This is a genomic window from Buchnera aphidicola (Pseudoregma panicola) (genome assembly GCF_039376655.1).
GTDB lineage: Bacteria > Pseudomonadota > Gammaproteobacteria > Enterobacterales > Enterobacteriaceae > Buchnera_G > Buchnera_G aphidicola_C.
This window is the reverse complement of sequence record NZ_CP135000.1, coordinates 115,344-230,686: the sequence shown is the minus strand read 5'-3', so window position 1 is coordinate 230,686 and position 115,343 is coordinate 115,344. Positions and strand designations below refer to the sequence as shown.

Here is a 115,343-nt window from a genome sequence, read left to right as displayed (position 1 = left end):
TTATAGAAATGTTTCCACAATATTCTGTTCTCATTTTTATATTCCTAAAACTTAAAAAAAATAAAAATTTAAAATATTTTTTAATATTAATATCATCTACTTCTAAATATTATTCTTCCTTTTTCTGTATCATAAGGTGTCATTTCAATTGTAACTTTGTCTCCAGTAAGTATTCTTATATAATTTTTTCTCATTTTTCCTGATATATGTGCAATAATTTTATGACCATTTTCTAATTCTACTCTAAACATTGTATTTGGAAGAGTTTCTATAACAGTTCCTTGTATTTCTATTTGTTTTTCTTTTATCATATTTTTCTTCTTTTATTTATATTTTATTTTTTATATTAGACAAATATTTTTCAGCATCTATAGCAGCCATGCATCCAGAAGAAGATGAAGTTATTGCTTGTTTATATACATGATCGATTACATCACCTGCAGCAAATACTCCTGGTTGACTAGTAGATGTAAAATTTCCATGTTTTCCAAAATTTGTTTTTATATATCCATTTTCCATTTTTAATTTTTTTTTAAATAAATTTGTTTGAGGTATATATCCTATAGATACGAATAAACCAGAAATATAAATTTGTTTATTTTTTTTAGTTTTTTTTGATAATATTTTTATTTTATTTATGTTATTATTATTCCCATATATTTTTTTTATTTCATAATTTAAATAAATTTTTATTTTATTAGTTTTTGTTTTTTGTAGTAATCTATCTACTAATATTTTTTCAGCTTTCCACGTATTTCTTCTATGTATTAAATATATTTTTTTTACAATTTTTGATAAATATATTGCTTCTTCTATAGCAGAGTTTCCTCCTCCTACTATTGCGACAATTTTATTTTTATAAAAAAAACCATCGCACAAAGCACATGAAGAAATACCTTTTCCAATAAATTTTTTTTCAGATTTTATTCCTAATTTTTTTGGTATAGATCCAGTTGCTATTATTAATGCATGTGATTTAAATATAACATTTTCACTAATTAAAGTTATTAAATAATTTTCAAAAATTACTTTTATTATTTTTTCTTCATATATTTTAGTACCAAATTTTTTTGAATGTTTATAAAAATTTTTCATTAATTTTTTACCACTTATAGATTCATACTGAGAAGGCCAATTTTCTATTTTTTCTGTTTTTAATAATTGTCCACCAATTTCTTCTCCTGTTATTAATATAGGTGATAAATTAGATCTAGATGCATATATTGATGCTGTGTATCCTGCAGGTCCTGATCCTAATATTGTTAAATTACTTTTTATTATTTTAATTTTCATTATTATTTTTAATAAATATTATCATATTTTTTTTGTATATACTTTTAAAATATTATATTATAATTATATTTTATAAGTATACATAATTTGATATTTTTATATGTTTAAAATTTTGATTTAATTTATATTTTGTATAAATAATGTATACTTTAATTAAAAAAACAATACTAATTATAAAAACATAATATGTTAGATATTAATTTGTTAAAAAATAATATTAATATATTTTATAAGAAATTAAAAAGTAGAGGATTTATTTTAGATATAAACTATATTAATGATATTAATACAAAAATAAAAAAAATTAAGTTTGAAAAAGAAAATTTAGAGTGTTATAGAAATAAAACTTCTAAAAAAATTGGTTTTTTAAAATTAGCTAAAAAAGATTATAAAACTTTAAAAAAAAAAGTTATAGAATGTAATAAAATTTTATTAAAAAAAAAAATATATTTATGTAAATTAGAAAAAAAAATTTTAAAATATTATTATACAATACCTAACATACCTGATGAAAAAACTAAATTTGGAAAAGATTTTAAAGATAATTTTGAAGTTTATAAGTGGGGTAAAATAAAAAAATATAATTTTAAATTAAAAGATCATATAGAACTTGGAAAAAAAAATTTAGATATTTATAATGCTTCTAAAATGTCTGGATCTAATTTTTTTATTTTAAAAGATAAATTATTATTATTATATAGATCATTAATACAGTTTATGTTAGATGTTCATATAGAAAATCATGGATATGTAGAAATTTATGTTCCTTATTTAGTTCGTGAAAAATGTTTGTATGGAACAGGTCAACTTCCTAGATTTTATAGAGATTTAATTTCTGTTAAATTTAATAAAGATAAAGTTAAAAAATATTTGAAAAAAGAAAAATTTTTCTTAATACCTACTTCAGAAGTTCCATTAACTAATTTGTTTATGAACAATATTATTACAGAAAATAAATTACCATTACTTTTTGTTTCTAATACTCCATGTTTTAGAAATGAAAACACATCTTATGGAACTAAAAATAAAGGTTTAATAAGAACTAAGCAATTTGATAAAGTAGAAATGGTTCAATTTGTTCATCCTGAAAAATCAAACTATTGTTTAGAAAATATTACTAAACATGCAGAAAAAATTTTAAAATTATTAGATCTTCCATATAGAAAAATGTCTATATGTACAAATGATATTGGATTTTCTTCTTCAAAATCATATGATTTAGAAGTTTGGTTTCCTTATCAAAAAAGATATATAGAAATATCTTCTTGCTCTAATATGAAAGATTTTCAATCAAGAAGAATTAATATAAAATTTTTAGATAAAAATAAAAATAAGAGATATGTACATACTTTAAATGGCTCAGGATTAGCTGTTGGTAGGACTTTAGCTGCAATAATGGAAAATTATCAATGCAGAAATGGTAAAATAAAAATACCTAATATTTTAAAAAATCGATATATGAAAGGATTAGAATTTATATAATATAAAAAAATATAAAATTTTTATTTTTATAAAATATTCTATTATTAAAATAATGTATAAAATTTATAATTTTAGTGCAGGTCCCTCTATGTTACCAATAGATGTTATGAAAAAAGCTAAACAAGAATTCTTAAATTGGAAAAATTCAGGTTCTTCTATAATAGAAATTAGTCATAGAAGTAATATGTTTCTTTTAATGACAAAAAAGATAGAAAAAAATTTTAGAAATTTATTAAAAATACCAAATGATTATAAAATTTTGTTTTTACATGGAGGTGCTAGAGGTCAATTTTCTGCTATACCTATGAATTTGTTAAATAGTTTTAATGAAGAAGCAGATTACATAAATACTGGTTATTGGTCTATGAGCGCTTATTTTGAAGCTGTAAAATATTCTAAAATTAATTTAATAAATGTTAAAAAAATTAAAAATAAAAAAAAATATATTTTAAAAATGTCTAAATGGAATATTAATAATACGTCAAAATATATTCATTATTGTCCTAATGAAACTATTGAAGGTATCGCTATACATGAAGAACCTAATTTTTATAAAAATTTAATAGTTGGAGATTTTTCTTCTTCTATATTATCTAGAAAAATTAAAATAAAAAATTATGATCTTATATATGCCAGCTCTCAAAAAAATATAGGACCTTCTGGAATTACAATATTAATAATTAAAAAAAAATTGTTATTTAATAATAATAAATATACTCCTTCTATTTTAGACTATTCTATAAATTATAAAAATAATTCTATGTTTAATACTCCTTCTACATTTTCATGGTACATGTCAGGTCTTGTTTTTGAATGGATTATAAAAAATGGAGGCATAGAAAAAATAGAAAAGAACAATTTTATAAAAGCAAAATTGTTATATGATACAATTGATAATTCTTATTTATATATAAATGATATAAATAATGAAAATAGATCTATTATGAACATAACGTTTAGATTAAAAAAAAATAGTTTAAATAAAAAATTTTTAGAAAAATCTGAAGAAGAAGGTCTAATGTATCTAAAAGGTCATAGTTTATTTGGAGGAATGAGAGCTTCCATATATAATGCAATGCCTTTAGAAGGAGTAAAAAAATTATCAAATTTTATGATAAAATTTGAAAAAAAATTTGGATAATTTTTTTTAATATATAGAATTATTTTAAATATTTATAAAAATTTTATAGGAAATTTATGCAAAAAAAAATTACTATACATCCAATATTAAAAGTAAATGGAGAAATTAATTTACCAGGTTCAAAAAGTATTTCTAATAGAGTATTACTTTTATCATCTCTTTCTAGTGGTAAAACTATAATAAGAAATTTTTTATTTAGTGAAGACACTAAATATATGATAAAAGCTTTAAAAAAAATTGGATTTTTAATAGAATGCAATAAACAAAATAACACTATAACTGTAGTAGGTTCAAAAAAAAAATTTAATTTTAAAAAAAAAATTTCTATTTTTTTAGGAAATGCTGGAACAGCTATGAGGCCATTAATTTCAATTTTTTCTTTATATAAAAATAATGTAAAATTATATGGAAACGATAGAATGAACTGTAGACCTGTAAAACATTTAGTAGAAGCTTTAAAAATTGGTGGAGCTAAAATAAAATATAAAAAAATATATGGTTTTCCTCCAATAAATGTGCTAGGAGGATTTTCTGGAGGAAAAATTTATTTGAATGGAAAAATTTCTAGTCAATTTTTAACTTCTATATTAATTGCATCTCCTTTAGTAAAAAATAATACAGAAATTTTTATAACAAAAAAGTTAGTTTCAAAACCATATATTGATATTACTATAAAATTAATGAAGATTTTTGGTGTAAAAGTTTTTAATAAAGATTATTATTATTTTAAAATTAATGGGAATCAAAATTATATTTCTCCAAAATGTTTTTTTGTAGAAGGAGATGCTTCTTCTGCATCTTATTTTTTAGCAGCTGCAGCTATAAAAGGAGGATCAGTAAAAGTAAATGGAATTGGAAAAAATAGTATACAGGGAGATACAAAATTTATAAAAATTTTAAAAAAAATGGGAGCTAGTACTATTGTAAATAGCAATAGTATTATAGTTACTAAAAAATATTTAAATTCTATAGAACTAGATATGAATGATATGCCTGACGTTGCTATGACAGTGGCTATATTAGCTCTTTTTTCTAAAGGAAAAACAATTATAAAAAATATTTATAATTGGAGAGTTAAAGAAACTGATAGAATTAGCGCAATGTCATCAGAACTAAAAAAGATAGGAGCTATTGTAAAAGAAGGAAAAGATTTTATAGAAATATGTCCTCCAAAAGATTTTATATCTTGCGATATAAAAACTTATGAAGACCATAGAATGGCTATGTGTTTTTCTTTAATAGCATTATCTGAAAAAAAAATAACTATTTTAAATCCAAATTGTGTAAATAAAACTTTTCCTAAATATTTTAAAAATCTTTTTTCTATTAGTAATTTTAAAAAATAATTTTTTTTTAATTTAGTTTATTAATAAATAAAAAAATATTTTTTTTAGATTATTAATTTAAAATATTAAATTAATAAATCATTTGTTATATGATATTTTTGTTAGTTGCAAGACTATTATTTTAGTGTTAATTTTAATGTTATTATAAAAATATATAGTTAATATTTTTTAATTATTTCAATTTTATAATTATTATAATTTTATAAAAAAGTATTAATATTTAAAAAAAATAATATTTTATTTTTTTATAAATATTTTAAGTTTTTGCATATAAAATATATGTATTTCATCTAATAAATAAGGAAAATAATTAGTAAAAAAAATATAACTATTTTTTGTAGGACACAAAATTTATGTTAAATAATATTAAAATTTATAAATATGAATGAATCATTTACAGATTTGTTAGAAAAATCTTTAAAAAATATTCAAACAAAACCAGGTTCTGTAGTAATTGCAACTATAATGGATATAGAAAAAGATGTTGTTATAGTTGATGCAGGATTAAAATCAGAATCTAGAATATCTATAGATCAATTTAAAGATTATAATGGTAAATTAGATATAAAAATTGGTGATTCTATAGAAGTTGTTTTAGATACTGTTGAAGATGGTTTTGGAGAAACAATATTATCTAGAGAAAAAGCTAAAAGAAAAGAATCTTGGAAAAAATTAGAAAAAGCTCATAAAAATGTTTCAAATGTACAAGGTACTATAAATGGAAAAGTAAAAGGTGGTTTTACAGTAGAATTAAAAGAAATAAGAGCTTTTCTTCCTGGTTCATTAGTAGACATTAGACCGGTTAAAGAAACAAATGATTTAGAAGGTAAAATATTAGATTTTAAAGTAATAAAATTAGACAAAAAAAGAAATAATGTAGTAGTTTCTAGAAAAGCTGTAATAGAATTTGAAAATGCTGAAGAAAGAAATAAATTATTAAAGAATTTAAAAGAAGGAACTAATGTTAAAGGAATAGTTAAAAATTTAACAGATTATGGAGCTTTTATAGATCTTGGAGGTGTAGATGGTCTTTTACATATTACTGACATGGCTTGGAAAAGAGTTAAACATCCTAATGAAATAGTAAAATTAGGAGAAAAGATAAAAATAAGAATTTTAAAGTTTGATAAAAATAAAATAAGAGTATCTTTAGGATTAAAACAATTAAGTAAAGATCCATGGACAGATATTTCTAAAAAATATCCAATAGGAACAAAAATATTAGGAAAAGTAACTAATTTAACTGATTATGGATGTTTTGTAGAAATAAAAGAAGGAGTAGAAGGTTTAGTTCATATTTCTGAAATGGATTGGAATAATAAAAATATACATCCTTCTAAAATAACTAACTTAAATAGTAATATAAAAGTTATGATATTAGATATAGATGAAGAAAGAAGAAGAATATCTTTAGGTTTAAAACAATGTACAAAAAATCCATGGAAAATTTTTTCTAAGAAATATAAAAAAGGAGATTTTGTAGAAGGTAAAATAAAATCTATTACTGATTTTGGAATATTTGTTGGATTGATAGGAGATGTAGATGGACTAATTCATTTATCAGACATTTCTTGGTTTTCTTCTGGAGAGGAATCAGTAAAAAAATATAAAAAGAATAAAAAAATTACTGCTGTAGTTTTACAGGTTGATGTAGAAAGAGAAAGAATTTCTTTAGGAATTAAACAATTAGAAGAAGATCCATTTGAAAAATATGTAAAAAAACACAAAAAAAAATCTATTATTAAAGGAACAATTTATAAAATTGAAAAAAAAAAAATATATGTAAATCTTTCTAAAGGAGTAAAAGCTATATTAAAATTAAATTTATCTAATAATTTTATAGATAAAGATTCTTTTTTAAAAACAAATTTTAATGATAAAATGGAATTTAAAATAGATAATTTTGATAGAAAGAATAGAATAGTTAATATATCTTTTATAGAAAATTTTTTAAAAAAAATAAAAAAAAATATTTTTTCTAAAAAAGATAAAATTAAAAAATAATAAATTTTATATTTTTAAAAATATATTTTAATTATATAAATTTTTAAAATTTTTTATTTTTTTTTTATTTAAAAATATATAAAACTATATTTATTAAATAATTTTGTGTTTTATATAAAATCTTCTCTAAGTTACTGACATAAAACAGTAACTTAGTTCAGATAAAAATATTTTAGGTAAAAATATGCTAATATTATGTAATTGGAAGTTAAATGGAAGAAAAAATATGTTAAGTAAATTTTTTATAGAACTAAATAATTTATGTATAAAATTTAGAGTAAAAAGTGATATATCTATATCTCCTCCTATAATATATTTAAGTCAATTATATGAAATTTTAAAAAATATAAACAGTAAAATAATTATAGCTTCGCAAGATGTAGACATTCATACAAAAGGAGCATTTACAGGAGAAACTTCTATTTATATGTTAAAAGATTTTAATGTAAAATATGTAATAGTTGGACATTCAGAAAGAAGAACTAATCACTTTGAAAACAATAAAATTGTTGCTTGCAAATTCAAAATTGTTAAAAAAAATGGTTTAACTCCTGTATTATGTATAGGTGAATATTTTAAAGAAAATTTTAATAAATCTAAAATATTTATTAAAAATCAAATAGATTCAATTTTTATTGAAGTTGGAGAGAAAGCTTTTAGAAATTCAATAATTGCGTATGAACCAATATGGGCTATAGGATCTGGTATTTCAGCAGATCCAAATTATGTGAATGATATTCATAATTTTATAAAAAGTTATATTTGTGAAAAAGATGTATTTTTTAAAAAAAATAATGTTATAGTCCAATATGGAGGATCAATATCAAAAGAAAATGTATACAATTTTATTTCTAAAAAATATATAGATGGTATTTTAGTTGGAGGGGCTTCTTTAGAAGTAAAGACACTATTTCCAATAATAAAAATTGTTGAAAAATTTTTAGAATAATTTTTTAGATAAATTCAACCAATATTGTGTTGAATTTTTCTTAATATCATTTAAAGATTCTTTTATACTATTATGTACAATCTTTTCATTTTTTATTCCTATACATCTTCCTGAAAATCCTTTTTTTAATATTTCTATTGCATAAGAACCCATTCTAGATGCTAATATTCTATCGTAAACTACAGGAACTCCTCCTCTTTGAACATGTCCTAAAATTGTTGCTCTAGTTTCTCTATTAGTTTTTTTTTCTATATATTTAGCTAATGATTGTATATTATATAAATTTTCTGTAATTACTATTATAGAATGTTTTTTTCCATTTTTTATTTCTTTCAATATTTCTAACAATAATTGTTCTTTAGAAATTTTATTTTCTGGTATTACTAAAAATTCACAACCACCAGCTATGGAAGACAGTAAAGTTAAATCTCCACAATTTCTTCCCATAATTTCTACTAAAGAAATTCTTTTATGAGATATAGATGTATCTCTTATTTTATCTATAGATTTTACTATTGTTTCTAAAGCAGTATAATATCCTATAGTGTAGTCTGTTCCTGAAACATCATTGTCTATAGTGCTAGGAATACTAATGCAAGAAATTCCCATTTCATTCAATTTTTGAGCTCCTACATAAGATCCGTCTCCACCTATTATAATTAAGGAATCTATATTTTTTTTTTTTAAATTTTTTATTGCAATATATCTATTTTTTTTTTCTTTAAATTCTGGAAATCTAGAAGATCCTAAAAATGTTCCTCCCTTGTTTATCATGTCAGATACTATTTTTATATTTAATTTTTTTATTTTATTTCTATATAGCCCTAAAAATCCATCCTTTATACCAAATATTTCCATTCCTGATTTTATTCCTGTTATTACTATCCCTCTAATAGCAGCATTCATGCCTGGGGCATCACCACCACTAGTTAATACCCCTATTTTTCTTATCATATTTTGTAATATCCTTTTTAAAATTATATCTATATTTTTATAAATAAAAAAATTTTATTGGTTGTATTTCATCATCAAATTCATATATAATTGGTCTTCCTGTTGGAATTTCTAATTTTAAAATATCTTTTTCATCTATATGATGTAAATATTTTATTAATGCTCTTAAAGAATTTCCATGAGCTACTATAATAATTTTTTTTTTTTTTTTTAATTCAGGTAAAATAAATTTATTCCAATATGGTAACACTCTATTTATAGTACATTTTAAACTTTCTGATCTAGGTATCATGCTAGGTTCTAATTGATAATATTTTGGATCTTTTCCTGGAAAATTTTTATCTTTTAAACTAATTTTTGGAGGCATTATTTTATAACTTCTTCTCCATTCTTGAACTTTTTCTTTTCCATATTTTAATGAAACATCTTGTTTATTTAATCCTTGTAAAGCTCCATAATGTCTTTCATTTAACCTCCATGATTTATGAACTGGGATCCATAATCTGTCTATTTTTTTTAATATTATCCATGCAGTACATATTGATCTTTTTAATAATGAAGTAAATGCCATATCAAAAATAAAATTTTTTTTTAATAATAATTCTGCTGCAAAATTAGCTTCTTTTTTACCTTTTTCTGAAAGATTTATATCTTTCCATCCTGTAAATTTATTTAATTTATTCCAAACACTTTCACCATGTCTTATTAAAACTAATTCTATTTTTTTCATAAAATACACTATATTATTTTTATAATAAACATTTTATAAAAAATTTTTTATTATATTTTTTATTTTACTATCATTTTTTATAAAAAACAATATTCATATAATATATTTTTAATTTTTATAATGTTTTAATAAAATGTTATATTTTATTTATTTTAAAACTATAGATTTATATTAATATTTAAAATATCTATAGTTTTTATTTTTTTTAAATTTGAAGTGTAAATCTAGAAAAATCTTCTAAAATATTTTTTATATTTTTAAGAAAATTTATAGAATTTTTTCCATCTATTATTCTATGATCATAAGACAAAGATAAATATGTCATTGGTCTTATTTTTATTTTATTTTTTATTACTATAGGTCTTTTTTTAATTTTATTTATTCCTAATATAGCAGTTTGAGGTGGGTTTATAATTGGAGTAGAAAATAATGATCCAAAAACACCACCATTAGATATTGTAAAACTTCCTGATGACATTTCTGATATTTTTAAATTATTTTTTTCTGCTTTAATTTTTAAGTCTATTATTTTTTTTTCTATTTCTTGCATACTCATAAGATCTATATTTTTTATTATTGGAGCTATTAGTCCTTTATTAGTAGATATAGCTATATTTATATTATAACAATTATAATATGTAATTTTTTCTCCATCAATAGTAGTATTTACTTCTGGAAATTCTCTTAAAGATTCTACTACCGCTTTTATAAAAAAAGACATAAATCCTAATTTTGTTTTATATTTATATAAAAATTTTTCTTTATATTTATTTCTTATTTTAATTATTTCTTTCATATTAACTTCATTAAATGTAGTTAACATTATTGCATTATTTTGAGTTTTTTTAAGTCTTTCAGATATTTTTTTTCTTAAATTGCTCATTGAAATAGTATAACTATTTTTTATTTTTTCTTTTTTTAACAAATTAAAACTTTTATTTTCATTTTTTGTTTTAAATGTTTTATTCTTATTATCTATTATTTTTTTTATATCTGTTTTTGTTATTCTATTTTTTTTTTCTATATTTTTTATATTTTTTTCATTTATATTATATTCTCTAACTAATCTTCTAGCAGAAGGAGAAATTTTCTTTTCATATATTTTTTTATTTTCTTTAATATTTTTTACTATTTTACCTAATATTTGTTTTGAACTTATGCTAGAGCCTTTTTTTTTGTAAATTTTTTTTAGTATACCATCAGATGGTGATGATACTGACATTATTATTTTATCTGTTTCTATTTCTAATATAGTTTCATTTTTTTTTAAATTTTCATTTATTTTTTTTTCCCAATTTATTATAGTTGCATTTGTTACTGATTCTGGGAATTCTGGAGCATATATATTAATTATATTATCATTCATATTTTATATTTTTTCCTGTTAATATAAAGAATTTTTTATTATTTTTTCTTGTTCTTTCATATGTATTTTCATATATCCTGTTGCAACTGAAGACGAAGATTTTCTACTAATGCATTTTAATGAAATAGTATTTGGAATTATTTTTTTCATATTTTTTTTTATAAAATACCATGCTCCTTGATTTTTAGGTTCTTCTTGAGACCATATAAAATTTTTAGAATTTTTGCATAAATTTAATATTTTTTTTATTTTTTTTTTAGGAAATGGATATAATCTTTCTATTCTTATTATTAATAAATTAGTAATATTATTTTTTTTAATCGTATTTTTTAGTTCATAATAAATCTTACCTGAACAAAAAATTATTTTTTTTATATTTTTATAGCATTTTTTTTTTTTATAAATTATACTTTTAAATTTATTAAAATATATTTCTTTTAAAGAAGAAAAAGATCTATGATCTCTTAACATAGATTTTGGTGACATTATTATTAAAGGACAAAAATTTTTTTTATATATTTGATCATATATAATATTGTACATTTGTCCAGAAGTGGTAGGATAAACTATTTGAAGATTGTTTTCTGAAGATAATTGTAAGAATCTTTCTAATCTTGAAGAAGAATGTTCTGGGCCTTGCCCTTCATATCCATGTGGTAACATCATTATTAGTTTACATTCTTCACCCCATTTTTTTTTTCCTGATGATATAAATTGATCTATTATTACTTGTGCTGAATTTGCAAAATCTCCAAATTGAGCTTCCCATATGTTAATAACTTTTTTAGATGATATAGAATATCCATATTCAAAAGCAAGAACAGATTCTTCAGATAATGATGAATTCCATATACCAAAATTACTTTTTTTTGTTACTTTTGATAAAGGTATATAAGACTTTTTTTTTATTTGATCATATATAATAGCATGTCTTTGGAAAAAAGTTCCTCTAGCTACGTCTTCTCCAGATATTCTGCATGAAATACCTTGTTTTAACAAAGTAGCTATGGATAAAGCTTCTGATGCACTCCAATCAAATTTTATTTTTTCTTTAGACATTAATATTCTATTATTATATATTTTTTTAACTATTTTATGTACATTCATGTTTTTAGGTATTGTATTTATTTTTATAGATATTTTTTTTAATTCTGAAAAACTAATATATTTTTTTTTAATATGTTTTTTTTTTTTATTTTTTATTATAATTTTTCTTTTATAATTTTTTTTGCATATTTTTCTATACTCATCATATTTTTTTTCAAGAATAGTATTATATTTTTTTTTTATTTTTTTTACTTTTAATAAAGATATTTTATTTTTTTCTATTAATTTTTTTTCATATATTTTGTATGAAGGTAAATGTTTATTTATAATATTATACATATGAGGTTGAGTTGCAATCGGATCGTCTGACTCATGATGACCATGTTTTCTATAAGATACTACATCTATGAATATATCTTTTTTAAACTTTTTTAAAAATTTCATAGCCAAATTTATTATAAAAATTGCTTTTTCTGGAAAGTCTGCATTTACATGAAATATAGGGCAAGAAATTATTTTTGATATATCTGTACAATATTTACTTGATCTCATTTCCGAAATTTCGGATGTAGTAAATCCTATTTGATTATTTATTACAATGTGAATTGACCCATTTGTTTTAAATCCTTTATTTCTAGACATATTTAGTGTTTCTTGTACTATTCCTTGGCCACTTATAGATGCATCTCCATGTATTAATATAGGTAATATATTTTTTTTATTTTTTTTTTTTAAATTTTTTTCTAGATAGAATTTGCTAGATCCTAGTACTACAGGATAAATGGATTCTAGATGAGATGGATTATTTTTTATTTCTAAATATATTTTTTCATTTTTTATAAAAATTTTTCTTTTATATCCTAAATGATATTTTACATCATCAATTTTGTTTTCTTCATTTAAATTTATATTATCAAATTCACTAAATATTTTTTTTAATGGTTTTTTAAATATATTTCTAAGTATATTTATTCTTCCTCTATGAGACATTCCTAAAATTATTCTATTTATATTATTTTTTGTAGAATTTTTTATTATTTCTTTAATCATAGGTAAAACTATTTCAGAACCTTCTAAAGAAAATCTTTTTGAACCACAAAATTTCAAGTTTAAATATTTCTCAAAATAATTTGTTTTTATTAAATCTTTTAATAATTTTTTTTTATTTTTAATATTAAATTTATTTTTATTTTTTTTTTCTATAGAATTTTTTATCCAATTTTTTTCTTTTGTTACTTCCATATGCATATATTCTATTCCTATTGAATTTGTATATATTTTTTTCATTTTTTTATATATTTTTATATAATCTAATTCAATTTTTTTTTTAATATCTTTTTTTTTAGTAAGAAATTTATATTTTTTTTTAAAATATAAAAATTGTTTAATATTTTTTCTATTTTTTTTTATTGGATTTGTTTTTGCTATAATATGACCATATGATCTGAAAGTAAATATAAGATTTTTTATATCATATTTTTTTATTATATTTTTTTTTTTATTACTAATATTTAATAAATTTTTAAAAAAAAATTTCCATTCTTTTTTAAATTTAGACTTATTTTTTAAAAATTTTAAAAAAATATTTTCTATATAATTTTGATTATATATATTTAAATATTTAAAAATATTTTTTTTATTTTCTTGTTTTTTCATTTTTTTTTATATATTTTTTATAAAATTGTTAAATAGGATTGTTAATATTAATAAAATTTGTATTTATTTCGTATTTTTTATTTATCCATTCTCCTAATTTTTTTATTCCATCTATTTCTGTAGCATGATGACCTATTGAAATAAAATGTATTTTATATTCATTTGCGTAATGCATAGTTTCTTCTGATACTTCTCCAGTTAAAAATGCATCAACACCAAAATTTGCTGCATCTACAATAAATTTTTGTCCTTTTCCACTACACCAAGATATTTTCTTAATATTTTTTTTTAAATTATTTTTATAATAAAAAGGGTTTCTAGAATATTTTTTTTTTACTTTATTTATTAAACTTTTTAAAGAAATACTTTTATTGAAAGTTCCCCAAAATAAAAAATTATTAATTTTTCCTTTAATTTTTATTTTTAATTTTTTAGCAATTTGAACATTATTTCCAAATCCTTTATAAAAATCTAATGGTAAATGCCAAGAATACAAATTTATGTTATAGTTCAATATTAATTTTAGTCTTTTTCTATTAATTTTATTTATTATTCTTTTTTCATTTTTCCAAAACATTCCATGATGTACTATTATAGCATCAGCATTTTTATATATTGCTATTTTTATTAGTTTTTTACATATGCTTACTCCAGTTATTATTTTACATACTTTTTTTTTTCCTTCTATTTGTAAACCATTGTATATATAATCTTTATATTTTTTTGAATTCAATTTTTTGTTTATTATATTTTCTAAATCTATATTATTCATGTTATTTTTATTATTAAAAGATTTTAAAAAATAAATATATATATATTATATTAAAATAAAAAATAAAAATATTAAATTTATTGTATTGTTGGTAAAAAAAAATATTTTTTTTAAATAATTATTTTTATAATGTAAAATAAAAAATAATTTAATATAAAAAAAATATTTTTTATATAATATTTTTAAAATATTTTGTTTTATTTTTTATAAGGTAAAAAATGGAAAAAATAGGTATTTTTTTTGGTAGTGACACTGGCAATACAGAAAATGTTGCAAAAAAAATATTAAAAGAAATAAATTCTAAAAATGTTTTTTTACATGATATATCTAATTCTACAAAAAATACTTTAAATAAATATAAAATATTAATTTTAGGTTCTCCTACATGGTATTATGGAGAACTTCAATCTGATTGGGATGATTTTTTTCCTATTTTAAAAAAAATAAGTTTTAAAAATAAGATAGTTGCAATATTTGGATGTGGTGATCAAGAAGACTATGCAGAATATTTTTGTGATGCAATGTATACAATATATAAAATAGTAAAAAAAAATGGTGCTATATTAATAGGAAAATGGTCAAGCAAAGATTATAATTTTGAATCTTCTAAAGCTTTATATAATAAAAAAAAATTTTTAGGACTAGTTATAGATGAAGACAGACAACAAAAAAAAAGTAAAATTAGGATAAAAATTTGGGTAAAAAAAATATTATCAGAAATAAAAAAAATATATAAAAAATATAATTTATAATATTATATAAATAAACATTTATAATGTAGTATTATTTCTATTTTTTTTAGGAATAATACTACTTAATAAATATATTTTTTATATAATTTTTTTTTTATGTATCATACAAGCTAAATCTAATACTTTACTTGAATATCCTAATTCATTATCATACCAAGAAATTAATTTTACAAAATTATTATTTAAAGATAATCCAGCTTTTTCATCAAAAATAGATGTAAAAGTACTTCCGTTGAAATCTGAAGAAACTACTTCATCTTTAACATAACATATTACATCATTCATTTTTTTTCTAGAATATTTTTTTATTATGTTACAAATTTCTTTATAAGTAGCTGATTTTTTATATCTTACTGTTAAGTCTATTACAGAAACATTTGGTGTAGGAACTCTAAATGCTATTCCTGTTAATTTTCCATTTAATTCTGGTATTACTTTTCCTACAGCTGCAGCTGCTCCTGTAGTAGATGGTATTATATTTTGCATAACTCCTCTTCCACCTCTCCAATCTTTTTTAGAAACTCCATCTACTGTTTTTTGAGTAGCTGTAGTAGCATGAACAGTAGTCATCAATCCTTCTATTATTTGCAGTTCATCATGTATAATTTTTGCTAATGGAGCTAAACAATTAGTAGTGCATGATGCATTAGATACTATGTCTTCTCCATTATATTTTTCAAAATTAACTCCTTTTACAAACATTGGTATATTATCTTTTGTTGGAGCTGTTATAACAACTTTTTTTGCTCCAGATAATATATGTTTATTTGCATTTTCTAAATCACAAAACATGCCTGTAGATTCTATAACTACATCTACTAATAGTTTACCCCATGATAAATTTTCTGGATTATTTTCTGAAGATATATGTATTTTTTTTTCATCTATTATTAATAGATTTTTTTTTACTTTAATATTTTTATTAAATTTTTTATGTGTAGAATCATATTTTAATAAATATTTTATGTATTTTGCATCCAGTAAATCATTTATTGCAACTACTTCTATATCTGGTCTATTTTGTGCTAATCTAAATACTAATCTTCCTATTCTTCCAAAACCATTTATTCCAATTCTTATTTTCATATTTTTTACCATATAAAATATATATTTTTAAAATTTAAATATAATATCTATTATAAATAATTATATATAATAAAATCTTTTATAATAAACATTATTATAATATTATATTTTTTTATTTAATAAATTAAAAGGTTAATAAAAAATATTTTATATTAAATTTTTTAAAAAATATAACTTTATATTTAAATAAAAAAAAATAATTTTTAATATAATTAAAATTTTTTAAAAAATTATATAAAATTTTTTATTTTTTTGTATTTATTTTTATGTTAAAACTTTTTATTAAATAAAATATTTTATATTAAAATTAAAAAATGAAAAAAATAGTTTATATATCTTTACCTAATAAAAATATTATAAAGGTTTTAAAAATTACTGACAATATGTTATTTGAAACAATACAAAATGTTAAAATATTTGGAAACATTCAACCTATATATATATGTAATAAAAAAAAAATATTATATGTTGGAGTTAGAAAAAAAAATAAAATATTAACATTTGATATATTAAAAAATGGTACTTTAGAAGAAAAAACAAATATAAATATAGATTATCCTTCTAATCATATTCATGTAAATTTGAAGCATAAATTGTTGTTTAGCAGTTCTTTTCACGGAAATTGTTTAGAACTATATAAAATAGATAAAAATTATGTTCCTTATAAAAAAATTTATACTTTTACAAATATATATGGATGTCATTTTTCATCAGTTACTAAAGACAATAATTTTCTTTTTTTTACTTCTTTAAAAAAAAATAAAATATATTATTTTAAAATGTCAAACTTAAATAAAATAAATAAAAATTTTATTTCATATATAAAACTTGGAAAAAATTTTGGACCAAGACATTTTGTTATGCATAATAATAAAGAATTTATATATGTAATAAATGAACTAAATGGAATTGTTTCTACTATAAAAATTAAAAAAAAAATAAAGGTATTACAAAATATAAGATTATTTCCAAATAAAAATAAAAAATTTTGGTCTTCTGAAATAGAAATAACTCCATGTAATAAATATTTATATGCTTCTGACAGAAAAATAAATATTATAACATCTTTTAAAATTGAAAAAAAAAAATTTAATTTAAAATTTTTAAAATACTATAAAACTGAATGTCAACCAAGAACATTTAGAATAGATTCTTCTGGTAAATATTTAATAGTTGCAGGAGAAAAATCTAATAATATAACATTATATAAAATAAATAAAAAAAATGGTGATTTAACATATTTAATAAAAAATTTTTTTGTAGGAGGAAATCCAGTTTGGATAAATTTTTTTGATTTATAATTTTTATTTAATTTTGTTATAAAATATGATTGTGTTATCAATGTTTGTTTGAAACACAATCTTATTAAAAATAAATATATTTATTTGTATACTGGATATTTTTTACATAAAGTTTTTACTTTTTCTTTTATTTTTTTAATAATATTAATATTTTTTTTATTTTTTATTATTTTTATTATCCATCTTGATATTTTTTTAGATTCTTTTTCTTTAAATCCTCTTCTTGTAATTGCTGGAGTACCTATTCTTATACCAGATGAAATAGAATGATTTAATTTATCACTTGGTATACTATTTTTATTTACTATTATATTAGCTTTTGATAAAATTCTTTCTATTTCTATTCCAGTAGAATTATTTTTTGTCAAATCTATTATGAACAAATGATTAAAAGATTTTTTAAATACTATGTCAAATTTTTTTTTTTTAAATTCATTTATCATAGTATTTACATTTTTTATTATTTGAATTTGATACTTTTTAAACTTGTTACTCATAGCTTCTTTAAAAGATATTGCTTTAGCTAAAATAACATGCATTAATGGACCTCCTTGTGTTCCTGGAAATACTGACATATCTATTTTTTTAAAAATATTTTTGTCTTTCATATTAGACATTATTATTCCTCCTCTTGGACCCCCTAATGTCTTATGAGTTGTACTAGTAACTATATGAGCATATGGAATTGGATTTTTGTATAATCCTGCTAATATAAGTCCTACTATATGTGATATATCTACTAATAAATATGCTTTGATTTTATCAGCAATCTTTCTCATCTTTTTCCAATTACAAATACCTGAATATGAAGAAAAACCTCCTACTATCATTTTAGGTTTATATTTAATTGCTATTTTTTTTAATTTTAAATAATCTATTTTACCGTAATTATCTGTTTCATAATATACAAAATTATATATTTTTCCAGAAAAATTTACTTTAGATCCATGAGTTAAATGACCACCATGAGATAGTTTCATTCCTAAAACAGTATCTCCTTTGTTTAAAAGAGAAAAATAAGCAGCAAAATTTGCTTGTGAACCAGAATGTGGTTGTACATTAACATATTTTACATTAAACAATTTTTTTGCTCTAGATATAGCTAATTTTTCTATTTTATCTATATATTTACATCCAGCATAATATCTATTTTTTATATTTCCTTCAGCATATTTATTAGTTAAAATAGATCCTTGAGCACTTAATACTGCTTTACTTGCATAATTTTCTGATGCTATTAAAGTTATTTGACTTTCTTGTCTTTTATGTTCTTTATTTAATATGTTTAAAATTTTTTTATCATTTTTAATATTATTGTTTATATTAAACATGTTTTTTCCTTATATAAATATAAAAATTTTTTATTTTTTTTCAAATAAATTATAAATTTTTTTTATAAGATTTTTATAACAATATTTTTTTTGTGTTTTATTTTTTAAATTTTTCAAAGTATAGTAGTTATTTTTTATTTCTTCATTACCTATAAACAAAATTGTTTTTACTTTGTTTTTATTAGATTTTCTAAGTTTTTTTTTAATTTTTTCACTAGAAAAATTTACAAATATTTTTAATTTTGGAAATTTTTTTCTTATTTTTTCTGATATTATTAAAGATTTTAATATTGCAATTTTTTCTAAATATATTATTTCTATGTCTATTATATTTTTATTAAAATTATTTTTTTTTAATATATCCATTAATATTATTAATCTTTCTATACCTATTGCGAATCCAAAAGCAGGTATACATTTTTTATTTAAAGAATATGATAATTTATCATAACGACCTCCTGCGCAGATTGTTTGTTGTGTTTTTAACATTTTATTTTTCCATTCAAAAACTGTATCATTATAATAATTTAAACCTCTTACCAAATTTTTATTAATATAATATTTTATTTTAAATTTTTTTAAACAATTTTCTAAATTTTGAAATCTTAACAAAGATTTTTTGCTTAAACTGTCAAATAATTTGGGAGAATTTTTTAACATTTTTTTTATATAATAATTGTTACTTTCAAAAAGTCTAAATGGATTTTTTTTATAATTTTTTTTATAATGTTTTTTTATAATATTTTTTTTATCTTCTAAAAAATTATTTAATTTTTTTTTATATTTTTTTCTTTCTTTTACAGATCCTATAGAATTTATTTCTAAATTTAAAAAGTTTAATATTCCTAAAAATTTCCATATTTTTATTGTTATTAAAATTGTTTCTAATTCTATATATATATCTTTTATACCTATTGTTTCTACACCAAATTGATGAAATTCTCTATATCTTCCTCTTTGTGTATTTTCATGTCTAAACATTTGACCAAAATACCATAATTTTTGTGTTTTATTTATATATAATAAATTATTTTCTATTATAGATCTCATGCATCCAGAAGTTCCTTCAGGTCTTAAAGTAATTTTTTTATTGTTTTTATCTAAAAATGAATACATTTCCTTTTCTATAATATCAGTATTGTTTCCTATAGATTTTTCAAAAAGTTTAGTATTTTCTATTATTGGAGTTTTTATTTCTTTATAACAATATTTTTTTAATATATTTTTACACACTTTTATTAAATAATTATATAAAAATAATTTTTCTCCTGTATAATCATTCATTCCCTTTATAGATTTTATAATTTTTTTCATAATATTTTATATTTTATAAATATATTAATTATAATATTTTTATTGTAAACTTTTAATAAAATAATAATAATAAAAATTTATTATATATTTTATCTTAAAAATTAATTTTATTTAATGTTTATTATTAAAAAAATTATTATAATTACTTTTTAAAATTTTATTGTTTTTTTATTGTAAATATATACATAATATAATTTATTTTTTATAAAAATTTTTTAATTTTATAAATATGAGGTAATTATAATTTATGAATCCAATGATAAATATTGCTACTTCTGCAATTAGAAAAGCAGGAAATTTTATTATAAAATGCTATGATTCTAATTTTTTTTTCAAAAAAAAATATGACAAAAATTGTTTTCTTTTTGATGAAATAATTAAAAAATCTGAAAATATAATAATTAATGAAATATATAAATATTATCCTAATCATATTTATATAACTAATAAAAATATTAATTTAAAATTACAAAAAACAAAAGTATATTGGTTTATAAATTCTTTAGATGGTTATATAAATTTTAATAATAAATTTCCTCATTTTTGTACTTTAATATCAAATTTTATTAATAATGATATTTTTATGTCAGTTATATATGATCCATTAAGAAATGAACTATTTACTTCTATAAAAGGAGAAGGATCTAAATTAAATGGATATAGAATGAGATGTAATAATAAAATTATAAATAATAATATAATTTTATCTATTAATATTTCTAAAGAAAATAAATTATTAAAAAATAAGTATATAGAAATAATTAAAATGCTTTTAAATAAAAATGTTAAGATAAGAATAACAGGATCTGATATTCTTGATTTTGCATATGTTGCATCTGGTAGATTAGATTGTTTAATAATTGAAAAAAATAATATTTTTAATTTTTTATCTGGAGAATTACAAGTAAGGGAATCAGGAGGTTTGACTAATAATATATTAGAAAATTTTAATGTTAATATGAAAAATAATACTGTTATTATAGGAAATAGCATTAGTATTAAAAAAATAATTCTTTAGTATTTATTATTTTTAAAATTAAAAAAATTTTTTTAATTTTTTTAAAATAATATAAAAATATTTATAATTTATTTTTCTTTATAAAAATTTGTTTATAATAATTATTTTAACAAATTTTTATAAATAATTATATTATATTAAAATTAACACTATTAATTTTATTTATAAAATTATACATTATAAAATAAATTAATTTAAATTAATATGTATTTTTTTAAAATTATATAAAAAAATATGAAAAAAATATTCAAAAAATTATATAAATTAAAAAATTTAAGTTTTTCAGAAAGTTATAAACTTTTTAAAAATATATATAATAATAATATAAATGATGCTGAAATAATATCAGCTATAGTTTTAATGAAATCTAAAAAAGAAACTTTATATGAAATATTAGGAGCTGTAAAAAGTATTTTAAAAAGAAAAAAAAATTTTTATAAACCTAAATATTTATTTTCAGATATTACGGGAACTGGAGGTGATTATAAAAATAGTATAAATATTTCTACAATTAGTGCGATCGTAGCTGCTTCAGTAGGATTTAAAATAGCGAAACATTGTAACTATAATATTACTGGAAAATTTGGTTCTGCTAATTTTTTAAAAAAAAACAAAATAAATATTAATATTTCTTCTGAAGAATCTAGAAAAAACTTAGATAATACAAATATATGTTTTTTATTAGCTCCATTATATTATGATGGTTTTAAATATGTTAAAAATATAAGAAAAAGTTTAAAAATAAGAACAATATTTAATTTAATAGCTCCATTATTAAATCCTTCTAGACCTCCTTTATCAGTTATAGGTGTATATAGTTTAAGATTATTATCAATTATTACTAAAATTTGTAAAGTTTTGAAATACAAAAGAGTAATTTCTGTACATAGTAATAATTATGATGAAATAACTCTTTATGGTCCTACATACATTAGTGAATTATATAAAGGAAAAATAAAGAAATATAAAATATATCCAGAAAGTTTTGGTTTTAAAACTTATAGTGAAAAAAAAAATATAAAAAATAAAAATTGTACTAAAAATATTGTTGAAGGTATAGGAGATAGTGTATATTTAGAAACTATATCAGCTAATGCATCTATTATTTTAAAAACTTTTGGAGAAGAAGATATAAAATATAATGCCAGTTATATTCTTAAACTAATAAAAAGAGGTATGATAAAAAAATTTATAAATAAAATATCTAATGGTAAAAACAATGAATAAAAATTTTCTTAAAAACATTTTATATCATAAAAAAGAACATATAAAAACAATAAAAAAAAAATTCCCATTAAAAAGTTTTAAACATTTTATAAAAAAAACTGAATTAAATTTTAAAAATAGTTTTAGTAAAAAAGAAATTTCTTTTATCTTGGAAATAAAAAGATCTTCTCCATCTTTAGGAGTAATTTGCAAAAATTTTAATATTCAAAAAATAGTAAATTGTTATAATAAATATGCATCTTCAATATCAGTGGTAACAGAAGAAAAATATTTTAATGGAAAATTGAAATATTTAAAATATGTTAGAAAAAATACAAAATTACCAATTTTGTGCAAAGATTTTTTTATAGATGATTATCAAATTTATTTATCCAGATTTTTAGGTGCTGATGCTATTTTATTAATGTTATCAATTTTAAAAGACGTTGAATACATTAAATTTTCTAAAATAGCTAAATCTATGAACTTAGGTATATTAACTGAAGTAAATAATGAAAACGAAATAGAAAGAGCTATTAATTTAAAATCTGAAATTTTTGGAATAAATAATAGAAATTTAAAAGATTTATCAATAGACATAAAAAAAACTAAAAAATTGTCCAAATTTATACCAAAAAATAATATTATAATTAGTGAATCCGGAATATTAAATAATAAAAATGTAAATTATTTAAAAAAATATGTAAATGGATTTTTAATAGGATCATCTATAATGTCTAAAAATAATATAGATTTATCTGTAAAAAAAATTATTTTTGGAAATAATAAAATATGTGGAATTACTAGAAAAAAAGATATTATATATTCTTCTGATAATGGAGCAATATATATAGGAATAATATTTGTAAAATCTTCTAATAGATATGTAAATTATAAAAATGTTGAAAAACTTTTTTATTATAGTCATATAAAATATGTAGGAGTTTTTAAAAATGAAAATATTTATAAAATAAAATATATATCTGAAAAATTTAATTTATATGCAATTCAATTACATGGAGAAGAAAATCAAGAATATATAAACATATTAAGAAAAATATTAAATAAAAATATTAATATATGGAAAGCTATAGGAATAAAAAATAGTATTCCTTACATAAATTTTAAAAATATAGATTATATTGTTTTAGATAATACAATTCCTGGAAGCGGTAAAACATTTAATTGGAATTTATTAAAAAATATTAATAAAAAAAAAATATTTTTATCAGGAGGAATAAACATTAAAAATTTAAAAAAAGCATTAAATTTAAAATGCCATGGATTAGATTTAAATTCTGGTCTAGAAAAAAAAGTTGGTATAAAAGATAAAAAAAAAATATATAAATTATTTTATACAATAAAAAACAATATAATATAAAGAAATTATTAAAATGACTATTCTAAATCCATATTTTGGAAAATTTGGTGGTATGTATGTTCCTCAAATATTAATTCCTGCTTTACTTCAATTAGAAAAATATTTTGTAAAATATATTAAAGATGAAAATTTTTTACAAAAAATGAAAGATTTATTAAAAAATTATGCTGGAAGACCAACTCCTTTAACTTTATGCAAAAATATTACTATTGGTACAAATACTAAATTATATTTAAAAAGAGAAGATTTATTACATAGTGGAGCTCATAAAATAAATCAAGTTATTGGACAAGCTTTGTTGACAAAAAAAATGAAAAAAACTAATGTAATAGCAGAAACCGGAGCTGGTCAACATGGAGTTTCTACAGCCATGGTATGTGCTTTGCTGGATTTAAAGTGTAAAATATATATGGGTAGTAAAGATATATATAGACAAAATACTAATGTTATGAAAATGAAATTTTTAGGTGCTAAAGTAGTTCCAGTTAATACAGGTACAAAAACTTTAAAAAGTGCTTGTAATGAAGCAATACGATCTTGGTCTTATAACTATCATAATACTCATTATATTATAGGAACATCTGCTGGACCTCATCCTTATCCTATAATGGTACATAAATTTCAAAGTGTTATAAGTAATGAAGTAAAAAAGCAAATTATAAAATTAGAAAAAAAACTTCCAGATGTTGTAATAGCTTGTGTAGGAGGAGGATCTAATGCAATAGGAATATTTTCTAAATTTTTAAATAAAGATAATGTAAAATTAATAGGAGTAGAAGCTGGAGGTAAAAATAAAACTAAAAATAGTGCATCTTTAAAATATGGAAAAGTTGGTATTTACTTTGGAATGAAATCGAACATTATACAAAATTTTTATGGGCAAATTAAAAATTCTCATTCTATTTCTGCTGGTTTAGATTTTCCATCTGTGGGACCTGAACACGCATGGTTGAATTATTCAAAAAGAGTTAAATATGTTACTATAAATGATAAAGATTCTGTAGATGCATTTAAAATATTATGTAAAAAAGAAGGTATTATACCAGCATTAGAATCTTCTCATGCATTAGCATATGCTATTAAAATAATTAAAAAAAATCCAATTAAAAAACAAACTATTATAGTAAATTTATCTGGCAGAGGAGATAAAGATATTTCTTCAGTTAGTAGTTTTGTTAAAAATTAAAGATACATATTATGAAAACAAGATATAATGATCTTTTTATAAATTTAAAAAAAAAAAATGAAAAATGTTTTATACCATTTATAATGTTAGGAGATCCTGATTTTAAAACTTCATTGACTATAATAAAAAATATAATAAAAAGTGGGGCAGATGCTATTGAAGTAGGAATTCCTTTTTCAGATCCTTTCGGTGACGGATCTATAATACAAAATTCAAATTTAAGAGCAATAAATTCTAATATTACTGTTTCAAAATGTTTTAAAATTATAAAAATTTTAAGAAAAAAATATTTTAAAATACCTATAGGATTATTGACATATGCAAATATAGTTTTCTCTAATGGAATTAAAAATTTTTATGAAAAATGTCGAAAAGTTGGTTTAGATTCTATACTAATAGTTGATGTTCCAATTGAAGAATCAAATATATTTTATAAATATTCATTAAAAAATAAAGTTTCACAAATTTTTTTATGTCCTCCAAATGTAGAAAATTATATATTAAAAAAAATTATTAAAATGTCTAGTGATTATATATATATACTTTCTAGACCTGGTGTAACTGGAATTTTTAATGATAAAATTTTTAATACAAAAATTATATCTAATAAAATAAAAAAAATTTCTAAAATACCTTTAATTCAGGGATTTGGAATATATTCAAAAAATCAAATAAGAAATATATTAAAATCAAAAATAGATGGAGTTATATGTGGATCTATAATAGTAAGACAAATAGAAAAATATTTAGGAAATAAAAATAAAATAGTTAAAAAAATTAATAATTTAATAAAAATTTTTAAAAAATCTACAAAAATATAATATTTTTTTATATTTTTTTATTTTAAAAATTTTTGTATTTTCTTAATTCTATTTATGTGTAGTATAAAACTTTTTATGGTGATATAATAATGTTTATTAAAGAAACTAACTTATTTATAGAGACGTTTGATTTTATTAAAAAAAATATAATAAAAATTTTTTTAATATCTATATTTTACTCTTTCTTATTAGTTGTATCAGATTTTTATATTATACCAGCAATACAAAAAATTTATTTTTCAGTTATTGAACAAGATGAAAATATGTATTCTTTAATACATATATTTGATTTTATGACTTTTTATAATAAAAAAATATTTTTAAAATTTTCTTTTTTAAGGAATATAATTTATATAACTAGTATTACGTTTATTATAGAAAGTATAATAATGATAGCACACTTTAAAATTTTTAAAAAAAAAAATAATTTATGTAATTTATATAAAAATTTTTTTTATATTTTTCCAAATTTATTTATATTAATATTTTTTATAAATTTAATAGTTCAAATTGGAATAGTGTTATTAATATTACCTGCCATAATTTTTTCTATTTTTCTTTCATTGTCTCCAATAATTTTAATAATAGAAAAAAAAAGTATACTTTTATCTATAAAAAAAAGTTTAGTAATCTGTTTTTCAAAATATACAGAATTATCTTTTCCTATAATATTATGGTTAATAGCGAAATTTATTTTATTAACAATTAGTACAATTTTTGTATTTAGTCCAGAAAATTTATTTTGTTTTTTATATAATTCTGTATCTAATTTTTTTTTATGTATATTAATAGTATATTTATTTAAATTTTATTCTTTATTTAATCCTATTAAAAAATTTTAAATATATATTTTAAATTTTTTATACTTTAATACAGTTTAAATATTAATTCTAATATTTAAAAAAATATTTTTTTTTAAAATATTTTAATATTTTTTAATATAATTTTTATTTTAATTTTAAAATTACTAAAAAAATATATTTTTTTTTGGAAAATATTATGACAAATATAAACAAAAATTTTCCACAAGGAAAACTAGTTATAAGAACTTTAGCTATGCCAAAAGATGTAAATATAAATGGTAATATTTTTGGTGGTTGGATAATGTCTCAAATAGATTTAGGGGGTGCTATATTAGCAAAAGAAATATCAAAAGGAAAGGTAGCTACGGTAAGAGTAAAAAATATTACTTTTTTAAAACCAATTTTTGTTGGAGACTTAGTTAGTTGCTATGCAAAATTATATAAAATAGGAATAAGTTCTATTAATATAAAAGTAGAAATTTGGACAAAAAAAATTAGTTCAAAATTAATAGGAATGAATAATATAGTAGCAAAAGCTAATTTGATATATGTGTCTATAGATAAAAATAAAAAAAAAAAATTTGCATATAATAACTATTTTATAGAAAATAATAATTTTAAAAATTAAATAAAATATTTTATTTATAAAAATTTTTGTTTAGTTTAAATAAAAAATATTTTATAGATATATTTAAAATATTTAAAAAACATTTTTATTTATATAATAAATAAAATTTTTTATTTATTTTTTTTTTTGAATAATTAAAATAATTAAGTATTATTTTTAATTATTCAAAATCATTTTAATTATATTTTTTTTTAAAAATTTTATTAATTTGTAATCTTGAATGATATGATGATCTTACTAAAGGTCCACAGAATATATTTTTAAATCCTATTTTTTTTGCTAATGTTTCTAATTTATTAAATTCTTTTATAGTAAAATACTTTTTTACTGGAAAATGATTTAAACTTGGTTGTAAATATTGTCCTATAGTTATCATATCTACAAAATTTTTTTTTAAGTCTTTTATTACATTTATTATTTCACTATATTTTTCTCCTAAACCTACCATGAATCCAGATTTTGTTAATAAATAAGGATTTTTTTCTTTAATTTTTTTTAAAAGATATAATGAATTTTTATAATTAGCTCCTTTTCTTACATATTTATATAATCTAGGAACACTTTCTATATTATGATTAAAAATGTCTGGAGGGCATGTAGATATTTTTTCTATAGCATAATTAATACATTTTTTAAAATCTGGAACTAATATTTCTATAGTAGTGTTTAAATTATTCTTTTTTATTTCTTTTATGCACTTTAAAAAATGATTAACTCCTCCGTCTTTTAAATCATCTCTATTTACAGATGTTATTACTACGTGTTTTAAATTAATTATATTTGCTACTTTTGCTATTTTTTTTGGTTCATTAACATCAATTTCTTTAGGTCTTCCTTTTAAAACAGCACAAAAAGAACATTTTCTAGTACATATGTTTCCTAATATCATAAAAGTTAAAGTTTTTTTATTAAAACATTCATATATATTAGGACATAAAGCTTCTTCACATACAGAATGTAAATTATTACTTTTTATAATTTTTTTTATTATTTTTATTTTTTTATCATCTATAGGAAATTTAGAAGTTATCCACTTAGGTTTTCTTAAAATTTTTTTATATGTGTTAGAAAAAATAATTTTATTCTTATAATTTATATCTTTCATATAAATATAATTTATCCTTATAAAATAACAATTATTAATATTTTAATAAAAATTTTCCATAAAAAGCCTTATATTTTTTTTTAATATTTTTTTTACATTATTTATTAATATATTTTTATTATAAAATTTCATTTTAGTCATTTCAATTTTATTATCATTACATGGTATTATTAACTTAAATGGAAATAAATCCATATCTACATTTAAAGAAAACCCATGCATAGAATATCCGTTTTTTACGCATAATCCTATAGAACAAATTTTTTTTTTATTTACATATATTCCAGGTTTTTTTTTATTATAATATCCGTTTATATTAAAATGTTTTAAAGTTTTTATTACTATTTTCTTTATTATATCAATTAATAAAAATATTTTTTTTCTATTTTTTAATTTAATCAAAAAATATACTAATTGCTGACCTATTCCATGATATGTAATTCCACCTCCTCTATTAGAAAAATGCATACTAATTTTTTTAGTAATATAATATTTTTTATTATAGAAATTTTTTCCTAATGTGAATACTGATGGATGTTCTACAAGCCATATTTCATCTATAACACATTTTTTTTTAAAAAATTTTTTCATATTATAAAAAGTATTTTTCCATTTCTTTATTCCTAAATCTTTAAATATAAAATTTTTATTTTTATTATTTTTTATTTTTTTTTTTATATTCATATATAAATAACTTTTACTTTAACAAAAAAAATTTTATTTCATGTATTAAAAATTCTATTCCAGATGACATTAATAATATTCCCATTATTTTAGTTATTATATTAATTCCATTTTCTCCAAAAATTTTTATAAAAAAGCTAGACAAATTAAACAAAATCCAGCAAATATATGAAAAAAAAGCAATTATAATAGAACATAACATTAAATCAAAAATATTATTATGTTTTGTACTCCATATTATAACAGAGCTTATTACACCAGGACCAGCTATTAGTGGAATTGCTAATGGAACTATACTAATGTCTTTTTTATTAAAATTTTTATCTTTTTCATAAATTTTACCATTTATCATAGACATAGCCATACTTGTTATTAATATGCCTCCCGCCATTCTAAAAGAATGTATAGAAATTCCTAGCATATTTAAAATTTTATATCCAAAAAATAATGAAAATAATAATATAAAAAAAACTGTTATATTAACTTTATAATTTATTATTTTTCTTTCTATATAAGTTTTATTACTAGTAATACTAATAAATATTGGAATCATTCCTATAGGATTTATTAAAATAAATAAGTTTAAAAAAAAATTTATATATAAAAAAATGTCTAATGATTTTAAATACATTTTTACACCTCAAAAATATTATTTTTATTAAAATATAAAAAATTATAAATATTTTAAAAATTTTAAAATAACATAATACACTATATAGTGATAAACATAACTCTGTTAAAAAAAATTAAATTAATATAATTATATAATTCAAATATATTATATTATATTAAAAATATATATTTTAAATTTATTGTAATAAATAATTATAAAATTTTATTATTTTATATTTAATAAAAATTTTTCTAAAAAATATTATTTAAACCATTATTTGTATGAATTATTTGACCTGATATTCCAATAGACATATCAGAACATAAAAAAGAAGCTATATTTCCTATTTGAAAAATGTTTATATTATTTTTATTTAATACTTTTTTTTTAGAACTATTATAAATTTTAAAAAAATTTTTTATTGAATATGAAGATGTTGTTCTCATTGGACTTATTGAAATAGCATTAGCTCTTATATCATATTTTTTAAAATAATAATCTATATATTTTACATTAGATTCTAAAGATGCTTTAGCTGGCCCCATTACATTGTAGTTTGGTACTACCATATTAGATCCTAAATAAGATATTGTTAATAAAGAAGAATTTTTATTTAACATATTTTTACATTCTTTAGATAAAGCAACAAAACTATAAGAACTTATTTCATGAGATAAAAGAAAACTTCTTCTATCTATTATATCCAGATAATTTTTAGAAAATTGTATAGATGGAGCGAATGCAATAGAATGTACTAATCCATCTAATTTTTTCCAATACTTTGATAATTTAAAAAATAAATTTTGTATACTATCATCACTAAATACGTCGCATTTCAAAACTATTTTACAGTTATTTTTTTTTGCAAAATTTTTTACAAATTTTTTATCTTTATTATTAAAATATGTGATAGCTAAATTTGCTTTATGAAATATCATAGATTTAGCAATTCCGTATGCTATTGAAAATTTGTTTCTAATTCCCATTATTAAAATTTTTTTGTTAAAAAGTAAATTTGTATTTTTCATATTTTATAAACTATATATTTTATAAATTTTTAAAAAAAAATATCTTTATTTTTTTTAATTTATTTTTTATCAATATTTTAATATAAAAAATTAATATTATTTTTTTTATTCATATAAAACATTAATATAAAAAAATTATTATATAAAAATTATTTTAATATTAATACAAAAGTTTAAAAACTATTTTTTAATAAAATTTTACTAATGGAATTTGTTTTAAAATTATTCCACCGCCTAAACATATATTATAAATATAAAAAACAGCAGATTGACCAGGAGTTATAGAAGAAATAGGATATTCAAATATTACTCTTAATAAATTTTTATTTTCTAATTTTGTTAAACAATTAAAAACTTTTTTTTGATGTCTTATTTTTACTGAGCAGAAAAAATTTTGATTAATATTAATTTTAACTAAAAAGTTGATTTTATATATTAACATTCCTTTAGACATTAAATATGGATTATTAAATCCTCTAGAAACTATTAAAACATTTTTTTTTATATTTTTTTTTACAATATATATAGGAGAACAATCTATTTCATTATTTTTTTTTATATTACCTATTTTTCTTCTTTGTCCTAAAGTATAATTATGAAATCCATTATGTTTTCCAATAAATTTTCCAGAAATTGTAAATATTTTTCCTATTTTTGTTGGAATATACTTTTTTAAAAATTTTTGAAAATTTTTAGGACCTATAAAGCATATTCCTGTTGAATCTTTTTTATTTGCTGTAGGCATTTTTAACTTTCTAGCTATTAATCTAACTTTTTCTTTTTTCATATTTCCTATTGGAAATAAAATTTTTTTTAATTGTTTTTTTTTTAATGTATATAGAAAATAACTTTGATCTTTTTCTTTATCTGTTCCTTTTTTTAAAAAAAAATCTCCATTAATACACGTTAATTTCGCATAATGACCTGTTGCTATAAAATCAGCTTTTAGTTTTTTTGTAGAAAATTCTAAAAAAGTATTAAATTTTATTTCTTTATTACATAAAATATCTGGATTTGGAGTATTTCCTTTTTTTAATTCATGTAAAAATTTTTTAAATACTTTTTCCCAATATTCTATTGAAAAATTTATTTTATGAAATGGAATATTAATTATATTACAAACATTTTTTACATCTTCTATGTCTTTTTTATAAGAACAAAAATTTTTTTTATCATTTCCTTCCCAATTTTTCATAAACAATCCTTCTACATCATATTTTTTTTTTAATAACCAAGCCGATACTGAAGAATCCACTCCTCCAGACATAGCAATTATAACTTTTTTTTTTTTCATATTTTTTTAAATTAAAATTTTTATTAATAATTATATAATATACAAAAATATTTTTTTATATATTTAAAACATATGTCTTTATATAATAATATAAATATTTTTTTTAATTTAATTAATAAATTTTAATAATATTATATTTTTTAGTAAATTGTTTATAATATAGAATAACAATAAAACTTTTTATTAAAAATAAATGAAAAATATAAGAAATTTTTCTATTGTAGCTCATATAGATCATGGAAAATCTACTTTATCAGATAGAATTATTCAGATATGTAATGGATTACCTAAAAGAGAAATGAAAAATAGAATTTTAGATTCTATGGAACTAGAAAGAGAAAGAGGAATTACTATAAAAGCTCAGAGTGTTTCATTACAATACAAATCTATATCTGGTAAAAAATTTCTCTTAAATTTAATAGATACACCAGGACATGTAAATTTTTCTTATGAAGTATCTAGATCTTTATATGCATGCGAAGGAGTATTATTAATAATAGATTCTACTCAAGGGGTTGAAGCTCAAACTCTAGCTAATTGTAGATTTGCATTAAAAATGAAATTAAAAATTATACCAGTACTAAATAAAATTGATTTACCAACTTCAAATATATCAAAATCTATAAAACAAATAGAAGAAATAATAGGCATTACATCAAAAAATTACATAAAATGTTCTGCAAAAACAGGAAAAGGAATTATAGAATTATTAGAAAAAATTATAAGATTTATACCACATCCTAATGGATGTAATAAACATAAATTACAAGCGTTAATAATAGATTCATGGTTTGATAATTATTTAGGAGTAATAATTTTAATAAGAATAAAAAATGGAATTTTATTTGAAAATTCTAAAATAAAAATAATAAATACTGGATATATTTTTAAAGTGGAAAAAGTTGGAATTTTTACTCCTAAAAAAATTTATAAGAAATGTTTAAAATCAGGAGAAATAGGATGGGCAATATGTGGAACTAAAAACATTTCTTCTATATCAGTAGGTAACACTATAACTAATTTTAATAATGAAGAAAAAATTTTTGTAGAAAAAATTAATAAAATAAATCCTCAAATATATATAAGCTTGTTTCCTATTAAATCTGAAAAATACAAAATGTTAAAAGATGGAATTAAGAAATTGAGTTTGAATGATAATGCTTTACATTATGAAACTGAGCATTCTAATGTTTTAGGATTTGGTTTTAGATGTGGATTTGTTGGTTTGTTACATATGGAAATAATAAAGGAAAGACTAGAAAGAGAATATTATGTAGATATAATATCTACATCTCCTAATGTAATATATAAAATATTTACTAAAAAAAATAAAGTTTTATATGTAGATAACCCTTCTAAATTTCCAGAAAAACAATATATAAAATATATAGAAGAACCTTTTTCTAAATGTACTATTTTATCTCCAATAAAATTTTTTGGTAAAATAATAAATTTATGTATAGAAAAAAGAGGTAAACAAATAAAAACAAAATATTTTGATAATCAAGTTTGTATGATATATCAAATACCTACATCTGAAATAATTATTGATTTTTTTGATCGATTAAAATCTATTTCTAAAGGATATGCTTCTTTAGAATACAAATTTTTAAAATATAAAAAATCGGATGTAGTAAAATTAGACATATTAATAAATTCAGAAAAAATTGATCCTCTTTCTCATATTATTTATAATAATAATATAAATAATTTTTCTAAAAAAATATTAAAAAAAATAAAAGAAACTATTTCTAGACATCAATTTAACATTTCTATACAAGCTTGTATTGGAAATAAAATAATTGCTAAAGAAAATATAAAACAATTAAGAAAAAATGTATTATCTAAATGTTATGGTGGCGATATAACTAGAAAAAAAAAATTATTACAAAAACAAAAATATGGTAAAAAAAAATTGAAAAAAGTAGGTAAAATAAATATGTCTCAAGAAACGTTTTTTTCAATTTTAAAAAAATAAAATATTTTAGAGAGATATAAAATGTATAACTTAATTACAGATTGTATTATATTTTTTACATTTATAACGTTTATATTTTGGTTATATGAAAAATTTATTTTAAATTTTTTATGTAAAAATTGTTTTTTAAAAGAAAATAATATAATTAAATTTATTAGTTCATTTTTTTATACATTTTTAATTATATTTTTAATAAAATCATTTTTTTATGAATCGTTTAAGATAAAATCAAATTCTATGTTTCCAACATTAATAGATGGAGATTTTGTAATAGTAGAAAAATTTTCATATGGAATTAAAGATCCGATATTTAATAATATTATAATAAATTATAAAAAACCACAAAATGGAGATATAGCTATATTTAAATATCCTAAAAATGAGAACATTTTTTTTATAAAAAGAATAGCAGCAATACCAGGAGACATTATAAAATATAATGTTTCAGAAAATAAAATTTACATATATAGAAAGTATATAAAAAAAAATAACATTTATATAAAAAAAATATCTTCTTTTAACAATATTAAAAATTTTAATTTAAAAAATGAAATAAAAAAATATAATTATTGTTTTAATAGAACTTTATTAATTAAAGAAAATATATTTTTTTATAAAAAATTTTTAAAAAATAAAAAAAATAATTCACATATATTTTTAGTTCCAAATAAAAATTATTTTGTTTTAGGAGATAATTTAAAAAATAGTTTAGATAGCAGATTTTGGGGTTTTGTTCCAGAAAAAAATTTTATTGGAAAAGTAAAAATAATTTGGTTTAGTATAAACAATAGTGAAAATAAATATTTAGGAAATATAATTTTTAAAAGAATAGGAATGTTATTATAAATAAAATATATTTTTAAAATAAAAAAAATATATTTATAATTAATATATAAAATTGGTAAAATATGAATTTTATAGAAATAAAAAAAATACAAAAAACTCTAGGTTATGTTTTTAATAAAACAGAATTATTAAAACAAGCTTTAACTCATAGAAGTGCAAGTAACAAACATAATGAAAGGTTAGAATTTCTAGGTGATTCTATTTTAAGTTTTATAATAGCTAATGCTTTATATAAATGTTTTCCTCTAGTAAATGAAGGGGATATGAGTAGAATGAGAGCTACTTTAGTTAGAGGAAATACTTTAGCTCAAATAGCTCATAAATTTGATTTAGGAGAATATTTAAAATTAGGACAAGGAGAATTAAAAAGCGGTGGATTTAGAAGAGAATCTATATTAGCTAATACTGTTGAAGCCTTAATAGGTAGTATATTTTTAGACAGTAATATAAAAATTACTGAAAAATTAATATTAAAATGGTATCATAATAGATTAAAATATATAAATCCTAAAGATACTAAAAAAGATCCAAAAACTAGATTACAAGAGTTTTTACAATCAAAACATTTTCCTTTACCTACGTATTATATAATTCAAGTATATGGTGAAGCTCATAGTCAATTATTTACTATTAGATGTAAAATATATGGAGTAAAAAATCATGTTGTAGGAATAGGAACTAGTAGAAGAAAGGCTGAACAAGATGCAGCAAAAAGAGCTTTATTAAAATTGGGAATAGAATAATAAAATAAAAATTATGAAAAATATATTTTGTGGAACTGTATTAATATTAGGAAAAACTAATGTAGGAAAATCTACTTTATTTAACAAATTGATAGGAAATAAAATATCTATAATTTCTAATAGAAAAAATACTACAAAAAAATATATTTTAGGAGTAAAAAATGATATTAATTATCAATCAATTTTTATAGATACTCCTGGATTTAATAATAAAAAATATAAAAAAAATAAATTAAAAATTTTTAATAAAAATTTTTATATAGATATAATAATATTAGTAATAGATAAAATTATATGGAAAAAAGAAGATGAAATAATTTTTAAAAATTTAAATAAGCATAAAAGGCCAATAATATTAGTAATTAATAAAATAGATAAAATAAAAAATAAAAAAGTTTTATTACCTTTTTTTAAAAATATTTATAAAAATAATAAATTTTTTAAATTAATTCCTATATCTGCTAAAAAAGAATATAATATTTTAGAATTAAAAAATGTTATAAAAAAAATTTTACCAATTAGAAATCATATTTTTAAAAAAACATTTGTTACTTATAATACAAAAAAATTTTTTATATCTGAAATTATAAGAGAAAAATTTATGTATTATTTGCAACAAGAAATACCATATAAGTTAAAATTTCAGACAAAAACTATAAAAAAAATGTTAAATAAAGAACTTTATATAAAAACATTAGTGATAGTAAAAAATAATAGACATAAAAAGATAGTTATTGGGAAAAATGGTAATATGATAAAAAAATGTAATATTAAGTCAAGAGCAGAAATAGAAAAAATATTAAAAAAAAAAGTACATCTTTATATTAATGTTTTATATAAAAAAAATTAATAAATTTTAATAAAAAAATATATATTTTTAATTATAATTAAAAAAGAAAAATTTAATTTATTATGAGTATAATAGGTATAGGTATTGATATAATAAAAAAAAGTAGAATTAAAAAAATTAAAAGTTTATTTGGAAACAAATTTGCGAAAAAAATTTTATCTAACTTAGAATTAAAAAAATATGAGTTTTCAAAAAATAAGATAAAATTTTTAACAAAAAGATTTTCAGCAAAAGAAGCATTTGTTAAAGCATTAGGAACTGGAATAAGAAAAGATATATCATTTAAAAATTTAGAAATATATAATAATTGTTTAGGAAAACCTAAAATAAAAGCGTTTAAAAAAACATTAAAATTTTTAAAAAGAAATAACATAATTAAAAAACATATTAGTATAAGTCATGAAAAAAAATATTTTTGTTCTGTAGTAATATTAGAAAATTAGTTATATAAATAAAAAAGAAAATAATACTTATATATAAAAATATGTAAAAGTATTATTTTCTTTTATTATTAAAAAAATTTTTTATTATACTTTCACACTTACTTTTAAAAATATTATTTTTAATTTTAATATTTTTTTTTATAAAAAAGTTAAAAATATTATAATTATTATAATAATTAGAATTTGCCCCGTAAACTAATTTATATATTCTACTATTCAATACAGCTCCTAAACACATTAAACAAGGTTGCAATGTTACATATAAAGTAGTATTTAATAATCTATAATTTTTAAAAAAATAACCACCTTTTCTTAAAACAATTATCTCAGCATGAGCTGTAGGATCATTTTTTATGATAGAACTATTATATCCTTTAGCAATAATTTTGTTATTGAAAACTAATACAGCTCCTACAGGAACTTCATTTTTTTCATTAGCTTTTTTTGATAAAATTAAAGCTTTTTTCATGTAATACTCATCAAATTTATTCAACTATTTTTCCAAAATATTTTTATTAAAAAAAATCTAAAAAACATAAAATTATTTTAAAGATTTTTTTATAAATCTCATTTTTTTAATTTTCCACTCTTTCTCTTTTTTAACTGCTCTTTTGTCAAATATTTTCTTGCCTTTAGCTAAACCAATTTTTATTTTACACAAGAAATTTTTCCAAAATAAATATATAGGAACTATAGTAGTTCTTTCTCTATTAACTTTATTAAACAAATATAATATTTCTTTTTTTTTTAATAAAAGTTTAATTTTTCTATTTTCTTTATATTTTTCATTCTTTATAGAATTATTAAGAAATTTAATGTTAGAATTAATTAAATATGCATTATTTTTTAATATAGAAATATAACTGTTTGATATATTTATATTATTTTTTCTTATAGATTTTATTTCCCATCCTTTTAATATAAGACCAGCATTAATTGTTTTAATTATATCAAAACTATAATATACTTTTTTATTAAACAAAAAAATTTTTTTTTTCATATGTACAAAATTTATAAAATAAATATATATTTTTTAATAAAAAATATAAATATTATATTTTATTTTACAATAAATTTATATATTAATATATATAAATTTTTAAATTAAAAATATAATATTAATTTAATTTTTTGTTAACAACTACCATAGCTGGTCTCAACAATCTATCATATAATAAATATCCTTTTTGTACTATATTAATTACTAAATCATTTGCTATTTTTTTAGAATAAGAAACGGATATTGCTTGATGAATATTTGGGTTAAATTTTACATTTATTTCTTTTATTTCGAAAATTTTAAATTTACTTAGTATTTTTATAAAACTTTCTAATACATTTTCTAATTCAATTAAAAAATTTTTAACAATTATATTTTTTATATTATTTTTTAATTTTATAGCTATTTCTAAACTATCTAGTATAGGAATAACATCCAAAATAATTTTTTCTAAAGAAAACTTATAACTATTTTCTATTTCTAAATTCAATCTTTTTATATTTCTTTCTAAATTTTTTTTTATATTTATCTTTTTTTCTAATATTTCTTTATTTAATTTTTCTATTTTTATTAAAATTTTTTTATATTTTAATGATAATTCTTTTTTTTCTATTTTTAAAATTTTTATTTTATTTTTTGAAGAAACTTTATGTTTTTTTTTCATATTAATACCTAAACATTTTTTTTTTAATAAAAATTTTACATTTTAATAATATAAAAAATTTAAAATTAAATTGATAAAATATAATATATTTATAAATTTCGGTGCGGACGGGATTTGAACCCGTGACCCCCGGCGTGACAAGCCGATATTCTAACCAACTGAACTACCGCACCAATAACATTTTATATTATATTATATAAAAATTTATAAATCAATTTTTTTATAAAAAAATTATAAAAATTTTTTATTTTTTTTAATTTTTTTTAAATATTTTTCATGTAATAATATTTCTGATTTGTTTGCTAATTTTAATATATTTTTAAGAAACTTTTTTTTATATTTTTTAGGTAAATCATATTTTTTTTTTTCTACAAAAAAATTAATTTTTTTTTGTTTTCTTGTCATTCTAATATATAGTTCAGATAATATTTTTGCATCTAATATAGCACTGTGAAAATTTCTATTAAAATTTTTTATTTTATATCTCTTGCATAAAATATCTAAAGTATTTTTTTTACCAGGATATAAATTTCTAGCTATAATTAATGTATCTATTACATTACATATTTTATTAATTTTATTTATTTTATTTTTCATTATAGATAATTCATATTCTAAAAAATTTATATCAAAAGAAGCATTATGAATAATTAAATCGGAATCTTTTATAAAATTAATAAATTTTTCTGATATATCAGAAAAAAAAGGTTTATCTAACAAAAAATCATTAGATATTCCATGTATTTTAAAAGCTTTTTCTTCTATTTCTCTTTTAGGATTTAAATAACAATGAAATTTTTTATTAGTTAATTTTCTATTTATTATTTCAACAGCTCCTATTTCGATAATTCTATGTTTTTTAACATTTTTATCTAAAATAGAATTTATCCCTGTAGTTTCTATATCTAAAACTATTTTTTTTTTATATTTTTTCATATAAAATTTATTATATAACTTTATTAAGTTAGGTTTTAAAAAAATGAAATTTGTAGAAATTTATACAGATGGTTCATGTATTAAAAATCCAGGACCTGGAGGCTATGGAATTTTATTAAAATATAAAAACTATAAAAAAACTTTTAGTAAAGGTTTTTTTTTTACCACAAATAATAGAATGGAATTAATTGCAGCTATAGAAGGATTAAAACATTTAAAAAAAAAATGTATAGTAAAAATTATTACAGATAGTAAATATTTAAAATTAGGAATATCAATATGGATAAAAAAGTGGAAAAAAAAAAATTGGAACACAATAAGAAAAAAAAAAATAAAAAATTTAGATTTATGGAAAAAATTAAATAAACTAAATAAAATTCATAAAATAGAATGTATTTGGATAAAAAGTCATTCAGGAAATCATGAAAATGAAATTTGTGATAAATTAGCTAAAAAAGCTTCTAAAAATCCTATTATAGAAGATTATGAATATACAAAATAATTGGAGCTAAGCGGTATCGAACCGCTGACCCCCTGCGTGCAAAGCAGGCGCTCTCCCAGCTGAGCTATAGCCCCATAAAAAAATATATGGTAGGCCTGAGTGGATTTGAACCACCGACCTCACCCTTATCAGGGGTGTGCTCTAACCAATCTGAGCTACAAGCCTATTTTATGATCAGAACAAACATATATATTAGAAAATTTGTGTGGGCACGTTACTTAATAATCAAGAATATTATTGTAAGGAGGTGATCCAACCGCAGGTTCCCCTACAGTTACCTTGTTACGACTTCACCCCAGTTATGAACCACAAAGTGGTAAGCGCTCTCCTAAATAAAAAAGGTTAAGCAACCTGCTTCTTTTGCAATTCACTCCCATGGTGTGACGGGCGGTGTGTACAAGGCCCGGGAACGTATTCACCGTGACATTCTGATTCACGATTACTAGCGATTCCGACTTCGTGGAGTCGAGTTGCAGACTCCAGTCCGGACTTAGATATATTTTATGAGGTTAGCTTATTTTCGCAAATTTGCATCTCTTTGTATATACCATTGTAGCACGTGTGTAGCCCTGGTCGTAAGGGCCATGATGACTTGACGTCGTCCTCACCTTCCTCCGGTTTATAACCGGCAGTCTCTCCTGAGTTCCCAGCTTTACCTGATGGCAACAGAAGATAAGGGTTGCGCTCGTTGCGGGACTTAACCCAACATTTCACAACACGAGCTGACGACAGCCATGCAGCACCTGTCTCATAGTTCCTAAAAAAGGCACTTTTTTATCTCTAAAAAATTCTATGGATGTCAAGACCAGGTAAGGTTTTTCGCGTTGCATCGAATTAAACCACATGCTCCACCGCTTGTGCGGGCCCCCGTCAATTCATTTGAGTTTTAGCCTTGCGACCGTACTCCCCAGGCGGTCGACTTATCGCGTTAGCTTCGGAAGTCATATCTCTAGGAAACAACCTCCAAGTCGACATCGTTTACGGCATGGACTACCAGGGTATCTAATCCTGTTTGCTCCCCACGCTTTCGCACCTCAGTGTCAGTATTCGTCCAGGAGGTCGCTTTCGCCACAGGTATTCCTCTAGATATCTACGCATTTCACCGCTACACCTAGAATTCTACCTCCCTCTACGATACTCTAAAAGTTTATTAGTTTCAAATGCAGTTCCTAAGTTAAGCTTAGGCATTTCACATCTGACTTAATAAACAACCTACGTGCTCTTTACGCCCAGTAATTCTGATTAACGCTAGCACCCTCCGTATTACCGCGGCTGCTGGCACGGAGTTAGCCGGTGCTTCTTCTTTAAGTAACGTCAGGGTAAAAGATTATTAATCTATTACTTTTCTTCCTTAACGAAAGTACTTTACAACCCAAAGGCCTTCTTCATACACGCGGCATAGCTGCATCAGGCTTGCGCCCATTGTGCAATATTCCCCACTGCTGCCTCCCGTAGGAGTCTGGACCGTATCTCAGTTCCAGTGTGGCTGTTTGTCCTCTCAGACCAGCTAGAGATCATAGCCATGGTATGCTTTTACCACACCATCAAGCTAATCTCGTCTGGGTTCATTAAAAAGCGCAAGGTCTTTAATAAAAGATCCCCTGCTTTAGTTCTAAAACATTATGCGGTATTAGCTGTCGTTTCCAACAGTTATCCCCCTCTTTTCAGTAGATCCCCAGATATTACTCACCCGTTTGCCGCTCGCCGACAAAAATTATAAAAACTTTTTTCGCTGCCGCACGACTTGCATGTGTTAGGCTTGCCGCCAGCGTTCAATCTGAGCCATGATCAAACTCTTCAATTTTAAAAATTGAAATATTACTTATAAATCAATGAAAATATTAATATATTTTCTTAATTAAAAAGACGTACCCACACAAATTTTCTAATATTTTTTAAAGAACGTTTATTAATTTACTTTAATAAGATTATATTTTTTTTTTAGTTTTGTCAACAATTTTTATTTTAATTTCTCATAATTTTTTTATTAATAAAAATTGTTTAAAAAAAAATATGAAAAAAAAATTGTTATAATATAATAAAATATATAAATTAATTTTTTTTTGAAAAATATGAAAATTAAAGAAAAAATAATAAAAGAAACAATAAGATCATTAATTTTAAATGGATCTGAAAAAAATTGTGATCCAATAATTATAAAATCTTCTAATAAACAAAAATCCGATTATCAGTCTAATGGAATAATGAAAATAGCAATAAAATTAAAAAAAAATCCTAAAAAATTTGCTAAAAATGTTGCTAAAAATATAAATAAAAAAAATTTTTTAAAAAAAATTACTGTTTCTGATCCATGCTTTATAAACTTTTTTATAAATTCAAAATTTATTGAAAAAAGACTAGAAAATATACTAATTTGTAAAAGATTAAAAATAAAAAAACAAAATAAAAAAAAAATTGTTATAGATTATTCTTCTCCAAATATAGCAAAAAATATGCATGTAGGTCATCTTAGATCTACAATAATAGGAGATGCAATGGTAAGAATAATGGAATTTTTAGGACATAATGTAATTAGAGAAAATCATATAGGAGATTGGGGGCATCAATATGGAATGCTTATAACATATATAAAAGAAAAAAATATAAAAAATATATCAAAAATAAAATTAAAAGAACTAGAAGATATTTATAAAAAATCAAAAAGAAAATTTAATAGATCTAAAGATTTTAAAAAAAAATCTAAAAAATCTTTAATAAAAATGTATAAAAATAATAAAAAATATATATCTGTTTGGAAAAAAATCGTTAATATAACATTATCAGAAAATAAAAAAATTTATAAAACTTTAAACATTACATTAAAATCTAAACATATAAAAGGAGAGAGTTTTTATAGAAATATGTTAAAAAATATAATTTTGGATTTAAAAAAAAAAAAAATTGCAAGAAAAAAAAATGGAAAATTAATAGTTTATCTAAAAAAATTTAAAAATAAATTAGGAAAAAAAATGGGAGTAATAATACAAAATGAAGATAAAACATTTTTATATTCCACAATAGATATTGCATGTATAAAACATAGATCAAAAATTATTAAAGCAAATAAAATAATGTATTATATAGATTATAGACAGAAAAGATATTTAGAACAAGTTTTAGAAATATCTAAAAAAGCAAAATATATATCTAAAAATTTGTCTATAAATCATTATGAATTTGGCACTATATTAAACAAAAAAAATAAACCATTTATGACAAGAAAAGGAAAAACAATAAAATTATATGATTTAATAAAAAAATCAATAAAAAAATCTAAAAAAATAATTTTAGAAAAAAATAATAAAATAAATAGAAAAATATTAAAAAAAAGATCAAAAATAATTGGAATAGGTGCAATAAAATATTTTGAACTTTCTAAAAATAGAAAAAAAAATTATGTTTTTAATTGGAAAAAAATTTTAAAATTAGATGGAAACACTTATATATATATACAATATGCATATTCTAGAATTTTCTCTATAGTAAAAAAATCAAAAATTAATATAAAAAAAATAAAAGATAAAATTATTATTACAAATTTAGAAGAAAGAAAAATATCTATAAAAATTTTACAATTTGAAGAAATAATAGATGATATATCAAAAAATAGTTATCCTCATATATTATGTAATTATTTATATAATTTATCTACAAATTTTTCAAAATTTTATGAAAAGTATTACATTTTATCTGAAAAAGATAAAAAAATTAAAATTAGTAGAATAAAATTAATATTAATAATTTCTAAAATAATAAAAATAGGATTAAATTTATTAGGAATAAAAACTATTAAAAAAATATAAAAAATTTTTTATAAAAAATGTTAAACATTACATTTTTCCTATTATACTGGTAGATTTTATAATAAATTTATTTGGTATTTCTAAAAAAGACAATACATGTAACATATAAAATTTTTGTCTTAAAAATTTTGATAAAATAAATCTTAATGAATGATTAACTATAAGAACTAAAAAACCATTAATTTTTATTTGATTTTCTATAGCTAATTTAGTTTGTAGTAATATTTTATTAGCTAAATCTGGCTCAAAAACATCTTTATTATTTATAGATCTTTCTAATATAGTTTCTAATTGATCATCCAAACTTATTATTTTAACTTCATTTTTATTTTTAAAAATTTGTTGAGAAATAAATTTTCCTAATGAAATTCTAACTATACTAGTTAACTCATTAGGATTTTTTGTAACAGAAGCATTATGTATTAAAGTTTCTATTATAGTTCTAATATCTCTTATATATACATTTTCATGCAATAAATTTTTTAGTATTTGATTAAAAGTAGATAAACTAATAACATTTGGAATAAATTCATCTATTAACTTAGGTATTTTTGAATTTAAATTTTCTAACAATTGTTGTGTTTCATAACAACCTAATAGTTCATCTAAATTTTGTTTTAAAATATTATTCAAATTTGAAACTAATAAAGAAGAAGAATCTATAACAGTAAAACCATTTTTTTTAGCTTCTTCTTCATATTTTTTTTTTATCCAAAAAGATTTCATATTATATATAGGATCTAAACATTTTTTTATATAAGGAAAAGAAATTTTAATTTTTTTATTATTGTCAATTATCATAATTAAATTGTAAAATAATTCACCTCTATAAAATTCTGCTCCTTTTATATATATTACATATTCATTTTCATTTAATAAAAAATTATTTTTTATGTTTACATAAGATGGTAAAAAACCAATTTTATTAGCAAAATTTTTTCTAATAAATTGAATTTTCTTGATCATATTATTTTTTTCTACTTTGTCTAAATAACTAAATATACCCTTTCCTAATTCTACTCTTATAGTATCTTCTATTACAACGTCTTTCCAAGATACATCTTTTAATTTTTTTTTAAATTTATAAATTTTTTTAATATTTAATTTATTAAATGAATCGTCCTTAAAATATAAAATAGCTCCAAACATAAATAAAACTAATGATGTAAATAAAAAGATTATGTTAGGCATTCCAGGTATTAATCCAAAAATTAATAATACAACACTACTAAAAAAAAATACTTTAAAACTATTAAAGAGTTGACTAATAATTTGTTCACTTATATTTTTGTTAGTACTTATTCTAGTAACCATAACTCCAGCAGAAGTGGATATTAATAAAGAAGGAATTTGAGCAACTAATCCATCACCTATAGTTAAAAGAGAATAAGTTTCAAAAGCTCTATAAAAATTCATATTATGATGTATAGTTCCTACTAATATACCACCAATTATATTTATAAACATAATTAATATTCCAGCTATTGCATCTCCTCTTACAAATTTATTAGCACCATCCATAGAACCATAAAAATCAGATTCTTGAGAAACTTGTTTTCTTCTTTTTATTGCTTCTTTTTCACCTATTATACCTGAACTTAAATCAGCATCTATAGACATTTGCTTACCTGGCATTCCATCTAATGCAAATCTAGCACCAACTTCAGCTATTCTTCCTGATCCTTTAGTAATAACTATAAAATTTATTATAATTAATATTATAAATATTACTATTCCTGTAAAAAAATTATTTCCTACTAAAAAATGTCCAAAAGATTCTATAACATTTCCAGCAGATGAATATCCAAGATGACCATTTATTAATATTACTCTAGTAGAAGCTATATTTAATGATAATCTTAGTAATGTTGAAAATAACAATATAGTAGGAAAAGAAATAAATTCTATTATGTTTTTTGTAAACATAGAAGATAAAAGAATCATAATAGATAAAACTATATTAAAAGTAAAAAATATATCTAATAAAAATGTAGGTAATGGTAATATTATCATAGATAGCAACATTAATAATGTTGCTGGAGCATAAAATAAATTCCAACTAATTTTTTTAATATCTTTTAAAATATTTTTAAACATTGAAAAATTTAATATCATATTTTATTATCTCTAAATTTTTAAAATTAATTTATATTTTTTTATTAAATATTGGTTTTTTACCACCTGACAACATCCATTTTTTCATTTTCCATGACCAATTTATAACTTCTGCAATTGACATATATAATTTTTCTGGTATATATTTCCCTGATTTTCCATATTTATGTAATTTCATAGTAATTTCAGTATTTTTAAGAATAGGTATCATATTTAATGATGCAATTTTTTTTACATTATGTATTTCTTCTTTAGAAATCTTTCTTAATATTTTAGGTGCATTCATAGTATTTTTATCATATTTTATAGCAATACAAAAATGATTTGAATAATCTAATAAAATAACATCTGATTTAGAAATATTATAATTTTTTAAAATGTTAAATTTTTCTTTTATTCTTCTATTTAAAATATTTTTAACATTTGGATTTCCTTCTATTTTTTTAAATTCTTCTAAAATTTCATGTTTAGACATTTTTAAATTTTCATAATAACTATTATATTCTAAATAAAAATCTATAATAGATATTGGTATAAAAGAAAACATTCCAACTAAACAAAAAAAAATAAATGTTTTAAAAAAATAAAAAATATTTACATTATAATCATTAATAAAAAAAATATTTAATATTTCAAAAGTTTTTTTATAAATAAAAAATGAAAAAATTAATATTATAAAAAAAAACTTTATTAATATTTTAGTTAATTCTAAAAACATATTATAAGAAAATTTTTCTTGAATTCTATTAAATATATTTAAATTTTTAAAATTAAAATTTATATTTTGTATATTAAATCTTATTTTTCCATATAAAAATAATATTAATATGTTAACTAATGAAGGTAATAATAAATAAAATAAAAAATATAATATTTTTTCTTTTATAAAATATGTTAAATTTAAAAAAACATTTTCTTTAATTGAAAAAATATCAAATTTAAAACTTTTTATAAAAAAATTTATAGAATTATAATAAATATCATTCTTAAATATATAAAAAATATAAAAATTTATAAATAAAAATAATAAAAAATTTAATTCTTTAGAATTTATTCTTTTACCTTCTGATTCAGCCTTTTTTAATTTATGCTCAGATGGATCTTCAGTTTTATCTTCATCAAAATTATTTTCAGACATAATTAACCCAAAATTATATTATAATAAATTTAAAACTTATATTATATAAATAACATTATATAATTAAAATATTTTAAAATATATATAAAATTTTTTACAAAATTTATATAATAAAAATTTTATAGGAAAAAAAATGAGAACTAGTAAATATATATTTTTTATAAGAAGAAAAAAACATGAAAAGAAAACAAATATAAATGAATTGATGTTAAGATCAGGATTAATAAGAAAAATATCATCTGGAATATATACTTTTTTGCCTTTAGGAGTAAGAATAATAAAAAAAATAGAAAAAATAATTAGAGAAGAGATGGAAAGAAATAATGCTATGGAAATAATAATGCCTGTTTTACAACCTTTATCATTATGGAAAAAAAGTGGAAGAGAAAAAATTTTTGGAAATGAACTATTTAAAGTAATAGATAGAAAAAAAAAATTTTTTGTACTTTCTCCTACACATGAAGAAATTGTAACATATATATTTTCAAAAGAAATAAAATCATATAAAAAATTTCCTATAATGTTTTATCAAATACAAACAAAATATAGAGATGAAATAAGACCAAAAGCAGGAACTATAAGATGTAAAGAATTTATTATGAAAGATGCTTATTCATTTCACATAGAAAATAAATCTATGAAAAAAACGTATTTAAAAATTTATAGATCATATATAAACATTTTCAATTACTTAAAAATAAAATTTTATGTAATAAAAACAGAATCAAAAAAAATGGGAGGAAACATATCTCATGAATTTCATTCAATTTCTAAATATGGAGAAAATAATATATTAATATCAAATAAAAATAACATTGCTAAAAAAATATACATAAAAAAAATAGTAAAAAAAAATAAAAATACAATATTAAAAAAAATAAATAATTTTATAAAAATATTTTTAATAAAATCTAATAAAAATAAAAATTATATAATAGCAATGATAAATAAAGATTTTACTTTAGATATAGAAAAAATAAAAAAATATTATAAAGATAATACAATTCAGTTAGAAGAAAAAAAAAATATAAAAAAATTTTATAAAAAAATAAAAAGTTCAAATAATATATTTGAAAAAAAAAATAATATTATAATAGATTCACAAATATTAAAAACAAAAAGTTTTTATATATATAAAAAAATAAATAAAAATAAAAAATTAAAATTTTTAAAAATAAAAAAAAATATGTTATGGAAAGAAAAATATAAAATAAAAAAAAGTATAGAAATAGCTCATATATTTCAAATTGGAAAAAAATATTCTAAAAAAATTAATTTTTTTATAGAAAATAAAAAAAAAAATAAAAAAATTATAAAAATGGGATGTTATGGAATAGGAATTAGTAGACTAATACCATCTATAATAGAACAAAACTATGATAAAAATGGAATTATATGGCCATCAAAAATCTCTCCATTTAAAGTAATTATATTACCTATAAATAAACATAAAGAAACAAAAGTAAATAAAATTTCAGAAATTATTTATAAAAAATTTAAAAAAAATAATATAGAAGTAATAATAGAAGATAGAAAAATTTCTCCAGGACAAATGTTTTTTGAATCAGAACTAATTGGAATAACCCATATTATTATTATTAATAAAATAAATTTGAAAAAAAAATATATAGAATATAGAAACAGAATATCTAACATAAAAAAATTAATATCTATAAAAAAAATTAAAAAAATGATAAAAAAAAAATTATTTTTTTAAAATTTTAAAAAAATTTTTTCCTAAAAATAATTCTAATTTATTAAAAAGTTCATTTTTAGGAAAAACAAAACAACTTTTTACCAAAAAATATTTTTTTAAATTATTAAAACTATTTTTATAAATTTTTATACATAAATTTCCATAATTATATTTTTTAATTATTGAGAAAACATTTTTTTCAATATTTTTTTTTAAAATATTAATATCTATAAATATTATAATTTTATTTAAATATTTATTTCTTAATTCTTCTAAATTATTATATTTAATAGCTATTATTCTAATTTTATTCAAAAATTTATCAAAAACTATTTTTCCTTTTATAAATATAAATTTTTGTTTTTGTATAAATTGTTTATATCTATTTTTAAAAAATTTAAAAAATATAATTTCTATTTTATGGAAGCAATCATCTAAAATAACTGATATAATTTTATTGTTGTTTTTAGATATAATTTTTCTAAAAGAACTTATTATCCCAAAAATTGATACTGTTTTATTCAAAAAACATTTTTTATATATTTTTCTTATTCTTATAATTTTTTTATATTTTTTTATTTCTTTTAAATACTTTGTAACAGGATGTAAACTCAAATACATACCTAAAGACAAATATTCTTTTTTAATTTTTTCTTCTTCAGTAAAATTTAATAAACATTTTTTTTTAAATTTTATTATATTATTATAATCTTCATATATATTATTAAACAAATTATTTTTAATAAAATCTTTATTTTTAATATATTGAATAGACAATTTCATTATACTTTTTAAAGATTCTTTTAAAACAAATCTGTCTAAATTAAAACAGTCAAAAGATCCAGAAAATACTAATTTTTCTAGTATAGAAAAAGTAATTTTTTTACAAGAAGTTCTTATACATAAATCCAATATATTTCTAAAAATACCATTTTTATTTCTTTCTTTTAATATAACTTTTATAGAAGACATTCCTATTCCTTTAATAGCTCCTAAAGCATATATTATATTATTTTTATATACATTAAAATTATAAAAACTATAATTTATATTAGGAGAAATTATGTTTATCTTCATCCTTCTGCATTCATCTATAAGAATAACTAATCTATTTGTTTTATCTATTTCTGCATTCATTACTGATGACATAAATTCTGATGGATAATATGTTTTTAGCCACATTGTTTGATATGTTATCATAGCATATGCAGTAGAATGAGATTTATTAAATCCATATCCAGCAAATTTTTCTAATAAATCAAAAATTTTTGAAGAAAAATTTTTATTTATTCCTTTTTTAACTGCTCCATTATTAAAAAAATCTCTTTGCTTTTTCATTTCTTTTGGATCTTTTTTAGAAATAGCTCTTCTGAAAATATCCGCGTTTCCTAAAGTATATCCAGATAAAATTTGAGCTATTTGCATTACTTGTTCTTGATATAAAATTATTCCATAAGTAGACTTTAAAATTGGCTTTAAAGAAATATCTTGCCAATTTTTATCAGGATAATATATCTTTTCTATACCATTTTTTCTGTCAATAAAATTTTTAACCATTCCTGATTGCAATGGGCCTGGTCTAAACAATGCAACTAAAGCAATTATATCTTCAAAAGAATTAGGATTCATTTTTCTTATTAAACTTTGCATTCCTTTAGATTCTAATTGAAATATAGCTATTGTATTAGCATTTTTGAATAATTTAAAAACTTTCTTATCAGTTAAATCTATTCTATTTATATCTATTTTTATAAATTTATTAAAATTAGATTTTTTTATTAATGATAAAGTACTTTGTATTAATGTTAAAGTTCTTAATCCTAATAAATCAAACTTTATTAATCCAAGTTTTTCCAAATCATTTTTGTCAAATTGTGTTATAGAATTATTACAATCTTCGTCAAAACATAAAGGAACATGATTAATAATTTTATTAGGAGATATTATTACTCCACCTGAATGTTTACCTACATTTTTTACTACTCCTTCTAATTTCTTAGATATATCTACTATAGTTTTTATATCTATATCTTTTTCATACAATTTTTTTAGATCTTCTTGATTTTGAAACGCCTCATTTATAGTAATTCTAAAATTCATTGGAACTAATTTAGAAATATAATTTATAAATCCATAAGGATAACCAAGAACTCTTCCTACATCTCTTATAACAGATTTTGCAGACATGGTTCCAAAAGTAATTATTTGAGAAACATAATCCTTTCCATATACTTTAGCAATATGATTAATAACTTCATCTCTTCTTTCCATACAAAAATCTATATCAAAATCAGGCATAGATAATCTTTCTGGATTCAAAAATCTTTCAAACAATAAATTAAAATCCATAGGATTAATTTCTGTTATAAACAATGCATAAGCTACTAAAGATCCAGCACCTGACCCTCTCCCAGGACCAACTGGAATATTTTTTTTTTTAGCCCATAGTATAAATTCCATTACTATTAAAAAATAACCAGAAAAACCCATTTTATTTATTATCTTTAATTCATAAGATAATCTTTTATAATATTTTTCTAAAATATTTTTATTTATTTTTTTTTTATAAAAAATAGTTTTTAATCTTTTTTTCATACCATAATATGATTTTTTTATTAAAAACTTTTCAGAAGATAAATTATTTTTTAAAAATTTTGGTAAAAAATATTTTTTATAAGAAAAAATCACATTACAACGTTTTGATATTTCAACACTATTTTTAACTGAATCGTATATATCAGAAAATAAGTTTAACATTTTATTTTCAGATTTAAAATATTGATTTTTAGTATAATTATAATTGTTATCTATATTAGATATAGATATTCCTTTACTTATACACACTCTTATTTTATGAACATAAAAATCACTTTTATTAATAAATACTACTTTATTAGTAGCTACAACCGGTATATTATAAATATAAGAAATTTTTAATATTTTTTGTATAAAAAATTCTTCATTAAACATTTTTATTCTAACTATTTCTAAATAAAAAGAATCATAAAAATATTTTTTGAAAAAATTTAAATATTTTTCTAAAATATAAGTATTTTTTTCTTCTAAATAATTTTTAAATTTATAAAAAAAATCAAAATTTATTATTAATAATAAACCTTCTGAATTATTTTTTAAAAAATTTGAATTAATATAATTTATTTTTTTTTTTTTATATAAATTATTTTTTTGTAATTTTGAAGATATTATAATTAAATTATTATAACCAAAATAATTTTTAGCAAATAAAATTACTTTAACATATTCATTTGAAAACTTTATTTTTAAGCTAATTCCTAATATTGGTTTTATACCATAATAATGAGAAATATTATAAAATTTTAATATTCCAAACATATTTCCAAAATCATTTATACCTAAAGCAGTCATATTTAAATCAAAAGCTTTTTTCAACAAATTTTTTGGTTTATTAAATCCATCTGTAATAGAATAATCTGATCTTAAGTTTAAATGAACAAATTTAAAATTTTTCATAATGTCTCTAAACAAAAATATTTTTAAAAAATTACTTTATAATACATGAAAATCTTGAAATACATGCAATTTTGTCTTTTACAATTACCTTTCCGTCAAATATGTACATATTTAAAACTTTTTTTACAACATTTACTTCTCCAAACAAATTATCTTTATATAAAATTGGAAAAAAAAATTTTGCATTTTTTATTTTAGCTAAATAAAACATTTTATAATTATTAAACTTTTCACTTTTATAAATTAACATTAAAGAAGATTGATGCAAAAATTCTAAAATTAAAACACCTGGATAAACTGAATTTATATTTTTAAAAAAATGTTTTTTTAAAAAAAAATCATTTTTTTTAATTGTTTTAAAAGATCTAATAAAAATATTTTCTTTAATATACATTATCTTGTCTATTAACAACATTGGATTTTTATATGGAGAAAAACTTAAAAGATTTTTATAATTTGTCATTTTAATAATTTAAAATATATAATAAAATATATAAATAATATATTATTAAACATTTTTTTTAAAACAAAATATTTAAAAAATATTAAAATATTTTTAAATATATTATATAATAAACACTATTAAGAATTTTCTAAATCAAATTTTTTAGAAGTTAATATACAATCAATATTTTTTATAAAATCATTTGTTATATTTTGTACTATTTTTTCTATTCTATATTTATCATCTTTATTAATTTTTTTATCTAAATACATATTATTAAATTTTGTATTAATATCTCTTCTAATTATTCTAATATCAATTTTTGCATTTTCTCCTTCTTTATAAACAAATTTTATTAATTGAATTCTTTTTTCTTTAGTTAAAAAAGGTACAGAAACAAATATATTATTATTTTGTTCATAAGAAGTTAAACCAATATTAGATTTGGATATTGAATTTATTACATTATTTTTTAAAGATTCGTCAAACAAATTTATTTTTAAAGTTCTATTATTATGAACAATAATTCTAGAAATTTTATTTAAAAAAACTTTTTTTCCATAACATTCTATTTTAATATTTTCTATAAGAGAAATATTAGCTACACCAGCTCTTATTAAATCTACTTTTTTTTTAAAACAATCAATACAAAAAATCATTTTTTTTGTAGCATAATTTTTAGCATAATTAATCAAAATATACCTCAACAAAATATTTTTAAAAATATAGAAAATATTTAAATATATTATATACTTTTTTATATAAAAATATATAAAATATTAATTAACGAAAAAATATTATAGAAGCTGTTTAACAGCTTCTAAAAATTTTTAAATTTATATTTTTTTTTTAAATCTCTAATCTTATAAAATTTTCTATTACAATATTATTTTCTTTAGTAAATTGATCTATAGTTTTCTTTTCATCTATAGCAAAATTTTGTTCCATTAAAATTAATTTAGAAAAAAATTTTTTGACTTTTCCTTTTACTATTATATTAAAATATTTTACAGGCTTTTTTAATTTTTTAGTCAATTCTGAATGAATTATAATTTCTTTATCAATAGTTTCTTTAGGAATATCTTTAAATGTCAAATATTTAGGTTTTTTAGCTATTATATGCATAGCAATTTGTTTTAAAATATTTTCATCTATATTAAAATTTTTATAATTATTTTTACTATATGCAGATATCAATACTCCTATTCTATTACAATGAACATAACTATAAATATTTTTTCCTGAAATATAATAAAATCTATTAATTAAAATATTTTCATTAACTTTATTTAAAAGTTTAATTCTATCTTTTTCAAAAACTTTTTTTATTTTATTTATATTTTTACAAAAATTTTTTATAGAATATTTTAATATTTTTTTTCCAAATTTTTTAAAATATTCACTTTTAGAAACAAAATCTGTCTGACATTTTATTTCTAATATTACCCCAAAATTATTCTTAATAGAAGAAAGTATAATACCATTGTTAGTTTTATTTATTTTTTTTTCTTCTGCTTTTATAATTCCTCTTTTTCTTAAATTAAAAATAGCTTCTTTTATATTACCTTTAGTATTTATTATTTCATTTTTACATTCTAAAATGCCTATTCCAGTTCTTTTTCGCAATTTTTTAATTATACTATAAGAAACATTTTTCATAAATTTCTTTCCTAAAATATACAAAATTAAATTATAGATTTTATTTTATATAAAAAATTATATTTTTTTTATAACTTGATTTTCTTTTTCACATATTGCTTCTTTTATAACATTTAAATATAACTTTATAGATCTTATTGAATCATCATTTCCTGGAATTATAAAATCTATTCCATCAGGACTAGAATTAGTATCTACTATTGAAAAAACTGTAATACCTAAATTTTTAGCTTCAGAAATAGCAATTTTTTCATAATCAGCATCTATGACAAATAATGCATCAGGAAGACCACCCATATTTTTTATTCCGCCTAAACTACTCTCTAACTTTTTAAGTTTTCTAACTTTTAATAATACTTCTTTTTTTGTAAGTTTTTTGAAAGTTCCATCTAAAGATTCCGATTCTAAATCTTTTAATCTTTTAATAGATTGTCTTACCGTTTTCCAATTTGTCAACATTCCACCTAACCATCTATTATTTACATAAAATTGTTTACATGAAACAGCAGTTTTTTTTATTATTTTAGAAGCTACTTTTTTAGTTCCAACAAATAAAATTTTATTTCCTTTACTACACATTTTTTTTAACTCTATAATAGCATTATTAAATAATGGTAAAGTTTTTTCTAAATTTATAATGTGAACTTTATTTTGAGATCCAAAAATAAACGGTTTCATTTTAGGATTCCAATATCTAGTTTGATGACCAAAATGAACTCCAGAAGTTATCATATCTTTCATAGATATAGTTTTCATAAAAATATATTTTCCTATTTTTTTATATAAAAATAATAAATTTAAAAAATTTTTGTAAAACTTACTTTATATTATATTATAAATTAAAATAAATTTTTAAATAAAATAACAATTATAATATGAAAAAAATAAAAATAAAAACTAAAGAAGAAATAGAAAAAATGAGAATATCTGGAAGATTAACTGCAAAAGTTTTAGAAATGATAAAAAAATATATAAGCATAGGAATAACAACTGAAGAAATAGACAAAATATGTCACGATTACATAATAAATAAACAAAAAGCAATACCAGCATGTCTAGGTTATAAAGGATTTCCAAAATCTACTTGTATATCTGTAAATAATATAGTATGTCATGGAATACCAAATAAATATAAATTACAAAATGGAGATATAGTAAATATAGATGTATCTGTAGTAAAAAATGGATATCATGGAGATGCTTCTAAAATGTTTATGGTTGGAAAAGTAAATAAAAAATATAAAAGATTATGTAAATCTGCAAGAAAAAGTTTATATATAGCTTTAAAATTAATAAAGCCAGGTATAAAAATTTCAAAATTAGGTAAAAATATACAAAAATATATATCAAAAAAAAAATTTTCTATAGTAGAAGAATATTGTGGTCATGGAATAGGAAAAAAATTTCATGAAAATCCACAAATATTGCATCATTATGACAAAAGACAAGAAACAATAATAGAAAAAGGTATGGCATTTACTGTAGAACCTATGATAAATTTTGGAAATAAAGAAGTATATTGTTGTAAAGATGGATGGACTGTTAAAACAGTAGACAAAAGCTATTCAGCACAATATGAACATACTATAATAGTTACAAATTCAGGATGCAATATTTTAACTTTTCAAAAAAATGAAAAGATAAATAAAATATTAATAAATAAAAAATAAAAAATGTTATAATAAAAATGTTTATAATTTTTTTAATTAAAAAAATATAATGAGAGAAAATTATGCAAAAAATAATAGAAATCATAGAAAATGCTTTTGAAAAAAGAGAAGAAATAAAAATAAAGAATAAAAAAAAAGATCTAATAGATGCTGTAAATAAAACAATGAAAATGTTAGATAATGGATCTATAAGAGTATCAGAAAAAGTAAAAAATTCATGGAAAACTAATGAATGGATAAAAAAAGCAATACTATTAAAATTTATAATTTCAAAAAATAAAATAGTTCATAGTTTAGAAACAACATATTATGACAAAATAAAATTAAAATATACAGATTATCACGATGAACAATTTGAAAAAGAAAAAGTTAGAGTAGTTCCTCAAGCTACTGTAAGATATGGAGCTTTTATAAACAAAAAAAGTGTTCTTATGCCTTGTTATATAAATACAGGAGCATACATAGGAAAAAATACTATGATAGATACATGGTCTACTATAGGTTCTTGTGCACAAATAGGAAACAATGTACATATATCAGGAGGAGTTGGTATAGGAGGAGTTTTAGAGCCGTTACAATTAAATCCTACAATTATAGAAGATAATTGTTTTATAGGAGCTAGATCAGAAATAGTCGAAGGAGTAATAGTAGAAAAAGGATCAGTTATATCAATGGGAGTATATATAGGTCAAAGTACAAAAATATACAACAGAGACACACAAAAAATAAGTTATGGAAAAATTCCAAGTGGTTCTGTTGTAGTTCCAGGATCTATTCCTTCTAAAGATAAAACACATAATTTATATTGTGCAGTGATAGTGAAAAATGTAGATTATAAAACATTAAATAAAACAAAAATAAATAAAATTTTAAGAAAATTTTAAACATTTAAAATATTTTATAAAAATATTTTTTTGTTCTTCTGACAAAAATTTTTATCGGAAGAACAAAAAATTTTAAGATTTCATAAAAAGATATATATTATTATTTCCTCTTTTTATATAAAAAACAGACATATTTTTTTTCTTAGAAACAAAATTATCCAATTTAGAAAAATTATTTATATAATTATTATTTATATTAATTATAATATCATTGTTTCTAAATCCATATTTATATGCATAACTATTTAATTTTACGTGTTTTACTTTAATAATATTGTTTCCATTTATTTTTGTAATAGATATTAACAAACCTGGTATTTTATTATATATATTTTTACTACTAACATTAAATGATATAAAATCTTTTTCTTCTATTAAAAAATTTTTTATCTTGCCATTTCTTATTAATTTTAATTCTATTTTTTTATCAATAGGAAAAGAGTATATATCTGCTTTAAAAGAAAAAAAATTTTTTACCAATTTTTTGTTTAAAGAAATTATTATGTCTCCTGGATGTATACCTATATTTTCAGCCAATGAATAAGAAATTACTTTACTAACAAAAATTCCTTTATTTACTTTTAAATGCATAGATTTTGATATTTCTTCATTTATTTCAATTCCTATTATACCTAACTCTCTTTTTTGAACTTCTCCATATTTTTTTATTTGTTTTATTAAATTTTTTACCATATTAGAAGGTATAGAAAAACCTATTCCTATATTACCTTCTTTTGGTGATAAAATAGCAGTGTTTAAACCAATGAGCTCTCCTCTTAAATTAACTAAGGCTCCACCTGAACTACCTTTGTTAATTGCTGCATCAGTTTGAATAAAATTTTCATAATTTTCAATATTTAAACCATTTCTTCCAATAGCAGATACAATTCCATAAGTTGCTGTATTTCCTAAACCATAAGGATTTCCAATAGCTATTGAATAATCTCCAACTTTTACTTTATCAGAATTAAAAAATTTTATAGCCACTAAATTTTTTGCTTTTTTTAATTTTATTAATGCTATGTCTGAGTTATTATCTGAACCAATTATTTCTGAGTCATATATTCTACCATCATTTAATTTAACTTCTACATGATATGTATCTTTAATAACATGACTGTTCGTAACTACATAACCATTTTTTGCATCTATTATAACTCCTGAACCTAAAGAATTAAAATATTTTTTTTCAAATTTTTCATTAATGTTATTATTTGTATTATTAAAATTATAATCGTAAATTTTTTTATTTTTCTTTTTATGAAAAAATTTTGATCCTTCTGCATCTATACTAACTATAGATGGCATTACTTTATCAATAGTATTAGACAAGCTAGGAATATATTTATCGTATATATTATTTTTTTTATTTTCACAACAAATAGAAAAATTAAAAAAAACAATTAAAAAAATAAAAAATATAGATAAAATATATAATTTAATATTTTTAACACATTTTATCATAATTGTCTCCTATAAAAATATTTTAAAATAACTTCATAAAATTGTATTATAATATTTAATAATAATGTTTTTTAAAAAATTTAAAAAAAATAACAAAATATTAATAAAAATTATTATATAAAAATTTTTAAATAAAATAATAAAACAATTTTAAAAAACAAAACTAAATTTATTAAAAAATATTATTAAAATTTTTACTAAATATAAAAATATCTATAAAATAAATATTGTTATAAAAATATAAATTTATATATTAATAATATATTATAAAGGAAAAAAAATGCTAGGCGCAGATATAGTAGTAAAATTTCTTATAAAACAAAAAATTAAATATATATTTGGATATCCTGGAGGATCAGTTCTAGACATATATGATTCTATAAAAAGAATTGGCAAAATAAAACATATATTAGTAAGACATGAACAAGCAGCTATACATATGGCTGATGGATATGCTAGATCTACAGGAAAAATTGGAGTAGCTTTAGTAACATCTGGACCAGGAGCAACTAATTCTATAACTGGTATAGCTACAGCATATATGGATTCTATACCTATAATAATAATATCAGGTCAAGTTGATTATTCTTTAATAGGAAATGATGCTTTTCAAGAATGTGACATGATAGGTATATCAAGGCCAATAGTTAAACATAGTTTTTTAATAAAAAATACTTCAGAAATATATAAAACATTTAAAAAATCTTTTTATATAGCAACTTCAGGTAGACATGGTCCTGTAGTAATAGATATTCCTAAAAATGTATTATCTAATAACATAAAAAAAAAATATTTTTTTATAAAAAAAAATAATATAAAATTAAATAAAAAAGAAACAGTAAAAAAAGAAAAAATAAAAAAAATATTTAAAAAATTACAAAAATCTAAAAAACCTATTATATATGTTGGTGGAGGTATAATATCATCTGAATCTAGTAAATATTTGTTATTATTATTAAAAAAATTAAATTTTCCTATAACTACATCATTAATGGGATTAGGATCAATATCTGGAAGACATGAACAATGTCTTGGAATGTTAGGAATGCATGGAACTTATGAAGCTAATATGGCTATGCACAATTCTGATATAATATTAGCTATAGGAGTTAGATTTGATGATAGAACAACAAACAATATTTCTAAATATTGCCCTAATTCAGAAATTATACATATAGATATAGATCCTACATCAATATCTAAAACTGTAAAATCAAATATATATATTATAGGAGATGCAAAAAATGTTATAAAAAAAATTATAAAAATTTTAGAAATAAAAAAATATAAAAATAATATAAAAAAATGGTGGGAAAAAATACAATCATGGAGAAAAATAAATAGTTTAAAATATAAAAAATCTTCGAGAAAAATAAAACCACAATATGTTATAGAAACTGTATGGAAAATAACAAAAGGAAATTCATATATTGCATCTGATGTTGGTCAACATCAAATGTTTACAGCTTTATATTATTCTTTTGAAAAACCGAGACAATGGATAAATTCTGGAGGATTAGGAACAATGGGTTTTGGATTACCAGCCGCTCTTGGAGTAAAACTTGCATTTCCAAAAAAAAATGTTATATGTATAACAGGAGATGGAAGCATTCAAATGAACATACAGGAACTTTCTACTGCCAAACAATATAAAATACCTATCTTAATAATAAATTTAAATAATAGTGTATTAGGAATGGTAAGACAATGGCAAGATATAAACTATTCTAGCAGATATTCTCAATCATATATGAAATCATTACCAAATTTTTCTAAATTAGTAAAATCATATGGTCATATAGGAATAAGGGTACATAAAAAAAAAGAACTATATAATATAATAAAATATGCGTTAAAAAAAACTAAAAAAGAACTAGTATTTTTAGATATAGAAGTAGATGCTTCAGAACATGTATATCCTATGCAAATAAAAGGATTAGGTATGAACAATATGATATTAAAAAAATGTTAGGAAAAATTTATGAAAAAAATTTTATATATATTATTAGAAAACAAATCAGGAGTATTATCTAGAGTAATAGGTCTGTTTTCTCAAAGAGGATATAATATAAAAAAAATTAAAGCCAAACCTTTAAAAAATAATAAAAAAATATCAAAAGTTTTAATAGAATTATACAAATATAAAAATATAAACAATAAAATAAAAAAACAAATATTTAAATTAATAAATGTTTTAAAAGTAAAAATAGTAAAAAAATAATTTTATAAAAATAATATATAAAAAACTTATTAAAATTTTTATAAAAACTATGAAAAATAAAAAATATGTCTAAAAAAAATTATCATATACCAGTTTTATTAAAAGAAATAATACAAAATTTAAAAATTAAAAAAAATGGAATATATGTAGATTGTACATTTGGATCAGGAGGACATTCAAAAAATATTTTAAAAAAAATTGGAAAACATGGATTTTTATATTCTTTAGATAAAGACCCTTATAGTATAAATTTTTCTAAAAAAATAAAAAATAAAAATTTTAAATTTATAAATGATTCTTTTGAAAATCTTATAAAATATGCTAAAAAGTTTAATATAATAAAAAAAATTGATGGAATTATATTAGACCTTGGATTTTCTACAAATCAAATAAAGAATAAAAAAAGAGGTTTTTCATTTAATTTAAATGGAACTTTAGATATGAGATATAATCAAAAATATGGAATTTCAGCAAAAAAATGGATAAATAATAGTAATAAAAAAAATATATTTAAAGTAATAAAAAAATTTGGACAAGAAAAATTTGCATCAAAAATATCTAAGGCTATAGTAAAATATAGAGAAAAAAAAAAAATAGAAAAAACTTTAGAATTATCTGAAATAATAAATAAAATTGTTTATAAAAAAAATAGAAAAATAAATCCATCTACTAAAACTTTTCAAGCAATAAGAATTTATATAAATAAAGAATTAAAATGTATAAAAAAAATTTTGAAAGATTCACTAAAAATTTTATCTTATAAAGGAAAGTTATTAGTAATAAGTTTTAATTCTTTAGAAGACAGAATAGTAAAATATTTTATGAAATCTAATAGTAAAAATATTAATATACCTCATAAACTACCTATAACTTATAAGAAAATAAAATATTTAGATGAAAAAAAAAAATTGAAAATATTTAAAAAAATACTTCCTAGTAAAAAAGAAGTTAAAAAAAATATAAGATCACGAAGTGCTATATTAAGAATCGCAGAATTAAAAAGAATAAAATAATTATAAAATTAAATTTAAATAATAAAATATTTTTTATATAAAGAATATTAACACAAAATTTTTAAAAAATAATTTTGTTAAAAAAAAATATATTTATAATTTTTAAAAATTTTTCAAAAAATAAATATTTTTAACAAAAAAAATTATAAAAATTTTAAAAATTGAAAATAAAGTATAAAAGTGACATAAAATATGGAAAAAAAATTAGTTACAAGTATAGAAATAGGACATAATAAAATAGTTACATTAATAGGAGAAATTTATAATAATAATATAAAAATTATAGGAATAGGAAAAAACAAATCTAAGGGAATTAATAAAAAAGGAATATATGATCTAGAATCTATAAAAAACTGTATAGAAAAATCTATAAATAAAGCAGAAATAATGTCTAAAAAAAAAATAAAATCAGCATATTTATCTATATCACATGCAAAAATAAAATGTCATAATGAAATAGGAATTATACCAATATCTGGAAAAGAAATTAAAAAAAAAGATATAAAAAATGTTATATATTCAGCTAAATCTATAAAAATAAATAATGAACATATAATATTGCACGTAATACCTCAAGAATATTCTATAGATAAAAGATCTGGAATAAAAAATCCAATAGGTTTGTCAGGAATGAGAATGAAAGGTAAAGTACACTTAATTACTTGCCATAAGGAAATATATAAAAATATAAAAAAATCTATAGAAAAATGTAAAATAAAAGTAAACAAACTAATATTTTCAGGAATAGCCTCTAGTGAAGCAGTATTAACAAAAGAAGAAAAAAAACTTGGTGTATGTATGATAGATATAGGAAGTAATTCTATAGATTTAAGTATATATTGTAATGGATATACTATATATAATCATGTAATACCATATGCAAGTGAATTAGTAACAAATGATATAGCATATGCATTTTCAATATCATACAAAAAAGCAGAAAAAATAAAAATAAATCATGGATGTACTACAGTTCCTATATTAGAAAAAATAAAAAATAATAATATATTAGATTCTAATGGAAAAATAATAAAAAATATTAATGCTCAAAGATTAATAGATGTAATAGAACCTAGATATATAGAATTATTAAATATAGTAAAATTAAAAATAATAAATATACAAAAAAAAATATATAAACGAACCGGAAAGGAAATAGAAATAAAAAGAGGAATAGTAATTACTGGAGGTGGAGCTAAAATAAAGTTTTTAAAAAATTGCGCAAAAAAAATTTTCTCAACAAGAGTTAGAATTGCTATACCTAAAAATATAAAAGACAAAAATAAAAAAATTTATGATCCTATATATTCTACATCTGTTGGAATATTAAAATATGTAAAAAAAAATAACAAAATTTGTAAAAAGGAAAAAAAAAATAATTTTATAAAAAATATTTTTAAAAAAATAAATAAATGGATAATTAAATAACAAAAACATAAGGAAAAAAAATGTTCGAAAATTTAGATTCTATAAAAGAAGCAGTTATAAAAGTTATTGGAGTTGGAGGAGGCGGAGGCAATGCTATAGAACATATGATACAAGAAAAAATTGCTGGAGTAGAATTTTATGCTGTTAATACGGATTCTCAAGCTTTAAAAAAAATAGAAGTAGAAAAAACTATACAAATAGGAAAAAATATAACTAGAGGTTTAGGAGCCGGATCAAATCCAGAGATAGGAAAAAATTCAGCAAAAGAAGACAAAGAGTCATTAAAAACAGCTATGGAAGGTGCTGATATGGTTTTTATAGCAGCAGGTATGGGGGGTGGAACAGGTACAGGAGCAGCACCTGTAATTTCAGAAATATCAAAAAATATGGGAATATTAACTGTTGCTGTAGTAACAAAACCATTTAGTTTTGAAGGTAAAAAAAAAATGTTATATGCAGAACAAGGAATAACAGAATTATCTAAAAATGTTGACTCGCTTATAACGATACCAAATGATAAATTATTAAAAGTTTTAAATAGAGGAATTTCATTATTAGATGCATTTAGAGCTGCAAATAATGTATTAAATGGAGCTGTACAAGGAATTGCTGAACTAATAACTAAACCAGGTTTAATGAATGTAGATTTTGCAGATGTTAGAACTGTGATGTCAGAAATGGGTTATGCAATAATGGGGACTGGTGTTTCTTCAGGAGAAAACAGAGCAGAAGAAGCAGCAGAAATGGCTGTTTCAAGTCCTCTTCTAGAAGATATAGATTTATCTGGAGCTAGAGGTGTTTTAGTAAATATAACAGCTGGTTTAGATTTAAAATTAGAAGAATTTGAAATAGTAGGAAATACGATTAGAAACTTTTCTTCAGAAAATGCTACAGTAGTTATAGGTACATCTTTAGATGATGAAATGAAAGAAGAATTAAGAGTAACTATAGTAGCAACAGGAATATCTCCTGAAAAAATTTATAACATTAATAATACAAAAAAAAAAAATTCTGATAAAATGTTATTAAAATATCAAAATCAATATTTTAATAAAAAAAATAAAAATAAAGAAACAGAAAATAATAATATTAGTAATAAAAATTATATAAAAAAAAATAAAAAAATAGATTATTTAGATATACCAACTTTTTTAAGAAATCATAACAAAAATAAAATATAAAAAAAAAGAGGAAAAATATGTTTGAAAAAATAGAATATATAACAAATTATCATGAAATGATAACAAATATTTTATCAAAAACTTTTTTATATATAAGTATAATTAATTTTTTATAATTTTTGTATTTAAACAAATTTTTTAAGTAACAGTAAAATGTATAATATAAAATTAACAAAAAATTCAATAAAAAAAATTTTAAAAATTACTAAAAAAAAATTATATTTTAGAATATATATAATAGGTGGAGGATGTAACGGATTTAAATATAACTTTAAATTAGAAAAAAAAATTAAAAAAAATGATATTATTATAAAAAAAAATAATATTAAAATATTAATAGATTATATAAGTATTAAATATATAAAAAATGGGAAAATAGATTATTTAGAAAATTTAGAAGGATCAAAATTTGTTGTAAATAATCCCAATGCTAAAACTACATGTAGTTGTGGAATTTCATTTAGTACATAAAAAAATAAAAATATATAATATTTTTAAAATATAAAATACATGCATATTAATTTATATAAAAAAATTAAAATATATTATTTGTAAAATATAAAATTTTAACAAAAATAATATGCATGTAAAATTTTTTATAATACTATTTTTTATTAATAAAAAAATAAAAATTTTTTTATATTTATATAAAAATTAAAAAATATAAATTTTATTTTAAGTTAAAAAAAAATATATTAAAAATCTATACATTTTTTTTGAAAAATTTCTGAAGACATACATATAGTTTCATATATAGTAGGATGAGCATGCATAGTTAAAGATATGTCTTCAGCATCACAACACATTTCTATAGCTAAGCTTATTTCTCCAAGAATTTCACTAGCTCCAGATCCTATTACAATTCCTCCTATAATTCTATTAGTATCAGAGTTAAAAATAAGTTTAGTTAATCCTAAACTATATCCAGAAGAAATTGCTCTTCCAGAAAATTTCCAAGGAAATTTAGCAACTTTATAATTTATATTTTTTTCTATAGCTTCTTTTTCTAAAATACCAACCCAAGCTACTTCTGGATTAGAATAAATTACATAAGGTATTATTTTAGGTTGATAATAAATATTTTTTCCATATATTATTTCAGATACAATTTTCCCTTGATAAGAACCTTTGTGAGCTAACATAGGAAATCCAATAACATCACCTATTGCATAAATATTTTTTAAGTTAGTTTGCAACTTATCATTTACTTTTATAGCTCCAAATTTGTTAACTTCTATAGGCAAATTTTTTAATTTTAAATTTTCTATATTAGGTTTTCTTCCAACAGCAACTAAAATCACATCATACATTTTTTTTTTATTAAAATTTTTAAAACTACTTAAACTAACTAGTAGTCCTTCTTTTTTTTCAGAAATTTTAATAATTTTTGTTCCTAATAATAAATTAAATTTATTTAATATAGATTTTTTAAAAATTTCAGTTACATCTTTATCTAAAAAAGGAAAAAATTTTTCGGATCTTTCTATAACATCTATTTTAGAACCTAAAGAACTATAAATAGTTGCCATTTCCATTCCTATAATTCCTGAACCTATTATTAACATATTTTTTGGAATTGTTAAAAAATTTAATGCATCAGTAGAATTCCATACTCTAGCATTATTATAAGGAATTCCAGGAAGAAAAACAGGTATAGATCCAGAAGATATAATAGCATTTTTAAAACTTATTCTTTTACTATTTTTTTTATTTTTTTTTACATAATTTATTAATATACTATTTTTACTTTCAAAATGAGCTTCTCCATTTAATATATTAACATTTTTGTTTTTAGAAATATTTTTTATACCATTTCTTAAAGATTCTATTATTCTTTTTTTTTCTAACATTATATTTAATAAATTAATATTTTTAATGTTTATGTTAATATCAAATTTTTTTAAACTTTTTACTTCTTCGATAATTTTAGAAATATGTAATAAATATTTAGATGGAATGCAACCTTTATTTAAACATACACCACCTAAAAAATTTTTTTTTTCTACTAAAATAGTTTGTACTCCCAAATCTGATAATCTAAATGCAGCAGAATAACCAGCGGGACCTCCTCCTATTACAACTGTATTAACATTTAAATCTTTCATAACATTTTCTCTTAATTTTTATATTTTAAATTATATATATTTAAATAAATTAAAAATATTTCTTATAATAAAATTATTTTATTATAAAACCATGAAATTTTTCTAATTCATTTTTTATAAAATTTATAAATTTCACAGCTTCTACACCATTTATTACTCTATGATCATAACTTAATGAAATAGGAAGAGTAATTATATTAAAAATTTTTTTATTTAAAAAAATATTTTTATTTATATATTTTGAAATTCCTAAAATTGCAACTTCTGGAAAATTTATTATAGGAGTAAAATGCCCTCCTCCATATCCACCTAGATTGGATATAGTAAAATTACCACCTTCCATATCTTTTTTTTTTAAAAAATTAGACATAACTTTTTTAGAAAAAGAAGATATTTCTATAGAAATTTCAAATATACTTTTATTTAAAACATCTCTTATTACAGGAATAAATATTCCTCTATCACAATTTATCACTATTCCTATATTAATATATTTCTTTAAAAATAAAGTATTACTTTTTTCAGAATAAGAACTATTAAAATTAGGAAAATTTTTTAATGCATATCCTATTACTTTAACAATAAAAGGTAATAATGTTATTTTAACAGAATTATTTTCATTATTTAAAATATCTAAATTTACATTTTTTCTAAATTCTTCTAATTTTGTAATATCTATTTCATCGAATTGTGTTACATGAGGTATTGTTAACCAGCTTTTACATAAATTTTTAGAAATAACTTTTTGAATTTTATTTAAATTAACTTTTTCTGTTTTACCAAATTTTTCAAAAAAAAATTTTTTTTCAAAAATATCTTTTGAACAATATTTTTTATAATTAATATTTTTTTTTTCTAAAAATATTAAAAAATCTTCTTTAGATATTCTTCCTTTTTTACCAGTTCCTTTAATTTCAGATAAATTTATATTGTTTTTTCTAGCTAATCTTCTTACCATAGGACTAGTATAAATTTCATCATATTTATTAAATATATTTCTTTCTTTATTAACCTTTAAAATATTATTTCTATGTACTTTTTTTTCTTTTTGATTTTTCTTTTTTAATAAAAATATTTTTGAATTTGTTTTAACTAAATCTCCAATCTTAATAAAAACTTTTTTTATTATTCCTGTTTCTTTTGAAGGTATTTCAATAGAAGTTTTTTCACCTTCTAATGTAATTAAATCTTGCTTTTTATTAACAAAATCCCCTTCTTTTACTAATATTTCTATAACTTCTAATTTTTCTTTCCCAACATCTGGAATTCTAACTTTTTTATACACTTATAAACCCCTTATTATAAACGCGGATTAACCTTATTTGGATTTATTTTAAATTTTTTCATTGCATTTAAAACAATATTCTTGTCTATTAATTTAATCATATATAATTCTATTAATGCAGATATAACTATATAAAACTCATCAATTTCAAAGTAATGTCTTAAATTTTTTCTACTATCAGATTTTGCAAATCCATCTGTACCTAAAACAATATATTTCTTAGAAGGAACATATTTTCTTATTTGTTCTGCAAATAATTTCATATAATCTGTAGAAGCTATAGCAGGATTTTCATTCATAATTTTTGTTACATACGGTATTTTTTTTTCTGAACTATTTGGATGCAACATGTTCCATCTATCACAATCTTGTCCATCTCTTGCTAATTCTGTAAAAGAAGTAACACTGTAAATATCAGAAGATATATTATATTCTTTATATAAAATTTTTCCAGCAATACATACACTATTTAAAATAGATCCAGATCCTAATAATTGAATATTTCCTAAACTTCCCTCATATTTTTTTAATTTATAAATTCCTTTACAAATTCCATATTCAGAATTTTTAGGAATTTTAGGCATATTATATTTTTCATTAGTAACAGTTATATAATAATAAACATTTTCTTGCTTATATCCATACATTCTAGTAATTCCATTATTAATAATTGTCGCTAATTCATAAGAATACGCAGGATCAAAAGATATACAATTAGGCACTGTTAAAGATTGAATATGACTATGACCATCTCCATGTTGTAATCCTTCTCCATTTAATGTAGTTCTTCCTGAAACAGCTCCAATTAAAAATCCTCTTGCTTGCTGATCACCTGCAGCCCAAAATAAGTCACCAATTCTTTGAAAACCAAAAATTGAATAATATATATAAAAAGGAATCATTGGTAAATTATTATTACTATAAGAAGTTGCAGCTGCTAACCAAGAAGATCCAGCTCCTAATTCATTTATTCCTTCTTGTAAAATTTGACCTTTTTTATCTTCTTTATAAAATAAAAATTCATTTTTATCTTGAGGATCATATTTTTGTCCTAAAGAATTATATATTCCAACTTTTCTAAATAAACTCTCCATTCCAAATGTTCTAGCTTCATCAGCAACAATTGGCACAATTCTATCTTTTATAAATTTATTTTTTAATAAAATATTTAAAATTTTTAAAAAAGAAATAGTTGTAGAAATTTTTTTTTTTTGTTTAACAAATAATGATTCAAAATCTGAAATTTTAGGTAAAACAATTTTTTCAGTAAATTTTTTTAATCTAAAAGGTACATATCCTCCTAATTTTTTTCTTTTTTCATGAATATAATTATATTCTTTAGAACCTTTTTTAAATTTTATATAAGATAAATTTTTTATTTCATCATTTTCTAAAGGCAATGAAAGATTGTCTCTTATTTTTAAAAGAGTTTTAAAATCAATATTTTTTATTTGATGAGATATGTTTTTACTTTCTCCTATTGAGCCTAATCCATATCCTTTAATTGTATGAAATAAAATAACAACAGGTTTATTTTTAGTTATATTGGCTTTATAAATAGCATTAAAAATTTTTATAGAATCATGACCTCCTCTTTTTAAATTAAAAATTTCTTCATCTGTCATATTTTTTACTAACTCTTTAGTTTCAGAATATTTTCCAAAAAAAAATTTTCTAATAAAAGATCCATCTTTAGATCTAAAATTCTGATAATCTCCATCTAAAGTTTCATTCATTAATTTAATTAATTTATTAGAACTATCATTTTCTAATAATTTATCCCAATCTCTTCCCCAGATAACTTTGATTACTTTCCATCCTGATCCTAAAAAAAAAGATTCTAATTCATTTATAATCTTACCATTTCCATATACAGGACCATCCAATCTTTGTAAATTACAATTTATTATAAATATTAAATTATCTAACTTTTCTCTAGAAGCTATGTTAATTAATCCTTTTGATTCAGGTTCATCCATTTCTCCATCTCCTAAAAAAGCATATACTTTTTGAGAAGTTGTATCTTTTATTTTTCTATTATTTATATATTTTAAAAACTTAGCTTGATATATAGCAAATGATGAAGTTAAACCCATAGAAACTGTAGGAAACTGCCAAAAATTTGGCATTAACTTAGGATGAGGATATGAAGATAATCCATTGTTATTAACTTCTTGTCTAAAATTGTTCATTTGTTCTTCTTTAATCCTATTTTCTAAAAAAGCCCTAGAATATATTCCTGGAGAAATATGACCTTGAAAATATATAAAATCTCCAGAACATTTTTTATTTCTAGCTTTAAAAAAATGATTATAACATACATCATATATATGAGCAGAAGATTGAAACGATGAAATATGTCCGCCTAATTCTAAGTTTTTTTTATAAGATCTAACAACCATAATAATAGCATTCCATCTCATGGCTGATCTAATTTTTCTCTCAATTTTTAGATTTCCTGGATATTTTTTTTCATTATTTTTAGATATAGAATTTAAATAATCTGTTAAAAAAAAATTTTTATTATTTAATTTTATTCCAAAATTTGAAAAAGTATTAAAAATTTTTTTTAATAAAAATTTAGATTTTGACACACCCCTTCTATTTATAAAAGATTTTATAGAAAAAACCCATTCATTTAATTCCAATTTATCTATATCATTTTTATATTTTTTTGACATAAAATAACCTTAATTTTATTTATAATTTATATATCTTAAAAATAAAAATTTTTACTTTATAATTTAAAAAAAAAATTATAAATATGAAAATATAATATTTTTTTATAAATTTTTTTTATATTAATAAAAATTTTTATATAAATTTTAATATATTTTTCTTTAAGAAAAATATATAATATAATTAATTTAAAAAATAATAAAACTATATATAAACATATATTTTAACTTAAATAATTGTTTTAAAAATTATAAAAAATATAAAAAAATAAAAATTTTATTTTACTTTTTTTTTAAAAATTTTTTTTTTTAATAAATTCTCTAAATGAAGTTTCTAAAAATAATTTGTTATAATAAAAATCATTAATTTTTAATATAAAAGAGTTAAAGGAATATTTTTTAGAAGAAAAAAAACTCATAATTGATATAATTTCATTTTTAATAGCGCTAATCATTTTAATAAACATTAAAAAAGATTCTTTTTTATATTCTTGTTTTGGATCTTTTTCAGCATATCCTCTTAAATGAATACTACTTCTTAAATGTTCTAAATCATATAAATGTTCTCTCCAAAATTTATCTAACACTTTTAAAACTACTGTTTTTTCAAATTTATTAAATTCTTTTATATTAAAATACATTTTTCTTCTCAAATATTTTTTTTTAAAAAATTTAAAAATATTGTTTATAATTTCTTTATTATAAAACATATTTTTTTCTATAAATATATTTTTATCTAATAAAAATATGTTAAAATTTTCTTTCAAATATTTTATTAACATTTTTTTATTTTTATAAAAATTTTTATTTTTCATTTTAAAATAATAATTTACTAATACACTAAAAACTTCTATAGAAATTCTAAAAACTATTTTCGTTATATTTTTGCTTTTTAATATTTTTTTTCTTTTATCATAAAATATAAGTCTTTGTTCATTTACAATGTCATCATATTCTAATAATTTAGCTCTAATTTCATAATTATAATTTTCTAATTTTTTTTGAGAATTATATATAGCATTATTTATAAAAATATTATTTATTGATTTATTTTTTTTAATATTAAGTTTTTTTATAATATTAACTATTTTGTTAGAAAAAAAAATTTTAATTAAAGAATCCTCCATAGAAACATAAAATCTTGAAGAACCTAAATCTCCCTGTCTACCAGATCTACCTCTAAGCTGATTATCTATTCTTCTAGATTCATGTCTTTCTGCGCCTATTATATGTAAACCTCCTAAAGACAAAATAATATTTTTATTTTTTTTCCAAATTTTAAATAATTTTTTCTTGTCACAAAATTTATTTTTTTTTTTATTTTTTTTTAAAAAATCATTAAAACTACCACCTAATACTATATCTGTACCTCTACCAGCCATATTAGTAGCGATTGTAATAGTATTTAACATTCCAGCCTTCTTAATTATTTCTGCTTCTTTACTATGAAATTTAGCATTTAAAATGTTATGTTTTATTTTTAATTTATTTAATTTACTTGATATAAGTTCTGATTTTTCAATAGAAGATGTGCCAACTAAAACTGGTTGTTTATTTTTCATACACATCTTTATATCTTTTATAATAGATTTTATTTTTTCTTTTTCTGTCATATAAATTAAATCAGGAAAATCTTTTCTACAAATAGGTTTATTAGTCGGAATAATAACAGTATTTAAATTATATATAGATTCAAATTCTTCAGATTCTGTTTCTGCTGTTCCTGTCATCCCTGAAAGTTTTTTATATAATCTAAAATAATTTTGAAAAGTTATAGAGGCCAAAGTACAGCTTTCATTATTAATTTTAATTTTTTCTTTTGCTTCTATAGCTTGATGTAATCCATCAGACCATCTTCTATTTTTAGAAATCCTTCCTGTATGTTCATCTACTATTAATATTCTATTATTTTTTACTATATAATCTATATTTTTAAAAAATAAATTATGAGCTTTTAAAGAATTTATTATATATTGAAAAAATATAATGTTTTCAGAACAATATAAAGAAGAATTTTTTTTTATAATATTGTTTTCAATAAAAATATTTTCTATTCTTAAAAATCCTCTTTCAGTTAAATAAATTTGTTTTCTTTTTCTATCTATACAAAAATTACTATTTTCAAAATTGTCTTTATCATTTTTTTTTTTTTCTAATATAAAATCATGTACTAAACAATTTATTTTGTTATATAAATTTTTATTAGAACCTAAAGATCCGGATATTACTAAAGGAGTTCTAGCTTCATCTATTAAAATAGAATCTACTTCATCTAAAATTGCATAATTTAATTTTTTTTGAACTCTATCACTATTAGAAAAAACCATATTATCTCTTAAATAATCAAAACAAAATTCATTATTTGTTCCATATGTAATATCAGACGAATAAGCAATTTTTTTCATATTAATACTCATTCCTTGTAAATTTAATTTAGAACTAACTCCTAAAAACTCAAATAACTTTTTATTTTGATTATAATCTCTATTTGCTAAATAATCATTCATAGTAACTACATGAACACCATTTCCAGATAATGAATTTAAATATATAGGAAGAGTAGAAGTTAAAGTTTTTCCTTCCCCTGTTTTCATTTCTGCAACAGATCTATTATTTAATACTATTCCTCCAATGATTTGTACATCAAAATGTCTCATACCTAAAACTCTTTTGCTAGCTTCTCTTACTGTAGAATAAGCTTCAGGTAATATACTATTTAAAGAATTTTTATTAAAAATTTTATTTCTATATTTATTAGTATTTTCTTTTAATTTTTTATCACTAAATTTAGAAAATTTTTTTTCCATATCATTTATTAAATTTAATAAAACATGTACTTCTTCTAAAATTTTTTCATTATTACTTTTAAACAAATTTTTAAAAAATTTTATTAACATGATAAAATTTCTCATAATAAAAAATTATTATTTTAAAAAAAATAATAAAGTTATATTTTTAATATTTTTAAAACTTATATAATAAAATTATATAATTTTTTTTAAAAAAATATAAAATTTTTATTTTAAAAGAAAAAAATGTTATACTTAAATTATTTTATTACAAAAACTTTTTTAAAAAATGTTTAAAAATATATAAAAATTATAATATATAACAAAATTTATTAAATTTTTAAAAAAATAATTTTAAAAAATATTTATAATATTTTTATAAATAAATTTAGGAAATTTAAAAAATTTGGGATATTTTACATAAATCAAATATAATCCAGAAGGATCTGATGGTCCATATAAAAAATTATTTTTTTTAGCAACTAATAATTCTTTTATCCAATATATTTTTTTTTCTTTACATCCAATTTTTATAATAATACTAGCTATATTTCTTACCATATTATATAAAAAAGAATTTGCTATTATATCAAATATTACAAAAGAATTTATTCTATATACTTTAGTATTAAATACATATCTTATAGAAACTGTAGACTGACAATTTTTAGATCTAAAAGAAGAAAAATCATGTTGACCAATTAAACACTTTACAGACTCATTCATTCTTTTTTCATCTAATTTTTTTTTTTTAAAATTATAAAAATTATTTATAAAAAATACAGATTTATAACTACTATTATTTATTATATATCTATAATGTCTATATGTTGCACTATGTCTAGCATGAAAACTATATGGAACTTCTTTAGCCCATATAACAGATATGTCATTAGGCAAATAAGAATTAGTCCCTAATATCCAAGATTTTTCTTTTCTAATTGATTTTGTATCAAAATGTACAACTTGCCCTAAACTATGAACTTTAGAATCTGTTCTTCCAGAACAATATACTGTAATTTTTTCATTTGCTATTATAGATAAGCATTTTTCTAAAATTTTTTGAATAGTTATAATATTTTTTTGAATTTGCCATCCATGATATCTAGTACCATCATATTCTATTCCTAATGCTATTCTCATAATATATAATTACCAAAATAAAAGTTGAAAAATATTAATATATAAGTATTATATTTTTATTAATAATTTTTTGTAACATTTATATACAATTTTATAAAAAATGTTTTATATTAAAAAATTATTATATTAACTTTAATAAAATATTTATCTAGAGGTTATAAAATGAAATCTAAGAAAAAAAAATTTTCTTCTTTAAGCATATTATCTATTGCTAGAGTAAATCCATATAAAAATAAAAAAAATGAAAAATATATGAATAAAAACCAAATAAATCATTTTAAAAAAATATTAGAATCATGGAGAAATCATATAGAAAAAAAAATAAATTATGAAAAAAATAATATATTAAAAGAGCAAATAAATTTTCCGGATCCTATAGACAGAGCAGTTCAAGAAGAAGAATTCAATTTAAAATTGCAAAATAATGCTAGAAATATAAAAATAATAAAAAAAATAAATAATACATTAAAAAAAATTGAATTAAATGATTTTGGATATTGTGCATCATGTGATATAAAAATTGGAATAAAAAGATTAGAAGCAAGACCTACTGCAAACTTATGTATAGATTGTAAAACATTATCAGAAATAAGAGAAAAACAAATTATAAAATAAAAAATATTTATAATATAATTTAATAAAATATACTTATAAAATAATATTTAAAATATTATTATAATAAAATTTATAATATAATTTTTATATTATTAAAAAAAAAATATATAATTAATATAATTACAAACATTGGAAAAATAAAATTGTGAAAGTACTAAAATTTGGTGGATCTTCTTTATATAATGCAAAAAATTTTATAAATATTTCTAAAATATTAAAAAAAAAAAGTAAAAAAGAAAAAATTTGTGTAGTTTTATCAGCACCATATAAAATTACTGATTATTTAATTTACTCTATAAAAGATTGTATAAAAAACAAAAATAATTTTGCTACTAAAAAAATAAAAAAAAAAATTATAAAAATAATAAAAAAAATTTCAATAATAGAAAAAAGATTTAAATTTAAAAAAATAGAAAAAAAAATAAAAAATCATATAAAAGAAATAAATATAATTTTAAATAAAAAAAAATATATAAAAAATATAAATAAAAGAGAAAAAGCTATAATAATTAGTAAAGGAGAAATAATATCAGTAGAAATAATGAATAACATATTAAATAGTATAAATGTTAATTCTAAAATAATAAATCCATCTTATAAAATTATATCTAATGAAAATTATTTAAATGCAAAAATAAATATAAAAAAAACCAAAAAAAAATTAAGATGCATAAAAAAATATAAAGAAAAAATTATACTTATGCCTGGATTCATATCAGGAAATAAAAAAAAAGAAATAACATTATTAGGAAGAAATGGATCAGATTATTCTGCTTCAATTTTGTCATATTGTTTAAATGTAAAATGTTGCGAAATTTGGAAAGATGTAAGTGGAATTTATACAGCAGATCCTAAAATTATAAAAAATGCAAAAAATATAAAAAATATTTCATATGAAGAAGCAATAGAATTATCAAAATGTGGTGCTAAAATAATGCATCCTGAAGCAATTTATCCTTTATATAAAAAAAATATACCATGTATAATAAAAAATTCATATTTACCAAATTTTTTAGGAACAGTTATAAAAAAAAAATGTATAAAAAATGTTTCAAAAATATCAGTAAAAAGTATAACTTATTTAAAAAATTTTTCTATATTAAAAATAATTTTTAAAAAAAATATAAATAAAAATATATTAAAAAAAATATTAGAATCATTAAAAGAAGAAAATCAATATAAAATTTTTAATACTAAAATAATAAATGAAAATAAAATTACAATTTTAAAACATTTTAATAAAAACAATAAAGAAAAAAAAAATATAAAAAATATATTAGAAAATTATTTAAATAAAAATAAAGAATACAAAATAAAAATAAAAAAAAATCTTTCTATAATATCTATTATAGGTAAAGATATAAATACAAAAGTAGAAATATTAAATAAAATAATTTATTCTGTAAAAAAAATTAATGTAAAAATAATTTCAATAATTTTAGAAAATTCCAAAAATTCTATATCAATAATAATAAAGAACAAATTTTTAAATAAAACTATAAAATCTATACATGATGAAATTTTTAATTATAAAAAAATAATAGAAATATTTTTAATAGGCATAGGAGGAGTTGGAAAAAGCTTCTTATACCAAGTTTATAATCAAAAAAACAAATTAAAAAAAATAAATATAAAAATAAAGATATTGGGGATAGCAAATTCAAAAAATTATATAATAAAAAAAAGAGATATAACAAAAGAACAATATAAAAAATTAATAAATAAAAAAACAAATAAATTTAATATAAAAGAATTTATAAAAAAAATAAAAAAAAATAATTTAATAAATCCTATAATAATAGATTGTACTTCAAGTAAAACTATATCTAAAAAATATTTATATTTTATAAAAAATGGTTTAAATATAATATCTTCTAATAAAAGAGCAAACACTGACAAAATAAATTATTATTTAAAAATTAGAAATTATTTAAAAAAATATAGAAAAAAATTTTTATATGAAACTAATGTAGGAGCTGGTCTTCCAATAATAGAAAATATAAAAAATTTAATTTATACAGGAGACAAAATAATAAAATTTAGAGGAATATTATCAGGATCATTATCATATATTTTTGGAAAATTAGAAGAAAATTATTCTATAGTAGAAGCAGTTAAAAAAGCAAAAAAATTAGGATTTACAGAGCCTAATCCAATAGATGACTTATCAGGAATAGATGTAGCAAGAAAATTATTAATAATATCAAGAGAAGCTGGTTATAATTTAGAATTGAAAGATATAAAAATAGAAAAAATATTACCAAAAGAAATAAATATAAAAGACATCAAAAAAAAAAATATATTTTCTAAATTAAATAATTTAAAAAATTTTTATAATAAAAAAATTATAAAAGCCAAAAACAAAAAAAGAGTTTTAAGACTAGTTGGTTCGATATCAAAAAATGGAAAATGTAAAGTAAAAATAGAAAGCATAAAAAAAACAGATCCTTTATATAATATAAAAAATGGTGAAAATGCTTTTATATTCTATAGTAAATATTATAGCCCAACCCCACTAATAATTAGAGGATATGGCGCAGGAAATAAAGTTACTTCAGCTGGAGTGTTTTCAGATTTATTAAGAATAGCATTATAGTAAAATGGAAAATAATAATGATAAAAATTTATTCACCAGCAACTATAGGAAACATAAGTGTAGGATTTGATACATTAGGATTAGCAATTTCTCCAATAGATAACTCAAATTTTGGAGATACTATAGAAATAAAAAAATATAAAAAATTTGATATAAAAAATATTGGAAAATTTTCCAAAAAATTGCCTAAAGAATTTAATAAAAACATTGTATGGAAATGTTGGAAATACTTTTGCAAAAAAATAAAAAAAAAAATATCAGTATTAATAACATTAGAAAAAAATATGCCTATAGGTTCAGGACTTGGATCTAGTGCATGTTCTATATCTGCTAGTTTAGTTGCAATGAATGAATTTTGTAAAAATCCTTTATCAAAAATAGAACTTTTAAAATTAATGGGTAAACTAGAAGGAGAAATATCAGGAAACATACATTATGATAATGTAGCTCCATGTTTTCTAGGAGGACTGCAAATAATATTAAATAAAAAAAATATAATTAGTCAATCCATTCCATTTTTTAAAAATTGGATATGGATAGTAGCATGGCCTGGTACAAAAACGTCTACATTGCAAGCTAGAAAAATATTGCCTAAAACATATAATTTAAAAACATGCATAGAACATAGTAGAAATTTATCTGGATTTATTCATTCTTCATATTCTACACAACAACAATTAGCTATAAAATTTATAAAAGATTTAATAGCTGAACCATATAGAATGAAATATATTCCAAAATTTTTAGAAATAAAAAAAAAAATAAAAAAAATAGGCTCAATTGGATTTGGAATATCTGGATCAGGTCCTACAGTTTTTTCTATATGTAATAATATGGAAATAGCAAAAAAAATATCACAATGGTTAGAAAAAAATTATTTAAAAAATAATAAAGGATTTGTAAAAATATGCAAAGTAAACAATAAAGGAACAATAATAATTAGGTAAAACAATATGAAATTATACAGTTTAAAAAGTGTTTCTAAAGAAATAAAATTTTTAGAAGCAGTTAAACTTGGATTATGTGAAAAACAAGGTTTATTTTTTCCAAAAAAATTACCATATTTTAAAAAAAAAAAAATAAAAAAAATACTAAAAATGAATTTTTTTGAAAAAAGTTATAAAATATTAAATGCTTTTATAGGAAAAGAAATATCAAAAAAAAATCTAAAAAATATAATAAAAAAATCCTTTGAACCAACTTTACCTAAAATAAGAAAAATAGAAAATAATATTTCTTGCTTAGAATTATTTCATGGACCAACTTTAGCTTTTAAAGATTTTGGCGCAAGATTTATGTCTCAAATAATATATTTTCTAAAAAAAAAAAACAAAAATAAAGTTACTATATTAACAGCTACATCTGGAGATACAGGAGCTGCTGTAGCAAATGCCTTCTATAAAATGAAAAATATTAATGTAGTAATACTATATCCAAAGGGAAAAATTAGTAAAATACAAGAAAGAATGTTTTGCACTCTTGGAAAAAATATAAAAACTATATCTATAAATGGAAGCTTTGATGAATGTCAAGAATTAGTTAAACAAGCATTTAATGATAAAAAATTAAAAAAAAAAATAGGATTAAATTCAGGAAACTCTATAAACATAAGTAGATTATTAGCACAAATTTGTTATTATTTTGAAGCTTTTTCTCTTTTAAAAAAAAAAAATAGAAAAAATTTAATAATATCAGTTCCATGCGGAAACTTTGGAAACATAACAGCAGGACTAATAGCTAAATCAATAGGTCTTCCTATAAAAAATTTTATAGCTGCTACAAATTCTAATGATACAGTTCCAAGATTTTTAAAATATAATAAATGGAAACCAAAAAAAACTATTTCTACAATTTCAAATGCAATGGATATAAGTATACCTAACAATTGGGATAGAGTTATAGAATTATTTAAACAAAATAAATGGAATATAAAAAATTCAAAATATTTAAAATTTGGAAAAGTTTCTGAAAAACAAACTAAAAAAAGTATAAAAAAATTATATAAATTAAAATATATTTCTGAACCGCATGCAGCTGTAGCCTATAATATTCTAAAAAAAAAAATAAAGAACGGAGAATATGGTCTATTTTTAGGAACAGCCCATCCTTTAAAATTTAAAAGTACAGTAGAAAAAATTATACCAGTAAAAATAAAATTATCTAAAAGTGTAAAAAAACAAAAAAAAATTAAATCTTTATCATTTTCAATAGATCCAAAATTTTCTTTATTAAAAAAATTTTTAATATAAAAATATAAAGTTTCCTAACAAGTAATATATAAACTTGATAGGAAACTTTAAAAATATAAAATATTTTAAACATTAAACAAAAAATGCACAATATCACCATCTGACAATATATAATTTTTACTTTCTAATCTATACTTACCATGTTGTCTAGCAAATTTTATTCCTTTATAAAATATAAAATCTTTATAAGAAATTACTTCTGCTCTTATAAAACCTTTTTTAAAATCTGTATGAATAATATTAGCAGCATCAATAGCAGTAGAGCCCTTTTTTATTGTCCAAGATCTTATTTCTTTTGTACCTACAGTAAAAAAAGTTTGTAAATTTAATAAATTATATGTAACACAAATTATATTTTCTATATCTTTTAAAAAAAAATTTAGTAAAATATTATATTTTATATGTATTTTATTATAATTAATATTGTAAAAATTAATACAAATTGGAAAAATTTTATAAGGAAAATTCTTTATTTTAAATAAAATTTTATTTTTTACTTTTAATAAAATAAAATCTTTTATATCTATATTAGCAATGTATAAAACTGGTTTATTAGTTATAAAATTAAATTTTTTTAAAATATTTTTTTGTTTTTTGTCAAATTTTATATCTCTTATACTAATATTTTCTTTTAATTTTTTTAAACAAATTTTTAATAAATTTAAAGTTTCTAAAAAATAATTATTTAAATCAAAATTTTTTTCATTACTTTTTTTATTATAATATTTTATATATTTTTCACATTCTTCATAATCCGATAGTACTAACTCTGTATTTACTAAATTTACATCATATATAGGATCTACTTTATTATTTACATGTAAAATTTCTTTTTTTTTAAAAAATCTTACTATATGTAGTATAGCATCAACATTTTTTATATGAGATAAAAATTTATTTCCTAACCCATCTCCTAAATAAGAATTTTTAACTAATCCTGCTATATCTACAAATTTTATAAAAGTTTTTATAATATTTTTTGATTTTACAATTTTTAAAATACTTTCTATTCTTTTATCTTCAACTATAGAAATTCCTATATTAGGATCTATAGTACAAAATGGAAAATTTTTTGAAGGTACATTGGATTTAGTTAATATATTAAAAAACATAGATTTTCCAACATTAGGAAGTCCTACTATACCGCATTTTAGTGACATAATTAACGTTTCTCTAATTTAAAAAATATAAAATAAAAAATACATAAAAATAAAATTTATATTTATTAAATGATTTATAATTTTATAAATTTTTCTATAATATGTATAGAATTATTTATAGAATTTATAATAGATTTTTTTTCTTCTTTAGAAGGACTAGATAAAACATAAGAAGATAAACTTATATTATTTTTACTAGGCCTTCCTATTCCAACACAAATTCGTTTAAATAAAGTATGCTTTTCAAACTTACTTATTATATTTTTAATTCCATTATGACCATAATTGTTACAAGAAATAATAAATTTAGTTTTTCCAATAGCAGTATTCAAATCGTCTTGTATTATTAATATATTATCACTTTTTATTTTATAAAAAGAAGAAGTAGAATAAACAGAAATTCCATTTAAATTCATATATATATTTGGTATCAAAAGATAAATAAAATTATTAAAATATTTCCACAAACCAATATATCCATAAAATTTTTTTTTAATATTTAATTTAACATCAAATTTTTTAGATAAATGTTTTATAAACCATGATCCAATATTATGTCTAGTATTATAATATTTTTTTAAAGGATTAGATAATCCAACTATCATTTTAAAATTTTTCAAAAATAAAATTCCTTATAAAAAAAATTTTAAATAAAATAAAAATAATAATATTTATTATAAATTTATAATATAAAATCATTTTTTATAAATTTTTTATATCTTTTAAAAACTATATCCCAGTTTAAAATTTTCCAAAAGTTTTTTATATAACTGATTCTATCGTTTTTATATTTCAAATAATAAGCATGTTCCCATAAATCTAATCCAATAATTGGAAATCCAAATGTATTGGAAACAAAATTACCCATTAAAGGATTATCTTGATTATTAGTAGAAACAATTTCTAATAAATTATTTTTTTTTAATATTAACCAAGACCAACCTGAACCAAAATGAGAAGACGAAACATTTTCAAAACTTGACTTAAAATTATTTAAACTAACAAAATTTTTTTCTATAATTTTTTTAAATTTAATGTTTATATTAGTTCCTAATTTTATGTTTTCCCAAAACAATAAATGATTATAATAACCACCAACATTATTTTTTAATTTATTTATGTCTTTTAAATCTAATTCATTAATAGAACTTACTAAGTGTTCTAAAGAACTATAAGAAATATTATTATTTTTTATAATAATATTTAAATTTTCTAAATAATTTCTATGATGTTTATTATAATGTATAAACATTGTTTCTTCATCTATATATGGTTCAAATGCTTTATATGAATAATTTAAAACTGGAAGTTTAAACATGAAAAAAAATCCTAAAAAAAATAATATATTTTTATTATAAATAAAAATGATAAAATATAAACAACTTTTTAATAAATATTTTTATTTATTATAAAATAAAAATAAATAAAATTAAAATCAAAAGATTATAAAAATGGAACCAAAAAAAATAAAATATTTATTAAATAAAAGATTTAGGAGTTTTTATCCAGTAGTAATAGATATAGAAACAGCAGGATTTAATTATAATACAGATGCTTTGTTAGAAATAGCTGCGATAACTTTTAAAATGGATAAATTGGGATGGTTAAAAAAAGAAAGAACGCTTCATTATCATATAAAACCTTTTACAGGATCTGTATTAAATGAAACTTCAATAAAATTTAATAAAATAGATCCATTTAATCCACTAAGAGGAGCTATAAGTGAAAAAAATGCTTTAATAAATATTTTAAAAGAAGTAAAAAAAAAAATAAAATTAGAAAAATGTAAAAAAGGAATAATAGTTGCACACAATTCAATATTTGACTTAAATTTTTTTATGTCTGCAATTAAAAGAAATAAAATTAAAAAAAATCCATTTCATACATTTGTAACTTTTGATACAGCTACTTTAAGTGGATTAGCTGTTGGACAAACAGTTCTTTCCAAATCTTGCAAAAAAATAGGGATATACTTTGACAATAAAAAAGCACATTCAGCTTTATATGATGCATTAAAAACAGCTAATTTATTTTGCAAAATAGTAAATAAATGGAAAAAATTAGGGGGGTGGCCTATAAAAAAAAATAAATAAAATAAATAGATATAACAATAAATTTTAAATATAAAATTTAATGTTATATCTTTAAAAAATAAAATTTTTTATTTAAAAAAAAATAATTATAGTATTATACTATTTTCCTAGAATTTTTTTTAATTCTCCTGTTTGTTCCATTTTTATTATAATACTACATCCACCAATTAGTTTTCCGTTAACCCATAACTGAGGAAAAGTAGGCCAATTTGAAAATTTAGGTAATTCTCTTCTAATATCACTATGTTTTAAAACATCTATATATTTACATTTTTTAGTATATTTTAATATTGTTTTAGATGCTTGATCAGAAAAACCACATCTTGGATTATTTAAACTTCCTTTCATATATAATAATATATTATTGTTTTTTATTTGACTTTTAATTTCTTCTAATGTATTCATTTTTTATTTAACTAATCTTATAATAAAAATTATTATATTTTAATAATATTTTTTGATAATTATATATAAAAAATTAAAAATAAGATATAGACATAAATATTTTTTTTTGCAATAATAAAATATAATAATTTTATTATGGGGCTGTTTTAGGATTTGACAAATAACTTTAAAATTTTAGGTTCATGTCAAGAATAGGAAAAATCTTGTAAAAAAACCAAAAAAAATACTTGCAAAAAGAACAAAATACGCTTTAGCGGCTTAATAACCAATAAAGCCCTTTTATTTAATTTTTTCTCTTTAAAATTAAATTATTAAGGTCATAAAAAAAGAGATATTAATAAAAAATGTTCATTTTTTTATTAAAAAAAATATATGAACTATAATTTTTATAATATGTCTATATATTTAAAAATTTAAAAAAAAAAAATAGAATAAACATGTAATACCTATATTATAAAATGTTATTTGGACGCGGGTTCGAATCCCGCCAGCTCCAAAATAATGTTAATATTTAAATGTTTTTAACAAATATTAAAAAATAATATAAATACTATGAAAAAAAAAATTATAAAAAATAAAGAAATAAAAAAAAAAATAAAAAATGAAGAAAAAATAAAATCATATATAAAAAAAAATAAAAAAATTAATTTAAAAATAGTAAAAAATCTTAAAAAAATAATATACTTAAAAAAATATAAAAATGATATACATATTAGAGAAATAGCTAATATAGATAATATGGAAAAAGAAAACAAAAAAAAAATAGAAAATATAAAAAAAGAAAATATAAAACTATTTATTAAAAATATTAATAAAATAATAAAAGATATAAAAAAAATATACAAAAAAATAAAAGAAAAAAAAATTGAAAATGATCCTATGCTCAAAGGCATACATTTGATATTAAAATCAATCAAAAATATAAAAAAAAATAATAAAAAAATATAAAAATATATTAATTTAAAAATTAAAATATTATTTTTTATAAATTCCAATCTATATTATCTTTTTTAAGATAAGTTAAAATACTATTTATTTTTAAAAAATGATTACACCCCAAAAAACCATTTTTTGCAGAATATGGAGATGGATGAGATGAAATTAATATAAAATGTTTATTAAAATTTATTAAATCAACTTTTTTTTGAGCATTTTTACCTAAAAGTAAAAATATTACATTTTTTTTATAAAAACTTATTTTTTTTATTATAGTATCAGTAAAATATGACCAACCAATATTTTTATGAGAATTTGGTTTATTTTTTTCAACAGTTAAAATAGTATTTAATAATAAAATACCTTGATTAGCCCATTTTAACAAATTTCCATGTTTAGGAAAATTAAAAAATTTTATACTTCTTTTTAATTCTTTAAATATATTTTTTAATGAAGGAGGTATTTTAACTCCATAATTTACTGAAAAAGCTAATCCATTTGCTTGACATTTATTATGATAAGGATCTTGACCTAATATAACTACTTTTATTTTTTTAAAACTAGTATATTTAAATGCAGAAAACATATTTTTATTAGAAGGATATATAATTTTTCTACATCTTTCTAATTTTATAAATTTTAATATTTTTAATAAATATTTTTTTTTTTTTGTATCTAAAATATTTTTCCATGTTATAATTTTTTTCATATTTAACACCTTTTTTAAATATAAAATTATTATTAATGATAATAATTTTTATAATAATTAATTAATATAAAATTATAGGAAAAATATGACATTAGTTACAAGAAAAGCGCCTACATTTTTTTCTACTGCCATTTTAAAAAATAATAAAATAATAGAAAAATTTGATTTTAAAAAATATATTAAAAATAAAATATCTGTTTTATTTTTTTGGCCAATGGATTTTACATTTGTATGCCCAACTGAAATAATAGAATTTAATAATTCATATGAAGAATTCAAAAAAAGAAATACTAGAATAATAGGTGTATCTTGCGATTCTATTTATTCACATTATACATGGAAAAAAATTGCTATAAAAAATGGAGGAATTGGAGAATTAAAATATACAATAATTTCTGATATAAAAAAAGAAATACAAAAATTATATGAAGTAGAGCATCCAGAAGCTGGGGTTTCTTTAAGAGCAACATTTTTAATAGATAATAATGGAATAATTAGAAATGAAATTATAAATGATTTACCATATGGAAGAAATATTAAAGAAGTTATAAGAATGATAGATGCAATAAAATTTCATAAAAAATATGGTGAAGTATGTCCATCAAATTGGAACAAAAATAAAATCGGAATAAAACCATCTATAGAAGGTTTAAAAAAATATTTAAAAAATAAAAAATAATAAAAAATAAACCAGCATAAAAAAAATATTTGCTGGTTTTAAATTTTAAAATTATTTTTTTTTATTAATTTTAATTATAATTAAACAAAATCATTTTCTGTAAAATTTTCTTCAGATTCTTCTAAAGAATCATTATTCTCAACATCAAAATTATTTTTTTCAAAGTTATTTCTATCTAAATTATTAAATTTAGAAATATCAGAATTGTCTACTAAATTATCTTCTTCAGTTATACTATTACTTTCTAAACTATTTTTAGAATTTTCTTCTAAATTAAAAAAATTTGTGTTATGAACATCATTTATTATAGGTTGATCATATCTATTAGAATGAAACAAACTAGTTAACAAATTACCAAAAGCTATACCACCAGCAACACCGGCTGCAGTTTGCAATGCATTACCTAAAAAACTACCATTATTTTGATATCCTGAAAAACAACTTTGTTTATGATTATAATCATAATTTGAACTATTATCTTTATTATTTATATTTTCAGAATTATTGTTAATATTATTTTTCTTTGGACTATCTTTTTTATCAAAATTAAAAAAATTAGATAAAAAACTTCTTTTAGTTTTTTTCTTAAAAGTTTTTAGTTCTTCAATCTTTTTTTTTAAATCTATAATATTATTATTTAATCTTAATATTACTTCGTCTTGTACTAATAAAGATTGAACAATATAATAATGAGAATTAGGATTTTTTTTCATCAAATCTAAAATTAAATCATTAGCTTCATTATCTTTTTTAGAAAATTTTTTTTCTATATTATCTATTTTTTTAAATAAATTTTTAATAAGATTTCTCTCTTCAGAATTCATAATATTTTACCAACTTTTTGTTAAAAAATTAAAATTTAAAACATAAAATTAAAAATATAAATGTAATAATAAAATTATAAATAACTTTATTGATAAAAATATTTAAAAAGATACAATTATATTAATTAAATATTTTATACAAAAATATAAATATAATAAATAATTATATTAACATTTAATTAAATAAATAAAATTATATTATATTTTTATTATATAAAACTATATAAAAAAGAGAAAAAATATGGGCAATATTTTTGAACATGTTAAAAAAGTTTATATAGAAAAAGAACTTAAAAATTCATATTTAGATTATGCTATGTCTGTAATAATAGGTAGAGCTTTACCAGATGTAAGAGATGGATTAAAACCAGTTCATAGAAGAATACTATTTGCTATGAACGTATTAAAAAATTATTATAATAAACCATATAAAAAATCAGCTAGAATAGTAGGAGATGTAATAGGTAAATATCATCCTCATGGAGATTCTGCTGTTTATGAAGCAATAGTAAGAATGGCTCAACCATTTTCTTTAAGATATATGTTAATAAAAGGACAAGGAAACTTTGGATCTATAGACGGAGATTCTGCTGCGGCTATGAGATATACAGAAATAAAAATGTCAAAAATTTCGCATGAATTTATGAATGACTTAAACAAAAATACTGTAAAATTTATTTCTAACTATGATGATACAGAAAAAATACCAGAAATTCTTCCAACTAAAATACCAAATATTCTTATAAATGGTTCATCAGGAATTGCTGTAGGAATGGCAACTAATATACCACCTCATAACATAAAAGAAGTAATAAATGGATGCCTGAAGTATTTAGAAAATAAAAAAATTTCTTTAAAAAAATTAATGAAATCAATACCAGGACCTGATTTTCCTACATATGGAATTATATATGGATCTGAAGGAATAAAAAAAGCATATAAAACTGGAAAAGGAAAAATATATATTAGAGCAAAAAGTTTTATAAAAATAAATAAAAAAACAAATAGAGAAATAATAATAGTAAAAGAAATACCATATCAAGTTAATAAATCTAAATTAATAGAAAAAATTTCAGAATTAGTAAAAGAAAAAAAAATAGAAGGAATAAGTACATTAAGAGATGAATCTGATAAAGAAGGAATGAGAATTGTAATAGAAGTAAAAAAAGATGCTATTGCAGAAATAATATTAAATAAATTATATCTATTAAGTAAATTACAAATTTCTTTTGGTATTAATATGGTTGCTTTATATAATGGAAAACCAAAAATTTTATCTTTAAAAAAAATCTTAAAAGCTTTTTTATATCATAGAAAAGAAATAATTATAAGAAGAAGTATATTTGAATTAAAAAAAAATTGTGAAAGATCTAACTTATTAGAAGGATTTGAAATTGCAATAAATAATATAGACAATATATTAAAAATAATAAAAAATTCTAAAAATATATCACATGCAAAAAAAATGTTATTAAACAAAAAGTGGAAAATTAAAAAAAATAATTTTTATAAAATATTTTTAAAAAAAAACAAAATACTTAAAAAATATAAAAAAAATAGTAAAAATATATTAGATAAAAAATATAATTTAACAAAAAAACAATCAATAGCAATATTAGATCTAAAATTACAAAATATAACTAATTTAGAAAGTAAAAAAATATATTTAGAATATAAAAAAATATTAAAAAAAATAATAAAACTTACTAATATAATAAATTACAAAAAAAAATTAACTGCAGTTATAAAAAATGAATTACAAGATATAAAAAAACAATTTGGTGATAATAGAAGAACAAAAATAAAAAATAGAATTTCTAGAATAAACATAGAAGATATAATAACAAAAAAAGATGTAGTTGTAACCTTATCTAATTTAGGATATGTAAAATATCAACCTCTATCAGATTATAATGCACAAAAAAGAGGAGGAAGAGGTAAAATAGCTGCAAAAATAAAAGAAAAAGATTTTATAGAATGTTTATTAGTAACAAACACACACAATACAATATTATGCTTTTCTAGTAGAGGAATAATATATTGGATAAAAGTATATCAACTTCCAAGTTCGAATAGAAACACTAGAGGAAAACCTATTGTAAATTTACTACCTTTAAAATTTGATGAAAGAATTACAGCTATTCTTCCGGTATCTGAATATAGTGAAAATAATAATATTTTTATGGCAACATCTAGAGGAATAGTAAAAAAGACATCTTTAACTAAATTTAAAAAACAAAGAAGTTCAGGAATAATAGCTATAAATTTAAATAAAGGTGACGAATTAATTGGAGTGTCTTTAACTAATGGAAACGACACTGTAATGCTATTTACATCTCAAGGAAAAGTAGTACATTTTTCGGAAAAACACGTTAGAAAAATGGGGAGAACAGCTACAGGAGTGAAAGGAATAAAAATAAATAAAAATGATAGAGTGGTATCATTAATAATACCAAAAAAATATGGAGAAATTTTAACAGTTACTAAAAACGGATATGGTAAAAGAACTAAAATATCAGAATTTCCTATAAAATCTAGAGCTACTAGAGGTATAATTTCTACAAAAATAACTAAAAAAAATGGAGTAGTTATAGCTTCTATACAAGTTACAAAAAAAAATGAGATAATTATAATAACAAATTCAGGAATTTTAGTTAGAACTAGAGTTTTAGAAATTGGAATATTAAGTAGAAATACACAAGGAGTGATTTTAATAAGAACTAATAAAAAAGAAAAAGTAGTAGCCTTGCAAAAAGTCAAAATTCCAATTTGCTAAATAAAATATTTATATATTTAAAATATAAATATATTAAGAAATATGTAAATTTTATAAAAATATGTAAATATAAAAAAAATATTTATTAAAAAATTTTATTTATATTAATATTATTTTATTTTTTTTAATTTTTTTTATTATATATATTTTAAAACTATTTTATTAAAAAAAAATAAATTAAATATTTTTATAGAAATAAGATTTAAAAAATGTTCTTATTTCTATAAAAATTTTAAAAAACTAAAAATTTCAACATTGTATAGAAGTAACAGCTGAAGTATATATTATATCTTCAACAGTAGATCCTCTAGATAAATCATTTACAGGTTTATTTATACCTTGTAGAATAGGGCCTATCGAAATAGAATTTGTTATATTTTGAACAGCTTTATAAATAGCATTTCCTGAATTTAAATCTGGAAATATAAATATATTAGCTTCTCCAGAAATATCAGAAATATAATTTTTTAATTTTGATATTTCTTTACTAGATGCTACATCATATTGAACAGGACCATCTATCAACAATTTAGGATATTTTTTTTTTACTATTTCTGTAGCTTCTTTAACTTTATCTACAGATGGACCAAAACCTGAACATTTTGTAGAATATGATATCATTGCAACTTTTGGTAAAATTCCAAAATTAATAGCAGATTTTGATGTTTCTATAGCTATTTCTGCTAATTGTATTGCATTAGGATTAATGTTAATTGCACAATCTGCATAAATTAATACTTTATCTTTAATCAACATAAAAAAAAATGATGAAATTATAGAAGAAGAACTTTTAGTTTTTATAATTTGTAAAGCTGGTCTTATAGTATTTGCAGTAGTATTCACTGATCCAGAAATTAAACAATTAGCTTCATTATTTTTCAACATTAAAGTTGCTAAAACACAATTATCTTTTAAAAGTTCTTTAGCAGAATTTTTATCTAAAATTTTTGGTAATCTGCTTTTTATAAATAAATTTATATAATTATTTCTAATATTTGTTGGATCTATAATTTTTATGTTTTTTCCTAAAGATATATTATTATAATTTGATATATAAATTATTTTTTTTTTATTTCCTAATAAAATACATTTTGCAATTTTTTCTTTTGAACAAAAAGAAACAGCTTTTAGTATTCTAGTTTCATATCCTTCAGGAAATATTATAATATTATTAAGTTTTTTAGATTTTTTTTTTAAATAATATTTAAAATAATGTGGAGTAAAAAAAATTTTTTTATTTTCTATAAAAATATTTTTAATTAAATAATTATAATTATACAAAAAAAATTTTGTCTTTATAATATTTTTTATTTTATGTTTTATTTTGAATATATTGTTAGAAAAAGCATTTAATTCATTATATAAATAAAATAATTTTTTTTTTGTAAAAAATATTGGTATATTATTTTTATAAGATTTAAAGAATATATTTATAAAATATCTTATATTAATATTATTTATTACTAATAAAATAGAACCTACATTATATTTTTTATCTAAAATATATAAAAAATTTTTTAAATTTTTTTTATTATTAGTATCTATTATTAAAAAATGATATTTATAAAAATTTTTACATTTTTTTACATTTATATCATTAAAAATAAAAAACTTTACTTTTTTATTAAAAGTTTTTTTATAATACAAATATTTTATTTTCAATATTTTACAAATATAAGAAACATATACTTTTTTAATTTTAAAATTCCAATTTATTATGTCTAATAAACGAAATGTTTTTTTTAAATTATATTTTTTTAAAACTTTTTTAAAAAATATTTTATTTTTTTTTTTTTTATTACATTTATATAATTGTAAATGAAAATAATTTTTTATAATATTTTTTTTTTCATATTTATGTAATATAAATCCTAATATTATATTTTTATAATAAAAAAAGTTTTTAAAAAAAATATTTTTCATAATATTTAAACTATGTATGTCAAAAAATTTATTATAATTATTAACAAATATAATTTTAGAATTTGTACTTTTCGCAAAATCTATATTAAATTTTCTTTCTATATAATTATTATATTTAGTATTTATTCCTTCTATTAAAATTATTTTTTTTGAACCTTTTATAGAATAATATTTTTTAATAGTTTTTTCTAAAAAAAAATTATAATTATTTTTATTTTCTAAAGATATAACATTATCTATAAAAACAGGATTGATAAAATTAGATATTTTTTTTCTAAAAATAAATTCAGTAGTTTCATCAAAACAATTACTTTTTGATTTTTCAAAAATTAATTTAAAAAAAACTACACTAAAATTATAATTTTTAATTAAATTTATCAAATTCAAAGATATTGAAATTAAATTAACATTTTTTCCTATTGGAACTAGAATTATTGAACTAAACACAAAAACACCTATAATTTTTTAATAATATTGTTAAATGTTAACAAAATAAAAATTTTAACTAATTATTTTAAAAGTATCTTTAGCAATTACTATTTCTTCATTAGCTGAAATTACTAATATTGGAATAGTATTATTTTTATTTATAAAATTAAAATCTTTGTAAATTTTATTGTTTTTATCTTTGTCTATATAAAAATTTAAAGAATTTAAATGATTTATAGTTATTTTTCTAACTAATTTAGAATTTTCTCCTATTCCACCTGTAAAAATTACAGCATCAATATTTTTCTTTATTAAAAAAAAATATGAACTAATATATTTAGCTAATCTATAACAAAACATTTCAACAGTAGTTTTGTCAACAACAGAAAAATTATATCTATTTTCAGAATATCTAAAATCACTAGTTTTGTTATTTAAACCTAAAATTCCTGATTCATTATTTAAAATATATTTTATTTTTTTAATACTAATTTTTAAATTTTCATGCATATAAAATATTATAGAAGGATCTATATCTCCTGATCTAGTTCCCATTATTAATCCAGATAAAGGAGTAAAACCCATAGATGTATCTATACAAATTCCATTTTTTATTACAGAAACGGATGAACCATTACCTAAATGACAAATTATTATATTTATTTTTCTAACTTTTTTTTTCAATATTGTTGAAACTTTTTTTAATATATATAAACAATTAATTCCATGAGCTCCATATTTTCTAATATTATGTTTATTATAAAATTTTGTTGGTATAGCATATAAATAAGATCTTTTTGGCAAATTGTTATGAAAACTAGTATCAAAAACAGCTACATTATTATTTTTCAGTTTTGGAAAAAGATCCATAAATTTTCTTATCCCTAATAAATTTAAAGGATTATGTATTGGAGCTAAACAAACACATTTTTCTATATTTTTTATAACATCTTTATTTATTAAAATAGATTTTTTAAATAAATCTCCACCATTTACTACTCTATGCCCTATTCCTATGACTTTAGAAAACATCTTATAATTATATTTTAAAAAAATTTTTTTACATATGTAATTAATAGCATAATTATAAGATATAAAATTTTTATTGTCTAAACTATAAACTTTATTTTTTATAAACCATTTTATTAAAGAATTATGCAAATTTAATGAACTAGCTTCTCCATGCAAATATACAATTTCATTTATAGGATCTATGATAGAAAATTTTATTGAAGAACTACCGCAATTTAAAACTAAAATTAAATCTTTCATAATTTAAAATATCCAAAAACTTTTTATTAAAATATATAAATAAAATATTATAAACAATAATATTATATATTTTATATATAAAAAATATAATTGTTTTAATAAATAAATTAAAAAATTTTAAATTAAAAAAAAATAATTTATATAATATATTTTAAAATATTTTTTTTAAAATTTAATTTTATATAATACATTTATAAATTAATATTAAATAAAAATATTTATTTTTTAATAACATAAAAAAATAAATATAAAAATAAAAAAAAATAAACAAATTAATTTTTTTTATAAAAAAGTTTTAAAAAATAAAATTTAAACTATATCAAAACATTTTAAAATTATTATTTTATTTTTAAAAATTTATTAATTTCATATTTTTGAATTATAGGATTTATTATTAAATCTAAATCACCATCTAATATTTTGTCTAAACAATATAAACTAAGATTTATTCTATGATCAGTAATTCTATTTTGAGAAAAATTGTATGTTCTATTTCTATCAGATCTTTCTCCACTTCCTAATAAATTTTTTCTAATATTAGAATTTTTTTCTTTGATTTTCTTTTCTTCTTGATCTTTTATTCTAGCATATAAAACTTCCATTGCTCTAGATTTATTTTTATGTTGTGATCTTTCATTTTGACATTCTACAACATTTCCTGTGGGTATATGAGTTATTCTAATAGCAGAATCAGTAGTATTTACATGCTGCCCACCAGCTCCAGAAGACTTAAAAGTATCTATTTTTAAATCAGAATTCTTTATTACAAATTCTTTAGAATTTTTTATTTCTGGTATAACAGCTACAGTACAAGTAGAAGTATGAGTTCTACCTTGATTTTCAGTTTTAGGTATTCTTTGCACTCTATGCCCACCTGATTCAAATTTTAATTTTTCAAAAACATTTTTTCCATTTATTTTTATAATTATTTCTTTAAAACCACCTCTATATCCATAATTTATATTTATTATATTCATTTTCCAATTTTTAATATCAGAATACTTAGTATACATTCTAAATAAATCTCCAGCAAAAATAGAAGCTTCATCTCCACCTGAAGCTGATCTTATTTCAACAAAACATCCATTTTTACTCTTTTTTTTCGAAGTAAAAAGTTTATATATTTTTTTCTTTAAAACATTATTTTTTCTTTTAAAAAAAACATATTCTTCTTTAGCTAATTCATATAAATCATTATATTTCATTAAATCTTTACATTGAACTATTTTTTTTAAATTTTCTTTCCATGAATCAAACAAACTTACTATATTTTTTAATTTATGATGTTCCTTCAATAAATTATTAAATTTTTTTTTATTATTTTTATAACTTATATTACAAAACATTTTTTCAATTTTTTCAATTCTACTTTTAAATGAATATAACTTTTTAACAATAAATTTTTTCATGAATTTTACTCATAAATAAAATATAAAAAATAAATAATTGAATAAAAATAAAAAATAAATAAATATATAATATTAAAATAAATTATATTCTTAAAAAAATAATAAAAATTATATAATATAATATATTATAGTCTATATTAAAATTATAAAAAATTAAAAACATAATTTTAATTGTATTTATAATTTTGTATTATAAAAATAATATTTTAAACTATAAAATAATATTAAATAAAAATAAAAATCCTAATTTAAAAAAAATATAAATATTTTTTAAAACAAAATAAAAAAATTATTTTTTAAAAAAATTTATTTTAAAAAAATATTAAAAAATTTTTCAATAGGAGAACCTTTAAAAAAAAATGAAAATATTTTCTGGAAATGCTACAAAAGAATTATCAAAAGATATAGCAAAATTTTTAAATAAAAATATAGGAATAGCTGAAGTAACAAAATTTAGTGATGGAGAAATAAGCGTAAATATAAAAGAAAATGTAAGAGGTCATGATGTTTTTATAATTCAATCTACATGTTATCCAGCTAATGAAAACTTAATGGAATTATTAATAATAATAGATGCTTTAAAAAGAGCTTCAGCAAAAAGAATAACAGCTGTTATACCATATTTTGGATATGCCAGACAAGATAGAAGAATAAAATCATATAGAGTTCCAATAACAGCAAAAGTTATAGCAAATTTTTTATCTAACGTAGGAGTAAATAGAGTACTTACTGTAGATATACATTCTGAGCAAATACAAGGATTTTTTGATATACCTATAGATAATGTTTTTACAAGTAGAGTAATATCAAAAGATATATCAAAAATAAATTTAAAAAATCCAGTATTAGTATCTCCAGATGTTGGAGGTGTAGTTAGAACTAGATCCGTAGCAGAATTATTAAATTATAAAGACATTGCTATAATAGATAAAAGAAGATCAAAAAAAAATGAATCTCAAGTAATGAACATAATAGGAGATATAAAAAAAAGAAATTGCATATTAATAGATGATATAATAGATACAGCTGGAACTCTTTGTAATTCAGCTAAAATGCTTAAAAAACATGGAGCAAAAAAAATTTTTTCATATTCTACACATCCAGTTTTTTCAGGAAATGCAGCAGAAAATATAAAAAAATCTTGTATAGATGAAATAATAGTATGTAATACTATTCCTTTATCAAAAAAAATAAAAAATATAAAAAAAGTAAGAACAATAAACTTATCAAAAATGCTCTCTGAAGCTATAGAAAGAATAAATAAAGAAAAATCAATTTCTGAAATGTTCATAATATAAAAATATAAAAAATCATAAAAATAAAATTTTATAAAAAAATAATAAAGACAAAGTATTTTTTCTTTGTCTTTTTTTTTAAAAAAATATATTTATAAAATTGTATTTTAAAAATATTATTATAACAAAATATATTAAAAAATATTTTTTATAAAATTTTTATAAAAATAATACTTTATTAAAAAAATTATAAAATAAAAAATTATATAATAATAAAGTAGTTGACATAATAAAAATAAAAATTTCTAATATATTTTCAATAAAAAAAAATCTATGTCTATTCATTTTTATATCTTTTATTTCATTATAAAAACTAACTATTATTTTAAAATATAAATATGTTCCAAATATACTACTAAAAATTATACAAAACATTAAAATCCAAAAATTGTTATGTATTGCATAAGAAAGTATATATAATTTATTTAAAAAACCAACAGTAGGAGGAATTCCAGCTGTAGAAAAAAACACTATAAATAAAGAAATTGATAATAAAGGATATGTATGAAACATATTAGAAAAAATATTTTTTTTAAAAAAATTATTATCTATTTCTCTATAAATATAACCACTTTTTAATATAGCAAATGTTCCAAATATGCATATGTTGCAAATAACATAATTCAAAAAGTAAAAAAATATATTTTGTATAGAAAATTCAAATTTATTCAAACTTAAAACTGAAATCATTAAGTATCCAACTTGACTTATAGAAGCGTATCCTAACAATCTTTTAACATTATTCTGAAATAAAGCTAATAAATTTCCTATTAAAATAGATAATAATGAAAATATTTGAACTAAATTATAAAAAAAATTTATTTTTAATATTAACGTAGAAGAAAAAAAATATATTAAAAAACTAAAAAAAGAAAGTTTGTTTACGGTTGAAAAGCACATTAAATATAAAGGACTAGAAACTTGATAAATGTCTGGAAAAACAAAATGAAATGGAAATAAAGACATTTTAAAAAAAATACTAAATAATATTATTGATATTCCTAAAAAAACTGCTGTTTGTTTATAAATATCAAATTTATTTATAATTAAATATAAATTTTCATATTTTAAACTACCAGTTATAAAATAAATAATTCCTATTCCAAATAACATAAAAATAGAACTAAAACTGGAAAATATCATATATTTTAAAGAAGCTTCTATAGATTTTTTATTGTCATTAAAAAAATAAACTAAACCAATTGTAGATAATGTAATTATTTCTATACTTATAAAAAATAAAGAAACTTGTTTAGAAAAACTTAAAGAAATACTTCCCAATAAAAATAATAATAATAGTATATAATATTCTTCAATATATAACTTTTTTTTGTCTAAACAAAAATATGCGAATATAGAAGTTATTAACATAATAATTAATATTAATAAAGAAAAAAAAATAGAAAATTTGTCAAAATGAAAAAAAAAGTTAATTTTATGTAAAAGCTTATCTTTAAAAAATAATAAATAATAAATTGTTAAAAATATTCCTAAAAAAGAATTTAAAAACATAACTAAATTATTTCTTTTAAATATAATATAAAACATACCAAAAGAAATACTACACATTATTATTATAAATGGAAAGAATTCCATATATTTTTGAAATATAGACAACATATAAAAATTCCTCATTTTTTAATAAATTTAAGAAATATTGATTGAAAAAATATTTAAAAAATTGAACTTATAAAATACAAAGTTTGGAAACAATCCTATTAAAATTAATAAAAATATAAAAAATGAAATCAATAATATTTCAAAAACATTTAAATCAAAATTTTTTAAACAATTTTTTGAATTTCCATAAAAAATTCTATGAAACATTTTTAGTGAACAAAATGCAAAAAATATTAAACTAAATGTAAAAAATATAGATATTTTAGGAAAAGATAAAAAAAAACCCATAAAAATTAATATTTCACTTATAAAATTTCCAGTACCAGGAAGACCAAAATTAGATAAAGAAAAAAATAGAAAAAAACCAGGAATAAAATTTAAAACTTTCCACAAACCACCCATTTTTTTTAAATTATAAGTATTAAGTTCATTATATATTTTATCAGACAAGACAAAAAGTACAGAAGAAGAAATAGTGCTAGAAATAATATATAGCAATAATCCTTCATAAGATAAATTATTAAAATTAAAAATAGATAATAATATTATTCCAGAATGTGAAATATTAATATATGATAATATGTGTTTTAAATTATTTTTTACACTAGCCATAAAAGCACCATAAAAAACATTTATTATTCCTAGAAAAATCATAAAAATTTGAATTTTATAAAATATATTTCCAGAAATAGGAACAAAAAATCTTAATAATCCATATATTCCAACTTTAGATAAAAAACCTATTAAATCTACAGAATTTCCTTTTGGAGAATATAAAGTCATATTAGGAAGCCAAGTATGAAATGGTATTAATGGAATTTTTATAATAAAAGATAATAATAATCCATATAAAATTAAATTTTCTATAAAATTTCTATTTAAAAAAACTTTTTTTAGTAAATTGAATTCAAACGTCCAAATTCCATTAATAGAATGATAATAATTTACTAACATCAAAATAGAAAAAAACAAAATTGCTGAAGAAATTTGACTATGTATAAAAAAATTTTTTATATAATTTATATTATTTTTTTTTTTAATTTTATTTTTACCCCAAAAAATATTTAAAAAGCAAATAGGAAAAATCATTATTTCTAAAAATATAAAGAAAAAAAATAAATTAGTAGATAATAAAGATCCTATTATGCTAGAAATCAAAAATAATATATTTAAATAAAACGCACCAGGATTTTTATAATTTTCATTATATGAAAATATTATAACAAACATTCCTAATAAAACTGTTAAAAATATCATATATAAAGAAAATCTATCATTATAAAGACTAAAATTAATTCCTAATTTATGTATACACAATATAGAAAAACTGTTATTAAATAAATTTTTATTAAAAAACAAAAATTTTTCAAAAACATTATTTAAAAAAAATAAACAATTTATAAAAAATATTAATATAATAGAAGTTATGGCAAAAAATCTAGGTAATTTATTACTAAATTTTTGAGAAAACCATGAAATTATCCCTCCTAAAAATGGAATAATAATAAGAAAAGAAAGCATATTTTTTACCTTATAAAAAATAATAATAAATTTTAAAAATTTAAAATTATAAATAAATTAAAATAAAACAAAATAAAAATTAATTTAAAAATTACTAAATTCTATATAAATATTATTAATGTATAAAATGAAGTTGACACTAAAAAAAATGTTAATATATATAACTTTAAATTTCCTGAATGAAATTTTAAAATTAATTTATTAATAAATCTTACAATATAGAAAATAAATTTAATAAAAAATTTAAAAATGTCTTTATATAAAAAGTAAGAAAAGAAATTATATAAATTTTCTAATTTAGAATAAAAATTTTTAAAATATAAATCTTGTTTAAAAATTTTTTCTAAACAATTATGTAAACATTTTAAAAAATATAATTTTTTTAAAAAAAATTTTTTTTTAATTAATAAATAATAAATTAACATTGTAAATGAAACAAAAAAACTAAATAAAAATTCTAAAATAATATAAAAATTATTTATTTTAAAATGTTCAGAAAAAAAACTTGATAAATTAGGAATTATGAAAATACCTAAAAAAGTAGAAAAAAACATTAAAATTAATGTTGGAATATCATGAAAAAAATTTTCATATAATTTTTTTTTAAAATAATTTTTTTTTGAAAATAATATATAAAACATTAATCTATATGAATAAATAGTAGTAAAAATTGATCCTAAAAATGCTGTAAAAAAGAAAAAATAATTTTTTGATTCTAATATTTTAAATAAAATTTCTCCTTTACTATAAAAACCTAAGCTTATTATTGGAAATGACATTAAGGATAGTAAACCTATTAAAAAAGAAAAATATACTAAAGAATTTTTTTTTTTAATAAAATTCATTTTAAATATATTTTGTTCATTTTTATTATATAAAACAATATAACAAGTAGATATAAATATTAAAGATTTAAAAATTGCATGACTTATTAAATGAAATATAGCACAAGACCAAGACTTTACTCCTATAGATAAAAACATATATCCTATTTGACTTATAGTAGAATATGCTAATATTTTTTTTATATTTTTATTAAATATAGAAGACATACTTCCTAAAATAATAGAAAAAGAACTTACACAACATATTAAATAAAATATTTGATCATATACTAAAAAAATATCTTTAGATCTAGATATTAAATATACACCAGCAGTAACCATAGTAGCTGAATGTATTAGAGCTGAAGCAGGTGTTGGTCCTACCATAGCACATGGAAGCCATGTGTGAAATGGAAACTGAGCAGATTTTGATATAGATGATAATAATAAAAATATACAAATTAATTTTATTAAAAATAAATTTTTGTGAACTTTTTCTGAAATTAAAAAATTTGATATTTCATGTATATTAAAAGTATTAAAACAATGATATATTAGAAGTATAGATATTAAAAAAAATATATCACTTATTTTAGATATTAAAAAAGATTTCATAGAATAAAAAATATTTTTAATATTTTCATTATAAAAACTTACTAATAAATAAGAACAAATACCTACACTTTCCCATCCAAAATAAGTTAATAAGAAGTTATCAGATAAAACTAAAATTGACATACTTGATATAAATAAATTTATATAAGAAAAAAATTTTATAATTTCTTCTTCTAAATACATATACCAATAAGAAAAAAAATATATTAATACTCCTATACCAGTTATCATAATTAACATAGATAAAGAGAGTTCATCTAATAAAAAACTAATATTAAATTTAAAGTTATCTATTGATATTAAGTTCCAAATGTTAAAAACAAAAAATGCTTTTTTAAATTTATAAAAATAATAAAAACTAAATAAACTAGTTAAAAATGATATAAATAAAGTAAATAAACCTATAAAAAATAAAATTTTTTTATTTAAAAAATCTTTTAAAATAGTTAATAAAAAAAATCCTATTAAAGGAAAGAAAATTGTAGAAAGAATAATACTCATTTTTTTAACTCACTTAATAAATTTATATTTAATGTATTATTAATTTTATAAAATTTTAATAATAGTGATAAACTAACGCAAACTTCTGCTGCAGAAGAAGTAATTATAAATATATAAATTATCTGACCATTTGCATCATTCCAATAATTTCCAGAAACTATAAAAAGTAATAAACATGCGTTTAACATAATTTCTAAACCTATTAACATTAAAAAAAGATTATTTTTTATAAAAAAAATAAAAACTCCTAATGAAAAAATTAACACAGATAAAATAAAACAATAAAATATAGATATCATAACTATCCCTTATATTAAAATATATTATTTAATATCTTTATAATCTTTATTGATATAAAAAGATATAATTAATGATTCTAATAACAACATAGAAGATAATTCAACTATAAAAAAATAATCTGAAAATAAAATTTTACCAACTCTTTTCATATCAACTTCTTTATAAAATTGTGTAATATTCAAATGTTTTAAAACTAAATATGTTATATCTACAAAAAAAATGCTAGAAATTAAAAAAAATAAAAAAAATTCAAAAAATTTCTTTATATCCAAATCAATTATAAAAAAATTATCTTTTTTATTAATTATCATTATTATAAAAACAAATAATAATAAAATTGCCCCAGAATAAATAATTACTTGAAGAAATCCAGCCAAACATGAACCCAATAAAAAAAATATTATAGAAGTAGATAAAAATGAAACTATTAATAATAATGCTGAATATAATAAATCATTTATAAAAATTATAAATAATATAGAAATTAACAAAGTTAAACTAGATAAAAAAAATATAAATTGCATATTTAAGTTCCTAATTTTAATTAAGGTAATATTTTTTTTGTATCTACATGATCAACAAGTTTATTTTTTTTAGAAAAATTTTTATTTTTTGTTTTAACTCCAGAAACTGAGTAAAAATCATAGTCTAAATATTTTCCTTGATTAGAAATTATTAAATCTTCTTTTTCATATATTAAATCTTTTTTTTTGTAATCAGATAATTCAAAATCTGGCAAAAGTTGTATTGCTGCAGTAGGGCAAGCTTCTTCACACAAACCACAAAAAATACATCTAGAAAAATCTATTTTAAAAAATTTTGGATAATTTCTACCATTTTTATTTTTTTTTTGTTGTAAAACTATGCAACTAGAAGGACATACTGAAGCGCAAAGATTACAAGCAACGCATCTATCTTCTCCATTTTTGTCTTTAGTTAAAACTATTCTTCCCCTGTATCTAGGAAATAGTTTAGTTTTTTCTTCTGGATACATAACAGTTTCACTTTTATAAAAAATATTTATAAAAGTAAAAAAAATACTTCTTATTTGAGAAAAAAATCCATATAAAATACTTTTTAAAAATAACATAAATTTTCCTTTTAATTATATATTAAAACAAAAAATGCAGTACCAAATAAATTTAACAATGAAATTGGAAAACAAAATTTCCATCCAAAAGAAATTATTTTATCATAACGAGGTCTAGGAATAGATGCCCTTATTAATATAAATAAACATACTAAAATAAAAGTTTTTAAAATCATACAAGATAAAGGAAAATTATTAATTCCTAAATAACCACCAAAAAAAATGCATGAAATAAATGCTGAAATAGAAAAAATTGATATATATTCAGCAATAAAAAACATTCCAAACTTCATTCCAGAATATTCTATATGATATCCATCAGATATTTCTTGCTCAGATTCAGGTTGATCAAAAGGATGTCTATGACATATTGCTAAACTAGCTATAAAAAAAACTAAAAAATTTAAAAATTGAGGAACAATGTTCCAAATATGTCTTTGACTTATTATAATATCATTAATGTTACATGAATCAGATTTTATAATTATAGACATTAATGATATTCCTAAAAAAATTTCATAACTTATAGTTTGAGAAATAGATCTTATAGATCCTAATAAAGAATATTTATTTCCACTAGATAATCCAGATAAAATAGTAGAGTACATAGTTAAACTTACTAGCATTAAAAAAAATAATATTCCTATATCTATTTTTAATATATTACATTTATTATTAAAAGGAATAATAAAAAACATAAACAAAGATATACAAAATGCAACTATTGGAGATATAAAAAATATAAATTTTTTACTAAATGGAGGTATCCAATCTTCTTTAAAAAATATTTTTATCATATCAGCTAAAATTTGTAAACTACCAAACCAACCAACTCTATTAGGACCACATCTATTTTGCAGTATAGCTAAAAATTTTCTTTCTAATATACTTAAAAAAGCCCCAAGCGTAGTTATTAAAATAACAAAAGAAAAAGCACTTATAAAATTTAATAAAATATTCATAATATTTTTTGTTTCTTAATTAATAAATTTATATTATTTTAAATTTTTTTATCTTATAACCATTTAAAAATAATGGAATTTCAAATGATCCTATTGGTAAAGAAATATAACCATGTTTTAAAAATTTTGAAAAATATATTATAATTTTAAAATTTCTAGAATTAAATCTAAATAATAATATATTACCTTTTTTCAATTTTAAAAAATTTGCATATTTTAAATTTATAAAACCTGGTATAAAATCATTTTCTTTTATAAAAGTCTCATAAAATTGTGATATTTCATCACATGAAAACAAATAATTATGTCTAGTTACAATTATTTCTTTCTTGTTAAAATTTTTACAAAAAGATATTTTGTTTCGTTTTATATTTTTCTTTTTTACAAATGTAAATAATTTTTTTCCAGAAAAAAAATTTTCTTTAGAAATATTATTCCATGCTTGAGAAGAATTAGTTCCAGGACTCCATACAAAAGGTATATGACTAATTTTATTATTAAAATTTTTATATCCTTCCATAGACATAGAAAACATAGTATCTGAATCATATATAACATCTTTTTTAAAATCTTTTTTATTATTTCTTAATATTGTTCTTCCACTGGCTCTATTAGCATATCTAGGTATTTTTTGTCCAATTATTCTAAAATTAGATCTAGGAGAAGAATTTTGTATTCCTTCAAAATAAGGAATTTTTTTTAAACATAAATTTATTATTCCATCCAAACTATTACATTTAGATTTTTTTTTATTAATTTTATAATATATTTTACTTATCCATTTCCAACTGTCCATTCTATTAGACAATTTATTATCATGTTTTTTATCAAACACTTTAAAATATTTTTGAGATCTAGCTTCATAATTAACTATAGTACCAGTACTTTCTAAAAAACTACTAGTAGGTAATGATAAATTAAAATTTTTCATACTATTTGTATTTATATGATCTAATACTATTATTTTATTATTTTTTTTAAAAATTTTTTTTATAATATTTTTTGATATTAATCTATATAAATCATTTTCCATTAAAATTATAGAAATATTTTTCTCTTTACATGCTATTTTCAATATTTTTTCTAATGAAATATTACTCATAATAGAAGTACTTATACTATTAGAACCTGAAGTCAAAAAAACACTTCCTAAATTAGGATTAACTTTTGTTAAAGAATCTATTAAATTTATACAAGATTTTAATAAATTTAAATTGTGGTCATAAAAACTTAATATTATTAAAGGTTTTTTACATATAGTTAATATTTTAGCAATATATAAAATTTTTTCTTTTAAAGAAATAAAAAAATCACATTTTTTTATTTTCTCATTATTAATAATTTTATCTAAAAAAAATAAAAATTTAGATTGGTCTTCATAATTACTATAATAATTTATTTTAGAAATATCATCTAATTTAGTAGAATCATTACTTAATATAAAAGTAGAACTATTATTTTTATTAAAAATTTTATTTTTACTAGAAATTTTTAAAAAATTACATATTTTTTTAAAATTAAAATTTTTATTGTTAATTTGATTTTTTACAGATTGCCTAATGGATAAAGACATTCTAGGAGCTGTAATAGTAATATCTTGTCCTATAATTATTGCAGCATCATAATTTTCTATTTCTTTTAATGTAGGTATATTAGTACAATTTTTTTTTAAAAAATTTACTATAATATTATTACATTTACTTTCATTCTCCATCATACCATTAGAAAAATTTTTATTTCCTACAAAATTTAATAAAGAAAAATTATTTTCTATATTAGATCTATAAGAACCTATTCCTAATATTTTTTTTGATTTTTTTAAAATATTTTTAGCTTCTTTAATTGCTTGATTTTTACTTAATTTTAATCTTTTATTTTTTTTTAACATAAACGGATATAATGGAATATTTTTTTTATTTAAAACATGATAACCAAATCTTCCTAAATCACAAATAAAATGACCATTAATATCACCATGATATCTATTTTCTATTTTTCTAAGTATACCTAATCTTTCACTTCCAATGATATTACAACCTACACTACAAAAATTGCATATACTAGGTGTATGACTCATATCAACTTTTCTACTATAATTTTTATTATGCAATTTATCAGTAAAAACTCCAGTTGGACAAATTTCTATCAAATTACCAGAATGTTCACTTTCTAAATTGCCATCTTCAACTCTACCAAAATAAAGATTGTTAGACAAACCATATACATCAAAATCTTTTCCATCAGCATAATCTTTATAAAATCTAACACATCTATAACAAGAAATACATCTATTCATTTCATGAGATATAAATTTTCCTAAATACTGACTTTTATATATTCTTTTTTTATATCTATACCTTCTATTATTATGATTAGAAAGAACTGTCATATCTTGTAAATGACAATTTCCTCCTTCTGGGCATATAGGACAATCATGAGGGTGATGAATCATTAATAATTCAATAATACTTTTTCTAAATTTATTTATTTCATCATCATTATTTACATAAATTTCCATATTTTTTTCAGGTTTAGACATACATGACATTATTATTCTAGTTTGTATAATTCCATTAAAATCTATAAATTTATGTTTTACAGCACATTGTCTACAAGATCCAGCACTGCCTAAAGAAGGGTGCCAACAAAAATATGGAATATTAACATTATTTTCAAGACAATTTTCTAATATATTTTTTGATAAATCTACTTCATATCTATTTTTATCTATTAATATTGTAACCATTATATTTTATGTCCAAAAAAAATATTAAAATTAAATTTATATATTATTTAAATTATTTGACTGAATTCCAGAGATTTTATTTTTAACAACAGGTAAATTAAAATTTATTCCATCTTCAAACTCTTTTCTAAAATATTTAATAGCATTATATAAAGGACTTATCGCGCCTGGAGCAAAAGCACAAAAAGTTTTTCCAACACTTAAATTTTTGCATATTTCTTCTAATATTTCAATATCACCTATTCTACCTTTCTTATTTTTTAAATCTTTTAATATTTTAACAGACCATGGAAGACCTTCTCTACATGGAGTACACCATCCACAGGATTCTCTAGAAAAAAAAATTTCTATATTTAATAATAAAGATACTATATTAATTTTATCGTCTACAGCTATGCAAATTCCAGTTCCTAATCTACTTCCAACTAAACTGAGACTATTGAAATCCATTGATATATCTAAATAATGTTCAATTAATATTCCTGTTCCAGCTCCTCCTGGAAACCAAGCTTTTAGTTTATATCCATCTTGCATTCCACCTGCATAATCTTCTAATATTTCTCTAGATGTTATACCAAACGGTAATTCCCAAATACCTGGTTTTTTTACTTTTCCAGAAAAACCCATTAGTTTTGTACCAGTATCATTATTTTTAGAAATATTTTTATACCATTTAGATCCATTAAGTATTATTGCTGGAACATTTGATAATGTTTCTACATTATTTACACATGTAGGTTTGTTCCATAATCCTGATTGAGATGGAAAAGGTGGTTTAACTCTAGGATTAGGTCTTTTCCCTTCTAAAGAATTTATTAATGCAGTTTCTTCACCACATATATATCTTCCAGCTCCTGTATGTATAAAAATTTCCATGTTAAAACCACTGTTTAATATATTTTTTCCTATATATTTTTTTTTTTTCGCTTCTAATATAGATTTTTCTAATAAATTTTTTGAAAAAAAATATTCTTCTCTCAAAAATATATAACTACAAGAAGCTTGTATAGCATAAGCACTTAATAATATTCCTTCTAATAATAAATGAGGTATTTTTTCCATTAAAAATTTATCTTTATATGTGCCAGGCTCCATTTCATCAGCATTACATAATAAATATTTTTTACCAAAATAATTTTTTTTAGGAATCAAACTCCATTTTTCTCCAGTTAAAAAACCACCACCGCCTCTGCCTTTTAATTTAGAATCTTTTATTATAGAAATAACTTCATCAGGAGATAGATTTTTTAAAGCAAATTTAAATGCTAAATATCCTCTTTTTCTTTCATATTCATCTATAAAAATAGGTTTTTTAAATTTTTTTATTCTCCATGTTAAAGGATGAGTTTCTTCATTTTTATAAAAATAATTTTTCATTTTATACTCTCCAATATATTTACAACTGATTTAACAGTAATATTAGAAAATAAATTTTCATTTATCATAATAGTTGGACTATTATCGCAATTTCCTAAACAACAAATTGGTATTAAAGTAAAATTATTATCTTTAGTAGTACAACCATCACATATATTTAAATGTTTAGAAATTGCATTTTTAATTTTTTTATATCCGTTTATATAACAAACAACTCCATCACAATATTTTATAACATTTTTTCCTACTGGTTTTCTAAATATCTGATTATAAAATGTAGCTATACTTTCTATTTTTGATACAGGAACTGAAATAATTTTTGAAATTTCTGACATAGTTTCTAAAGATATCCATCTTAATCTTTTTTGTACAAATTTTAAAGATTCCACAACAACAGCATCAGAATTTTCATATTTTTCTAACTCTTTTAAAATAAATTCTTTTTCTTTTTCATTTATCATTTTTTTTCACATTTTTATTAAAAATATAACAAAATTTTAAATTTATTTTATTATCTGTCTACATCTGACATAACAAAATCTATACTTCCTAAGTACGATATTAAATCTGAAATACTATATCCATTTATTACTGAAGGAATTTGCTGTAAATGAGGAAAACTAGGAGTTCTTATTCTAGTTCTATAACTCATATTTTCACCATCACTAATTATATAATAACTATTTATTCCTTTACTTCCTTCTACCATTTGAAAAGATTCACCAAATGGTATTATTGGCCCCCATGAAACTTGCAAAAAATGTGATATCATATTTTCGATATCATTAAATACTAATTCTTTTGGAGGTGGAGTAGTAAGAGGATGATCCGATTTAAATGGACCTTCAGGCATATAATCAATACATTGTTCTAAAATATGTAAACTTTGAAAAATTTCTTCAAATTTTAACATTACTCTAGTATAACAATCACTATTATCTTCTCCTAAAGGTATTTTAAAATCAAAATTTTCATATCCAGAATATGGTCTTGCTTTTCTTACATCAAAATTTATACCAGTAGCTCTCAATCCAGATCCTGTAATTCCCCATGACAAAGCAGAATATTTATTATATTTAGCTATATTTTTAGATCTACTTATTAATATACTATTTTTTAAAGCAATAAAATAATATTTATTCATTCTACTCTTTATCCAAGATAAACAATCTTTTAATAATTTGTTCCATCCTTTTGGCAAATCATGAGCAACTCCTCCTATTCTAAACCATGCTGGATGCATTCTAAAACCAGTAATTGCTTCTATCACATCATAAATTTTTTGACGATCTGTGAACATTAAAAATATTGGTGTCATAGCTCCTAAATCTTGAATAAAAGTAGCTATATATAACAAATGACTATTTATTCTAAACAATTCTGATAACATAACTCTTATAACTTGAACTCTGTCAGACACAACTATATTAGCTAACTTTTCTATAGATAAAATATAAGGCATTTCATTTATACATCCACCTAAATATTCTATTCTATCAGTGTATGGTATATAATTATGCCAAGACTGGCGTTCTGCCATTTTTTCAGCTCCTCTATGATGAAATCCTATCTCTGGCATACAATTTATTATTTTTTCTCCATACAATTGTAGAACAATTCTAAAAACTCCATGTACAGATGGATGGTTTGGTCCTAAATTTAAAAACATAAAATTAGAATTTTTAATTTTAACATCCATACCCCATTCTTCAGGCTTAAATCTTAAAGATTCCATTTCCAATTTCTCTAAATCTTTAGTTAAATTATATTCTTTTCTTTCTGTAGCTCTAGATAAATAATCTTTTCTTAAAGGATATCCATTCCAATTTTTTGGCATTATTATTCTTCTTAAAAATGGATGACCTAAAAATTTTATTCCAAACATTTCCCAAGTTTCACATTCATACCAATTTGCATTATTAAAAATTTTAGTAATACTATTTACTGTCATATCATTTATTTTTATAGGTATTTTTATTAAAATATCTTTATTTCTTTCTATAGACATTATATGATAAAATACTGAAAATTCTGATTTAGGTAAATTTTTTCTGTTATTTCTAACTCTTTCATCTACTCCATGTAAATCATATAAAAAAATATATGGTTTTTTTATACTTTTTAAAAAAAATAAAACATCTATTAATATATCTTTTTTAATCCATATTACATCACATCCAATTTTAGTATTTTGTATATGAAGTATATTATTATTAAATGTTTTAATTAATTTTTTTATAGTTTTATAATCATAAAAAACATAATTATTATTTTTTTTTTTTAAAATTTCTATTTTTTTTTTCATTTTTTTTAAAATTTATTATATTGTTTCTTGATTTTTATATTTCATGTCAAATTTTCTACTTTTGTTTCTTAAAACTTTTTCTGATTTCATTTTTACTTTATAATTTTTATTGTTTTCTTCTATTATCCATGATAATGGTCTTTTTTCTTTATATATAGATTTTTGCAATAATCTTAATGCATGTATATAAGCTTCTGGTCTAGGAGGGCATCCTGGTACATAAATGTCTACAGGTATTATTTTATCAACACCTTGCACTACTGAATATATATCATACATACCTCCAGAATTAGCACAAGCCCCCATAGAAATTACCCATTTAGGTTCTAACATTTGATCATATAACAATTTTATTATTGGCGCCATTTTTATAAACGGAGTTCCAGATATTACCATTAAATCTGCTTGTCTTGGAGAAGTTCTAATAACTTCTGATCCGAATCTAGAAACATCATGAAATGAAGTAAAACTAGTAGCCATTTCTACATAACAACAAGATAATCCAAAATTATAAGGCCATATAGAATTTTTTCTTCCCCAGTTTACTACTTTAGTAAAAATCTTTTTTAAATTACCAAAAAATATATTTTTAAAACTATTATTTTTAGAAAATTTTTTATTATCTTCTTTAAGATTTTTATCATCAATTTTTGTAAATGTATATTTCATATTATCCTTATAAAAATATTTATTATTATATAAAAAAAATTAACTCTTTTCATTAAAATTAAATGTATTAAGTTTTATTATATAAAAAAAACTTATAGACAGAGTAAATATAAAAAGTAAAGATTCAAAAAAACCTAACCAAGAAGTATCTCTAATACTAATAGACCAAGTATACAAATATAAAGACTCAGTATCAAAAATTACAAAAAATAAAACTATTAAATAAAACTGTACAAAAAAGTTAGAATTAGAACTACCATAAGAATATATTCCTGATTCAAATGGTAAATTTTTATTAGTTGACGTACGTCTAGTTCCTAAAAAATTACTTATTAATAATATTGTTAGACAAAATATTATTGAAGATACAAAATAAATTAAAATAGAATAATCTTTCATATTTTTATAGTATAAAAAAAATAATATTTTATGAGAAAAATAAATAATAAAATATTATATAATAATTATTTTTAATATTGATACAATTATATATAAAAATCAATTTTTTTAATACGTTTACACTTGATTGACAGCTTAAATGACCCCATGATAGTTATTATAAGAAAATATTTTATATTTTTAAATAAAATAAGAAAATATAATAGGAAAAAATATGAGTAAAATTATAGGAATAGATTTAGGAACTACAAATTCTTGTGTAGCAATAACAGATGGAAATAAAACAAAAGTACTAGAAAATTCTGAAGGAGATAGAACCACTCCATCAATAATTGCATATACTGAAAAAGAAGTATTGGTAGGACAGCCAGCTAAAAGACAAGCTATAACTAATCCAAAAAATACTTTATTTGCTATAAAAAGATTAATAGGAAGAAAATTTGAAGATAAAGAAGTTCAAAAAGACATAAAAATTATGCCTTATGAAATAATAAATTCTAAAAATGGAGATGCATGGATAAAAATAAAAAATAAGAAAATAGCTCCTCCTCAAATATCAGCTGAAATATTAAAAAAAATGAAAAAAACTGCTGAAGAATATGTTGGAGAAAAAATTAATGAAGCTGTAATCACTGTTCCAGCATATTTTAACGATGCTCAAAGACAAGCAACAAAAGATGCAGGGAAAATAGCTGGATTAGAAGTAAAAAGAATAATAAATGAACCAACTGCTGCTGCCTTAGCATATGGTTTAGATAAAAATAAAGGAAACAGAACTATAGCTGTATATGATTTAGGAGGTGGTACATTTGATATATCTATAATAGAAATAGATGAAGTAGATAAAGAAAAAACATTTGAAGTCTTGTCTACAAATGGTGATACACATTTAGGAGGTGAAGATTTTGATAGCAGAGTAATAAATTATTTAGTAGAAGAATTTAAAAAAGAACAAGGAATAGACTTAAGAAAAGATTCTTTAGCTATGCAAAGATTAAAAGAATCTGCAGAAAAATCTAAAATAGAACTTTCAACTATTAATCAAACTGATATAAATTTACCTTATATAACAGCAGATTCTTCTGGACCAAAACATTTAAATATAAAGTTAACTAGATCTAAATTGGAATCATTAGTAGAAGATTTAGTAAAAAGATCTATAAAACCTTTAGAATTAGCTTTAAAAGATGCTAAATTATCAAAATCTAATATTAATGATATAATATTAGTAGGTGGTCAAACTAGAATGCCTATGGTACAAAAAGAAGTAGCAAAATTCTTTGGCAAAAATCCTAGAAAAGATATAAATCCAGATGAAGCTGTAGCTGTTGGTGCTGCTGTACAAGGAGGAGTTTTATCAGGTGATGTTAAAGATGTATTATTGTTAGACGTAACTCCATTGTCATTAGGAATAGAAACAATGGGAGGGATTATGACAACTTTAATAAATAAAAATACAACTATTCCTACAAAACATAGTCAAATATTTTCTACAGCAGAAGATAATCAATCAGCAGTTACAATACATGTTTTACAAGGAGAAAGAAAAAGAGCTTTAAATAATAAATCATTAGGTCAATTTAATTTAGATGGAATACAACCATCCCCTAGAGGAATTCCTCAAATAGAAGTAACATTTGACATAGATGCAGATGGAATTTTACATGTTTCAGCAAAAGATAAAAATACTAATAAAGAACAAAAAATTACTATTAAAGCATCATCAGGATTAAATGAAGAAGAAATAAAAAACATGATTAATGATGCTGAAAAAAATGCTGAAAACGATAGAAAATTTGAAGAATTAATGAGAGTAAGAAATCATGGAGATCAAATTTCTCATAATACAAAAAAACAGTTATCAGAAAATTCAGAAAAAATAACTAAAGAAAATAAAGAAAAAATAGAACAATCTTTACAAAAATTAGATTTATCATTAAAAGGTGAAAACAAAAAAGAAATAGAAGAAAATATAAAATTAGTTATGAATATATCTTCTCAAATTATGCAATTTACTGATAATAGTGATAAAGATATAAAAAATAATGAAAAAAATGAAACAAATAAAGAAAAAAATGTAGTAGATGCTGAGTTTGAAGAAGTAAAAAATTCTAAAAAATAAAATATTTGTTAAAAAAAAAATATTTTTATTTTAAAAATTCTAAAAATTTACACGGGGCAGATTTTTCTGAACCCGTGATTTTTATATATTAAAATTTAGGAAAAAGAAGAGTGTCTAAAAAAGATTATTATAAAATTTTAGGAATATCACAATCAGCAACAGATTTAGAAATAAAAAAAGCATATAAAAGATTAGCAATAAAATATCATCCTGATAGAAATCAAGGAAATAAAAATTTTGAAGAAAAATTTAAAGAAATAAAACAAGCTTATGAAATATTATCAAACAAAGAAAAAAGATCAGCATATGATAAATATGGACATCAAGCTTTCGATCAATCAAATTATAATAATAATTACAACGGAAATTTTACTAATACAAACGATTTTGGAGATATATTTGGAGAAGTTTTTGGAGACATATTTGGAGATGAAAAAAGGCATAAATCTGAAAGAGGATCAGATTTACAATATAATTTAAATATAAATTTAGAAGACGTGGTAAATGGAATAGAAAAAAAAATAAAAATACCTACATTAAAAAAATGTAATTTTTGTAATGGTACAGGAAATAGAAAAAATTTATACAATAATGTATGTCATACATGTAATGGTAATGGTCAAATACATATAAGAAAAGGATTTTTTACTATTCAACAAACTTGTTATACTTGTAATGGTAAAGGAAAATATATAAAAAATCCATGTTATAAATGCAATGGAGAAGGAAGATTAAATACTATAAAAACATTATCTGTAAAAATTCCACCAGGAATAGATACTGGAGATAAAATTAGACTTAATAAAGAAGGAGAAGCTGGTAAAAATAATTCTGATAATGGAGATTTATATGTAAAAATAAAAATAAAAAAACATCCAATTTTTAAAAGAAAAAAATCAAATTTATATTGTAAAATACCTATAAACTTTTCTGTAGCTGCTATTGGAGGAATAGTAGAGGTTCCTACTTTAAATGGAAAAGTAAAATTAAAAATTCCTAAAGAGACTCAATATGGAGAGTTGTTTAGAATAAGAGGAAAAGGAGTAAAAACAATAAATAGTATATATTGTGGAGATCTCATATGTAAAATAATTGTGGAAATTCCAGTAAATTTAAATGAAAAACAAAAAAAAATAATTTATAAATTAGGAAAAAGTTTAAATAAACAAAATGGAAATAAAAATAGTCCTAAATATGAAAGATTTTTTTATAGAGTAAAAAAATTTTTTGAAAACTTAAGAAAATATAAAATATAAAATATTGCTTCCTTAGTTAAAAAATAAGGAGGCAGTTTAAAATGCCCCCTAAAAATTTTAAAATTAATTAATTTTTAATGTTAGAAATATTTTTTATAATTTTAATTAAATTACTCTTATATCTAGAAGCTTTATTTTTGTGTATTATTTTTTTTACAGAATATTTATCTACAATAGATTGAAAAATCTTAAAATAAAACAAACATTTTTTTATATTTTTAATTTCTGCATTTTTTTTTACTTTTTTAAAAAAAGTTTTTATCCTAGATTTTTTACTGTTATTACTAATTTTTTTATTAATAGATTTTATTTTATCTTTTTTAGAAGATTTTATATTTGCCATAATAATTTTTTTTTAAAAATTTTGTTAACAACATTAAAATGTTATAAAAAAAAATATAATTCATAAATTTAATATACAGTAAAAAAATTAAAATTATAATATTATATAATTTTAAAGTTATTTTATTATAATATAAAATAATAAAAACAATTAATATTATAATAAATATATTTAATATAAAAATTATTTTTATAATAATATTTTTTTAAAAATATATTATTATAAAAATTATTAAATTAAAAATTATTAAAAATAAAAAAAATAATAATAAAATGAAAAATTATAAAAAAACATTAAACTTACCAAAAACAAAGTTTTCTATGAAAGCTAATTTAATAAATAAAGAACCAGAAATTTTAAAAGAATGGAATAAATTAAATATACAAAAAATAATAGAAAAAAATAATATAAATAAAAAAAAATTTATATTACAAGATGGACCTCCATATGCTAATGGAAATATACATATTGGTCATGCATTAAATAAAATAATAAAAGATATAATAATAAAATCTAAAAATTTGTCTAATTTAAATGCATTATACACACCTTCTTGGGATTGTCATGGATTGCCTATAGAACAAAAAATTGAAGAAAAAATTAAAAAAAATAAGAAAAAAACAGATAAAAAAAGTTTTAAAAAACATTGTAAAAAATATGTTCTAAAACAAATATCAAAACAAAAAAAAGAATTTATAAGATTAGGTGTATTTGCAAACTGGGAAAATTCATATATAACTATGGATTTAAAAAATCAGAAAAATGTAATAAATAAATTAAAAAAAATAATTAATAAAAAATATATATATTCTGCTTATAAACCTATACATTGGTGTATAAAATGTAAATCATCATTAGCAG

At 19.1% G+C, this 115,343-nt stretch carries 98 protein-coding genes, 3 tRNA genes, 1 rRNA gene and 1 other RNA gene (2 of these 103 cut by a window edge); 43 read left to right on the top strand and 60 right to left on the bottom strand.

The annotated features are described in order from the left end of the window. The 3 genes in view from aspS to trxB are tightly spaced (at most 58 nt apart) and all read right to left on the bottom strand, a layout consistent with a single transcriptional unit that may run on beyond the window. Nucleotides 1–34, bottom strand: partial view of an aspartate--tRNA ligase gene (gene aspS, locus RJT18_RS01055; RefSeq protein ID WP_343154590.1) — the beginning only. 1,694 nt of this gene lie to the left of the window's left edge; the window shows 34 of its 1,728 coding nt (coding positions 1–34); the start codon lies at nucleotides 32–34; the stop codon falls past the left edge of the window. Nucleotides 35–92: 58 nt separating this feature from the next. Further along, nucleotides 93–311, bottom strand: a complete 219-nt coding sequence (gene infA / locus RJT18_RS01050; protein ID WP_343154588.1) for a translation initiation factor IF-1 — start codon at nucleotides 309–311, stop codon at nucleotides 93–95. 16 nt (nucleotides 312–327) lie between these two features. Further along, nucleotides 328–1,293: a thioredoxin-disulfide reductase gene (gene trxB, locus RJT18_RS01045; RefSeq protein WP_343154587.1), complete on the bottom strand. Its 966-nt coding sequence runs from the start codon at nucleotides 1,291–1,293 to the stop codon at nucleotides 328–330. Between the two features lie 186 nt (nucleotides 1,294–1,479). Here trxB and serS point away from each other — a divergent pair, with 186 nt between their 5' ends. The 5 genes from serS to tpiA all read left to right on the top strand — a co-directional run bounded on the left by serS (nucleotide 1,480) and on the right by tpiA (nucleotide 8,215). Next, nucleotides 1,480–2,775, top strand: a complete 1,296-nt coding sequence (gene serS, locus RJT18_RS01040; protein WP_343154586.1) for a serine--tRNA ligase — start codon at nucleotides 1,480–1,482, stop codon at nucleotides 2,773–2,775. Between the two features lie 52 nt (nucleotides 2,776–2,827). Further along, a complete protein-coding gene (gene serC, locus RJT18_RS01035; RefSeq protein ID WP_343154584.1) occupies nucleotides 2,828–3,916 on the top strand; it encodes a 3-phosphoserine/phosphohydroxythreonine transaminase in 1,089 nt (362 codons plus the stop codon). 56 nt (nucleotides 3,917–3,972) lie between these two features. Next, nucleotides 3,973–5,262, top strand: a complete 1,290-nt coding sequence (gene aroA / locus RJT18_RS01030) for a 3-phosphoshikimate 1-carboxyvinyltransferase (protein WP_343154583.1) — start codon at nucleotides 3,973–3,975, stop codon at nucleotides 5,260–5,262. A gap of 381 nt (nucleotides 5,263–5,643) precedes the next feature. Next, on the top strand, nucleotides 5,644–7,266 hold the full coding sequence (gene rpsA / locus RJT18_RS01025; RefSeq protein WP_343154581.1) for a 30S ribosomal protein S1: 1,623 nt from the start codon (nucleotides 5,644–5,646) through the stop codon (nucleotides 7,264–7,266). Between the two features lie 184 nt (nucleotides 7,267–7,450). Further along, nucleotides 7,451–8,215 carry a triose-phosphate isomerase gene (tpiA, locus tag RJT18_RS01020; protein ID WP_343154580.1) on the top strand — a complete coding sequence of 255 codons (765 nt, stop codon included), beginning with the start codon at nucleotides 7,451–7,453 and terminating at the stop codon, nucleotides 8,213–8,215. On the opposite strand, the gene pfkA is transcribed toward tpiA, so the two are convergent. The 5 genes from pfkA to RJT18_RS00995 form a co-directional block, all read right to left on the bottom strand. Further along, nucleotides 8,207–9,169 carry a 6-phosphofructokinase gene (pfkA, locus tag RJT18_RS01015; RefSeq protein WP_343154579.1) on the bottom strand — a complete coding sequence of 321 codons (963 nt, stop codon included), beginning with the start codon at nucleotides 9,167–9,169 and terminating at the stop codon, nucleotides 8,207–8,209. The genes tpiA and pfkA overlap by 9 nt on opposite strands. Before the next feature lie 37 nt (nucleotides 9,170–9,206). Next, nucleotides 9,207–9,899, bottom strand: coding sequence for a 2,3-diphosphoglycerate-dependent phosphoglycerate mutase (gpmA, locus tag RJT18_RS01010; RefSeq protein WP_343154578.1), 693 nt, complete (start codon nucleotides 9,897–9,899; stop codon nucleotides 9,207–9,209). A gap of 205 nt (nucleotides 9,900–10,104) precedes the next feature. Beyond that, nucleotides 10,105–11,265 carry a dihydrolipoyllysine-residue succinyltransferase gene (gene sucB / locus RJT18_RS01005; protein WP_343154576.1) on the bottom strand — a complete coding sequence of 387 codons (1,161 nt, stop codon included), beginning with the start codon at nucleotides 11,263–11,265 and terminating at the stop codon, nucleotides 10,105–10,107. Nucleotides 11,266–11,283: 18 nt separating this feature from the next. Beyond that, nucleotides 11,284–13,968 carry a 2-oxoglutarate dehydrogenase E1 component gene (locus RJT18_RS01000; RefSeq protein ID WP_343154575.1) on the bottom strand — a complete coding sequence of 895 codons (2,685 nt, stop codon included), beginning with the start codon at nucleotides 13,966–13,968 and terminating at the stop codon, nucleotides 11,284–11,286. A gap of 28 nt (nucleotides 13,969–13,996) precedes the next feature. After that, nucleotides 13,997–14,740 (bottom strand): Nif3-like dinuclear metal center hexameric protein, encoded by a 744-nt coding sequence (locus RJT18_RS00995; protein WP_343154573.1) that lies wholly within the window; start codon nucleotides 14,738–14,740, stop codon nucleotides 13,997–13,999. 218 nt (nucleotides 14,741–14,958) lie between these two features. Between RJT18_RS00995 and fldA the strand changes: the two genes are divergently transcribed. Next, nucleotides 14,959–15,492: a flavodoxin FldA gene (gene fldA / locus RJT18_RS00990; RefSeq protein WP_343154572.1), complete on the top strand. Its 534-nt coding sequence runs from the start codon at nucleotides 14,959–14,961 to the stop codon at nucleotides 15,490–15,492. 78 nt (nucleotides 15,493–15,570) lie between these two features. Here fldA and gap read toward each other — a convergent pair whose 3' ends face one another. Continuing rightward, nucleotides 15,571–16,578, bottom strand: a complete 1,008-nt coding sequence (gene gap / locus RJT18_RS00985) for a type I glyceraldehyde-3-phosphate dehydrogenase (RefSeq protein WP_343154570.1) — start codon at nucleotides 16,576–16,578, stop codon at nucleotides 15,571–15,573. A gap of 314 nt (nucleotides 16,579–16,892) precedes the next feature. Here gap and RJT18_RS00980 point away from each other — a divergent pair, with 314 nt between their 5' ends. Further along, nucleotides 16,893–17,879: a beta-propeller fold lactonase family protein gene (locus tag RJT18_RS00980; RefSeq protein ID WP_343154568.1), complete on the top strand. Its 987-nt coding sequence runs from the start codon at nucleotides 16,893–16,895 to the stop codon at nucleotides 17,877–17,879. 80 nt (nucleotides 17,880–17,959) lie between these two features. Here the strand turns inward: RJT18_RS00980 and glyA are convergent, their stop codons facing one another. Both glyA and hisS read right to left on the bottom strand, forming a co-directional pair. After that, complete coding sequence (gene glyA, locus RJT18_RS00975; protein WP_343154566.1) at nucleotides 17,960–19,210, bottom strand: serine hydroxymethyltransferase; 1,251 nt, start codon at nucleotides 19,208–19,210, stop codon at nucleotides 17,960–17,962. 30 nt (nucleotides 19,211–19,240) lie between these two features. Then, nucleotides 19,241–20,524, bottom strand: coding sequence for a histidine--tRNA ligase (hisS, locus tag RJT18_RS00970; RefSeq protein WP_343154565.1), 1,284 nt, complete (start codon nucleotides 20,522–20,524; stop codon nucleotides 19,241–19,243). 247 nt (nucleotides 20,525–20,771) lie between these two features. Between hisS and RJT18_RS00965 the strand changes: the two genes are divergently transcribed. The 7 genes from RJT18_RS00965 (at nucleotide 20,772) to yciA (ending at nucleotide 27,567) form a co-directional block, all read left to right on the top strand. After that, nucleotides 20,772–21,542 carry an inositol monophosphatase family protein gene (locus tag RJT18_RS00965; protein WP_343154564.1) on the top strand — a complete coding sequence of 257 codons (771 nt, stop codon included), beginning with the start codon at nucleotides 20,772–20,774 and terminating at the stop codon, nucleotides 21,540–21,542. Nucleotides 21,543–21,776: 234 nt separating this feature from the next. Beyond that, entirely contained in the window at nucleotides 21,777–22,769 is a 993-nt protein-coding gene (gene trpD / locus RJT18_RS00960) for an anthranilate phosphoribosyltransferase (protein WP_343154562.1), read from the top strand. Then, nucleotides 22,762–24,129 (top strand): bifunctional indole-3-glycerol-phosphate synthase TrpC/phosphoribosylanthranilate isomerase TrpF, encoded by a 1,368-nt coding sequence (gene trpCF / locus RJT18_RS00955; protein WP_343154561.1) that lies wholly within the window; start codon nucleotides 22,762–22,764, stop codon nucleotides 24,127–24,129. The genes trpD and trpCF overlap by 8 nt, the downstream gene beginning before the upstream one ends. Nucleotides 24,130–24,142: 13 nt before the next feature. After that, complete coding sequence (trpB, locus tag RJT18_RS00950; RefSeq protein WP_343154961.1) at nucleotides 24,143–25,315, top strand: tryptophan synthase subunit beta; 1,173 nt, start codon at nucleotides 24,143–24,145, stop codon at nucleotides 25,313–25,315. A gap of 11 nt (nucleotides 25,316–25,326) precedes the next feature. Continuing rightward, entirely contained in the window at nucleotides 25,327–26,136 is an 810-nt protein-coding gene (gene trpA / locus RJT18_RS00945; RefSeq protein ID WP_343154960.1) for a tryptophan synthase subunit alpha, read from the top strand. Nucleotides 26,137–26,225: 89 nt separating this feature from the next. Continuing rightward, entirely contained in the window at nucleotides 26,226–26,978 is a 753-nt protein-coding gene (locus RJT18_RS00940; protein ID WP_343154959.1) for a YciC family protein, read from the top strand. Nucleotides 26,979–27,135: 157 nt separating this feature from the next. Next, on the top strand, nucleotides 27,136–27,567 hold the full coding sequence (yciA, locus tag RJT18_RS00935) for an acyl-CoA thioester hydrolase YciA (RefSeq protein WP_343154958.1): 432 nt from the start codon (nucleotides 27,136–27,138) through the stop codon (nucleotides 27,565–27,567). 175 nt (nucleotides 27,568–27,742) lie between these two features. Here yciA and lipA read toward each other — a convergent pair whose 3' ends face one another. From lipA to mnmA, 5 genes are all read right to left on the bottom strand, one after another. Next, complete coding sequence (gene lipA / locus RJT18_RS00930) at nucleotides 27,743–28,672, bottom strand: lipoyl synthase (RefSeq protein ID WP_343154957.1); 930 nt, start codon at nucleotides 28,670–28,672, stop codon at nucleotides 27,743–27,745. A 42-nt stretch (nucleotides 28,673–28,714) separates the two neighbouring features. Further along, nucleotides 28,715–29,356 carry a lipoyl(octanoyl) transferase LipB gene (gene lipB, locus RJT18_RS00925; protein ID WP_343154956.1) on the bottom strand — a complete coding sequence of 214 codons (642 nt, stop codon included), beginning with the start codon at nucleotides 29,354–29,356 and terminating at the stop codon, nucleotides 28,715–28,717. A 13-nt stretch (nucleotides 29,357–29,369) separates the two neighbouring features. Beyond that, complete coding sequence (locus RJT18_RS00920) at nucleotides 29,370–29,987, bottom strand: YchE family NAAT transporter (protein WP_343154955.1); 618 nt, start codon at nucleotides 29,985–29,987, stop codon at nucleotides 29,370–29,372. A gap of 233 nt (nucleotides 29,988–30,220) precedes the next feature. Further along, nucleotides 30,221–30,997 (bottom strand): enoyl-ACP reductase FabI, encoded by a 777-nt coding sequence (locus RJT18_RS00915; protein WP_343154954.1) that lies wholly within the window; start codon nucleotides 30,995–30,997, stop codon nucleotides 30,221–30,223. Nucleotides 30,998–31,184: 187 nt separating this feature from the next. Beyond that, nucleotides 31,185–32,291 carry a tRNA 2-thiouridine(34) synthase MnmA gene (gene mnmA, locus RJT18_RS00910; protein WP_343154953.1) on the bottom strand — a complete coding sequence of 369 codons (1,107 nt, stop codon included), beginning with the start codon at nucleotides 32,289–32,291 and terminating at the stop codon, nucleotides 31,185–31,187. 193 nt (nucleotides 32,292–32,484) lie between these two features. Between mnmA and lepA the strand changes: the two genes are divergently transcribed. The 5 genes from lepA (at nucleotide 32,485) to acpS (ending at nucleotide 37,151) form a co-directional block, all read left to right on the top strand. Next, complete coding sequence (gene lepA / locus RJT18_RS00905; RefSeq protein WP_343154952.1) at nucleotides 32,485–34,269, top strand: translation elongation factor 4; 1,785 nt, start codon at nucleotides 32,485–32,487, stop codon at nucleotides 34,267–34,269. Nucleotides 34,270–34,290: 21 nt separating this feature from the next. Beyond that, nucleotides 34,291–35,115 (top strand): signal peptidase I, encoded by an 825-nt coding sequence (lepB, locus tag RJT18_RS00900; protein ID WP_343154950.1) that lies wholly within the window; start codon nucleotides 34,291–34,293, stop codon nucleotides 35,113–35,115. Nucleotides 35,116–35,177: 62 nt separating this feature from the next. Beyond that, a complete protein-coding gene (gene rnc, locus RJT18_RS00895) occupies nucleotides 35,178–35,858 on the top strand; it encodes a ribonuclease III (RefSeq protein ID WP_343154949.1) in 681 nt (226 codons plus the stop codon). A 13-nt stretch (nucleotides 35,859–35,871) separates the two neighbouring features. Further along, nucleotides 35,872–36,708, top strand: coding sequence for a GTPase Era (gene era / locus RJT18_RS00890; RefSeq protein WP_343154948.1), 837 nt, complete (start codon nucleotides 35,872–35,874; stop codon nucleotides 36,706–36,708). 62 nt (nucleotides 36,709–36,770) lie between these two features. Further along, on the top strand, nucleotides 36,771–37,151 hold the full coding sequence (gene acpS, locus RJT18_RS00885) for a holo-ACP synthase (protein ID WP_343154947.1): 381 nt from the start codon (nucleotides 36,771–36,773) through the stop codon (nucleotides 37,149–37,151). Between the two features lie 52 nt (nucleotides 37,152–37,203). On the opposite strand, the gene tadA is transcribed toward acpS, so the two are convergent. From tadA to dnaQ, 5 genes are all read right to left on the bottom strand, one after another. After that, nucleotides 37,204–37,620: a tRNA adenosine(34) deaminase TadA gene (gene tadA / locus RJT18_RS00880; RefSeq protein WP_428994279.1), complete on the bottom strand. Its 417-nt coding sequence runs from the start codon at nucleotides 37,618–37,620 to the stop codon at nucleotides 37,204–37,206. 72 nt (nucleotides 37,621–37,692) lie between these two features. Further along, nucleotides 37,693–38,151: an SsrA-binding protein SmpB gene (gene smpB, locus RJT18_RS00875; RefSeq protein ID WP_343154945.1), complete on the bottom strand. Its 459-nt coding sequence runs from the start codon at nucleotides 38,149–38,151 to the stop codon at nucleotides 37,693–37,695. Nucleotides 38,152–38,269: 118 nt separating this feature from the next. Then, the gene (locus RJT18_RS00870) at nucleotides 38,270–38,815 is read right to left on the bottom strand and encodes a nucleotide exchange factor GrpE (protein WP_343154944.1); all 546 of its coding nucleotides are present in this window, start codon (nucleotides 38,813–38,815) and stop codon (nucleotides 38,270–38,272) included. 99 nt (nucleotides 38,816–38,914) lie between these two features. After that, nucleotides 38,915–38,988: transfer RNA gene (locus RJT18_RS00865), tRNA-Asp, on the bottom strand. Nucleotides 38,989–39,046: 58 nt separating this feature from the next. Then, nucleotides 39,047–39,751, bottom strand: a complete 705-nt coding sequence (gene dnaQ, locus RJT18_RS00860) for a DNA polymerase III subunit epsilon (RefSeq protein WP_343154943.1) — start codon at nucleotides 39,749–39,751, stop codon at nucleotides 39,047–39,049. Between the two features lie 43 nt (nucleotides 39,752–39,794). On the opposite strand from dnaQ, the gene rnhA reads away from it, so the two are divergent. Continuing rightward, nucleotides 39,795–40,253, top strand: a complete 459-nt coding sequence (rnhA, locus tag RJT18_RS00855) for a ribonuclease HI (protein ID WP_343154942.1) — start codon at nucleotides 39,795–39,797, stop codon at nucleotides 40,251–40,253. Nucleotide 40,254: 1 nt separating this feature from the next. Here the strand turns inward: rnhA and RJT18_RS00850 are convergent. From RJT18_RS00850 to RJT18_RS00840, 3 genes are all read right to left on the bottom strand, one after another. Next, a tRNA-Ala gene (locus RJT18_RS00850) sits at nucleotides 40,255–40,327 on the bottom strand. A gap of 13 nt (nucleotides 40,328–40,340) precedes the next feature. Then, nucleotides 40,341–40,418, bottom strand: a tRNA-Ile gene (locus RJT18_RS00845). 75 nt (nucleotides 40,419–40,493) lie between these two features. After that, nucleotides 40,494–42,057, bottom strand: a 16S ribosomal RNA gene (locus RJT18_RS00840). 268 nt (nucleotides 42,058–42,325) lie between these two features. Between RJT18_RS00840 and argS the strand changes: the two genes are divergently transcribed. Continuing rightward, nucleotides 42,326–44,056 (top strand): arginine--tRNA ligase, encoded by a 1,731-nt coding sequence (argS, locus tag RJT18_RS00835; protein ID WP_343154941.1) that lies wholly within the window; start codon nucleotides 42,326–42,328, stop codon nucleotides 44,054–44,056. Nucleotides 44,057–44,083: 27 nt separating this feature from the next. Here argS and RJT18_RS00830 read toward each other — a convergent pair whose 3' ends face one another. Further along, on the bottom strand, nucleotides 44,084–46,168 hold the full coding sequence (locus tag RJT18_RS00830) for a flagellar biosynthesis protein FlhA (protein ID WP_343154963.1): 2,085 nt from the start codon (nucleotides 46,166–46,168) through the stop codon (nucleotides 44,084–44,086). Between the two features lie 34 nt (nucleotides 46,169–46,202). Further along, nucleotides 46,203–47,309: an EscU/YscU/HrcU family type III secretion system export apparatus switch protein gene (locus tag RJT18_RS00825; protein ID WP_343154940.1), complete on the bottom strand. Its 1,107-nt coding sequence runs from the start codon at nucleotides 47,307–47,309 to the stop codon at nucleotides 46,203–46,205. A gap of 133 nt (nucleotides 47,310–47,442) precedes the next feature. Between RJT18_RS00825 and proS the strand changes: the two genes are divergently transcribed. Further along, nucleotides 47,443–49,026 carry a proline--tRNA ligase gene (gene proS, locus RJT18_RS00820; RefSeq protein ID WP_343154939.1) on the top strand — a complete coding sequence of 528 codons (1,584 nt, stop codon included), beginning with the start codon at nucleotides 47,443–47,445 and terminating at the stop codon, nucleotides 49,024–49,026. On the opposite strand, the gene dnaE is transcribed toward proS, so the two are convergent. From dnaE to rpsB, 5 genes are all read right to left on the bottom strand, one after another. Beyond that, nucleotides 49,015–52,497: a DNA polymerase III subunit alpha gene (gene dnaE, locus RJT18_RS00815; RefSeq protein ID WP_343154938.1), complete on the bottom strand. Its 3,483-nt coding sequence runs from the start codon at nucleotides 52,495–52,497 to the stop codon at nucleotides 49,015–49,017. The genes proS and dnaE overlap by 12 nt on opposite strands. A gap of 31 nt (nucleotides 52,498–52,528) precedes the next feature. Further along, nucleotides 52,529–52,960: a hypothetical protein gene (locus RJT18_RS00810; protein WP_343154937.1), complete on the bottom strand. Its 432-nt coding sequence runs from the start codon at nucleotides 52,958–52,960 to the stop codon at nucleotides 52,529–52,531. A 119-nt stretch (nucleotides 52,961–53,079) separates the two neighbouring features. After that, nucleotides 53,080–53,637 (bottom strand): ribosome-recycling factor, encoded by a 558-nt coding sequence (locus RJT18_RS00805; protein WP_343154936.1) that lies wholly within the window; start codon nucleotides 53,635–53,637, stop codon nucleotides 53,080–53,082. 154 nt (nucleotides 53,638–53,791) lie between these two features. Next, nucleotides 53,792–54,601 (bottom strand): translation elongation factor Ts, encoded by an 810-nt coding sequence (gene tsf / locus RJT18_RS00800; RefSeq protein WP_343154935.1) that lies wholly within the window; start codon nucleotides 54,599–54,601, stop codon nucleotides 53,792–53,794. 57 nt (nucleotides 54,602–54,658) lie between these two features. Further along, entirely contained in the window at nucleotides 54,659–55,357 is a 699-nt protein-coding gene (gene rpsB, locus RJT18_RS00795; RefSeq protein ID WP_343154934.1) for a 30S ribosomal protein S2, read from the bottom strand. Between the two features lie 119 nt (nucleotides 55,358–55,476). On the opposite strand from rpsB, the gene map reads away from it, so the two are divergent. Together map and dapD are read left to right on the top strand one after the other, a co-directional pair. Continuing rightward, entirely contained in the window at nucleotides 55,477–56,271 is a 795-nt protein-coding gene (gene map, locus RJT18_RS00790) for a type I methionyl aminopeptidase (RefSeq protein ID WP_343154932.1), read from the top strand. Nucleotides 56,272–56,333: 62 nt separating this feature from the next. Further along, complete coding sequence (gene dapD / locus RJT18_RS00785) at nucleotides 56,334–57,155, top strand: 2,3,4,5-tetrahydropyridine-2,6-dicarboxylate N-succinyltransferase (protein WP_343154931.1); 822 nt, start codon at nucleotides 56,334–56,336, stop codon at nucleotides 57,153–57,155. 72 nt (nucleotides 57,156–57,227) lie between these two features. Here the strand turns inward: dapD and RJT18_RS00780 are convergent, their stop codons facing one another. Next, entirely contained in the window at nucleotides 57,228–58,619 is a 1,392-nt protein-coding gene (locus RJT18_RS00780) for a trypsin-like peptidase domain-containing protein (RefSeq protein ID WP_343154930.1), read from the bottom strand. A gap of 280 nt (nucleotides 58,620–58,899) precedes the next feature. On the opposite strand from RJT18_RS00780, the gene ilvB reads away from it, so the two are divergent. The 6 genes from ilvB to erpA all read left to right on the top strand — a co-directional run bounded on the left by ilvB (nucleotide 58,900) and on the right by erpA (nucleotide 64,933). Continuing rightward, the gene (ilvB, locus tag RJT18_RS00775; protein WP_343154928.1) at nucleotides 58,900–60,591 is read left to right on the top strand and encodes a biosynthetic-type acetolactate synthase large subunit; all 1,692 of its coding nucleotides are present in this window, start codon (nucleotides 58,900–58,902) and stop codon (nucleotides 60,589–60,591) included. 9 nt (nucleotides 60,592–60,600) lie between these two features. Then, entirely contained in the window at nucleotides 60,601–60,840 is a 240-nt protein-coding gene (gene ilvN / locus RJT18_RS00770; RefSeq protein WP_343154926.1) for an acetolactate synthase small subunit, read from the top strand. 65 nt (nucleotides 60,841–60,905) lie between these two features. Then, on the top strand, nucleotides 60,906–61,853 hold the full coding sequence (gene rsmH, locus RJT18_RS00765) for a 16S rRNA (cytosine(1402)-N(4))-methyltransferase RsmH (protein WP_343154924.1): 948 nt from the start codon (nucleotides 60,906–60,908) through the stop codon (nucleotides 61,851–61,853). Nucleotides 61,854–62,045: 192 nt separating this feature from the next. Continuing rightward, nucleotides 62,046–63,281, top strand: a complete 1,236-nt coding sequence (gene ftsA / locus RJT18_RS00760; protein ID WP_343154923.1) for a cell division protein FtsA — start codon at nucleotides 62,046–62,048, stop codon at nucleotides 63,279–63,281. Between the two features lie 20 nt (nucleotides 63,282–63,301). Then, on the top strand, nucleotides 63,302–64,462 hold the full coding sequence (gene ftsZ, locus RJT18_RS00755) for a cell division protein FtsZ (protein WP_343154922.1): 1,161 nt from the start codon (nucleotides 63,302–63,304) through the stop codon (nucleotides 64,460–64,462). A 153-nt stretch (nucleotides 64,463–64,615) separates the two neighbouring features. Then, the gene (erpA, locus tag RJT18_RS00750; RefSeq protein ID WP_343154920.1) at nucleotides 64,616–64,933 is read left to right on the top strand and encodes an iron-sulfur cluster insertion protein ErpA; all 318 of its coding nucleotides are present in this window, start codon (nucleotides 64,616–64,618) and stop codon (nucleotides 64,931–64,933) included. Between the two features lie 224 nt (nucleotides 64,934–65,157). On the opposite strand, the gene lpdA is transcribed toward erpA, so the two are convergent. The 5 genes from lpdA to truA form a co-directional block, all read right to left on the bottom strand. Then, entirely contained in the window at nucleotides 65,158–66,567 is a 1,410-nt protein-coding gene (gene lpdA / locus RJT18_RS00745; protein WP_343154918.1) for a dihydrolipoyl dehydrogenase, read from the bottom strand. A gap of 73 nt (nucleotides 66,568–66,640) precedes the next feature. Then, entirely contained in the window at nucleotides 66,641–67,852 is a 1,212-nt protein-coding gene (locus RJT18_RS00740; protein WP_343154917.1) for a 2-oxo acid dehydrogenase subunit E2, read from the bottom strand. Nucleotides 67,853–67,866: 14 nt separating this feature from the next. Continuing rightward, a complete protein-coding gene (gene aceE, locus RJT18_RS00735; protein ID WP_343154915.1) occupies nucleotides 67,867–70,533 on the bottom strand; it encodes a pyruvate dehydrogenase (acetyl-transferring), homodimeric type in 2,667 nt (888 codons plus the stop codon). A 290-nt stretch (nucleotides 70,534–70,823) separates the two neighbouring features. Continuing rightward, the gene (gene secA / locus RJT18_RS00730) at nucleotides 70,824–73,427 is read right to left on the bottom strand and encodes a preprotein translocase subunit SecA (protein WP_343154913.1); all 2,604 of its coding nucleotides are present in this window, start codon (nucleotides 73,425–73,427) and stop codon (nucleotides 70,824–70,826) included. Between the two features lie 246 nt (nucleotides 73,428–73,673). Continuing rightward, a complete protein-coding gene (gene truA / locus RJT18_RS00725; RefSeq protein WP_343154912.1) occupies nucleotides 73,674–74,462 on the bottom strand; it encodes a tRNA pseudouridine(38-40) synthase TruA in 789 nt (262 codons plus the stop codon). Between the two features lie 162 nt (nucleotides 74,463–74,624). On the opposite strand from truA, the gene dksA reads away from it, so the two are divergent. From dksA to thrC, 4 genes are all read left to right on the top strand, one after another. Continuing rightward, nucleotides 74,625–75,077, top strand: a complete 453-nt coding sequence (gene dksA / locus RJT18_RS00720; RefSeq protein WP_343154911.1) for an RNA polymerase-binding protein DksA — start codon at nucleotides 74,625–74,627, stop codon at nucleotides 75,075–75,077. A gap of 145 nt (nucleotides 75,078–75,222) precedes the next feature. Further along, nucleotides 75,223–77,673, top strand: a complete 2,451-nt coding sequence (thrA, locus tag RJT18_RS00715; protein ID WP_343154910.1) for a bifunctional aspartate kinase/homoserine dehydrogenase I — start codon at nucleotides 75,223–75,225, stop codon at nucleotides 77,671–77,673. 17 nt (nucleotides 77,674–77,690) lie between these two features. Further along, nucleotides 77,691–78,620 carry a homoserine kinase gene (thrB, locus tag RJT18_RS00710; RefSeq protein WP_343154909.1) on the top strand — a complete coding sequence of 310 codons (930 nt, stop codon included), beginning with the start codon at nucleotides 77,691–77,693 and terminating at the stop codon, nucleotides 78,618–78,620. Between the two features lie 6 nt (nucleotides 78,621–78,626). Beyond that, complete coding sequence (gene thrC, locus RJT18_RS00705) at nucleotides 78,627–79,922, top strand: threonine synthase (protein WP_343154908.1); 1,296 nt, start codon at nucleotides 78,627–78,629, stop codon at nucleotides 79,920–79,922. A gap of 65 nt (nucleotides 79,923–79,987) precedes the next feature. On the opposite strand, the gene ychF is transcribed toward thrC, so the two are convergent. The 3 genes from ychF to RJT18_RS00690 all read right to left on the bottom strand — a co-directional run bounded on the left by ychF (nucleotide 79,988) and on the right by RJT18_RS00690 (nucleotide 82,400). Further along, nucleotides 79,988–81,082: a redox-regulated ATPase YchF gene (gene ychF / locus RJT18_RS00700; RefSeq protein ID WP_343154907.1), complete on the bottom strand. Its 1,095-nt coding sequence runs from the start codon at nucleotides 81,080–81,082 to the stop codon at nucleotides 79,988–79,990. Between the two features lie 74 nt (nucleotides 81,083–81,156). Continuing rightward, on the bottom strand, nucleotides 81,157–81,702 hold the full coding sequence (gene pth / locus RJT18_RS00695; protein ID WP_343154906.1) for an aminoacyl-tRNA hydrolase: 546 nt from the start codon (nucleotides 81,700–81,702) through the stop codon (nucleotides 81,157–81,159). A gap of 62 nt (nucleotides 81,703–81,764) precedes the next feature. Continuing rightward, nucleotides 81,765–82,400 carry a Fe-Mn family superoxide dismutase gene (locus tag RJT18_RS00690; RefSeq protein ID WP_343154905.1) on the bottom strand — a complete coding sequence of 212 codons (636 nt, stop codon included), beginning with the start codon at nucleotides 82,398–82,400 and terminating at the stop codon, nucleotides 81,765–81,767. 133 nt (nucleotides 82,401–82,533) lie between these two features. Between RJT18_RS00690 and rnt the strand changes: the two genes are divergently transcribed. Next, nucleotides 82,534–83,175 carry a ribonuclease T gene (rnt, locus tag RJT18_RS00685; RefSeq protein WP_343154904.1) on the top strand — a complete coding sequence of 214 codons (642 nt, stop codon included), beginning with the start codon at nucleotides 82,534–82,536 and terminating at the stop codon, nucleotides 83,173–83,175. Nucleotides 83,176–83,274: 99 nt separating this feature from the next. Here rnt and grxD read toward each other — a convergent pair whose 3' ends face one another. Continuing rightward, a complete protein-coding gene (gene grxD, locus RJT18_RS00680) occupies nucleotides 83,275–83,580 on the bottom strand; it encodes a Grx4 family monothiol glutaredoxin (RefSeq protein WP_343154903.1) in 306 nt (101 codons plus the stop codon). Between the two features lie 137 nt (nucleotides 83,581–83,717). Between grxD and ssrA the strand changes: the two genes are divergently transcribed. Further along, nucleotides 83,718–84,079, top strand: a transfer-messenger RNA (tmRNA) gene (gene ssrA, locus RJT18_RS00675). Nucleotides 84,080–84,132: 53 nt separating this feature from the next. Beyond that, nucleotides 84,133–84,528 (top strand): hypothetical protein, encoded by a 396-nt coding sequence (locus RJT18_RS00670; RefSeq protein WP_343154902.1) that lies wholly within the window; start codon nucleotides 84,133–84,135, stop codon nucleotides 84,526–84,528. Between the two features lie 34 nt (nucleotides 84,529–84,562). On the opposite strand, the gene ung is transcribed toward RJT18_RS00670, so the two are convergent. Continuing rightward, complete coding sequence (ung, locus tag RJT18_RS00665) at nucleotides 84,563–85,225, bottom strand: uracil-DNA glycosylase (RefSeq protein ID WP_343154901.1); 663 nt, start codon at nucleotides 85,223–85,225, stop codon at nucleotides 84,563–84,565. An 85-nt stretch (nucleotides 85,226–85,310) separates the two neighbouring features. Here ung and RJT18_RS00660 point away from each other — a divergent pair, with 85 nt between their 5' ends. Further along, nucleotides 85,311–85,904, top strand: coding sequence for a peroxiredoxin (locus tag RJT18_RS00660; RefSeq protein ID WP_343154900.1), 594 nt, complete (start codon nucleotides 85,311–85,313; stop codon nucleotides 85,902–85,904). A gap of 80 nt (nucleotides 85,905–85,984) precedes the next feature. On the opposite strand, the gene RJT18_RS00655 is transcribed toward RJT18_RS00660, so the two are convergent. Beyond that, nucleotides 85,985–86,728, bottom strand: a complete 744-nt coding sequence (locus tag RJT18_RS00655) for a DUF2076 domain-containing protein (RefSeq protein WP_343154899.1) — start codon at nucleotides 86,726–86,728, stop codon at nucleotides 85,985–85,987. A gap of 241 nt (nucleotides 86,729–86,969) precedes the next feature. On the opposite strand from RJT18_RS00655, the gene gyrA reads away from it, so the two are divergent. Then, entirely contained in the window at nucleotides 86,970–89,504 is a 2,535-nt protein-coding gene (gyrA, locus tag RJT18_RS00650) for a DNA gyrase subunit A (RefSeq protein WP_343154898.1), read from the top strand. 249 nt (nucleotides 89,505–89,753) lie between these two features. On the opposite strand, the gene pta is transcribed toward gyrA, so the two are convergent. The 3 genes from pta to prfA all read right to left on the bottom strand — a co-directional run bounded on the left by pta (nucleotide 89,754) and on the right by prfA (nucleotide 94,537). Continuing rightward, nucleotides 89,754–91,874: a phosphate acetyltransferase gene (gene pta / locus RJT18_RS00645; RefSeq protein WP_343154897.1), complete on the bottom strand. Its 2,121-nt coding sequence runs from the start codon at nucleotides 91,872–91,874 to the stop codon at nucleotides 89,754–89,756. Between the two features lie 54 nt (nucleotides 91,875–91,928). Then, nucleotides 91,929–93,128 (bottom strand): acetate/propionate family kinase, encoded by a 1,200-nt coding sequence (locus RJT18_RS00640; RefSeq protein WP_343154896.1) that lies wholly within the window; start codon nucleotides 93,126–93,128, stop codon nucleotides 91,929–91,931. A gap of 338 nt (nucleotides 93,129–93,466) precedes the next feature. After that, nucleotides 93,467–94,537 (bottom strand): peptide chain release factor 1, encoded by a 1,071-nt coding sequence (prfA, locus tag RJT18_RS00635; RefSeq protein WP_343154895.1) that lies wholly within the window; start codon nucleotides 94,535–94,537, stop codon nucleotides 93,467–93,469. 359 nt (nucleotides 94,538–94,896) lie between these two features. Here prfA and RJT18_RS00630 point away from each other — a divergent pair, with 359 nt between their 5' ends. Continuing rightward, nucleotides 94,897–95,835 (top strand): ribose-phosphate pyrophosphokinase, encoded by a 939-nt coding sequence (locus tag RJT18_RS00630; protein ID WP_343154894.1) that lies wholly within the window; start codon nucleotides 94,897–94,899, stop codon nucleotides 95,833–95,835. Between the two features lie 156 nt (nucleotides 95,836–95,991). Here the strand turns inward: RJT18_RS00630 and RJT18_RS00625 are convergent, their stop codons facing one another. The 13 genes from RJT18_RS00625 to RJT18_RS00565 form a co-directional block, all read right to left on the bottom strand. Beyond that, nucleotides 95,992–97,452, bottom strand: a complete 1,461-nt coding sequence (locus RJT18_RS00625; protein WP_343154893.1) for an NADH-quinone oxidoreductase subunit N — start codon at nucleotides 97,450–97,452, stop codon at nucleotides 95,992–95,994. A 27-nt stretch (nucleotides 97,453–97,479) separates the two neighbouring features. Next, nucleotides 97,480–98,973: a complex I subunit 4 family protein gene (locus RJT18_RS00620; protein ID WP_343154892.1), complete on the bottom strand. Its 1,494-nt coding sequence runs from the start codon at nucleotides 98,971–98,973 to the stop codon at nucleotides 97,480–97,482. A gap of 101 nt (nucleotides 98,974–99,074) precedes the next feature. Next, the gene (locus RJT18_RS00615) at nucleotides 99,075–100,913 is read right to left on the bottom strand and encodes an NADH-quinone oxidoreductase subunit L (protein WP_343154891.1); all 1,839 of its coding nucleotides are present in this window, start codon (nucleotides 100,911–100,913) and stop codon (nucleotides 99,075–99,077) included. Beyond that, on the bottom strand, nucleotides 100,910–101,212 hold the full coding sequence (nuoK, locus tag RJT18_RS00610) for an NADH-quinone oxidoreductase subunit NuoK (RefSeq protein WP_343154890.1): 303 nt from the start codon (nucleotides 101,210–101,212) through the stop codon (nucleotides 100,910–100,912). The genes RJT18_RS00615 and nuoK overlap by 4 nt, the downstream gene beginning before the upstream one ends. Nucleotides 101,213–101,236: 24 nt before the next feature. Further along, nucleotides 101,237–101,737, bottom strand: a complete 501-nt coding sequence (locus RJT18_RS00605; RefSeq protein ID WP_343154889.1) for an NADH-quinone oxidoreductase subunit J family protein — start codon at nucleotides 101,735–101,737, stop codon at nucleotides 101,237–101,239. A 20-nt stretch (nucleotides 101,738–101,757) separates the two neighbouring features. Then, entirely contained in the window at nucleotides 101,758–102,303 is a 546-nt protein-coding gene (gene nuoI, locus RJT18_RS00600) for an NADH-quinone oxidoreductase subunit NuoI (RefSeq protein WP_343154888.1), read from the bottom strand. 11 nt (nucleotides 102,304–102,314) lie between these two features. Then, nucleotides 102,315–103,265: an NADH-quinone oxidoreductase subunit NuoH gene (gene nuoH, locus RJT18_RS00595; RefSeq protein WP_343154887.1), complete on the bottom strand. Its 951-nt coding sequence runs from the start codon at nucleotides 103,263–103,265 to the stop codon at nucleotides 102,315–102,317. A 28-nt stretch (nucleotides 103,266–103,293) separates the two neighbouring features. Further along, nucleotides 103,294–106,011, bottom strand: a complete 2,718-nt coding sequence (gene nuoG / locus RJT18_RS00590) for an NADH-quinone oxidoreductase subunit NuoG (RefSeq protein WP_343154886.1) — start codon at nucleotides 106,009–106,011, stop codon at nucleotides 103,294–103,296. 36 nt (nucleotides 106,012–106,047) lie between these two features. Beyond that, entirely contained in the window at nucleotides 106,048–107,388 is a 1,341-nt protein-coding gene (nuoF, locus tag RJT18_RS00585) for an NADH-quinone oxidoreductase subunit NuoF (RefSeq protein WP_428994278.1), read from the bottom strand. Continuing rightward, complete coding sequence (gene nuoE / locus RJT18_RS00580) at nucleotides 107,385–107,849, bottom strand: NADH-quinone oxidoreductase subunit NuoE (protein WP_343154885.1); 465 nt, start codon at nucleotides 107,847–107,849, stop codon at nucleotides 107,385–107,387. Before nuoE ends, nuoF begins: the two co-directional genes overlap by 4 nt. A 50-nt stretch (nucleotides 107,850–107,899) precedes the next feature. Next, the gene (nuoC, locus tag RJT18_RS00575; RefSeq protein WP_343154884.1) at nucleotides 107,900–109,693 is read right to left on the bottom strand and encodes an NADH-quinone oxidoreductase subunit C/D; all 1,794 of its coding nucleotides are present in this window, start codon (nucleotides 109,691–109,693) and stop codon (nucleotides 107,900–107,902) included. Between the two features lie 15 nt (nucleotides 109,694–109,708). After that, a complete protein-coding gene (locus tag RJT18_RS00570) occupies nucleotides 109,709–110,362 on the bottom strand; it encodes an NADH-quinone oxidoreductase subunit B (RefSeq protein WP_343154883.1) in 654 nt (217 codons plus the stop codon). Between the two features lie 39 nt (nucleotides 110,363–110,401). After that, nucleotides 110,402–110,761, bottom strand: a complete 360-nt coding sequence (locus RJT18_RS00565) for an NADH-quinone oxidoreductase subunit A (protein WP_343154882.1) — start codon at nucleotides 110,759–110,761, stop codon at nucleotides 110,402–110,404. Between the two features lie 214 nt (nucleotides 110,762–110,975). On the opposite strand from RJT18_RS00565, the gene dnaK reads away from it, so the two are divergent. Then, the gene (gene dnaK / locus RJT18_RS00560; protein ID WP_343154881.1) at nucleotides 110,976–112,883 is read left to right on the top strand and encodes a molecular chaperone DnaK; all 1,908 of its coding nucleotides are present in this window, start codon (nucleotides 110,976–110,978) and stop codon (nucleotides 112,881–112,883) included. A gap of 110 nt (nucleotides 112,884–112,993) precedes the next feature. Continuing rightward, nucleotides 112,994–114,139 carry a molecular chaperone DnaJ gene (gene dnaJ / locus RJT18_RS00555; RefSeq protein WP_343154880.1) on the top strand — a complete coding sequence of 382 codons (1,146 nt, stop codon included), beginning with the start codon at nucleotides 112,994–112,996 and terminating at the stop codon, nucleotides 114,137–114,139. A gap of 67 nt (nucleotides 114,140–114,206) precedes the next feature. On the opposite strand, the gene rpsT is transcribed toward dnaJ, so the two are convergent. Beyond that, a complete protein-coding gene (gene rpsT / locus RJT18_RS00550; protein WP_343154879.1) occupies nucleotides 114,207–114,482 on the bottom strand; it encodes a 30S ribosomal protein S20 in 276 nt (91 codons plus the stop codon). A gap of 272 nt (nucleotides 114,483–114,754) precedes the next feature. On the opposite strand from rpsT, the gene ileS reads away from it, so the two are divergent. Then, nucleotides 114,755–115,343: the start of an isoleucine--tRNA ligase gene (gene ileS / locus RJT18_RS00545; protein ID WP_343154878.1), read on the top strand. The gene runs 2,207 nt beyond the window's last position; only the first 589 of its 2,796 coding nucleotides appear in the window; the start codon lies at nucleotides 114,755–114,757; its stop codon lies off the right edge, out of view.

Bases quoted from the DNA above. Each gene is read 5' to 3' on its own strand.
- RJT18_RS00565 (WP_343154882.1), bottom strand. From the start codon at position 110,761: ATGAAAGATTATTCTATTTTAATTTATTTTGTATCTTCAATAATATTT.
- RJT18_RS00620 (WP_343154892.1), bottom strand. From the start codon at position 98,973: ATGCTTTCTTTTCTTATTATTATTCCATTTTTAGGAGGGATAATTTCA.
- trpCF (WP_343154561.1), top strand. From the start codon at position 22,762: ATGAATAAAAATTTTCTTAAAAACATTTTATATCATAAAAAAGAACAT.
- rnhA (WP_343154942.1), top strand. From the start codon at position 39,795: ATGAAATTTGTAGAAATTTATACAGATGGTTCATGTATTAAAAATCCA.
- gpmA (WP_343154578.1), bottom strand. From the start codon at position 9,899: ATGAAAAAAATAGAATTAGTTTTAATAAGACATGGTGAAAGTGTTTGG.
- RJT18_RS00870 (WP_343154944.1), bottom strand. From the start codon at position 38,815: ATGAAAAAAAAACATAAAGTTTCTTCAAAAAATAAAATAAAAATTTTA.
- thrB (WP_343154909.1), top strand. From the start codon at position 77,691: ATGATAAAAATTTATTCACCAGCAACTATAGGAAACATAAGTGTAGGA.
- hisS (WP_343154565.1), bottom strand. From the start codon at position 20,524: ATGAAAAAAATTATAAAATCTATAAAGGGAATGAATGATTATACAGGA.
- RJT18_RS00630 (WP_343154894.1), top strand. From the start codon at position 94,897: ATGAAAATATTTTCTGGAAATGCTACAAAAGAATTATCAAAAGATATA.
- nuoE (WP_343154885.1), bottom strand. From the start codon at position 107,849: ATGATAAATGAAAAAGAAAAAGAATTTATTTTAAAAGAGTTAGAAAAA.
- aroA (WP_343154583.1), top strand. From the start codon at position 3,973: ATGCAAAAAAAAATTACTATACATCCAATATTAAAAGTAAATGGAGAA.
- dapD (WP_343154931.1), top strand. From the start codon at position 56,334: ATGCAAAAAATAATAGAAATCATAGAAAATGCTTTTGAAAAAAGAGAA.
- gyrA (WP_343154898.1), top strand. From the start codon at position 86,970: ATGGGCAATATTTTTGAACATGTTAAAAAAGTTTATATAGAAAAAGAA.
- RJT18_RS00640 (WP_343154896.1), bottom strand. From the start codon at position 93,128: ATGAAAGATTTAATTTTAGTTTTAAATTGCGGTAGTTCTTCAATAAAA.
- trpA (WP_343154960.1), top strand. From the start codon at position 25,327: ATGAAAACAAGATATAATGATCTTTTTATAAATTTAAAAAAAAAAAAT.
- RJT18_RS00965 (WP_343154564.1), top strand. From the start codon at position 20,772: ATGAATCCAATGATAAATATTGCTACTTCTGCAATTAGAAAAGCAGGA.
- serC (WP_343154584.1), top strand. From the start codon at position 2,828: ATGTATAAAATTTATAATTTTAGTGCAGGTCCCTCTATGTTACCAATA.
- secA (WP_343154913.1), bottom strand. From the start codon at position 73,427: ATGTTAATAAAATTTTTTAAAAATTTGTTTAAAAGTAATAATGAAAAA.
- tpiA (WP_343154580.1), top strand. From the start codon at position 7,451: ATGCTAATATTATGTAATTGGAAGTTAAATGGAAGAAAAAATATGTTA.
- glyA (WP_343154566.1), bottom strand. From the start codon at position 19,210: ATGTTTAATATAAACAATAATATTAAAAATGATAAAAAAATTTTAAAC.
- nuoH (WP_343154887.1), bottom strand. From the start codon at position 103,265: ATGAATATTTTATTAAATTTTATAAGTGCTTTTTCTTTTGTTATTTTA.
- grxD (WP_343154903.1), bottom strand. From the start codon at position 83,580: ATGAATACATTAGAAGAAATTAAAAGTCAAATAAAAAACAATAATATA.
- RJT18_RS00690 (WP_343154905.1), bottom strand. From the start codon at position 82,400: ATGTTTAAACTTCCAGTTTTAAATTATTCATATAAAGCATTTGAACCA.
- RJT18_RS00810 (WP_343154937.1), bottom strand. From the start codon at position 52,960: ATGACAAATTATAAAAATCTTTTAAGTTTTTCTCCATATAAAAATCCA.
- map (WP_343154932.1), top strand. From the start codon at position 55,477: ATGAAAAAAATAAAAATAAAAACTAAAGAAGAAATAGAAAAAATGAGA.
- infA (WP_343154588.1), bottom strand. From the start codon at position 311: ATGATAAAAGAAAAACAAATAGAAATACAAGGAACTGTTATAGAAACT.
- rpsA (WP_343154581.1), top strand. From the start codon at position 5,644: ATGAATGAATCATTTACAGATTTGTTAGAAAAATCTTTAAAAAATATT.
- rpsT (WP_343154879.1), bottom strand. From the start codon at position 114,482: ATGGCAAATATAAAATCTTCTAAAAAAGATAAAATAAAATCTATTAAT.
- lepA (WP_343154952.1), top strand. From the start codon at position 32,485: ATGAAAAATATAAGAAATTTTTCTATTGTAGCTCATATAGATCATGGA.
- aceE (WP_343154915.1), bottom strand. From the start codon at position 70,533: ATGTCAAAAAAATATAAAAATGATATAGATAAATTGGAATTAAATGAA.
- tadA (WP_428994279.1), bottom strand. From the start codon at position 37,620: ATGAAAAAAGCTTTAATTTTATCAAAAAAAGCTAATGAAAAAAATGAA.
- RJT18_RS00980 (WP_343154568.1), top strand. From the start codon at position 16,893: ATGAAAAAAATAGTTTATATATCTTTACCTAATAAAAATATTATAAAG.
- RJT18_RS00660 (WP_343154900.1), top strand. From the start codon at position 85,311: ATGACATTAGTTACAAGAAAAGCGCCTACATTTTTTTCTACTGCCATT.
- rsmH (WP_343154924.1), top strand. From the start codon at position 60,906: ATGTCTAAAAAAAATTATCATATACCAGTTTTATTAAAAGAAATAATA.
- argS (WP_343154941.1), top strand. From the start codon at position 42,326: ATGAAAATTAAAGAAAAAATAATAAAAGAAACAATAAGATCATTAATT.
- gap (WP_343154570.1), bottom strand. From the start codon at position 16,578: ATGAAAATAAGAATTGGAATAAATGGTTTTGGAAGAATAGGAAGATTA.
- ftsZ (WP_343154922.1), top strand. From the start codon at position 63,302: ATGTTCGAAAATTTAGATTCTATAAAAGAAGCAGTTATAAAAGTTATT.
- serS (WP_343154586.1), top strand. From the start codon at position 1,480: ATGTTAGATATTAATTTGTTAAAAAATAATATTAATATATTTTATAAG.
- erpA (WP_343154920.1), top strand. From the start codon at position 64,616: ATGTATAATATAAAATTAACAAAAAATTCAATAAAAAAAATTTTAAAA.
- RJT18_RS00780 (WP_343154930.1), bottom strand. From the start codon at position 58,619: ATGATAAAATGTGTTAAAAATATTAAATTATATATTTTATCTATATTT.
- trxB (WP_343154587.1), bottom strand. From the start codon at position 1,293: ATGAAAATTAAAATAATAAAAAGTAATTTAACAATATTAGGATCAGGA.
- thrC (WP_343154908.1), top strand. From the start codon at position 78,627: ATGAAATTATACAGTTTAAAAAGTGTTTCTAAAGAAATAAAATTTTTA.
- nuoK (WP_343154890.1), bottom strand. From the start codon at position 101,212: ATGATATCTATATTTTATTGTTTTATTTTATCTGTGTTAATTTTTTCA.
- tsf (WP_343154935.1), bottom strand. From the start codon at position 54,601: ATGAAAAATGTTTCTTATAGTATAATTAAAAAATTGCGAAAAAGAACT.
- dksA (WP_343154911.1), top strand. From the start codon at position 74,625: ATGAAATCTAAGAAAAAAAAATTTTCTTCTTTAAGCATATTATCTATT.
- rnt (WP_343154904.1), top strand. From the start codon at position 82,534: ATGGAACCAAAAAAAATAAAATATTTATTAAATAAAAGATTTAGGAGT.
- acpS (WP_343154947.1), top strand. From the start codon at position 36,771: ATGAGTATAATAGGTATAGGTATTGATATAATAAAAAAAAGTAGAATT.
- nuoG (WP_343154886.1), bottom strand. From the start codon at position 106,011: ATGGTTACAATATTAATAGATAAAAATAGATATGAAGTAGATTTATCA.
- era (WP_343154948.1), top strand. From the start codon at position 35,872: ATGAAAAATATATTTTGTGGAACTGTATTAATATTAGGAAAAACTAAT.
- fldA (WP_343154572.1), top strand. From the start codon at position 14,959: ATGGAAAAAATAGGTATTTTTTTTGGTAGTGACACTGGCAATACAGAA.
- sucB (WP_343154576.1), bottom strand. From the start codon at position 11,265: ATGAATGATAATATAATTAATATATATGCTCCAGAATTCCCAGAATCA.
- smpB (WP_343154945.1), bottom strand. From the start codon at position 38,151: ATGAAAAAAAAAATTTTTTTGTTTAATAAAAAAGTATATTATAGTTTT.
- ilvN (WP_343154926.1), top strand. From the start codon at position 60,601: ATGAAAAAAATTTTATATATATTATTAGAAAACAAATCAGGAGTATTA.
- RJT18_RS00605 (WP_343154889.1), bottom strand. From the start codon at position 101,737: ATGCAATTTATATTTTTTTTATCTAGTTTAACTTTGTTAATTTCTATA.
- ilvB (WP_343154928.1), top strand. From the start codon at position 58,900: ATGCTAGGCGCAGATATAGTAGTAAAATTTCTTATAAAACAAAAAATT.
- proS (WP_343154939.1), top strand. From the start codon at position 47,443: ATGAGAACTAGTAAATATATATTTTTTATAAGAAGAAAAAAACATGAA.
- dnaQ (WP_343154943.1), bottom strand. From the start codon at position 39,751: ATGAAAAAATATAAAAAAAAAATAGTTTTAGATATAGAAACTACAGGG.
- lipA (WP_343154957.1), bottom strand. From the start codon at position 28,672: ATGAAAGATATAAATTATAAGAATAAAATTATTTTTTCTAACACATAT.
- RJT18_RS00995 (WP_343154573.1), bottom strand. From the start codon at position 14,740: ATGAATAATATAGATTTAGAAAATATAATAAACAAAAAATTGAATTCA.
- nuoF (WP_428994278.1), bottom strand. From the start codon at position 107,388: ATGAAAAATTATTTTTATAAAAATGAAGAAACTCATCCTTTAACATGG.
- RJT18_RS00940 (WP_343154959.1), top strand. From the start codon at position 26,226: ATGTTTATTAAAGAAACTAACTTATTTATAGAGACGTTTGATTTTATT.
- lepB (WP_343154950.1), top strand. From the start codon at position 34,291: ATGTATAACTTAATTACAGATTGTATTATATTTTTTACATTTATAACG.
- RJT18_RS00625 (WP_343154893.1), bottom strand. From the start codon at position 97,452: ATGTTGTCTATATTTCAAAAATATATGGAATTCTTTCCATTTATAATA.
- prfA (WP_343154895.1), bottom strand. From the start codon at position 94,537: ATGAAAAAATTTATTGTTAAAAAGTTATATTCATTTAAAAGTAGAATT.
- nuoI (WP_343154888.1), bottom strand. From the start codon at position 102,303: ATGTTATTTTTAAAAAGTATTTTATATGGATTTTTTTCTCAAATAAGA.
- RJT18_RS00670 (WP_343154902.1), top strand. From the start codon at position 84,133: ATGAAAAAAAAAATTATAAAAAATAAAGAAATAAAAAAAAAAATAAAA.
- yciA (WP_343154958.1), top strand. From the start codon at position 27,136: ATGACAAATATAAACAAAAATTTTCCACAAGGAAAACTAGTTATAAGA.
- RJT18_RS00615 (WP_343154891.1), bottom strand. From the start codon at position 100,913: ATGAGTATTATTCTTTCTACAATTTTCTTTCCTTTAATAGGATTTTTT.
- trpD (WP_343154562.1), top strand. From the start codon at position 21,777: ATGAAAAAAATATTCAAAAAATTATATAAATTAAAAAATTTAAGTTTT.
- rpsB (WP_343154934.1), bottom strand. From the start codon at position 55,357: ATGAAAACTATATCTATGAAAGATATGATAACTTCTGGAGTTCATTTT.
- pfkA (WP_343154579.1), bottom strand. From the start codon at position 9,169: ATGATAAGAAAAATAGGGGTATTAACTAGTGGTGGTGATGCCCCAGGC.
- RJT18_RS00825 (WP_343154940.1), bottom strand. From the start codon at position 47,309: ATGTCTGAAAATAATTTTGATGAAGATAAAACTGAAGATCCATCTGAG.
- mnmA (WP_343154953.1), bottom strand. From the start codon at position 32,291: ATGAAAAAAAAAAAAGTTATAATTGCTATGTCTGGAGGAGTGGATTCT.
- RJT18_RS00915 (WP_343154954.1), bottom strand. From the start codon at position 30,997: ATGAAAAATACAAATTTACTTTTTAACAAAAAAATTTTAATAATGGGA.
- ychF (WP_343154907.1), bottom strand. From the start codon at position 81,082: ATGTCACTAAAATGCGGTATAGTAGGACTTCCTAATGTTGGAAAATCT.
- RJT18_RS01000 (WP_343154575.1), bottom strand. From the start codon at position 13,968: ATGAAAAAACAAGAAAATAAAAAAAATATTTTTAAATATTTAAATATA.
- lipB (WP_343154956.1), bottom strand. From the start codon at position 29,356: ATGAATATAAAAAAAAAAATAAAAAATAATAAAAATAAAAATTTTATA.
- dnaE (WP_343154938.1), bottom strand. From the start codon at position 52,497: ATGAAAAATTTTAAATTTGTTCATTTAAACTTAAGATCAGATTATTCT.
- dnaK (WP_343154881.1), top strand. From the start codon at position 110,976: ATGAGTAAAATTATAGGAATAGATTTAGGAACTACAAATTCTTGTGTA.
- truA (WP_343154912.1), bottom strand. From the start codon at position 74,462: ATGAGAATAGCATTAGGAATAGAATATGATGGTACTAGATATCATGGA.
- ftsA (WP_343154923.1), top strand. From the start codon at position 62,046: ATGGAAAAAAAATTAGTTACAAGTATAGAAATAGGACATAATAAAATA.
- lpdA (WP_343154918.1), bottom strand. From the start codon at position 66,567: ATGAAAGATTTAAATGTTAATACAGTTGTAATAGGAGGAGGTCCCGCT.
- ung (WP_343154901.1), bottom strand. From the start codon at position 85,225: ATGAAAAAAATTATAACATGGAAAAATATTTTAGATACAAAAAAAAAA.
- RJT18_RS00570 (WP_343154883.1), bottom strand. From the start codon at position 110,362: ATGAAATATACATTTACAAAAATTGATGATAAAAATCTTAAAGAAGAT.
- trpB (WP_343154961.1), top strand. From the start codon at position 24,143: ATGACTATTCTAAATCCATATTTTGGAAAATTTGGTGGTATGTATGTT.
- nuoC (WP_343154884.1), bottom strand. From the start codon at position 109,693: ATGAAAAAAAAAATAGAAATTTTAAAAAAAAAAAATAATAATTATGTT.
- RJT18_RS00920 (WP_343154955.1), bottom strand. From the start codon at position 29,987: ATGTATTTAAAATCATTAGACATTTTTTTATATATAAATTTTTTTTTA.
- rnc (WP_343154949.1), top strand. From the start codon at position 35,178: ATGAATTTTATAGAAATAAAAAAAATACAAAAAACTCTAGGTTATGTT.
- RJT18_RS00655 (WP_343154899.1), bottom strand. From the start codon at position 86,728: ATGAATTCTGAAGAGAGAAATCTTATTAAAAATTTATTTAAAAAAATA.